Genomic DNA, 109,544 nt, shown 5'->3' on the forward strand with positions numbered 1-109,544 from the left:
TGCCGGGCGGCTACACCGCGGCGGCCGGGCTGCTCGGCGACCGGCGGCGCCGGCCGACGGCCATCGTCGGAGTGTGCGACGAGGCTGCGATCGGTGCGATCATCGCCGCCCGACGCCTGGGAATCGCCGTACCGACCGAGCTCAGCGTCGTCGGGATCGATGATCATGAACACGCCGACATGTTCGCCCTGACCACGATCGGGCAGGCACCCCGCGACCAGGGGCACGAGGCGGTGCGGCTGCTGACGCAACGGATGGATCACCCCGACGCGCCGCTGGAACGCGTCGACGCGGCATCCGCCCTCGTGGTGCGCAGCTCCACGGCCCCTCCTCGCTGACTTCGTGGCATGCCGGCATGCCGCGCACGCCCTGGAACACGCCGGGAACGCACGAGTCATGGGCCTGAAACCGTCCGGGAACGCCGAAGGCCCCGGGCGAACCCGGGGCCTTCGGTGAGAAACGCGTGAGCGTCGCGATTACTTGAGGGTAACCGTTGCGCCTGCCTCTTCGAGAGCAGCCTTGGCCTTCTCGGCGGTCTCCTTGTTGGCGCCCTCAAGGACGGCCTTCGGGGCACCGTCGACGACAGCCTTGGCCTCGCCGAGACCCAGCGAGGTGAGCTCGCGGACGGTCTTGATGACCTGGATCTTCTTGTCGCCAGCAGCCTCGAGGATGACGTCGAAGGAGTCCTTCTCTTCCTCAGCCTCAGCAGCGCCTGCGCCACCCGCGGCACCGGCAACGGCGACGGGAGCAGCAGCGGTGACCTCGAACTTCTCCTCGAACGCCTTCACGAAGTCGTTGAGCTCGATGAGGGTCAGGCCGGCGAACTGCTCGAGCAGTTCCTCGGTGGAAAGCTTCGCCATGATGTATCTCCTAGATAGATGGGGTTTGTAGACGAGATCGCAGGTCGCTTACGCGGCCTCTGCGGTCTCCAGCTTTTCGCGAAGAGCATCGATGGTGGCCGCAGCCTTGCCCATCGTCGCCTTCATCATGCCCGCAGCCTTCGCCAGCAGAACCTCGCGGCTCTCCAGCGCGGCGTACTTGTTGACCTCGTCCGCGGTGAGGGCGTTGCCCTCGAAGATGCCGGACTTGATCACGAGAAGCGGGTTGGCCTTGGCGAAGTCACGCAGAGCCTTGGCGGTGGCGACGAAGTCACCGTGCACGAACGCGACAGCCGACGGACCCTTGAGGTCGTCGTCCAGCGCGGAGATGCCAGCCTTGTTGGCGGCGATCTTGGTCAGCGTGTTCTTCACCACGGCGTACTCAGCGTCCTGACGGATGCTGTTGCGCAGCTCCTTGAGCTGGGCAACCGTCAGACCGCGGTACTCGGTCAGCAGAACGGCAGTCGAGTTCTCGAATGACTTCGTGAGCTCGGCGACCGATGCATCCTTCTGCGCCATGGTCACTCCTTGGTGTGTACGAGGCGCCGCACGGTGGTGAGGCGCCGACCTTGACCACCTGCAATAGAAAAAGCTCCGGCGCAAGCGCACGGAGCTTTGGAAAGTTCGTGTCCTGCGCGGGCCCCTGCTGTGCAGAGCTTCGATCGCTGCGTGCTTGCGCACACGACGATGACCAGCGGTCTTCGGTTCGAGATAACTGTACCTCACCCGCACCCCTCCCCCAAATCCCGTCGCCCCGCACCTCAGCCTCCGACGAGTGGGGGGCCGGGCTGCGGGGGATGCGGGAGGGCGGCGTGTACGAGAGGTGAGGGTCGGCGGACGGGGTTAGGGTCGAAGGGTGACCCCGGAACTCTCTGCACGCATCGTCGCGGACTCCCGCGACCGCGTGGCATGGTTGAGAGCTCGCTCCCGGGGAATCACCGCCACCGACGTGGCAGGGCTCACCTCGGAGAAGTCGATCGCCAGGGCTGCGGACTCCAAGCTCGGCGGCGGACCCCGCTTCGGCGGCAATGCCTACACGGATCACGGTCGCCGGCGTGAGCCCGAGATCGCGGCATGGGTCGCCGCAACCCACGGCATCCTCCCCTCGTCGGCGCTGTTCCGCGCCGAGGTCGAGCACCGTCACCTCGCCACCCCTGATGGCATCGCCGTCGACGCGGACGGGCGCGTGAAGCTGGCCGAGATCAAGACCACGAACAAGGCATTCCGCGGAATCCCCCGCACCTACCTCCGCCAGGTGTGGTGGCAGCAGCACGTGCTCGGCGCCGAACGCACCCTGTTCGTCTGGGAGGAGCACGTCGACTTCGCCCCTATCCACGACGAGCCGCGCTGCGTGTGGATCGACCGCGATGACCGTGAGATCGCGAAGCTCGTCGGCCTCGCCACCGACCTCATCGACGAGCTCTACCGTCGCACCACCGGCCAGCAGGTTCCGAGCCGGGCGATGGACGCCGCCGCCAGCCGTCGCGAACAGCTCCGCGAGCGCGATGCGTTCCGCGCGCTGGCACTCGCCGACTGATCGGGCGACCCCACCGGCAAGACACCCCGCTCAGGTGCAGGTGTTGTTACCGCCGAGTCCCAGCAGACCCCCGACCGACAGCGAACGCGTCGCGGCCGGGGAGACCCACGACGTCCCGGAGTAGACGGTCTCGACCTTCACCGCGTTCGTCGATCCGAGGAGACTCCCCAGCAGGGTGTTCAGCAGGCCCGAGCTGATGGTGGAAGTGTAGGTGTACGGACCCGACCCGCTCTGCGTGACATTGGTGTTATCCACGACGACGTTGTTGATGGAGAAGCGCTGCTGCACCTTCAGATAGGGCGATGTCCAGGTGATCGTGAAGCCCGTGAAAGTGCCCAGGAAGCTCGTCACCGTGCACGAGGTGACCACGGGGCTCGCCAGGGTCGCCGCGGTGAAGGACCCCGCGGCGTACTCGCTGTCAGTGAAGGCGGCGTCGGTCATCTGCACGGGGGGCGATGTCGCGACTCCGATGAGCACCGCGAGACCGACCGCACCGGCGAGGATGCGTGCGCGCGTGTGACGTCTCATCTCGCCCCCTCCGTCTCGGACGCCCCACGTCTGCGACGGAGGAGCACCAGTGCCGCGCCCCACACGACGAGCGCAGCGCCGGCACCGACCGCCCAGGGCACGCCGAGCGGCAACCCCGTCGTCGCGAGCCCGCCGTCCGACCCGACGAACACGGTCTCCCCCGCGCCCTGGGCGTGTACGCGGACATCGGTGCTGCCGGCACCCGATCCACCCGAGGGATCCAGGTGGATGGTGAGGCGCACGTGCGCTGTCTCCGTATCGGGAATCTGCGTGAGAGGAACCTCGACCCCGTCCCGGGGGATGCTCCACCCCGTGCGCAGCGCGGTCTCGCCGCCGGGGCATCCGGTCTCGGTCCAGGCCTCCCCACACGTCGAGACGTCGAGGAGCAGCGGCGCGTCACCCGTCGCACTGAGAGCGATGCGCACGATTCCCGGATCCGGAGCGTCAGCGCTCACCGCGATGTCCCACTGCACGGGCTGTCCGGGCAGCAGGCTGGCCGCGGCCGCCCAATCCGCGACCGAGACGAGACGGAGGATCGAGCCCTGGATGACCTGCGTCGTCGGCGCCGCCCATGCGGCGGCCGGCATCGCGATCGCGACGACCGCGAGCATCACGACGGCGAGGGCGCGTCTCATGGCCCGTTCCCGTCGAGGTGGCGACCGGATCGGCGCTGCCCGCGCGGCCAGAAGGCCCACACCACCAGGGAGGTTGCCGCGACCGTCAGAGTCCCCAGCACGATCGGGTCGCCCATGCCGGCGATGACCAACGCGATGCCCGGAACGGAGAACAGCACCTTTCGCACCGAGGACACCGTGTAGGGGAACGGGTCGCCTGCGGCATTGGCGTCTCCACGCATCGTGATGATCCGCTCCTGCGTGCCGGCGCCGGGGGCGATCGTGGTGACCCGGTGCGTCACCGGCAGCTCTCCCTCGCGGTCGACCGTCACCACGTCGCCGACCTGCACCTCGCTCGCGGGCACGCGTTGGACCACCGCGACGGAGCCGGCCGGAATCGTGGGCGACATCGAGCCGGTGCGGAACATGATGAGCGTGATCTGCGCGGTGAACGCGAGCACGACGAGCAGGATACAGACCGCACCGGCGACCGCGGCGACCCACAGCAGCGCATCGCCGAGCATCTGCCCCGGACGCATCCGGGTGAGTACCTTCGCCGCGGTCGCGTGGGGTTCGACCGCGGCGAAGGACATCTTCTCCTCCCGCAGGCTGCGCCGTGTCGGGGTCGTCATCTCCTCTTCCTCTCCCTGGCATCGGCTCTGCTATGAAGAAGTCCCGAGGAACTGCCAGGTCTGCGTCATCGTCAGCCCCTGCGCCGCATTCGGAGCTGTGAGGGGAAGCGTGACGGCGAAGCAGTAGTTGACCGAGGCCCCGCCGTTCGCCGTGACTGCCTGTGCCCCCGACCCGTTCGCGGTGAGCGCAGAACCGTCCGCGACGACTGCCGTTCCCGCCGCATACGTCGTCGAGTTGCAGGTCGTGCCGGCGATCGTGCGCACCCCGTACGTGAGATAGGTCGCCAGCCCGGTTCCTCCCGGTGTCCCGGCGGTCAGCTGCAGCGTTCCCGCCACCGAGGGGTTGGCGGTCTTCACGCTGAACAGCGCATAGGTCGAGTTGCCCGGCGCCATCGCGGTCGGAGCGAGTTGGAAGTTCAGAGTCGCTGCCGTGCCGGCGGTCGCATGGCTCGAGAAGGTGGTTCCGTCGATCGCCCCGACGATGTCGAACCTCCCGGCCGTGAAGCTCGCCGATCCGTACTCGGAGTCGTTCCATGCGGCGAGGGTGGCGGCGACGCCGATGCCGAGCACGAGCCCGCCCGCGAGGACAGCTCTCAGCCGACGGGAGCGCAGCCGCCGCCTCTCCCGCACTTCTCTGCGGGTGACCATCACATGCTCAGTTCGTCGACGTGGCCGTGAACTTCCAGGTGGCGTTGGTCACCAGGCTCGGTTCGAGGACAGCGTCCGCAGTCACTTTGAAACACAACTGCACAGCCGTGCCGGGATCGGTCGAGGTCGCCCCTGCGGTGAGCGGCACGGTGGTGACGCCGGTCTGGAGGTCGAGCGTCGTACCGGTCGCGATCGGTGTGCCCGTCGCCGATGCCGCGTTGCACGTCGCCCCCGGCGCCAGCTGATAGATCGAGTACGACAGGTGATCGGAGTTCGACGTGGCCGCGGCATCGGCTGTGGTCCCGTCGGCGACGAGGTTCGCTCCGCTCGTCGTGCCGGCCGCGAGGCGCACCCAGAATCCGGCGTAGACCGAACTCGTCGGCGACATGTTGCCCACGAGCCCCGCCGGCAGGGTGAACGCGAGAGTCGCTGCCGTACCGGCCGAGTTGTGGTCGGCGTAGGCGGTGCCGTCGGTCGAGCCCTGCAGGTTGAACGCGCCCGCCGTGAAGGTGCCGTTCGCGAACTCGGAGTCGTTCCAGACGGCGAGCGTCACTGCGGTACCGATGCCGAGTACGAGCCCGCCGGCCAATACCGCCAGGACTTTGCGCTGGGTTGCCTTGGTTGCCATATCGCTTCCCCCTCAGGAATTCGTGAACCACGCGAATGCCTGTCCTCGATCGCCCCTCAACGACCCCGCATCCGTGCGTTTGCGCCATCCTCTCCCCGCCTCATCCGCAGAACAAGGCGATTTCGCGCACGACATTCGCTCATCCCGCGCAGATCAGGACCCGCGCCAAAGATCACACCCCTCGGCTCCGGTGTGACTCCGGGCCCGACTTCGGCGGGCTGACCGGGGTGCCGCCGAGAACCCGTCGGGCTTCGACGGCGACCTCTGCGGCGATGGTGTCGAGCAGCTCCGATCGCAGGTTCCACTGCTGCCAGAACAGCTGCACCCGAAGCGTCGGTCCCCCCAGGGGCACCAGTCCGCCCGATTCCTGCTGCACGGGCACCATCCCCCAGCCGAGTCCGAGGGTGACCGCGAGGGCGTAGTCGTGAGAGGCGGGAACGTAGTGCCGCGGAACGCCCTCCTGCGCGACCGACATCGCCCTGAGCCATTCGTGCTGGAGGGTGTCCCTGCGATCGAAGTCGACGAACGGCGCGGCGGCCAGCGCGGTCGAGGTCACACCCTCTGGAAACCAGCGCGCCGCGAAGCCCGGTTCGGCCATCGCCCGGTACTCGAGAACCCCGAGAGGCGACACCGAGCATCCCGAGACCGGGGTCTCCTCGCTCGTGACCGCCGCCATCACGGTGCCCGACTCCAGGAGGCGCGCGGTGAAGTTCTGGTCGTCTCGATGCAGGTCGAAGTCGACGTCGTGCTGTGCGGAGAGCCGTGCGAGTGGAGCCAGGAACCAGGTGGCCATCGAGTCGGCGTTCACCGCGAGGGGGATGGCGATCCGTCGTGTGCCGTCCGCTTCGTCGATGCCCACCCCGACGAGCGCGTCATGCTCCAGCAGTGCGACCTGTCGAGCGAGACGCACGATGGCCTCCCCCGCTTCGGTCAGCCGCGCGGGCTTCGTGCGCACCACCAGGATGCGGCCGAGCTGCTGCTCGAGCGCCTTCAACCGCTGGCTCACCGCCGAAGGGGTGATCCGCAGCCGCTTCGACGCGGCATCCAGCGTCCCCTCGTCGACGATCGCGGCGAGGGTGGTCGCGAGTTCCGGATCGATGCGCACGTTAGCAATGCTAATGCTCCCATAGAAATCTTCGCTTCTCTTCATGTGAACGGGTTCCTAGGCTGGACCCATGCTCACGGTTCTCGCCGGCCTCGGACTCGGCCTCTCCCTCATCGTCGCGATCGGCGCGCAGAACGTCTTCGTGCTGCGTCAGGGAATCCGCCGCGAGCACGTCCTCGCCGTCGTGCTCATCTGCGCCCTCTCCGACGCCGCATTGATCGCAGCAGGCGTCGCTGGCCTCGGCTTCGTCCTGTCCGCCGCGCCGTGGCTGGTCGTGGTCGCGCGGTGGGCCGGAGCACTGTTCCTGCTGTCCTACGGCGTCTTGGCCGCACGACGCGCATGGCGCGGAGGCGAGGAACTCGACGTCGACGCAACGGATGCTGCAGCGCCCGGCACCCCCGTGACCGATGGCACCGCCGTGACGCTGACCCGCACGCGACTGGCTCCCGTGATCCTGACCACCCTCGCGCTGACCTGGCTCAATCCGCACGTGTACCTCGACACCGTGCTGATGCTCGGCTCCATCGCCGCCACCCACGGTGACGAACGATGGCTCTTCGCCGGCGGGGCGATCGCCGCCAGTCTCCTGTGGTTCACCGCGCTGGGATTCGGTGCGCGCTATCTCGGACGCTGGCTGCGCACTCCGCGGTCCTGGCGCATCCTCGACGCCGTGATCGCGGTCGTCATGATCACGATCGCCGTCAGCCTCGTGCTCCCTGTCCTGGGAGGATGACCCGCGTCAGGCTCCGTCGATCTGGGCGAGCCGGGCGCGGACGAGACGCTCGAGGACGTCCCTCGGGATCGGGTGCTCGGGCTGGAAGCGGATGGTGCCCTTGTCGACGCTGACACCGGGATGTCCGTCGAGGGCCTCCGCGACGGCGGCGACCGCGTCCGGGCTGAACGGGTAGACGCCGATGTGCTTCTTGGCGCGCATCACCGAGAGCAGCGGTCGGCCGTGGTGCACGAGCGCGGGCATGCCGTATCCCTTGCCCTGCTCCGCGTCCGGCGCCTCCTGGCGCGCAACCGCGTAGATCCGGTCGATCGCGTCACGGTCGGCGGCGGCGAGGTCAGCGAGGTAGTCGTCGATGGTTCCCACGAGGGCATCTTGCCACCGATCTGCGCGCGGTGCGAGGCTCAGACGCCTACGGACGCGGGTTCACGCACCGTCGAGCGGACGCATGATGCGGGTGAGGAACCGCTGCGTGCGCTCGTGCTTCGGCGCGCTGAAGATCTCGGCCGGGGGCCCCTGCTCCACGACCACACCGCCGTCCATGAACAGCACATGATCGGCGGCTTCGCGTGCGAAGCTCAGCTCGTGCGTGACGACCGCCATGGTCCAGTTCTCGTCGGCGAGCTCCTTGATCACGAGGAGCACCTCCCCCACGAGTTCCGGATCGAGCGCACTGGTCGGCTCATCGAACAGCAGCAGGTCAGGCTTCAGCGCGAGCGCCCGCACGATGCCGACACGCTGCTGCTGGCCACCCGACAGCTGGTGCGGACGCGCATCCGCCTTGTCGGCCAAGCCCACGCGATCGAGCAACGCGAGCGCCTCGGCGACGACCTCGCCCTTCGGACGACCCTGCACCCGCCACGGACCCTCGATGACGTTCTCGAGGACGGTGAGGTGCGGAAAGAGGTTGTGGTGCTGGAACACCATCGCCGAGCGGTCGCGCAGCGCGAGCCGCTTCTGCTTCTGCACCCGGGGCGAAGGCTTCTGCGCGGGTGCGAAGTCGATCTCGGGCCCACCCTCGACGACGATCGTGCCGGCGTCCGGCGTCTCGAGACCGTTGAGGGCGCGCAGCACCGTCGTCTTGCCCGAGCCGCTGGGACCGATGAGCACGACGACCTCGCCGCGGTGCAGGGTCAAGTCGATGCCGCGAAGCACCTCGTTGTCGCCGAAGCTCTTGTGCAGGCCACGGGCGGTGAGGAGAGCCTCTGGGGCGTTGTCAGTGCGCGACACGGCTGTCGAGCCTCCTCTCGAGGGCGCTCTGGCCGAACGACAGCACCAGGCAGAGCACCCAGTAGACCAGCGCGGCGGCGAGATAGAGCACCATGAATTCGTAGGTCGTCGAGGCGATCTGCTGCGCCACCTTGAACAGCTCGGTCACCAGGATCAGTGACGCGAGCGAGGTGTCCTTCACGAGCGAGATGAACGTGTTCGACAGCGGAGGCACCGACACGCGCGCCGCCTGCGGCAGGATGATGCGGGTGAGTGTGCGGGTGCGGTTCATGCCCACCGTGTACGCCGCTTCCCATTGCCCCTGCGGGACCGAGAGGATGGCGGCACGAACAACCTCGGCACCGTACCCGCCGACGTTGAGCGACAGGGCGATGATCGCACTCGGCCACGGGTCGATCGTGACACCGATCGACGGCATGCCGTAGAAGATCACGAACAGCTGCACCAGCAGCGGCGTTCCGCGGATCACGGAGATGTAGAACCTGGCGACGCCCGAGAGGATCGGGTTCACCGAGATTCTCATCAGGGCGATGCCGATAGCGATGAGCAGGCCCAGAGCGAACGAGGCCAGCGCCAGCGGCACCGTCGCTGTCAGGCCCGCCCAGGCGATCGGCCCGAGCGAGTCCAGGAACAGCTGCCAGGGATTCTCCATCGATTACTGCGAGACGTCTTCGCCGAAGTACTTCTTGCTGATCTCTGCCAGAGTGCCATCCGCGCGGAGCTCGTCCAGGGCGCCGTCGACAGCCTTGACGAGAGCGTCCTTGTCCTGAGTGAAGACGAAGGCCTGCTCGCCCGCCTCGTCGGTCTCGGCCGCGATCTTCAGACCGGTCGGGCTGTTGGTCGTCTCGTAGTCGAGGAACGTCAGCTTGTCGTTGATGGTCGCATCCACGCGCCCCTGGCGCAGGAGCTCGACGGCCTGCGCCCAGCCCTCGACGCCCTCGACCTTGGCGCCCGACTCTGTGGCGAGGTCGTTCCAGTTGCTCGTGAGCGACTGTGCGGTGGTCTTGCCCTCGAGGTCGTCGAACGATGAGATCGAGTCATCGTCTTCGGCGACCACGATCACGCCGGGAGAGACCGTGTACGGCGTGCTGAAGAGGTACTTCGCCTCGCGCTCGTCGTTGATCGTGACCTGATTGGCGATCACGTCGAAGCGTCCGGCGTCGAGACCCGCGAAGATCGCGTCCCACTGGGTCTCTTCGAACTTCACCTCGAGACCGAGCTTGTCCGCGACGGCCTCGATGATCTCCACGTCGTATCCGGTCAGGTCACCGGCGCCGTTGTCACCGTGGAAGCTGAAGGGGCGGTACGTGCCCTCGGTCCCGATCGTGAGGGTGCCGTCCTTGGCGAGACCGTACTCCGAGCTCGTGGAGCTCTCTCCGCCCGAGGTGCTCGCGGGCGTGTTCGATCCGCTGCACGCGGTCAGTGCCGCGGCGGCGACGACGAGTGCGGTGACGGCGATGAGACGACGGGACATGAACCCTCCTGGGGTGTGAAGCGCGGTGCGAGTTTACGCGACCGTCGCGGGAACTCCCCCACAGTACGTGGCGCATCGCAGTTCCGGGCATCCGATGACGTTTCGTTTCGCGGGTCCTCGAAGACGCAGAAACGCCCCCGGGCGGACCCGGGGGCGTGTTCTGCGAGTCAGACTCAGATGGCGTTGACGTCCAGCGGGATGCCGGGGCCGAACGTGGTCGACACCGCACCCTTCTGGATGTAACGGCCCTTCGCGCTCGACGGCTTGAGGCGGACGATCTCCTCGAGCGCTGCACCGATGTTCTCGTTCAGCTGCTCGGCGGTGAAGGAGGCCTTGCCGACGACGAAGTGCACGTTGGCGTGCTTGTCGACGCGGAACTCGATCTTTCCGCCCTTGATCTCCTCGACGGCCTTGGCCGGGTTCGGAGTCACGGTGCCGGTCTTCGGGTTCGGCATCAGACCACGCGGTCCGAGCACCTTTCCGAGACGACCGACCTGGCCCATGAGCTCCGGAGTGGAGACGGCGGCGTCGAAGTTGGTCCAGCCATCGGCGACCTTCTGGATGAGCTCGGCGCCGCCGACCTCATCGGCACCTGCGGCGATCGCTGCCTCGGCCGCGGGGCCGGTGGCGAAGACGATGACGCGGGCGGTCTTACCGGTGCCGTGGGGCAGGATGACGGTGCCGCGCACCATCTGGTCTGCCTTGCGGGGGTCGACGGCGAGCTTCAGCGCGACCTCGACGGTCGAGTCGAACTTCGACGAGCCGGTCTCCTTCGCGAGGGCGACAGCCTCGGTCGGGGTGTAGAAACGGTCTGCCTCGATCTTCTCGGCGGCAGCCTTGTAAGCCTTGGACTTGGTAGCCATGATTATTCTCCTCAGCCCTCGACCGTGATGCCCATGGAACGGGCGGTGCCGGCGATGATCTTCGAGGCGGCCTCGATGTCGTTCGCGTTCAGGTCGGCCTGCTTGGTCTCGGCGATCTGACGGACCTGGTCCTTGGTGATCTTCGCGACCTTGACGGTGTGCGGGGTCGCGGAGCCCTTGGGGACGCCGGCGGCCTTCTTGATGAGCTCCGCAGCAGGCGGGGTCTTCAGGATGAACGTGAAGCTGCGGTCCTCGTAGACGGTGATCTCGACGGGGATGACGTTGCCGCGCTGCGACTCGGTCGCGGCGTTGTACGCCTTGCAGAACTCCATGATGTTGACGCCATGCTGACCGAGCGCGGGGCCGATCGGCGGCGCCGGGTTGGCTGCACCGGCGTTGATCTGAAGCTTGATCAGGCCGGTCACCTTCTTCTTCGGTGCCATTCTCTTTCCTTTCATCGAATCGGATGCCGGAGCATCCGCTTCTCCCACAGGTCCGGCGGTTCCGGAACGTGGTCGTCTCTGCGCACGCCGAAGCGTCGCACAAACCACACAAGTCTACCCGATCAGGAGGCGCGCGGAATACAGCACGCCTACGCAAGAAATGGCAGGGTGGCGGGAGGCCGAGACGCGACAGAGGGAGACGCGAATGCGACTGTTCCGCAGACGACCGAAGGAAACGAATTCGGTATCCACTCCGATCGTGCAGGCAGAGAACCCCACTCCGGTGCGCGGCCCGGCCTTCACCGGACGGGCCCTGGCACTGAAGTATCCAGCTTCACCTGATTTCGCGGCCTCGCATGCGGAGCAGTTCGTCACGAGCATGGAGGAGTTCGAGGGCATACGGCTCGACTACTCCCGAAACAGCCTGCTCAGTGTGGACACCTTGCTGGGCAGCTTCGAGGAAGGCGGCAGCGATGCAGTCGCCACGAGCGTCTTCGAGGCGGGCTGCTACGTCGGAGAAGTCTTCGTTCGACACCACGGGTATGCCTGGGTCGACGTCGGTGACAGCAGCGACCTCTTCGACTTCCGCATGGTGATCACGGGTCCTCATGGGAATTATGCGAACCCGATCGGCAGGGCGTTCAAACGCGTCGAGAACGGCCCGGAAGACAGTGTCTCCGCATTTGTCACCGGCATCCTCGCCACAGCTCAAGGAGCCTCCTGACCGGAGACGCTCCTGATGCCGCGCACGCGACGCCTCCACCGGTGCGGACGCGAGAACGGCCGCCCCGAGAGGGGCGGCCGTTCTCGTGAGGATGTGTGTCAGACCATCTTGGTGACCTGGTCGAACGACAGCTCGACCGGGGTCTCACGCTCGAAGAGGGAGACGAGCACCGTGAGCTTGCCGCTCTCGGGCTTGATCTCGCTGATCGAACCGGGAAGACCCGCGAACGAGCCCTCCTTGATCGTGATGGTCTCTCCGACCTCGAAGTCGACCTCGGCCGGGAGCGGACGAGCGACGGCGACGCCGCCCTTCGACGCGATGTTCTTGGCCGTGGGGACGTCCTTGACCTCGACGAGCGACTTCAGCATGTTGAAGGCCTCTTCGAAGCGCAGCGGCGTCGGGTTGTGGGCGTTGCCCACGAAGCCGGTGACACCCGGGGTGTGGCGCACGACAGACCAGGTGTCTTCCGTGAGCTCCATGCGCACCAGCACGTAGCCGGGGATGCGCACGCGGGTGACCATCTTGCGCTGGCCGTTCTTGATCTCGACCACGTCTTCCATCGGGACCTCGATCTGGTAGATCTCGTCCTCGACCTCGAGCGTCGACTTGCGCTGCTCGATGTTGGCCTTCACCTTGCGCTCGAAACCGGCGTAGGAGTGGATGACGTACCACTTGCCCGGGAGCATGCGGAGGTCCATGCGGAAGGCCTCGTACGGGTCTTCCTCGGCTTCCTCGTCGTCCGAGGACTCCTCGTCGCCCTGCGTGTCATCCGCGCCGAGGTCGGGCCCGTCGTAGGGGGTGACCTCGTCGGCCGCCGCAGCGTCGAGCTCGGCGACCTCTTCGGCCACAGATTCGTTGAGGACCTCAGCGGCAGCTTCAGACTCAGCCGCTTCGTCCAGGTTGAGAGCGTCGTTCACGATCGCGTCCGCCTCCGGGTCGTCGATGTCGATGTCGATGTCAGCCGTGTCATCCTCTTCGCCGTCCTCGTCTTCGACGTGGACCGCGACGTGCTCAGCCGAGGTGACCGAGAGCTCTTCCTCAGCGAGGACGTTGCCCTCCTGGGCTTCGTCTTCCTCGCTGGACTGCTCTGCGGCGGTCGCCCAGTCGGCGTCGTCGGAATATCGTTCAGACACGTTGTTTTTCTCCATAGCTGCGGCGCGAGCCGCGGGGGTCATCAGCCAGGGATTCCGAACACCCAGTGCGTCACGAACGCGAACAGCGTGTCCAAGCCGTAGACGATGCCCATGACGATCAGAACGAAGACGAGCACCACCCCGGTGAACTTGAACAGCTCCTTGCGAGTCGGGGTGACGACCTTGCGGAGCTCGGCGATGACCTGGCGGATGAACAGGGCGATGCTCCCGAAGAACCGGGAGAAGGGGTTGCCCTTCTTCTCGCGGGTGGCGCCGGCCGCGACGACCTCGCCGCGCGGTTCGTCCTGATCCATCCTGAATGTACCTTTCGTGTGTCAGCGTTGCGCTGACGCGCAGGGCGGACAGGAATCGAACCTGCAACCTGCGGTTTTGGAGACCGCTGCTCTGCCAATTGAGCTACCGCCCTAGAGACCGGAAGGTCTCGGGGTGTTCTCCCCACTCTGCCACCGTAACTGTGATCGGGAGACCCCAGGCACGGCGAAAGAATGCAGACAACAACTGCCCCACAAGCATACGGCATCGTTCCGGTGGTGCCGAACCGGGATCGGGATGGCGTGTTCTTGTTAGGCTCAGCGAGCGTATGCAGGAGGAGGGAGCGCCGGTGAGCGCTGAAGTGCAGCAGTTCCAGGTGGATCTGCGCGGAGTCGTCGACCTGCTCAGCCGGCACATCTACTCCAGTCCTCGTGTGTACCTGCGGGAGCTGCTGCAGAACGCCCGCGATGCGATCACGGCCCGCCGTGAGGTCGACGGCGGAGGCGGACGCATCCGGATCACCCCGCTGACCGCGGAGAACGGCGAATTCGTGCTGCGCGACGACGGCGTGGGCCTGACGGTCACCGAGGTCGCAGACCTGCTGGCGACCGTCGGCCGCAGCTCCAAGCGCGACATCTTCGACCTGCCGCGCAGCGACTATCTCGGGCAGTTCGGCATCGGTCTGCTGAGCTGCTTCATGGTCGCCGACACGATCGTCATCCGCTCCCGCAGTGCCCGCGGCGGCGCCTCGGTGGAGTGGACGGGCAGCGCGGACGGCACGTTCCAGGTGGCCGAGATCGAGGAGGAACTGCCGATCGGCACGAGCGTGCACCTCGTTCCGCGTTTCGACGCCGACGAGCTGCTGCGCCCTGCAGCGGTGCACGAGCTGGCGACGACGTTCGGGGAGTTCCTTCCGGTGCGCGTCACGATCGACACCGCCGCGGGCGACATCGACATCACCAGGGATGCCCCGTTCCTCGACGCCGCGCAGGACCCCGAGTCGGCCGTCGGCTACGGGCGGGACCTGCTCGGAGCGAGCCCCCTCGACGTCATCGAGCTGAGCGAGCCGGCCACCGGCACCCGCGGCCTCGCCTACGTGCTGCCATTCGCCCCTCCTCCCGGTGCACGCCAGGCGACGCGCATGTATCTGGGCAGGATGCTGCTCTCCGAGCGCGTCGACGATGTGCTCCCCGACTGGGCCTTCTTCGTACGGGCCGTGATCGACTCCACCGGTCTCGCTCCGACCGCGAGCCGGGAGTCGCTCGTCGAGGACGCGGCCCTCGAACGCGTGCGGGAGCAGCTGGGCGCCGGCATCCGCCGCTGGGTGCTCGAGCTGGGACTGCGCGAACCCCACCGCCTGGCCCAGTTCGTCGCCGTGCACGAGGTCGGGCTCAAGTCGCTGGTGCGCCACGACGAGGAGCTCGCCCACTTCATCTCCCGGTGGCTCAGCGTCGAGACCACCCACGGCAGCCTGCGGATCGGCGATCTGGTCGAGCGGTACCCGCACATCCGGTACGCGCAGACGGTGGACGAGTTCCGACAGGTGGCCGGCATCTCCCCCTCCGACGAGGTGCTGGTGAACGGCGGCTACCTCTACGACGCCGACCTGGTCCGGATGCTGCCCGACCTCTACCCGCACGTCTCCGTCGAGCAGGTCGACGTCACGGGAGAGCTCGACCGTCTCGACCCGCCTCCCCTCGACGACCGCGATGCCGCTGTCGCCCTGGAGGCTCGCGCCGGTGCCGTGCTCGCGGCATCCGACTGCTCGGTCGTCGTGCGGTCGATCGATCGCACCGACCTGACCGGGCTCTATGTGGCCGACCCCGAGGTGCTGCGGGCGATCGACCGCGGACGCACCAAGGGCATCACCGGAGCGCTGTGGGGCGGCGTGCTGGACCGCATCGACCAGACCCTGTCCTCCGCTCGTGAAGACGACCTCCGCGCCCGCCTGTGCCTGAACTGGTCGAACCGTGTCGTGCGTGCGCTGGTGCGCGTGCAGGATGACGCGGTCTTCGCCCGCACCGTGCAGCTCCTGTACATCCAGGCGCTGCTCGCCGGACACCATCCGCTCGCCGACGCCGACCGGGCACTGATGACCAGCGCCCTCGCCGACCTCGTCTCGCTCTCGGCCGGTCTGGAGGGAGACACCATCCCCTTCGGCGACGCCCACTGACTCTCCCCCCGAAAGGTTTCGTCCATGGCACGTCCGAAGAAGCGCTTCCAGCAGCTGATCGAGGAGATCGATCGCACCCCCTGGGGCCCCGCAGAGCAGGCTCTGGTCTCGGAGGCGGTGGCCCTGGCCGTGGAGATCGGCGACGAGCGTCTCGAGTACGAGGCCCGGATGCGCCAGACGGCATCGGCGAACATGAACGGCGCGACCGACGTCATGCTCAACTCGTTCGCATGGTGCCTCGCCCATCACGACGCCGACCCGCAGCGGTTCCCCGCGGACCTCGACAACGGCGGTGCCGACCTGATGTGGCAGTTCAAGTGGATGGCGTCTTCGCTGCGCTCCTCCCCTGCGTTCTCGCAGGAGCAGATCGCCGCCGTGCTCGACGACATGGAGTCGCACTACCGCGCGGCGGGCCTCGGTGTCAGCGGCGTGCTCACCGCCCGCTTCGAAGACGCCTGGGACGCCGGTCGCATGGACGAGGCCGAAGCGCTGCGCGTGCAGCTCGAGGCCACGCCGCGCGACGACCACAGCCACTGCGATGCGTGCGGGCGCAGCCAGATCGCCGGATTCTTCGCCGACACCGACCGCGACGCCGAGGCGATCGTGCTCGTCGAGGAGATGATCGAAGGCGGCTTCTCCTGTGGTGAGGAGCCGGAGCACGCCCTCTCACGCGTCCTGGTCCCCTATCTCCGCGCCGGACGCCTCGACGAGGCGAAGACCGCGCACCTGCGCAGCTACCGACTGGCCAAGGACAACCCCGACAACCTGCGCATCGTCGCCAACAACATCGTGTTCGCCGCCCTCACCGGCAACGAGGCCCGTGCGCTCGCGCTGGTCGAGAAGCACATCTCCTGGCTCGCGCACGACGGACTGAACGTCGATGCCCACTTCGCTGCTCTCGCCGCCCTCGCCGTCGCTCTCGACCGCGTCACGGCCGCGGGCCACGGTGACACCCCGGTGCGCGGTGCGGAGGCAGCCGCCCTCGTCCCGTTCTTCGGCGAACACGACGGCGCCTGGAGCGCAGCCGATCTCGCAACAGCCTCCTGGGCCGCAGCAGAACGCATCGGCGCAGGGTTCGATGGTCGTGACGGGACCGACGGGCACGCCCGCAGCCTGGAGCGGATGCGCGCACTGGCCGACGAGCAGTACGACGTGCCGATCCGCTCCGACGCGTTCGTCACCCCGGCACCCACCACCGCGCCGGTCGACGCGGACGGATGGTTCGAGCGCGCCATGCAGCTCGCCCAGTTCGGGGCTGAGCACGAGACGCTCGAAGCCCTGCCCCGCGCCCTCGAGGTCGAAGACCCCGCCAAGCGCGCCCAGCTGCTCTCGATGCGCCTCGGCATCCTGATCGCCCTCGATCGCGCCGACGAGGCCCTTCAGCTTCTGCCGGAGCGCGTCGCGGCGCTCCGCGCGTCCGGTCGTGACGTGCAGGCCGACCTCGAGGAGCGCATCGGCCTCGCCACCTTCGGCCTGAACACCCCGGAGACCATGGCCGCCTTGGAAGAGGAGATCGCCGCCGCCGACGGGCTGCCCGCCTGGACGCGGGGCGACCTCGCGATCAGCCGCGCCGCCCTACACCTGCAGTCTGGTGAGCCCGACGCCGCCCTGGATCACGCCGAGGTGGCCGCACGGTCGTTCGCCGAGGCCGAAGACACCCGGCTGACGAACACCACGACGCTACTGGCCATCTCGGCCGTGCTGAGCAAGGGCGACCTCGAGGCAGGGAGCGCACTGCTCGACCGCTTCCTCGCTCAGGACGACCTCAGCACGGGCCACCGAGCCCAGGCGCTGCAGACCCGCGCGCGCGTGCGCGGCGGCGGCAGCACCTACGGGGAGGGCGCGGTCGACGCGGATGAGGCCTGCCGCCTGCTCGCCGAGCTGGGTGCGACCCGTGCGCTCGGCGACGCGCACCTGCTCGCGGGTGCCCTCTGGGAGGACGCCGACGAGCCCGAGAAGGCCGTCTCGCGCTACCGGCTGGCCGCCCGGCTGGGAGGCGAAGCCGGAGCGGACACGACCGGACTGGACTTCCGTCTCGCCCGCGCCATGCTGCGCGTCGGCGACGCGGAAGAGGCCGCAGAGCTCTTCGGCGACGTGCTGCAGCGCGAGGAGGAGGCCGACATCCCCGCCGGCTCTCGCGCCATGACCGCGTCGATGCTCGCGCGCGCCCTGAGCGCAGCGGGCGAATTCGGCCAGTCGGTCGGCGCGCACGGCTACGCCTCCGAGCTGTTCGGCCAGGCCGAGGAGCATGCGGACCAGGCGATGTCGATGACCGAGCAGGCGAAGATCCTCGCGCGCTTCGACGAGCACGACGACGCGATCGCCCTGCTCGAATCCGCGGCCGAGATCGTGCGCCGCGCACCGGATGCCGTCGGCGCCCTCACCGAAGTTCTGCACAGCCTCGGTCAGGCCTACGGCGGGCGCGGTGACGAGCGGGCGTTCGGGCTCTTCGACGAGGTCGCCGCGCTCGCACAGCAACACGAGGCGGAGTGGCTCCTCGCCGACGTGACCGACTCGCGCGCACGCGCCCTGGCCGAACTCGGCCGTGTCGACGAAGCGGTCTCGGCCGCGCTCACCGCTGCCGACGGCTTCGCGGCCCTCGGAGACCTGGGCTCTGCCGGAGGCTCTGAGCTGTTCGCCGCACGGGTGCTCGCCGGCAACGACCGCTCAGCCGACGCCGTGCCGGTGTACCGCAGCACCATCGAGCACGCGGCCGACCACCCGCCACTTCTGCAGGTCGCCGCCCTCGAGCTCGGCAACGTGTTCGAGGCGCTGGGACGGCATGGCGAGGCTGCCGAGATCCGCGCACATCTGGAGAGCTGAGCGCCGACTCGGCGCAGTGGCGCCGGCTCAGAAGAGCTGGCGCCAGTTCGCCTTCGCGAGGTCGAGCAGCTCGTCGCCGCGCCCGGACATGACCGTACGGATCGCGTAGAGCGCGAAGCCCTTGACCTGCGCGGCCTCGATGGCCGGCGGCATGGACAGCTCCTGCCGCTCGGTGACGACGTCGAGCAGTGCGGGGCCGTCGTGGGCGAGCACCTCGCGCACGGCATCGGGGAGGTCTTCGCTGCGTTCGACCCGGCGCGCGAAGATCCCCATCGCCTCGGCGATCGCGGCGAAGCTCGGATTCTCGAGCCCCGTCCCGTAGGTGACGAAGCCGGCGGCCTTCATCTCGAGCTCGACGAAGTTCAGCGACGAGTTGTTGACCACGATCGTCTTCACCGGAAGCTTGTTCTGCGTCAGAGTGAGAAGTTCGCCGAGCATCATCGAGAGTCCGCCGTCGCCGGCGAGGGCGACGACCTGACGGTCGGGGTGCGCGACCTGCGCCCCGATGCCGTGCATCAGAGCGTTCGCCATGGAGCCGTGGGTGAACGAGCCGATCAGGCGCCGGTTCTCGGTCATCGACAGGTAGCGCGCCGCCCACACGGTCGGGGACCCCACGTCGGCGGTGAAGATCGCGTCGTCGGTCGCGTACTCGTCCAGGAGACGCGCGAGGTACTGCGGGTGGATGGGCCGCTTGCCCTTGGCCGGCACCGCCAGCTCGTCGAGCTTCTTGCGGGTCTTGCGGTAGTGGGCGGTGGAGTCGTCGAGGTGCGAGCGGTCTTCCTTCCGCGCCACGCGGGGCAGCAGTGCGTCGGCCGTGGCGCGCACGTCACCGACCAACCCCAGATCGAGCGGATGCCGCTTGCCGAGCTGGGCGCCGCGGATGTCGACCTGGATCGTCTTCGCGTTGTCGGGGTAGAACTGCTCGTACGGGAAGTCGCTGCCCAGCACCAGCAGCGCGTCGGCCGCCTCCATCGCACGGAAGCCGGAGGCGAAACCGAGAAGCCCCGTCATCCCGACGTCGAAGGGGTTGTCGTACTCGATGAACTCCTTGCCACGGAGGGCGTGCACGATCGGCGCGCCGAGCTTGTCGGCGAGGGCGATCACTTCGTCGTGAGCACCTTCGACGCCGGCTCCGGCGAGGATCGTGACCTTCTTCGCGGCGTTCAGCAGCGTCGCCGCCTTCTCGAGCTCCGCCGCGTTCGGCACCACCACGGGGCGGGTGCGCTCGATCACGACGGCACGGTCGTCGGCGATGTCGGCCAGGGCGACGTCGCCGGGGATCACGAGCACGGCGACACCGCGCTCCTCGATCGCTGCCCGCATGGCGATCTCCATCAGGCGTGGCATCTGCTTCGGGTCGGCGACGTACTCCACGTAGACGCTGCACTCGCGGAAGAGCTCCTGCGGGTGCGTCTCCTGGAAGTACCCGGTGCCGATCTCGGTGGTGGGGATGTGCGCGGCGATCGCGAGCACGGGAACGCGGGAGCGGTTGGCGTCGTACAGTCCGTTGATCAGGTGCAGGTTGCCCGGCCCGCAGGACCCGGCGACGACGGCGAGCTCGCCAGTCGTGCCGGCATCGGCGGCAGCGGCGAAGGCGGCGGATTCCTCGTGCCGCACATGCACCCATCGGATCGTGCCGTCCTTGCGCAGCGCATCCGTGAAGCCGTTCAGGGAGTCCCCGGGGATGCCGTAGACACGGTCGATCCCGTTGGCGTGCAGAGTCTTGACGATGTTCTCAGCGACGTTTGCCATGCTTCGACCCTACGCCCGGGGCAGGGGGCGAGGCTCGTCCGAAGGCCGAGCCTCCGAGGGCCGCTCAGTACTCCTGAGCGCCATCCCGGTCCGGCTCGGCACTACGACGGAACGCCCGCCCGGAGACCGAGGTCGGCGCGATGCGCACGTAGACCCGCTTGAGCGTGGGGATCCAGGGGCGAAGGCCGGCCGCATCCGCACGGTGCACGTCGGCATCCGACTCCAGGGCGGTCGCGTGCCCGCGGACGATGACGCTCCAGGCATCCGTATCGGTGTGGTCATCGACCTCGAACAGCACATCGGTGTTCACCGTCAGCTCGAACAGCTTGCTGCCCGGCGCGGTACGGAACAGGATGCCGTCGCCGTCCACCACGTAGTTCACCGGGAAGATGTCGATCGTGTCTCCCACGTGGGTGACGAGTCTTCCCAGTTCCTGGGTGCCGAGGCGTTCCCAGCTCTGGTCGGAGGTCAGCGTCTCGATGGGGTCGGTGTGCGCGCTCATGTCGCCATTGTCTCCCACACGATGTCCCCACCGACAGGGCATCCGTCCCGCATTCCGTGGTGGATGCGAGAACGGCCCCCCGCGCTCTGCGAGAGGCCGTTCGTCGTACGCTCAGGCGATGCGGATGAGCTTCTTGTTGACGAACTCGTCCGCGGCCAGGTGGCCGAGCTCGCGGGCCGTACCACTGCGCTTGACGCCGCCGAACGGCAGCTCGGGACTGTCGGCCAGCACGAGGTTGACGTAGACCATGCCGGCCTCGATCTTGTCGGCCACGCGCTCGGCCTGCTCGGCATCCGTCGTGAAGACGTAGGAGCCGAGGCCGAACGTGGTGTCGTTCGCCAGCTCGACCGCCGCATCCTCGTCCGCCACGCGGTAGACGACGGCTGCGGGACCGAAGAGCTCCTCGCGGTACACGTTCATGTCAGGCGTCACGTCGGCCAGCACGGTCGGAGCGAAGAACGCGCCATCGCGAGTGCCGCCGGTGAGCAGCGTGGCTCCCTGCTCGACGGCCTGGTCGATCTGCTTCTGCAGGTTGGCCGCCGCCGTCTCGGACGAGACAGGCCCGAGGACGGTGTCATCGAGCATGGGGTCGGTCGCCTCGACGGCCGCCATCTTCTCCGTGAACTTCTCGACGAACGCGTCGTACAGGCCGTCGACGACGATGAAGCGCTTAGCGCCGTTGCATGCCTGTCCGTTGTTGTCGAGACGCGCGTCGACACCGGCCTGCACGGTCGCATCGAGGTCGTCGGTCGAGAGCACGATGAACGGGTCGGAGCCGCCCAGCTCCAGCGCGACCTTCTTGAGGTTGCGACCGGCGATCTCGGCGACCGCGGCACCGGCGCGCTCGGAGCCGGTCAGCGAGACGCCCTGCACCCGCGGGTCGGCGATCATCGTCGCGATCTGCTCGTTCGTCGCGAGCACGTTCTGGTAGGCGCCCTTCGGGAAACCGGCGTCGTGGTAGATCTTCTCGATCGCGGTCGACGACTCCGGGCACTGCGGCGCGGGCTTCAGCAGGATCGTGTTTCCCACGATCAGGTTGGGAGCCGCGAAGCGCACGATCTGATACGCCGGGAAGTTCCACGGCATGATGCCGACGAGCGGACCGAGCGAGGAGCGGCGGATGATGGCCGACCCCTCCCCCAGGATCGCGATCGGCTGGTCGGCCATGATCGACTCCGCCTGGTCGGCGTAGTACTCGGCGATGTCTGCGGCGAAGTCGACCTCGCCGAGGGCGGCCTCGCGGGGCTTGCCCATCTCGCGCACGAAGATGTCGGCGAGCTCCTCACGGCGCTCGCGGTGCAGCTCGGCTGCACGGCGGACGAGGGCCGCGCGCTCAGCGACCGTCGACGAACGCGACCACTCGCGGTGGGCCTCGTCTGCGGCAGCGACCGCCTCATCGATCTGGGCGTCCGTGAAGGTGTCGAAAGACGCCAGCGTCTCTCCGGTGGCGGGGTTGATGACGGCGTAGTCGGTCATGACATGTCCTCTCGTGTGGTGGTGCGGGGCCCGACAGCGCAGGCCCCGCATCGGAAATCAGGAGACCGGGATCAGCGTGTACTTGGTGGACAGGTACTCGTGGATGCCCTCGAAGCCGCCCTCGCGGCCGACGCCGGACTGCTTGACGCCGCCGAACGGTGCGGCCGCGTTCGAGACCACGCCCACGTTGAGACCCATCATGCCGGTCTCGAGACCGTCGATCATCCGCTGACCGCGCTGCAGGTTCTCGGTGAACACGTACGAGACCAGCCCGTACTCGGTGTCGTTCGCGAGGCGCACGGCTTCTTCCTCGGTCTCGAAGGTCGCGATCGCGAGCACCGGTCCGAAGATCTCCTCTCGGAGGATCGCACTTCCGGCGACCACATCGGTCAGCACGGTGGGCTCGTAGAACGTGCCCGTGCCCTCGACAGCCTTGCCACCGGCGAGCAGCGTCGCGCCGCGACCGACCGCGTCGTCGACGAGCTCGCCGGCCTTGGCGACGGCGTCCGCATCGATGAGCGGTCCGATCGCCACGCCGTCCTCGGTGCCGCGGCCGATCTTCATGTCGTTGACGCGCTCGGTCACGCGCTTGGCGAACTCGCCCGCCACGTCCTTGTGCACGATGAAGCGGTTCGCCGCCGTGCAGGCCTGCCCGATGTTGCGGAACTTCGCGGCCAGCGCACCGTCCACGGCCTTGTCGAGGTCGGCATCGTCGAACACCACGAACGGGGCGTTGCCGCCGAGCTCCATCGACACGCGCAGCACGCCCTCCGCCGCCTGGGCGATGAGCTTGCGGCCGACCTCGGTCGATCCGGTGAAGGAGAGCTTGCGCAGGCGCGGGTCGGCGATGATCGGTGCCGACAGCGCGCTCGACTTCGACGTCTGCACCACGTTCACGACGCCGGCCGGGAGTCCTGCCTCTTCGAGCAGCTTCGTGAAGTACATCGTCGTCAACGGTGTGAGCGCCGGGGGCTTGATCACGACGGTGCAGCCGGCGGCGAGCGCTGGTGCGATCTTGCGCGTGGCCATCGCGAACGGGAAGTTCCACGGCGTCACGAAGAACGACGGGCCGACCGGACGCTGCGACACGACCATGTGGCCGGTGCCCTCGGGGTTGATGCCGTAGCGGCCGCTGATGCGCACGGCCTCCTCGCTGAACCAGCGCAGGAACTCGCCGCCGTAGCCGACCTCGCCACGGGCCTCGGCGAGCGGCTTGCCCATCTCGAGCGTCATCAGCAGCGCCAGGTCCTCTTTGTGCTCCTGCACGAGGTCGAACGCCCGGCGGAGGATCTCGCTGCGCACGCGCGGAGCCGTCGCTGCCCAGCCGTCCTGAGCGGCGACCGCGGCATCGAGAGCGCGGATGCCGTCTGCGGGCGTCGCATCGGCGATGGTGCGGATCACGGCACCGGTCGCGGGATCCTGCACGTCGAAGGTGCCGCCGGTCTCGCCGTCGATCCACTGACCGCCGATGAAGAGGCCGGTGGGGATGCTGTCCAGGAGCGCCTGTTCGGTCTGAGTGCTCATGATTCTCTTTCTGTGAGGAGGGCTAGGAGCGCGTGCGTCGGCTGGGTGGTGCGTCGATACCCAGCGTCTGTCCGCGGAAGAACGCCGGCCGTCTGACCGCGTTCCAGATCATGACGACGATGCCGACGACGATGATCAGCATGCCGAGGATGAAGACGATGCCGACGCCGCCGATCTGCGAGCCCGAGCCGTAGGCCGGGTCCATCGAGTCGATCAGCGTGGTGAAGAACAGCACCGCGAGGATGGCGCCACCGACGAGCGGGAACAGGAACGTGAAGAAGAAGTTCCTCGTCGAGTCGAACCACTGCTTGCGGAAGTACCAGACGCACGCGAAGGCGGTGATCCCGTAGTAGAAGCAGATCATCATGCCGAGGGTGAGGATGGTGTCCCACAGCGTGTCCTCGCTCACGATGCGCATCACGGCGTAGAAGGCCGATGCCACGATGGCGGAGACGATGGTCGCGTACCCCGGCGTGAAGAACCGCGGACTGACCTTCGCGAACGACTTGGGCAGGGCACCGTAGTGCCCCATCGCCAGCAGGGTGCGCGCCGGACCCACGAACGTCGACTGCAGCGACGACGCCGAGCTGGTCAGCACCGCGAGCGACACGAGGAAGGCGAGCGGGCCGAGGATGGGGCCGGAGAGATGGAAGAACACGTTCTCCTGGATGCCCTCATTGCCGAGGCCCAGTGCCCCGGTGCCGACGCCCGCGAACATGATCATCGCGACCGCGAGCAGCAGGTACAGCGAGACGATCATGAGCACCGTGACGGTGGCGGCGCGGCCGGGAGTCTTCTCCGGGTCCTTCGTCTCCTCGTTCATGGTCAGAGTGACGTCCCACCCCCAGAAGATGAAGATCGAGAGCGAGAGTCCGGCGGCGACCGCGCTGAACGACGAGATCGCGAACGGGTTGAACCAGTTCAGGTCGAACGGCTGGTAGTCGAAGCCGTTGCCGTTCACCGCCTGCACGATCGCCGCGCCCGCGAAGAAGAGCAGCACGAGGATCTGGAAGCTGACGAGCCAGTACTGCAGCTTCTGCGTCGTCTGCATGTCGCGATACGAGATCCAGGTCGCCCCGAGCATGAACAGCAGACACACCCCGATGTTGATCCAGGTGACGCTCGCGAGGCCGGCGATGTCCGGATTGCCCGTGATCTGCGAGATCAGCAGGAAGAGGAAGTCGACCGCGATGCCGGCGAGGTTGGAGAGCACCAGGATCGTGGCGACCACCAGGCCCCAGCCCGCCATCCAGCCCACCCAGGGGCCGAAGGCGCGTGCCGCCCAGGTGAACGAGGTGCCGGAGTCGGGCATCCGGTTGTTGAGCTCGCGGTACCCGAACGCGACCAGGAGCATCGGGATGAAGCCGACCAGGATGATCGCGGGGATCTGCGACCCGACCGTCGAGGCGACGGGACCGACGGCGGCCGTGAACGTGTAGGCGGGAGCGATGCATGAGATGCCGATCACGACCGCGCCGATGAGGCCGACCGTTCCGGCGCTCAGGCCCTTGGTGGAGATCCCGGTCGTGACACCGGATTCGGGCTCCGTCGCCCGGTTGGTGCTGCTCATCAGCGTTCTCCTGCTTCGTTGCGGGTGCGCGGGACGACGATCATGGGGACGGGCAGCTCGTGCAGCATCTTCGCCGCCGTGGAGCCCAGGAACAGACGACGGGGCTGCGCCAGCCGGCTCGAGCCGACCAGGACGACCTCGCCGGGAAGCCAGGAGAGGTTCGCGACCGCGTCTTCGACGGAATCGCCCGGTGCCTTCTCCACAGCGGCGGTGCGCCCATCCGGGAGCAGCTCGGTCGCCATCGCGAGGACCTCCTGCCCGTGGTCGTCGCCGACCGTGCGGATCGCGCCCGTGTCGAGACCCGGCGGCACGTCGAACGGCACGAGGGAGACGAGACGGAGGTCGACGCCGCTGTCGCCGGCGAGGGCGACCGCCTCGTCGAGCAGCGCGTCGGCGCCCGGCCGCGAGCCGACCGCGACCGTGACGCGCGGGATGACGTGGTCGTCCTGCTGGGCGCTGCCCACAGGTGCCAGCGCCACCGGGATCGTCGACGAGTGCAGCAGCTCGGAGGCGACGCTGCCGAGCCGGTGGCGTCCGAAGATGCCGCCGCCCGCCGCGCCGATCACGATCACGCGGGCACCGAACTCCTCACCGGCGGCGATGAGCCCCTCGGCAAACGACTCGGAGAACCGGACATGACCGCTGCGGGTCAACTCCTGCGGCAGTCGGACGACGGCGTCGGCGAGCCACTTCCGCGCCTGCGACCTGATGTGCTCCTCGTAGGCGCGCTCCGGCGGGACAGCGGCGTTGCGCGTGCCCTCGTTCGGCAGCACGATCACCAGGTGCAGTGTCGCGCCCAGGCTGCGGGCGATGCGCGCACCCAGCGCTGCGGCATCCGCTCCCGCATCCGTCGCCGTGTACCCCACGACGACCGAGCCGGTCATCAGCTGCTGCTCTCGACAGCGCCCGCGTCGCGGCTGGCGTCGACGATGTTCGAGGCGACGAGGTGACCCATCCGGATCGCGCCGTCGACGTGCTGATACCCGGCGCCGGCCATGTCGCTGCAGGCGAAGTGGATCGGGCCGACCGCCGTGCGCAGGTCGGCGCCGTAGCGGTGCAGGCCGCCCATGTCGAAGCTCGCGGCGTAGGCGCCGCGCGTCCACTCCTCGCTGCCCCAGTCGCTCTCGTAGTAGACGACGGGGTTCTTGGCCTCGGGCCCGTAGTAGTGCGACAGCGACTCGAGGATGCGCTCCTTGCGCTCCTCGGCCGACAGCTCGAAGACACCGTCGGCGTTGGCGTCGGAGACGAAGCCCACCAGGGTGCCCCGCTCGTCGCCATGGTTCGTGTTGTCGTAGGCCTCGTGCGACAGCTCGTAGGGGCTGAACGCGGTGCCGCTGAGGCCCTGCTCACGCCAGAACGGACGGTCGTAGACGGCGTGCACCTTGATGACGAAGCCCATCGAGAGGTGCTGGTGCAGCTGGTGCTGACGGCGCGGCAGCGGCGGGACGAAGGAGATGCGGTTGTACAGCACCGGCGCGTGCGCGAGGATCGCGTGACGGGCGCGGACAGTGAGCTCGTCGGTGGTGGCGACGACACCCGCGTCCGACCACTCGAGGCTGCGGACCGGCTGGTTCAGCAGCACGTCGTCGCCCAGGCGCTCGGCGAGGCGCAGCGGCACCTGCTGCAGGCCGCCGACGACGCGCTTGTCGAGGATGAAGTCGGCATCGACGAGGTTCGAGTACGAACCGGCGGACGCGGCCATCAGCAGCGACTGCAGCAGCGAGAACGAGTGCGTGGGCTTGGTGAGCATCGCGGAACCCGTGGCGAAGGCCAGGTTGCGCACGGCCTCGTCGTCGTCGGTCTGCGCGCGCAGCCAGGCATCCCAGGTGATGGAGTCCCACTCCTCGGCGTTCGGGTGTGCCCAGGGCTGGTCGGGGTCGATCTCGGCGACCAGTGCGTCGAGGATGCCCGTGATGCGGGCGATCACGGCCTCGGTCTCCGCGGAGACGGGGAACATCTCGCCCGTGAAGCGGTGCGTCTTCCCGTCGGGGCCGACATAGACGCTGTCGCCCTCGCGGTAGCGGCTGTAGGTCTCGAGCCCCAGCTCTTCGATCGCATCCTTGAGCGCGTCCTGATCGGGTGAGACCCACTGACCGCCGATCTCGAGCATGGCGCCGTCGATGACGTCGGTCCACAGGCGCCCGCCCACGCGGTCGCGGGCCTCCAACACGGCGACCGAGAGGCCGGCCTTGCGCAGGTCGTTCGCGGCCGTGAGCCCTGCGGCTCCGGCCCCGATGATGAGTACGTCGCGGGTGATCTCAGACATCTGCAACTCCTTCGTTGGGTGAAGTAGTGCCGGTCGCGACCCGAAATCCCCCGATTGGGGTCGCGACCGGACAGGGGGTCAGGCCGCGCGGGAGCGCGGCCTGCATGCTATTCGGCGGCGGCTGCGGCGAGGGCGGCGGCCACGATGTCGAGTCCTTCGTTCAGCAGGTCGTCGCCGATCGAGAGGGGCGGAAGGAAGCGGATGACGTTGCCGTAGGTGCCGCAGGTGAGGACGATGACGCCCTGTGCGATGCATGCCTTCGCCACGGCAGCCGTGAGAGCGGCGTTCGGCGCCTTGGTCTCGGGGTCGACGAACTCGGCGGCGATCATCGCACCGTGGCCGCGGACGTCGCCGACGCGCGGGTCGTTCTGCTGGATCGCGGTGAGGCGGTCCGTGAGGATGGTGCCGATCTCGCGTGCCCGCTCGATCACGCCGTCGTTCTCGAACACGTCGATCGAGGCGAGTGCTGCGGCGCAGGCGATCGGGTTGCCGCCGTACGTGCCGCCGAGGCCGCCGGAGTGCGAGGCGTCCATGATCTCGGCGCGGCCGGTCACGGCGGCGAGCGGAAGCCCGCCGGCGATGCCCTTGGCCGTGGTGATCAGATCGGGCTCGATGCCGAAGATCTCGCTCGCGAACATGTGGCCGGTGCGTGCGAAGCCGGTCTGCACCTCGTCGGCGATGAACACGACACCGTTCGCGCGGCACCAGTCGACGATCGCGGGGAGGAAGCCGTCGGCCGGGACGATGAAGCCGCCCTCGCCCTGGATCGGCTCGATGATGACCGCGGCCAGGTTGTCGGCGCCGATCTGCTTCTCGAGCTGCAGGATGACGCGGGCCGCAGCCTCGCGACCGTCGAGCCCGTCGCGGAACGGGTACGACATCGGCGCCCGGTACACCTCGGGAGCGAACGGGCCGAAGCCGCTCTTGTACGGCATCGACTTGGCGGTGAGCGCCATGGTCAGGTTGGTGCGGCCGTGGTATCCGTGGTCGAAGGCGACGACGGCCTGGCGACCGGTGTGCTTGCGGGCGATCTTGATCGCGTTCTCGACAGCCTCGGCTCCCGAGTTGAACAGCGCGCTCTTCTTGGCGAAGTCACCGGGGGTGACGCGGTTGAGCGCCTCGGCGACGCCGACGTACGACTCGTAGGGCGAGATCATGAAACAAGTGTGCGTGAACTGCGCGGCCTGCGCGGCGACGGCGGCGGCGACCTTGGGGTGCGCGTTGCCGACGGTGGTCACGGCGATGCCGGAGCCGAGGTCGATGAGCGAGTTCCCGTCGGCGTCCACGACGACTCCGCCACCCGCGGCGACGGCGGCGATCGGAACGGTGTGCCCGACACCGGCCGCCACGGCATCCGCCTTGCGCGCGAGGATCTCGGCCGAGCGAGGGCCGGGGAGATCCGTGACCAGGCGACGCTCCTGCGGGAGGTCGGGTCCGCCGAGAGGGACTGCGGGGGCTGCGGTGTCGAGGAGTGCCATGTTCGCGAGCGTACGGCGGCGGGAGCGACGGCTGCACTCACCGGTCTGTACAATCTGAAGTGAGAATTCGCCCGCGCGTACAAGAGCCGGAGGTTGTCGTGGCCGCCACCACCCCACCGACCCTGCGCGCGCTGCTGCAGCGTCGCGACCTCGGCCTCTCACTGGTCCCCGACGAAGCCGACATCCCCGAGGGCGCGCTCGACCGCCCGCTGCGCTGGGTGCACAGCTCCGATCTCGCCGACCCCACCCCCTTCCTCTCCGAAGACCTGGCCCTGCTCACCACCGGGACCCAGTTCGACGACGCCGTGAGCATCGACACGTATGTCGGCCGGCTCGCGGACCGCGGGGTGATCGGCCTGGGATTCGGCACCGAGGTGCACCGCTCGGGCATCCCCGAGGAGCTCGTCGACGCGTGCGCCACGCACGGGATGCCGCTGTTCGCCGTGCCCTACCGCACGCCGTTCATCGCCGTCGCCCGAGCGCACTCCGAGGCCATCGCGGCCCAGGCCTATGCCCGACGATCCTGGGCGCTCGACACCCAGCGCGCCCTCGCCCTCGCGGCCCTCCGCCCGCACGGCCTCGATGCGACGATCGCCGAGCTCGGGCGCCGACTCGACGTCTGGGCCGGGATGTTCGACGCGGCGGGAGCGCTCACCCTGTCCCACCCGCGCGACGCCGTCGACGCGCATGTGCTGGACGAGGTCGGGGACCGCGTGGTGGAGATCCTGACCCGCGGGCTCGAGGCCGGACAGTCCCTCAGCATCGAGGACCACTCGTTCATGCTGTTCACGGTCGGCCGCGGCGGACATCTGCGTGGGGTGATCGCCCTGGCCCTCGACGCGCTCGATCCCGAAGCCCGATCGGTCGTGACCTCGGTCATCGCCATGGCCGGGCTCGCTATGGAGCAGAGCGAGCAGCTCGCCCGCAGCCGCCGGCGCCTGCACGCCCAGCTTCTCGGATCACTCCTCACCGACGACCCCTCCCTCGCCAGGAGGGTGCTGGGCAGCCTGCCTGCCGCGCCCGTGCTCGTGGCCGTCGCCGCCGACGCGCCGGCCGGCCCGCTCGCCGACTGGTGGGAGCGGCACCGCGCCGAGCACGGCACCTCGGTCTTCCTCGCCGAGTCCGAGGAGGGCGTGACGATGTGCGTGTCCGCCGGCGACGAGGCCCTGCTCGACGAGGTCGCCGCACGCTTCGGCGTCCGCATCGGCGTCTCCGATTCCGAGGCCTACGACTCGTTCGCCCGTGCACACGCACAGGCGCTCACGGCGCTGCGTCAGCAGGGCACGCACGGAGTCGCCCGGTACGCCGACACCGTGGGGTCGAGCATCCTCACCGCTCTCGCCACGGACGAGGCCCGTCTGGTCGCCGAGTCGCGCCTCGCACCGGTGCGCGAGCACGATGCCCGCACCGGAGCCGATCTCGAACGCTCGCTGCGCACCTGGCTGGAGCACGACGCGAAGGCGGAATCCGCCGCGATCGCGCTCGGAGTGCATCGGCACACCCTGCGCTCCCGCATCGCCCACGCGGGCGCCCTGCTCGACATCGACCTGTCGACCTTCCCGGCTCGCGCCGAGCTCTGGACGATCCTGCAGACCGCCAGGGATTGATGCCGGGTCAGTCGGCGGTGCCCTCGCCGAGGTTGGCCGAGACCACCTCGAGAGCGTGGGCGCGCGCCTGCACCGCATCCACGCCGCGCTCGGTCGCGACCGCGGCGGCGAACACCTCGGCGAACACGAGGTAGGCCACGCGGGAGGTGTGCTCGAGCTCGTCGCGGAAGCTCACCCCGGTCGGCGCGATCACGAGCGACAGCGACGCCGCCTCGGTCAAGGCCGACGAGGCGAACGACGTCAGGGCGATCACGGTCGCACCGCCCCGCGCGGCCGCGGTCGCGACGCGCAGACTCGCCTCGTTCGCACCGGAACCGCTCACCACGAGGCAGACGTCTTCGGCCGTGAGGTGGCGAGCCGCGATCTGCTGGGCGATGGCGTCGGCGATGAATTCCGCCGAACGCCCGGCGGCGGTCAGCCGCATGGCGAGGTCGTTGGCGATCGGCGACGACAGCCCGTTGGCGAGCACGAGCAGACGACGGGCGGATGCCGAGAGGCGCACGGCCTCGGCGACCGCATCCGGGTCGAGCAGGCTGGCGAGCGCCGGCAGGGAGCCCGCCAGACGATCGATCTCCCCCCGCATGCGTCCGAGCACGCCGGGACCGTGGTCGACGGCCGCCTCTCCGGGCGTGCTGCCGAGTTCGGCGGCGAGCGCGACCCGCAGCTGCGGATAACCGCGATAGCCGATGCCCTGGCAGGTGCGGACCACGGTGGCGCGGCCGACGCCGGCCCGGTCGGCGAGCTCCTGCGCCGTCCACTCCACGACCTCGTCGGCCGATTCGACGATCAGCTCGGCGACGCGGCGCTCGGCCGGCTGCAGGGTGTTGAGCACGGCCGCGATGCGTGCGGTGGGCGGGGCGCTAGGCGAGAACACGGGCTCGGGCTCCCTCCATGATGCGGCGACGGATCGCACCGGACGCCGCATCGATCAGCATCGTCACCACGACCACCACGATGAGCAGGACACCCACCGTCGACCACTCACGGTACTGGGTGTACGAGGTGAGCATGTCGCCGATTCCGCCGACGCCGATGAGCCCCAGCACCGCGGAGGAGCGCACGTTGATCTCGAAGCGGTACAGCCAGAACGACCAGAACGCCGGTTCGGCCTGCGGCCAGACACCCCAACGCAGCACCTGGAGGGTGCCGCCGCCGGCCGCGCGCGCCGCTTCGATCGGACCGCGGGGCACGGCCTCGACCGCCTCGTACCCCCATTTGCCGAGCGTGCCGATGCCGTTGATGGCGAGGGCGAGCGCACCGGTGAACGGAGTGAGGCCGGTGACCGAGAGGATCACGATCGCGATGATGATCTCAGGGACCGCCCTGATCAGCGAGAAGAGTCCGCGCAGGAGCGCCCGCAGCCACGCGGGCCCGAATCCGCGCGCGGCGACCAGGCTCAGCGGGGTCGCGAGCACGATGCCGAGGATCGTGCCGACCCAGGCCATCTCGATGCTCCGCCACGTCTGCCACAGCGCCTCCGGCAGCTTCTCCCAGTTGGGATCGGCGAACATCAGGAACGTGTACCGGATGATCTCGGACGGCAGATCGGCGAGACGGGACCAGTCGATGTCGATCGACCAGAACGCCAGGACCACGACGCCGGTGACGAGGGCCCATCCGGCGATCAGCCAGGGCCGGCGGGGCTTGGCGGGGATGACGGTGAGCGCCGCGCTCATACGAGCCTCCGTCGGATGGCGTCCGAGACGAGGTCGATCACGATGACGACGATGAGGATCTCCAGGATGATGAGTGAGAGCTGGTCGTACCGGTAGAACGTGCGTACCGCGTCGATCAGCAGGCCCATGCCACCGGCGCCGACAAGGCCGAGCACGGTCGAGGCGCGCACGTTCAGCTCGAACACGTACAGGGTCTGGTTGGCGAAGGCGGGCCAGGCGTCGGGCAGGGCGAGCGTGCGGTTGATCTTGGTCTGCGTCGCCCCCACCGCGCGTCCGGCCTCGAGGGGGCCGCGGTCGTTGGTGTCGATGGCCTCGGAGACGAGTTTGACGATGATTCCGACATTGAACAGCAGCAGCGCCAGGATTCCGGGGAGCGCACCGACCCCGACCATCGCGACCAGGATCGCCGCGTACAGCAGGTCGGGCACGCTGCGGATGACGTTGAGGATGCCGCGCACGATGACGCGCGCCGTGGTGTTCGGGTTGGTGGCGCGCGCGGCCCAGAAGCTGAGCGGCAGCGAGACGAGTGCACCGATCGCCGTCGCGATCACCGCCATCTGCAGCGTCTCGACGAGAGGTGCGACGGTGCGGGGGAAGAAGCTCCAATCGGGCAGGAGCAGCTTCACGATCTTGTCGGCGCCGTTCTGCCAATTGCGAGCGATGGCCGAGAAGTCGACGCCGATGCCGATCACCGGCAGGCACATCACGACCGTGACGGCCACGACGGCGGCCAGGATCACGGGCCCCTTCCACGCTCCTCGCGGGCGGGCGGGGATGTCGAGGACCGACGGGTTCGGCGTGCCGCTCATGCGTCCAGCCGGTCGTCGGGCGTGAGCGAGCGGCCGTAGATGCTCTCGAAATCGGCGTCCGTCGCACTGGTGGCGGGCCCGTCGTAGACGATCTCCCCGGCGCGCATGCCGATCATCCGCGCCCCGTACTCACGGGCGAGGTCGAGCAGATGCAGATTGACGAGCACCGTGATTCCGAGATCCCGGTTGATGCGGCGCAGGTCGTTCATCACCCCGTGCGCGGTGGGCGGATCGAGGCTCGCGACCGGCTCGTCGGCGAGGACGATGCGCGGCTCCTGGGCGAGGGCACGGGCGATCGCGACCCGCTGCTGCTGGCCGCCCGAGAGCTCGGAGGCGCGGGAGTGCAGCTTCGGCAGGATGCCCACGCGATCGAGAGCATGGTACGCGAGCTGCTTGTCCGCTTCGGGATAGACGCCCAGGAGCGTGCGCCAGAGCGGCGTGTGGGCGAGGCGCCCGACGAGCACGTTATGCAGCACGCTCGCGCGGCCTGCGAGGTTGAAGCCCTGGAAGACCATGCCGATGTCGCCGCGGAGGCGGCGGAGGGTGCGCGACGAGGCGCCGCTCACCCGGTGCTCCCCCACGTCGAGGGCGCCGCTCGTCACCGGCACGAGGCCGTTGATCGTGCGGATGAGGGTGGACTTGCCCGAGCCGGAGAGCCCGACGACGGCGACCATCTCGCCGGCCTCGATGTCGAGCGACACCCGGTTCAGGCCGATCGTGCCGTTGGGGTAGCGGACCGTGACCTCATCGAGGCGGATGGACCACGGCGTGGACGCCGCAGCAGGAGCTGCGGCGTCCACGTGCTGGATCTGATCGGACAATTTACTGGAGCCCCAGAGCCTGTGCGGCACGGGCCACGACGTCGAGCGAGTCGGGGTCGGCCGGCGCGAGCTTGGTGATCGAGTAGATGCTGGTGAGGATCTCGGAGCCCTCTGGGGTGTTCGAGAAGTCCTCGAGCGCCTTCGTGATGCGATCCTGCAGCTCGGGTGACAGGTCGGACGAGAGGGCGACGCCGTCGTTCGGGATCTCCTCGGTCATGGCGAACACGACGACCTTCTGGCCGACGTCGGGGGTGTCCTTCGCGACGATCGTGCGGGCGTCCCAGAAGCTGAATCCCACCTCGGCGTCGCCGTTGTAGACCGCGAGCACCGAGGCGTCGTTCGCGGTGACCGGGATCTGCTGGATGTCGGTGTCGGTGTCGAGACCGGCCTCCTGCAGCGCGACGATCGGGTAGATGTAGCCGGCGGGCGAACCGGGGCCGAGCACGGCGACCTTCGCGCCCTTCACCTTGTCGATGCTGTCGAGGCCGGCCGGGCCCTTCATGGCGTCGGCGCCGTTGCAGAACAGCATCCCGTCGCGCTCGACCGGCTCGTCGTCGCAGTACTTGTCGGGGTTGTTCGTCATGAACTGCGCGGGGTAGGTGATGTTGCCGTTGCGCTCGGTCTGGAGCACGACCTTCGCGTCGTACATGTCGTTCGCCTGCCACAGCTGCAGCGACGGCAGGAAGCCGATCTGCGCCTGGCCTGCGCCCATCGCCTCGACGGCGGCCTGGTAGTCCTTCGACACGACGCCGGTGACCTCGATGCCGAGCTCCTCGGTGAGGTAGTCGGTGAGGGGCGCGGCGGTGTCGACGAGTCCGTCCTGGTCCTGCGAGGGCACGAGGGCGAGCACGATCGAGTCGGGGTCGGCAGCGGGGGCTGCGGAATCCTCGGGCGCGGCGGTGCTGCTGGAGCAACCGGCGAGCACCACGGTCAGCAGGGCGCCGACCGCGACGACGCCCGCTGCGGAGGAGCGGAGGAGAGAGGTACGCATGTTCATCCTTCGATGGGGGTGAGTGTGTGAGGGAGGGGTACGAGCGGGGAGGGAGAGGTCTCAGCCGCGCAGCCAGGCCTCGAGCTGGGGAACCAGCGTCGAGAACTCGGCGGCGCGGAAGGTCGGGGTGGCGTCTGGGTCGGAGAATCCGCCGATCAGCGCGGTCGCATGGCCGCGGGCGTGCGCGGGGGCGAGGTCGTTGTGCCAGATGTCGCCGACGCTCAGCACTCGGGCGTCCGCGGGGAGCTCGGCGAGCACGGCCTCGAGCCCCCGGGGCTTGCCGGCGCCGGTGACGATCCGGTCGAACAGTCCGCGAAGACCGAGCGTCTCCAGGGCGTCGACGATGCGGATGGCCGGCGCGTTCGTGACGAGGATCCGCTCGGCGTCGACCGAGGAGAGGAACTCGGCGAGCCCGTCCGGTGCGGTGATCGGGGCATCGGCAGTGCCGAGCTGCGCACGACTTGCGAGATAGGCGCTGCTCAGGAGACGGGCATCCGCTCCCCTGGCTTCGGCGACCCGACGCACCGCGTCGTAGCCGTCGAGCGCATCCCCGTCGGCTGCGGCGAGGACCGTGCGGACGTCGTCGAGGAAGGTGCCGTCGTCACCGAGGCCGGCAGCGACCTGATGTGCGTAGGCGAGGACCGGACCGTCGCCGAGGGCGATCGTGCCGTCGAAATCGAAGAGGAGGATGGAGTTCACGGAGTTCTTTCTGTGGGGACGCTCCGTCCATGATGAGGAACGATTGTGGACAGAAAGTCCCGAACGCGTGAACGCCGTGTGAACAATCCGTCCACTCCACTCGCGTATGGTGAGCGCCGTGTCCGAACTCGAACAGCTCACGCATGCGGCGCACCTCGCCGCCGACGGATCCGACGCCGGCGCACGCTCCGCCCTCGACGCCCTCCCCTGGCTGGCATCTGCGATCCACGACGACCGCACGGCCGGCCGCTTCGCCGTGTGGGGACGGTCGTCGGTGATCGACGAGAACACGGGTGCGGCGACCATCCCCCGCGCGCTGTTCGAGGAACTGCACGCACACGCGGATATCGCCGCCGACTGGCCGATCGGCAATGCGGGAGTGCTGCACTGCTACGGCTACATGCTGTCGCTGGAGCCCACCCCGTACGGACTCAAACGCGAACGCTGGACCGAGGGCGCGCTGGCTCAGGCATGCCACCTGCCTCCGGACGCGTTCCGCCCCTGGAGCGAGGGGCCGACGCTGCTCGCGCGAGCGACCGCCGCCGCATCCGCACTCCTCGCCACCCCCGCTGCCGGCGCGACCCAGGTGATCGACGCCCGCGAGGCCAGGCTGGCCCTCGGCGCCGCGCAGGGCCCGACCGCTCTCGCCTACGCCGTCGCGCCGACCGCGGGCGCCGCCCCTCTGCTGGTCACGATGTTCCCGGTCGCCGATGCGACCATCCCCCTCACGGAGTTCCGCGCGGATCCGCGCCTGCGCTGGAACGCGGTCTAGCCTCCCCGGTTTCGACGCCCCCGGTCGCGCTTCGTGCCGCCCGCGCGGCTTCTGAGCGGCAGCAACTGCGACCGGAGCAGCGAGTCAGCGGCGGATCCGAGCGTGATCGCCCAAGAGAGACCGGCAACGGATGACGTCGTCCGCGGCCTGGGCGATCAACGCGTCGACACCGTCGAAGCGCAGAGTCGGTCGCAGGCGCGCGACGAGGGTCACGGCCAGCCGGCGACCATACAGGTCGAGATCCGCATCGTGCAGGTGCACCTCGACACGTCGCGCACGGTCGCCGTCGAACGTCGGGTTCGCACCGACGCTCACGCTCGCCGCCCAGAGCGGCGGATCGTCGTCGATCCGCGCCCAGGCCGCGTAGATCCCGTCCTCAGGGAGGCCTCCCTCGCCCAGTTCCAGGTTCGCCGTCGGGAAGCCGAGCCCACGCCCCCGACCGTCACCCGGGACGACCATCCCGGCGATCGTCCCGAGCGGCGGAGCGCTCACGCGTTCTCGGGCGCGGCGATGGAGCGGTAACGGCTCTGGTGGAAGACCAGGGGCTCGACATCGTCGAACAGCGTGACGTCGGCGATCTCGTACAGGGCGATCTCGTGATCCCCGCCGTCGAACGTGCTGTGCAGGCGGCAGGTGAGCCAGAGCGCCGCATCCGCGATCAGCACGGCTCCCCCATCGGTGCGCTGCCACTCGTGCCCGCCGAACCGGTCGCCCTCACGCGCCGAGAGCGAGCGGCTGAGCGGCTCATGGTGCGCGGCGAGCACACTCATGCCGAGCTCGGGCACCGTGCGCAGCACCGGCCAGGTCTTCGACGTGCGGGCTGCGCTGATCGCGACGAGTGCGGGTTCGAGCGAGATCGAGGTGAAGGAGTTGACCGCCATCCCGACGGCTCGCTCGTCGATGTGGGCAGCGAGAGCCACGACACCGGTCGGATACACCGAGAAGGCCCGGCGGAGGGCGAGGTCGCGCGGCAGGGCGTCGGTCACGGCAGTCGTCATTTCGGCTTCCTTTCGTTAGTCAACTTTGACTAGTTTCGATAATAGGCAATTTTGATCATGCAAACAACAGGAATCTGTGAGGCCAGCCGTTAGCATGAGGTTCATGTCGACCACCCGCCTCGTTGTCCTCGGCGCCGTGAAGCAGTTCCAGCCCGTGCACGGGTACTTCCTCCGCCGCGAGCTCATGACCTGGCACGTCGACGAATGGGCGCACATCCAGCCCGGATCGATCTACAACGCCTTGCGTGCCCTCGAGGTCGACGGGTACATCGCCGAGAGCGGCACCGAGGCCGAGGGCAAGCGCCCCGCCCGCACGACGTACCGCATCACTCCGGCCGGCGAGGTGGAACTGCAGAGGATGCTGCGCGAGAACCTCTGGAACGTCGCCGCCTTCGACACCCAGGCCATCATGACCGTGGCCTCGTTCATGTTCGTGCTGAGCCGTCAGGAGGTGATCGCCGGCCTCGAGCACCGCCTCATCAAGAGCGACGCGATCATCACGCAGAACGGCTTCGACGTGCAGGACACGCTGCGCTCCGAGACGACGCCGAAGTACGTACGGGAGATCTTCGACCTCTCCACCGCCCGCCTCACGGCCGAGAAGCAGTGGCTGCTCGATCTGCTGGAGCGTCTGCGCGGCGGCGAGTACACCTTCGCCGGCGAGACGGTCGAGGGTGCCGCGCCGACCGACGCCGCACCCTCGAGCTGACTCAGCGCGACGAGACGAGTGCTGTGATCGACGCGGGCGAGAGGGCCGACGTCGTCGCCCCGCGATGCTGAGCCACGACGGCTCCGGCGGCGCAGGCTCGGACCAGAGCATCCTCGATGCTCTCCCCGTGGGAGAGCGCTGCGGCCAGCACACCGCAGAAGGCATCGCCGGCACCTGTCGAATCCACCGGATCGATGCGGAACGCATCGATGTGCAAGGTCTGCTCGTCCGTGCGGTGCAGGGTCACTCCCCCGGCTCCTTGCGTGAGCACGATGGTCTGCGCGCCGGCCGCGTGCAGACGGTCGACGCCACCGAGCTCGGTACACTCGGTCTCGTTCACGACCAGCACATCGACATCCGCGAGCATCCCGACCGTCGAGGCATGAGCGGGCGCGGCGTTGAGGATCGTCAGGGCACCGGCCGTCCGCCCCGCCTGCAGTGCGGCCGCGATGCTCCCGACGGGAACTTCGAGCTGCGCGAGGACGACCGCGGCTCCGGCGACCCCGGCGACCGCGTCGTCCGTGTCGAGCTCCGCGTTCGCGCCGGCCGCGACGATGATGCTGTTGTCGCCGTCGTCGAACGCCAGCACGTGGGCGACGCCGGTCGGCGCAGCGGCACTGCGGCGCACGGCCGCCACCACTCCGGCATCCGCCAACGTCTGCTGCAGCACGTCGGCCGCCTCATCCTGTCCGACGACCGCACAGAACCGTGTGGGCGCCCCGCTGCGGGCGGATGCCACGGCCTGATTCAGCCCCTTGCCTCCGGAGAAGCGGCCACCGGCCCGGCCGAGCAGGGTCTCGCCGACGAGCGGGGGGCGCGAGACCTCGACCACGAGATCGAGGTTCGCGCTCCCCACGACGGCGACACCGTCGAGGATGTCAGACACGCGACATCGTCCGTCGGTACTGCGATCCGGTGTGCGAATCGGCGAGCGCCGGCGTCGGCGTGCCGATCAGACGCTCACGCAGCGACTGCGGCTCCGACGAAGGCTCGACGATCGCGCCGCGCTCCTTGAGGATCGGCAGCACATGCTCGATGAAGTCGACCGTCGATGCCGGCGGGATGACGGGGGCGAACAGGAATCCGTCGAGGTCGGCGCCGTCGGCGAGCTCGATCATCCGGTCCGCCACCTGCTCGGGCGTGCCGACGATCGGGCGGGCACCGACACCGTGCGCGTGCCAGTCGCCGAGCACGTCGCCGACGGTCTTGTCGGCGAAGCGGGCCACCTGCGTCTGCGAGAGCTCGGTGCTGAGCTCGGACATCGGCGTGTTCGGCGCGTACGCGGACAGGTCGAGCCCCGTGAACCAGGCGTAGGAGGCGACCGTGACATCGGGGTTCTGCGCGTCGGCGACTTCGGCGTACTTGCGCTGCGCCTCTTCTTCCGTGCTCCCGACGATCGCGGCGAACGCCGACATGATCTTCACCTCGTCTGCCGCGCGGCCGTTCTTCACGGCCTCCTCGCGGATCGCCGAGGAGTGCGCACGCAGCTGCTCGACCGAACCGCTGCCCACGAAGATCGCCTCGCCGTGCTTGCCACCGAATTCACGCCCCGCGGGCGACGCTCCGGCCTGGAACAGCACCGGGGTTCCCTGCGGCGAGCGCGAGGTGTTGCCATAGCCGTGCGAGCGGAAGTAGGGCCCGTCGTGGGCGATGCGGTGCACCTTGGAGGGGTCGGCGAACCGGCCGGACTTGTCACGCTCCAGGGCGCCCTCTTCCCACGCCTGCTCCCAGAGCTTGTAGACGACCTGCATGAAGTCGTCGGCCATGAGGTAGCGCTCGTCGTGACCGACCATCGGCACACCGAAGCCCTGCACCGCGGTGTCGGCGGTGCCGGTGGTGACCACGTTCCAGCCGATGCGACCGCCGGAGAGGATGTCGAGGGTCGCCATGCGGCGGGCGAAGGAGTAGGGCGGTTCGAGCAGGGTCGAGCCGGTGGCCACGAGCCCCAGGCGCGTCGTCTCGGGGATGAGCGCGGCGAGGATGATCGCCGGGTCGAGACGCGGCAGGTCGAGGCCTTCGACGGAGCAGATGTCGGGCCGCTCGCCGGCGACGTCGGCCCAGCCCCAGGCATCCGCGAGGAACAGGAAGTCGAACCCGGCGTCCTCGACCATGCGCGCGGTGTCGCGCCAGTAATCGAGCTTGTCGAACAGGTAGCGCCCGTTGTCGGGGTGCCGCCAGGTCGCGGTGCCGGAGTCGTTCGCCTGCGCGTTCTCGAAGAGGCCGAGACGCAGCGGCTTGACGGTGTTCTGATCGGTCATGTGCGGGTGCCTTCCTTGTGGGTGGTTCTGGTGGATCTGGAGTGATTCCGGGCACGCCGGAGGAATCCCGGGACGGGTTGGGGGGGTGCCCGTCCCGGGAGGCGGGTGCGCGTCAGCCCTTGGCCGTGACCTCGCCGTCGCTCCACCAGAGCACGCGCTTGCGCACCAGGGCGAGGACGATGATCAGCAGCACACCGAGCAGGCACAGCAGGGCGATGCTGGCCCAGGTGACGGGCAGGTTCGCCTGTGCGGCCGAGGTGGTGACGAGCGAACCGAGGCCGGCCTGCTGTCCCGCCGCGACGAACTCGGCGACCGCGGCGCCGACCACGGCGAGCGGCAGGGCGATGCGGAGACCGGCGAACACGTAGGGCATGCTTCCGGGGAAGCGCAGCTCGCGGAAGATCTCCCACCGCGAGGCATGCAGCGTCTTGAAGACGTCCATGGCCTTCTGGTCGACGTCGCGCAGACCCGCCAGCGAGTTGACGAGCATCGGGAAGAAGACCACGAGCCCCGTCACGATGAACTTCGGCACCATGCCGAATCCGAAGGCCACGACCAGCGCCGGGGCGATCGCCACGATCGGGGTCACCATCACGATGATCACGAGCGGCATCACGGCCCGCTCGATGATCTGGAACTCGGCCATGACCACGGCCAGCAGGAAGCCGGCGAGGATGCCGGCGGAGGCGCCGACCACCACTTCGAGCAGCGTGACGAGGAAGTTCGACCAGTACATGCCGGCGTCGTCGACGAGGCTGCCGCCGATCGCCTCCAGCGTCGGGAGCACGTACGGGTTGGTCCAGGCCACGATCTGCCAGAGCAGCGCGGCGATCACGAACGTGATCAGGGTGGGTCCCCACGATCCCCAGCGCAGCCAGGCGGGGATGCCCCGATGCGGCTGGGCCTTCAAACGGGCGGTCGCGAGGGTCGCGGTCGTGTCTCTCATCGTCAGCTCAGACATGGGCCTTCTCCGTCTGCGCGCGCAGCGCATCGCGCACGACTGCTTCCATCTCGCGGAACTCCTCCGTGGCATAGGACTGCTCGTCGCGCGGCCGCGGCAGGTTCACATCGATCACCTGAGCGATGCGCCCCGGGTGGGCTGCCATCACCACGATGCGATCGGAGAGCATGATCGCCTCCGGCACCGAGTGCGTGACGAACATGACGGCCTTGCGATTGGACTGCCAGAACTCCAGCAGGGCGATCCGCTGCAGGTCGCGGTTCATCTCGTCGAGCGCCGAGAACGGCTCGTCCATCAGCATGATGGCCGGGTCGAACACGAACGCCCTGGCGATCGCGGCACGCTGCTGCATGCCGCCCGAGAGCTGGCCGGGGTACTTCTTCATCGCCTGACCGAGCCCGAAGGTCGCCAGCAGCTCCGCGGGGTCGCGCAATGTGCGACCTGAATTCGCCTTGGCGTTGATCCGCACCGGCAGCTCGACGTTCTCGCGCACCGTCTTCCACGGCAGCAGCGCGGGCGACTGCGGCACGAGGCCGATCTTCTTGTCGCGCGAGGCCGCGGTGACGCTCTCGCCGTCGATCGTGACGGTGCCCGAGTCGGCATCGAGGAGACCGGCGACCACCTTGAGCAGCGTGGACTTGCCGCAGCCGCTGGGGCCGATCACCGACACGAATTCACCCATGCCGATCGTGAGACTCACATCGTCGAGCACCGTGACCTTCGCGCCGTCGACGCCGAAGGACTTCGAGACGTTCCTGACCTCGACGCCTGCGCCCTGTGCGACCGACATCACTTCGCCGGCCATGTGAGGGTGTCGCCGTCGTAGAGGTCGGCGACCAGGTCGGCGTCCATCATGTCGGCGATCGCGGGCAGGTTCTTGACGTCGCCGTACTTCTTCACGAGGGCGTACTCAGGCTCCCACATGGACTCGTTCTGCACGCCGGGGTTGCCGCCGGCGCTCTCACGCACCCACGCGGACTCGACCTCCCACGTGCGGGCGAGCTGGTCGCGCGGGAACGCGGCGCCCTGGTTGTTGTCTTCCGCCAGCTTCGCGAGCTTGTCGATGCAGGCATCCGATTCGTCGAGGCAGTACTGCAGCGCCTTGAGGCTCGCCCGCATGAAGTCGGCGGCGACCTCGCGGTGCTCGTCGAGGAAGCGGGAGTTGACCTCCATCACGTTGTACGTGCCCTCGACGCCGAGGTCGGCGGGAAGGAACTCGCTGAACGGCAGACCCTGCGCCTTGAGCGACTGCGGCTGGTTCGAGGCGTAGCCGACGATCGCGTCGACCTGCTCACGGACGACGACCGTGGGGTCGTAGTTGGTCATCTTCACCATCTCGACCTTCGAGACGTCGACGCCGGCCTCGTCGAGCATGGCCGAGGCGATCGGGGTCAGGTTGATGAAGTACCCGAGCGATCCGCCCTCCAGGTCCTTCAGGCTCTCCAGCTTCTCGTTGCCGAAGATCGAGAACGGCGGGGTGGTGCCGTAGGTGGCGACCGCCGTGAGGTTCTTGCTGTTCGCCGCGGCCAGCATTACATCGGATGCGGAGCCGAGCGCGGTGAACTGCGCCTGACCGGATGCCACGAGCTGCTGCCCGTTGGCGCCTGAGGCGTTGATCTCCACATCGAGGCAGAGATCGTCGAAGTAGCCCAGCTCCTCGGCGAGGAACACGTCGAGCTGTCCGGCGCTGGCGGAATAGCCGTAGCCGGAGATGTAGGTGATGGTGCCGGCATCCTGATTCCGCTTGCAGGCGTCGGTGTCGCTCGCACTCGTGGGGGCGGTATCGCCGCCTGGCGTCTGCGCGGAGCATGCTCCGAGCGTCAGCGTGGCGGCGAGAACGCACGTCAGGGTGGCAGTGATGCGGAATCGGGTTTCCGCAGAGGAAGTAGCCATGAGGGTCCCTTCTCGGCCGTTCGTCATTGATGGCTCGATGAAAGTAACATAGTCAAGATTGACTAAGCAAGATCAAACTAACTTTTGACGAACGGCGGGAGCGGGACCCGCACTCAGCGAGGGGCGTGCGCCTCCAGGAACTCGTACACGTCGGTCGTGTCGACGCCCGGGAAGGCTCCGGTCGGCAGGGTCGCCAGCAGCGTGCGCGGGGTCTTCACGTTGGGCCAGGAGTTCTCGCGCCAGCGGTCCTCCAAGTCAGCCGGAGCCCGACGACAGCACACCTCGACCGAGTGCTTCGAGACGCCGCGGTGCGAGGTGTCGCGTCCCACGAACCACTTCGTGTCGTCGAAGCGCACCCCGACGCTCACCGAGTGCAGCCCCTCGCTCGACGACTCGACCCGGGCGGTGCACCAGTACGTGCCGTTGCCGGTGTCGGTGTACTGGTAGTACGGGTTGAAGCGGTCGTCCTCGTCGAACACCACGCGCGAGGTCCACCGACGGCAGCACATCTGCCCCTCGATGGCCCCGAGGCGGTCGGTCGGGAAGTTCACGTCGTCGTTCTCATACGCCTTCGTGATCGTGCCCGACTCGTGCACCTTCAGGAAGTGCACCGGAATGTCGAGGTGCCGCGTCGCGAGGTTCGTGAAGCGGTGCGCGGCCGTCTCATACGACACCGAGTACGCATCGCGCAGGTCTTCGATCGAGATCGCCCGTCGCTGCTTGGCATCCGTCAGCGCCGGGACGACATGCGCCTCCGGGATGAGGAGGGCGCCCGTGAGGTAGTTGGTCTCGACTCGCTGCCGCAGGAACTCGGCATAGCTGCGCGGCTCGGAGTGCCCGAGGATGCGGCTCGACAGCGCCTGCAGCACGGCGGTGCGGGCATCACCCTTCGCGGGCACGCTGCTCGACAGGTACAGTCGACCGTTCGCGAGATCGGCGACGCTGCGGGTGGTCTGCGGCAGGTCGGGCGCGTAGTGCAGGGTGAAGCCCAAGTAGGCGGCGATCTCGGATGCGGTGCGCTGAGTCAGCGGCCCACCGGGATGCCCGACCGCGGCGAGGATCTCGGCGGCCTTCGCCTCGAGGTCGGCGAAGTGGTTGTCCTGCCGCCGCATCAGGTGTCGCAGCTCGACGTTCGCCCGCCGGGCCTCCTCGGGCGTCGCGGCGCGCTCGTCCTTGAGCCGATCGATCTCGCCGTGCAGCGCGAGCAGGGCCTTCAGCGCATCCGTCGGCAGGCTCTTCGCGATGCGGAACGGCTCGATGCCCAGCGCCTGGAACGTCTGCCCCTTCATCGCCCGCTCCAGCGCGATCTCGACCGCACTGCGCTCGTCGAGCGGCTCGCCCTCCAGCAGCGCATCGATCGTGACCCCGAGCGCCCGGGCGATCGCCTGCAGCTGGGTGAGCTTGGGTTCGCGCTTGCCGGTCTCGATCATCGACATCTGACTGGGCGCCCGATCGACGGCGGAGGCGAGGTCGTCGAGGGTCATCCCCTTCGCCGTGCGGAGCTGGCGGATGCGCCGACCGATCGTGAGGGCGTCGGTCTCTTCTGCAGCGTCGATGGTGCTCATGCGGCCGATTCTGTCACAGAAACAGAATTTCAGCCGATCTTCTCCTTCGGATCGGTCGTTCTGGGCCTCGAACTTCACTCACAGTGGAACCACGCCACACCGGCACAGCCGCCGGATCCACCGAGGAGACACCATGACGAACACCGCCCACACCCCGACGCCCCGCCCCGCCGGTCTGCGAGCCGGCGACCAGGTTCAGACGGCCGCCGAGCTCCAGGAGATCTGGGACACCGATCCCCGCTGGGACGGCGTCGAGCGCACCTACTCGGCCGAAGACGTCATCCGCATCCGCGGCTCCGTTCGCGAAGAGGCCACACTCGCCCACCGTGGGGCCGACAACCTGTGGAACCTCCTGCACACCGAGGACTACGTCCGGGCTCTCGGCGCCTACACCGGAGGTCAGGCCGTGCAGCAGGTGCGGGCCGGCCTCAAGGCCATCTACCTCTCCGGATGGCAGGTCGCCGCCGACGGAAACCTTGCCGGTCAGACCTACCCCGACCAGTCGCTGTACCCCGCGAACTCGGTGCCGGCGGTCGTGCGCCGCATCAACAACGCGCTCATCCGTCAGGACCAACTGGAACACGCTGAGGGTGAGACCACGCAGGACTGGCTCGCCCCGATCGTGGCCGACGCCGAGGCCGGCTTCGGCGGACCACTGAACGCGTACGAGCTCGCGCAGTCGCTCATCCAGTCGGGTGCCGCCGGCATCCACTGGGAGGACCAGCTGGCGAGCGAGAAGAAGTGCGGCCACCTCGGCGGCAAGGTGCTCGTGCCCACCCAGCAGCACATCCGCACCCTGAACGCGGCCCGCCTCGCGGCCGACGTCGCGGGTGTGCCGACCGTCATCATCGCCCGCACGGATGCTCTCGCCGCCGACCTGCTCACCAGCGACGTCGACGAGCGGGACCAGGAGTTCACCACCGGTGAGCGCACGACGGAGGGGTTCTACCGGATCCGCCCTGGTCTGGAATCGGTGATCAGCCGCGGGCTCGCCTTCGCCCCCTACGCCGACCTGCTGTGGGTCGAGACCGGAGAGCCCGACATCGAGCTCGCGCGCAACTTCGCCGCAGCCATCCACGCGCAGTTCCCGGGTAAGCTCCTGGCCTACAACTGCTCTCCGAGTTTCAACTGGAAGAAGCACCTGTCCGACGCCGAGATCGCGACGTTCCAGCAGGAGTTGGCTGACCTGGGCTACAAGTTCCAGTTCATCACGCTCGCCGGCTTCCACGCCCTGAACTACTCGATGTTCGACCTCGCCCGCGGCTACGCCGATCGCGCCATGAGCGCCTACGTCGAGCTGCAGGAGGCCGAGTTCGCCGCAGAAGCCGACGGCTACACCGCCACCAAGCACCAGCGCGAGGCGGGCACCGGCTACTTCGACGTCATCTCCACCGCGCTCAACCCCGACAGCGCGACGCTCGCCCTCGCCGGCTCCACCGAAGCCGCGCAGTTCCACTGATCCGCACGCCCCCTCCGCGCGCGTGGCCCCTCTTGTCGCATCGTTCGACACCAACCGAAGGACTCACGATCATGACCACTCCCACCGCTCCCCCGACCACGGCTCCGATCCAGACGACCCAGCAGGGTCCGGCGATCGAGGTCACCGGCCCCATCCGCGACCGCTATGAGGAGATCCTCACCCCCGAGGCGATCGCCTTCCTCACCGAGCTGCACCACCGGTTCGCATCCCGTCGCCACGACCGGCTCGCCGACCGGATGCGCCGCCGCTTCGAGATCGGCAACGGGCACGATCCCCGCTTCCGTGACGACACCGCGCACATCCGTGAGGACCGCGACTGGCGGGTCGCCGGCGCCGGACCCGGCCTCGAAGACCGCCGCGTCGAGATCACCGGGCCGACCGACCCGAAGATGACGATCAACGCCCTCAACTCCGGCGCGCGGGTGTGGCTCGCCGACCAGGAGGATGCCACGAGCCCGACCTGGAAGAACGTGATCGAGGGGCAGCTGTCGCTCCGGGACGCGATCCGCGGCGAGTTGTCGTTCACCTCGCCTGCCTCTGAATCCGGCCCCGGCAAGGAGTACCGCGTCACGGCGGAGCGCACGCCCACGATCGTGATGCGTCCTCGCGGGTGGCACCTGCCCGAGAAGCACATCGCCTTCATCGATCGCGCCGGTCGTCGCACCTCGGCATCCGGCTCCCTGGTCGACTTCGGCCTCTACTTCCTGCACAACGCGCAGGCGCTGATCGACGGCGGTCGCGGACCGTACTTCTACATCGCCAAGCTCGAATCCAGCGAAGAGGCGAAGCTGTGGGACGACGTCTTCTCGTTCAGCGAGGAGTACATCGGCATCCCGCACGGCACGATCCGGGCGACCGTGCTGATCGAGACCCTGCCGGCCGCGTTCGAGATGGATGAGATCCTCTACGAGCTGCGCGACCACTGCGCAGGGCTGAATGCCGGCCGGTGGGACTACATCTTCTCGATCATCAAGAACTACCGCGGCCGCGGGGCGCGCTTCGTGCTCCCCGACCGCAGCGAGGTCACGATGACGGTGCCGTTCATGCGGGCCTACACCGATCTACTCGTGCAGACCTGCCACAAGCGGGGCGCCTTCGCGATCGGCGGCATGAGCGCGTTCATCCCGAACCGCCGCGACCCCGAGGTGACGGCGCGTGCGATCGAGAAGGTCACGGCCGACAAGAAGCGCGAGGCCGGCGACGGCTTCGACGGCACCTGGGTGGCGCACCCCGATCTGATCCCCACGGCTCAGGCCGAGTTCGACGCCGTGCTGGGCGACCGCCCCAACCAGGTCGACCGGCAGCGTGACGACGTGCACGTCGAGGCCCGCGACCTGCTCGACCTGCACATCGGCCGTCCGATCACGGCGCAGGGCGTGCGGGACAACGTGTCGGTCGCCATCCGGTACTTGGAGGCCTGGCTGCGCGGGCTCGGCGCCGTGGCCATCGACAACCTGATGGAGGATGCCGCGACGGCCGAGATCAGCCGCTCGCAGGTGTGGCAGTGGATCCACCAGGACCGCACCACGCAGGACGGCACCCCGATCACGGCGGAGTACATCGAGGGTCTGATCACGCAGGTGCTCGCGCAGGCGACGCGCAGCCACGGCGACCGCTACGACGACGCCGCGGAGATCTTCCGTGAGGTCGCGCTGCAGGAGGAATTCCCCACCTTCCTCACTCTGGGCGCGTACAGCCGGTTCCTGATCGACGAGGACTGAGCGCGCGGAAGAGCCCCCGGGCTGCGGCTGATGCCGCGGCCCGGGGGCTCTTCCGCGTGTCCCGAGCCGGTACCGTCACACGTGCCTGGAGCCGGTGCCGACAGGCGGGCGTAGCCTGGAGGCATGACCGACGTCTGGGCGGACATCGCCTCCGAGTTCCTGCACTTCTACCCGCGCGGCCGTCGGCTGCTCGCGGTGGCCGGGGCGGATGCCGAGCGCTCGCGACAGGCAGCCGACGACCCCATGGCCGCGCTGACGGCGTCGGGGCAGCAGGTCATCCGAGAGCACTCGCCGGAAGGCGACGAAGCCGGGCTCCGCGCCGTGGTCACCGCGTTCCGCGAAGGCCCGAAGAGCGACGACATCCTGCTCGTCTCCGGGCCGGCGGCTCTGCTCGGCGAGCGCACCAGGGGCATGTGGAACTATGCGGTGTGGCAGCTGGCCGGCGACGAGCCGCCGCACACCGTCGCGGGTTCGATCGTCGATGTGACCGACCCCGCGCATCCGGTGCGACGCTTCGCCGACTACTGCGCGCTGCCTGCCTCCTACGGCGCCTGACCCGCACCGTTCAACGCGCGTCGGCCGGTTCGGCGTCGAGACGCTCCCGCACCTCGGACTCCAGCACCAGGTCGGCGGCGCCCAGTGCCTCCTCCAGCTGGGCGAGCGACGACACTCCGACGACGGGGATGACGGGGACCTCCGCACCGAGAAGCCACGCGAGGGCGACCTGGTTCGGTGTCGCGCCGATCTCCGCCGCGACTTCGTGCAGCAGCGCGCGGCGGGCATGACTGGTCGGGTGATCAACGCCTCCCCACAGCGGCTTGTCGAGGTGCGAGATCCCACCCTGGTGCAGCGGCGAGTACACGGTGATCGCGAGCGGAGGACGCTCCGGGGTCCCGGTGGATGCCGCGTAGTCGAGCAGGTCGGGGGTGACGAAGTTGTTCCGCCCGATGCGCGGCGCGGGGTACAGGAAGCTGTACTGCTGCTGCACGACGCCGTAGGGAGCGATGCCCTGGCGCTGCGCCTCCTCCCGCGCTTCGACGACACGCCAGGTGGGCACGTTGGAGATGCCGGTGATGCCGACGAGCCCCTCCGCCTGGAGTTCACCGAACGCGCCGACCGTCTCGGCGAGCGCGACATCCCGGTCGTCGACGTGGCCGTAGAGGACGTCGATGTGGTCGATGCCGAGGTGGCGGGCGCTCTCCGGGGCCTGCCGACGGATGACTTCGGCGGAGAGTCCCTCGAAGTTCGTGGGCGGGGTGTTCGACAGCGGCTTCGACGTATCCTTCTGCGCGGCGCCGAGCTTGGTGGCGATGCGGAGCGCGTCCCGGTTACCGCGGTCGCTCATCCAGCGGGCGAGCAGGTCTTCGCTGTCGCGGCCGTCGCCGCCTGCCCAGAGGCTGTAGTTGTTGGCGGTGTCGATGAACGTGCCGCCCGCCTCGACGAAGTGGTCGAGGATCGCGCGTGAGGTGGCCTCGTCCGTGCGGGTGCCGAAGTTCATCGCCCCCAGACACAGGGTCGAGACGTCGAAAGAGGTGCGGCCATCGGAGAGGGTGCGGTACTGCATGGTGTTCCTTTCTCGGGGATGGCTCCACGGTAGGGAGATATCGGCACGGGGATACACTCCAATCACGATGCAGACGACCAGACCGATTCTCGCGTGGGAGACGCTCCTCGAACTTGAGACCGAGGGCACCGACGCCCGACCACCGCTGCGGGACCGGGTGGAGAACGCACTGCGCCGCGCGATCGACGAGGGCCGTCTGGTCACCGGCTCGGCCGTGCCGCCCAGTCGCACCCTCGCGGAGACACTCGGGGTCTCCCGCTGGGTCGTGACCGAGGCGTACGGGCAACTGGTCGCCGAGGGCATGCTGGAGGCGAGGACCGGATCGGCCACCCGGGTGGCGGAGCGGCAGGAGGCGCCGGAGGCCACCCGGGGCAATGATCATCCCCGGCCGCGCGACCCTGCGCCCGCATCCGCACCGCCCATCCGCTACGACCTGCGTCCGGGCATCCCCGACCTGCGCGCCACTCCCCGATCGCGGTGGGCGGCAGCACTGCGCGCCGCGCTCGCCGACCTCCCCGATCGCGAGCTCGCCGCCGCGCACCCCTTCGGATACGCTCCCTCCCGCGCGGCCGTCGCCGCCTACCTCTCCCGATCGCGTCACGCGGACGCCGATCCCGACCGTGTCACGATCACCCACGGTGCCACCGACGGCATGGACATCCTCACGCGCGAACTGCACGGGCGCGGGCACCGGACGCTCCTCGTGGAGGATCCGAGCTGGCCACGGCTGCGGGCCGTCGCCGAAAACAACGGACTGCGCCCGATCCGGGTCCCGGTCGATGACGACGGCGTCGACATCGAGATGCTCGCTGCCCTGGCCACGCACACGGGGGCCCGTGCCGCGCTCGTGACGCCCGCGCACCAGTTCCCCCTCGGTGCAGCGCTCGCGCCGGCCCGACGCGAGCAGCTGGTCCGCTGGGCGCGAGAGCACGCGGGACTGGTCATCGAAGACGACTACGACGCCGAGTTCCGCTACGACCGCCGCCCCGTCCCCGCCCTGCAGCGCCTCGCGCCCGACCGCGTCGCGCTCATCGGCTCCCTGTCGAAGTCGGTGTCGCCCGCCCTGGGTCTCGGATGGATGCTGCTGCCGCCGGACCTCGCTCCCCCGCCCTCGGCAGCCCCGCCCTCTCTGATCGATCAGGCCGGCCTCGCGGAGTTCATCACGCGAGGCGACCTCGAACGGCACCTGCGCTCCTCACGCACCCGATTCCGCCGCCGACGACAACGGCTGCTCGACGCGCTGGGCACACGGCTGCCGGATCTGACCGTCTCGGGCATCGCCGCCGGCATGCACCTGGTTCTGACCCTCCCGTCGCATGTTCCGGCTTCCGCCGTGATCGGCGCCGGTGCCGCCGAGGGGCTGGCTCTCACCTCGCTGCGCCGCTATACCGACACAGCCGATCGCCCGGACGCGCTGGTCCTCGGATACGGAAATCTCGACGATGCTCTCGTCGAGGAGGCGGTCGCTCGCCTCGCCACCCTCGTCCGATGAGGCTCGAGCCGCGCGCACCCCACCGCTCCGGTCGCAGTTCTTGTCGGATGTAGCGCGTCAAGGCGACAGAAAGTGCGACCGGAGTCGACCTCGACGTGCCGACGACCCTCTCAGCGGAAGGAAGCGGCCACCGAGTTGCGGTGGTAGTCGAACACGATGCTCGTGCGCGTGGAGGCGACGCTGCTCTGCGCCGAGAGATGCTCGAGCACGAACTCGCGCATCTCCGACGAGTCGGCGACCGCGATGTGCAGGAGGAAGTCGTCGTCGCCACCGAGGAAGAAGAGCTGGATCACCGGCGGCAGCACGCGCACGCGGTCCGCGAACTCGACGATGCTCTCCCGACGTCCACTCGGACGCAGCGTGACGCCGATGATCGCCTGCAGGCCCGCGCCGAGCGCCCGCTCGTCCACACTCGCGTGGAACCCGGTGATCACGCCGCGATCGACCAGGGCGCGCAACCGGGCGTGCGCGGTCGACGGCGCGACGCCCAGGCGCCCGGCGAGCTCGGCGTTCGTCATGCGCCCGTCCGCCGTGAGCAGCTGCACGATCCTGGCATCGATCGCGTCGAGTGCCGGGGCCCGAACGGTGTTCGGCTCCGGGGCCTCTGAAGTCGTCTCCATACGAAGCATTATTCAGGATTTCCGCGCTTGACGAATCATCTTCACCGATTCTGTTGTTCCGTCGATGTTTCTGCGATCCTGGGTGCCGCACCGCATCACACCTGGAGGATCAATGAAGATCGGCGTCCCCACCGAGGTCAAGAACAACGAGAACCGCGTCTCCCTCACTCCCGCCGGCGCAGACCGCCTGGTGCGCGAGGGCCACCGCGTGCTCGTGCAGTCCGGAGCAGGGCTCGGATCGCGCATCACCGACGACGACTACCGCACGGCCGGCGCCGAGATCGTGGCGACCGCCGCCGAAGCGTGGGGCGAGGCCGATCTGGTCATCAAGGTCAAGGAGCCGATCGCCCAGGAATACGGCTTCCTGCGCGAGGACCTCACCCTCTTCACCTACCTGCACCTCGCGGCCGACCTCGCGCTGACGACCGCCCTCGTCGATGCCGGGACCACGGCCGTGGCCTACGAGACCGTGCAGCTGCCCGACCGCAGCCTGCCGCTGCTCGTGCCGATGAGCGAGATCGCCGGGCGGCTTTCGGTCACCATGGGCTCGTACTCGCTGCTGCGCTCTCAGGGCGGGCGCGGAATGCTGCTCGGCGGCATCGCCGGCACGCCACGCGCCAAGACTGTCGTCATCGGCGGCGGTGTCGCCGGAGAGCACGCCGCGGCGAACGCCCTCGGGCTCGGATCGAAGGTCACCGTGATCGATGTCTCGCTGCCGCGCCTGCGCGAGCTCGAGCACCGCTACGGCGGCGCCCTCGAGACCCGCGCCTCGAGCCGCTACGACATCGCCGAAGAACTCAAGACCGCCGACCTCGTGATCGGCTCCGTGCTGATCCCCGGCGCTGCGGCCCCCAAGCTCGTCACCGACGACATGGTCGCCGCGATGAAGCCGGGCTCCGTGCTCGTCGACATCGCGATCGACCAGGGCGGATGCTTCGAGGGATCGCACCCGACCACCCACGACGACCCCACGTTCGCGGTGCACGACTCGATCTACTACTGCGTCGCGAACATGCCGGGCGCGGTTCCCGAGACCGCGACCCGCGCCCTGACCAACGCGACCCTCCCGTACGTCTCGGCGATCGCCGGCAAGGGCTGGGAGCGCGCGGCATCCGAAGACGCGGCACTGGCTGCGGGCCTGAACGTGCAGGGCGGACGCATCACGCTGCCGGCCGTCGCGCAGGCGCACGGACTCGTCACCGGCTGACCTTCCGCACCCGAAAGAACTCCGGATCTTGGCGGCATCCCACACCTCTCCTGCCGCATCGACCCGAGTACGCTCGTAATCGTGACCGAACGCGCTCCTCTCTCCCGCAAGCTGTCCGCCATCGCCGAGTCCGCGACCCTCAAGGTCGACGCCAAGGCCAAGGCCCTCAAGGCCGAAGGCAAGGACGTCATCTCCTACGCCGCCGGCGAGCCCGACTTCGCGACGCCGCAGTTCATCGTGGATGCCGCGGCCGAGGCTCTGGCCGACCCGGCGAGCTACCGATACACGCCGGCCCCCGGCCTCCCGGCGCTGCGCGAGGCGATCGCCGCGAAGACCCTGCGCGACTCCGGCCTCGAGGTCGCCCCCAGCCAGGTGATCGTCACCAACGGCGGCAAGCAGTCGGTCTACCAGGCGTTCCAGACGGTGGTGAACCCCGGCGACGAGGTGCTGCTGCCCGCGCCGTACTGGACCACGTACCCCGAGGCCATCCGCCTCGCCGACGGCACCCCGGTCGAGGTCTTCGCCGGCGCCGACCAGGAGTACAAGGTCACGGTCGCGCAGCTCGAAGCCGCTCGCACCGCCCGCACCACCGCGCTCGTGTTCGTCTCGCCCTCGAACCCCACAGGCTCCGTCTACACCGCCGAGGAGACCAAGGCCATCGGCGAGTGGGCGCTCGAGCACGGCATCTGGATCATCAGCGACGAGATCTACCAGAACCTCACCTACGAGGGCGTCAAGGCCACCTCGATCGTCGAGGCCGTCCCCGAGGTCGCCGGTCAGACGATCCTGGTCAACGGCGTCGCGAAGACCTACGCCATGACCGGCTGGCGCGTGGGCTGGATGGTCGGCCCGGCCGACGCCATCAAGGTCGCCGGCAACCTGCAGTCGCACCTCACCAGCAACGTGAACAACGTCGCTCAGAAGGCCGCGATCGCCGCGCTCACCGGACCGCAGGACGAGGCCGAGCAGTTCCGCCAGGCATTCGATCGCCGTCGCCAGCTCATCGTGTCGGAGCTGTCGAAGATCGACGGCCTCGTGGTGCCGAACCCGCTCGGCGCGTTCTACGTGTACCCCGACGTGCAGGGCCTCCTCGGCCGCACCTGGGGCGGCGTGACTCCGACCACCTCGCTCGAGCTCGCCGACCTCATCCTCGACCAGGCCGAGGTCGCTGTCGTCCCCGGTGAGGCCTTCGGCCCGTCCGGCTACATCCGCATGTCGTACGCGCTCGGCGACGACCAGCTGCTCGAGGGCGTTCAGCGCCTGCAGCGACTGTTCGCCTGACCCGCTGAACCGACGAAGACCCCTCCCGTCTGCAGACGGGAGGGGTCTTCGTCATCTACACGAGGGAACTCAGGCTCACGCCGATAGGCTGTCGCTGCCATGAGGCGAGCGCCAGCGATACTGGAGGTATGACGAACGGCGAGCAGCGTGATGGTCGGATGCCGGTGACTCTGGGGGTGGCCTTCGCCATCCTGATCACGGTGACCGTGCTGGTCTTCTTCCTCTCCCTCGTGGTCGCTCCCTTCCTCTGGTACTGGGGAGGAGAGTCGCGACAGTGGCTCAGTGTGCTCCCCTTCGTCCCGGTGGTCGTCTATGCGACCATCACCGTGCTTGTCGCAAGACGAAAGTCGTGGGCCCGATACGCGACCCTGCTGTTCCCCCTCCCGCTCGCGCTCTACGTTCCGGCGGCAGCGGCCCCGATCTGGGAGTTCTGGGTCGGCCTCGCGGCCCTCGCCCTCACCACCACGGCGGTCGTGTTGATCTTCCTGCCGTCGTCTCGTCCCTACTTCGGCATCGGGACGCCTCAGTCCTCGGGGTGGAAGCCGATCAGCCAGCGGATGCCGTAGCGGTCGACGAGCGTGCCGTCGAAGTCGCCCCAGGGTCGCTTCTGCAGTGCGTCGATCACACGGCCGTCGGCGGCGAGCTTGTCGTACCAGCCGGTGAGGGTGAGCGCGTCTGCCGTGCCGAGGAGCGACAGGAACATGCCGCCCATCTGCACGGCGTCGTCGTCGGCCCCGGCATCCGCTCCTGCGATCTCGACCAACCCGCTCAGCTGCCCGTGTGCGATCGCATCGCCCGGTCCGTCGTGTCGGCCAGCGGTGGCGTAGTCGAGAAGCTGCAGGTCACCGCCGAACACCGACCGGTAGTGACGCAGCGCCTCTGCGGCATTGCCGGGGAACAGGAGGTACGGGATCAGTCCGCTCATGCCGCGAGTGTAGCCGCGACCGCCGACGCGTCCTAAGGGTTCGACCGTCTACAGCTCGACGCCGACGAGCACCGGCTCCGGCTGCAGCACGAGACCGAACTCGGCGTGCACCCTGCTCTGGATGAACCGCGCGAGCTCGGAGACCTCGCCGGCGGTCGCGCCACCGCGGTTGGTCAACGCGAGCGCGTGCTTGGTCGACACCGAGGCACGAGAGCGCGGGAGCTTGAACCCCTTGCGGATACCGGCCTGCTCGATCAGCCAGGCTGCGCTCACCTTGACGTCGGAGACCGTGGCGGGCTTCGACAGCGGCACCTGACCGTCGTAAGACGCCAGCGGGATGACGGTCACCGCATCCAGGTCGGGGGCGACCGGCCAGCGCGGGCACTCGGGTGGCAGCGCCCCGGCCACCGCCGCCGTCACGATCGCGTTCTGGAAGAAGGAGCCGACGCCGTGGGTGTCGGGGTCATCCGCGTCGAGCAGCATGCCCTTCGACGCACGGGTCGCGAGGATGCGCTCACGCACCCATCCCAGCGGAACCGGTGTCTCATCGGTCAGGCCCAGTGCGCGGCGCAGCTGCTCGCCACGCACCACGCGCTCGCCCGCGATCAACAGGTCGACGGTCACCGAGAGGATCACGGCGCGACGCAGGGGCACGCTCCCGTGGTGGTGTTTGAGCACCGAGGTGCGGAAGCCGAGTCCGAGCTCGGCAGCGGGAACCGTCGAGATCTCGCCGGTCGACTCGTCGATCAGCTCGACCTCGACCAGCGTCTCCTGGATCTCCTGCCCGTACGCACCGATGTTCTGCACGGGGGCCGCGCCGACGGTACCGGGGATCCCACTCATGGCCTCGAGGCCCGCATAGCCGTGAGCGACGGCATAGGCGACGAGGTCGTCCCAGCCGTGTCCGGCCTGTGCGCGCAGACGGATGCGGCCCGCGTGCGGGGACGGCAGCTCTTCGATGCCCTCGGTGCGGACGCGGATGACCGTGCCCTCGAAGGGCTCGTCGCCCACGAAGAGGTTGGAGCCGCCACCGAGGACGAACCACTCGTCGCCGCGTGCCCACGTCTCACGCAGAGACCCGACGAGGCCGGCGGTCGTCGTCGCCTCGAACATCCGCTCCGGTGCCGCTCCCGTGCGGAGCGTGGTCAGCTCCGCGAGACGGACCGGCTCGATCTCGCGCATCAGAGCGTCCTCATCAGACGGCGATGCGCAGCTGCGCCTTGACGAGGACGGTGGTCTCGCCGAACGTGACCTTGAGGTCGATGCGAGCGGCCTCCTCGTCGACTGCGCCGACCGTGGCGACGACGGTGATGTCAGCACCGTCGACCGGGTCGACCACTACCGGCTTCGTGAATCGAACGCCGTAGTCGAGGATGCGGGTCGCCGGGTCGAGCGCCGCGACGACCACCGACGAGGCGATCCCCATCGTGAGCATTCCGTGCGCGAGCACACCAGGAAGACCGACGGATGCCGCGACGTCATCGCGGTAGTGGATGGGGTTGAAGTCTCCGGATGCTCCGGCGTAGCGCACGAGCGATTCGCGGGTGAGGTGCACGGTGCGCTCGGCGAGCACGTCTCCGACGGTGTAGCCCATCAGGCGGCCTCTCCTTCATCCGCAGTCGGCTCAGCACCGACCAGCAGCACGCTGGTCGCCGTCACGACATGGGCTCCCGCCGGGTCGGTGATCTCGGCCTCGCTGGTGATCATCGCGTTGCCGCCCATCATCCGGATGCCGGTGACACGCAGCTGCGCGGTGAGTTCGTCGCCCGCGACGATGGGACGCGTGTAGGTGAAGCGCTGCTCGGCGTGGATGGTGCGCGCCAGCACGATGCCGGAGTCTTCCTGCCCCAGCAGCTGCTGGAGGGTGAGGTCCTGGATCACCATCGCGAAGGTCGGCGGCGCCACGACGTCGGAGAAGCCGGCCGCGCGGGCCGCCTTCAGGTCGGTGTGCTGCGGGGCGTCGGCGAAGACGGCGCGAGCGAACTCGCGCACCTTCTCGCGGCCGACGAGGTACGGGGCCGTCGGCGGGAACTCCCGGCCGACCAGATCTTGGTTCACTGCCACCCCTCGATCCTACCGAGGGGTGGCGGCGAACCAGGCCGCGGGTCGGCTTCGGAGGGTTCAGGCTGCCCGCGCAGACATCGCCGATCCGAGCAGGACCATCCTCATGCTGCGCTCCGCGGCATCGCGCAGCAGCGCCTCGCCATGCTCCACCGCCTCTTCGAGCGGCATCGGCACGGTGATGATCGAGGCGATCGCGTCGATCCCGATGTCGTGCACGGTGGGCGCGCCGACACCCAGCGACCCGGCGATCCCGAGCACCGGGACGCCGGCGACCCGGGCGCGCATCGCGATCTCGGCCGGCACCTTGCCCCGGGGGGTCTGGAAGTCGATCGCCCCCTCAGCGGTGATGACGAGATCGGCCACCGCCATCAGCTCGTCGAGGGGTTCGGGCAGCAGCCCGCTGTCGAGGAGCACCTCGAAGCGCGGGGCGAGCCGCGCACCGAGCGCCGCGGCGAGCCCCGCCCCGAGTCCGCCCGATGCTCCCGTGCCGCCGCCGGTGCGCACGTCCATCGCCGCCCCGAACGGACTCTGCTCCTCGAGCAGACCGGCCCAGATGTCGAGGGCCCCGGCGAGCTGCTCCACCTGATCCGACGTCGCTCCCTTCTGCGGGCCGAACACCCGGGCCACGCCGCGTGGCCCGCACAGCACGTTGTGGATGTTGCAGGCGAGCACGATCTCGACCTCTCCGATACGGGGATGAAGACCCGCGAGATCGAGGCTCGCTGCTTCCCGCAGGTGCCGTCCGCCCGCGGCGATGGGTACGCCGTCGCGATCGACGATGCGGGCGCCGAGCGCTTCGAGCGCACCGGCGCCGCCGTCGCTCGTGCCGGAGTCGCCACAACCGACCACGATCCGCTCGACCCCGGCGTCGAGAGCCGCCGCGATCAGCTCTCCGACTCCCCGGGTGGTGGTCTCCCCCGGGTCGCGGCGGTCGCGGGGCACGAGCCTGAGGCCTGCGGCGGATGCCATCTCGACGACAGCGGTCCCGGCGGCATGCCGACCGAGCCTCGCCCAGTGCGCATCGACCGGCTCGCCGACGGGACCGGTGACCCGCACGGGAACGAGTTCGCCGCCGGTGGCCGCGGCGAGCGCGGCGGCGGTGCCCTCTCCGCCATCCGGTACCGGGTACTCATCGACCTGCACGCCGGGGATGACCCGGCGCACGCCGGCGGCGATCGCCTGCGCCACGGCCTCGGCACTCAGACTCTCCTTGAATCCGCTCGGTGCGACCAGTATGCGCTGCGGGGTGTGGATCGACATGGTTCCTCCTTCTGCGCCCGAACGGGCGACGAGCGCCCGGTGTGCGGGCACGACGAGCACCGGTGCACCGGCGGCGCACGCGGAGTGAAGCGGATGTGAGGGGGTGGGAGCGCTGCGGATCAGAGCAGCAGCGGCAGCCCCATCAGCGGCCAGACCCACAGGGCGAAGACCGCGACCAGCACGAACATCGCCGGTGCCAGCAGCACGGAGAGCCGCCGCAGGTCGTGCGGGGTGAAGCCGCCGTTGACGATGTCGGGGTCGGCGAACATCGCGACCGGCTTCGCCGAGCTGGGCAGCGTGTGGCAGAAGCCCGCCGCGGCGGTCGAGGCGAAGGCCGCAGCCATCGGGGAGACGCCGAGGGCAGGAGCGAGTGCGATCACGACGGGGATGATCGCGGCGGAGCGCGCCGACCGCGACGGGATCAGCAGGTGCGCGGCGGTCGAGATCGCGATGACCACGAGCACGAACGCGACGGCTCCCGCGGCGCCGAGTCCACGCAGAGGGGCGAGCGCCGACGAACTCAGCCAGGCGGCGGCGCCCGTGCTCGTGAGCGCGGAGGCCAGTGCGAGGGTCGCGGCGAGGAACAGCAGCAGCGACCACGGCACGCGCTTGATCGCGGCAGGGAAGGTCAGGCAGCCGACCCCCGGCGTCACGGCGGCGACCGCTCCGAGGAGCGCGACCAGGGCCGGCGACAGATGGTGCAGCGGCTCGGTGGCCCAGAGGAGGATCACCCCGCCCAGCAGCACGGCGGCCCGTCGCTCCAGAGTGCTGAGCGGTCCGGTGACCGCGGTCACTGCGGAGCGGCCGATCTCCGCGGCACTCACGCGAAGGGGTGTCGTGCGGTCGTCGCGGCGGGTGAAGCGCCAGAGGATGATCTCGCAGGCCAGGTGCGAGGAGACCACGGCGAGGGGCAACCCGAGCCAGAGCCAGCTCAGGAACGTGAAGCCGTCCTCGCCCGAAGCCCGCAGGAGCTGATCGGTGACGATGTGCGCTCCCGCGCCGAGCAAGGAACCGACGGCCGAGAGCAGCACGACGGTCGGCATCAGCAAAGCGAGGGCGCGGATCACCCGCTCGCGTCCGGGAAGCACGGCCGAGACCGCCGTGTATACGGGGACAGCGAGCGCCGCACGCCCGGACGTCGCGGGCACGGCGAAGGCGGTGAGTGTGAGCGCGACCGTCGTGAGGTGGAACAGGCTCCGCGGCCCCCGTGCGAATCGCAGCAGGTGCGAGGCGCCGCGCAGGGCGAGGCCCGAAGACGACACAGCTGAGGCGATCACGAAGGCCCCGATGAGCAGCCAGATGGTCTCGTCACCGAGGGAGGAGAAGAAGTCGCTCGCCGGGAGCACGCCGGTGACGATGAGGGCGATCGCGGCGAGGAAGGCGACGAGCGTGTCATCGAGGCGCGTCGACGTCCACGCCCACACGGCGAGGAGGAAGACCGTGAGGGTCACCGCGATCGGCAGGGTCGGTGCGCTGTCTCCTGATGACCGAGTCAGCGCGGCCAGGAGCATCCCGGCCCCGGCGACCAGCACGAGTCCGAGCACGACCAGGCGGAGGATGCTCGCGCGTCCACGTCGAGGACGCACGGATCGGCGTCCGACGGGCAGCCCCTGTCGCTCGGGCGGCATCGTCGCGAAGCGCGTGCGCTCGACCGTCGTCGTCTCGGACGCCGGGCTCGTGGTGTCGGTGCGAGGGCTCATCGGAATCGGTATCCCGCCCCGCGCACGGTCTCGATGCGGTCGACGCCGATCTTGCCGCGCAGCGCCCGCACGTAGACGTCGACCACGTTGGAGGCCGGATCGAAGTCCATCCCCCAGACGTGTCCGATCAGCTGGTCGCGTGACAGCACCTGACCGGCGTTCTGCAGGAACACCTCGAGCAGGGCGAACTCCCGCGAGGTGAGCTCGCGCATGTCTCCATCGACCGTGACCGTGCGGGCTCGCACATCGACCCGTACGTCGCCGTGGGTGAGCACAGGGCCGGCCGCGCGCCCCTCACCGTCGCCGATCCTCAGCCGCACACGGGCGATGAGCTCGGCGAACTGGAACGGCTTGGTGACGTAGTCGTTCGCCCCGCTCTCCAGGCCCCGCACGGTGTCGATGACCGAGTCGCGGGCGGTGAGGATGATGACGGGTGTCGCAACGCCTTCGCCGCGCAGGTTGGCCAGCACGTCGAAGCCGTCCATGCCGCCGAGCCCGATGTCGAGCAGCACCAGGTCGAACATGCCGCTGCGAGCCATCAGCAGTGCGGTGTGCCCGTCGGCCGCCTCGGCGGTCTCGTAGCCGGCCGCGCGCAGGCCCCGGCGGACGAACGAGGTGATGTGCGGGTCGTCTTCGGCGATGAGGATGCTGCGCATCTCACTCGCTCCTCTCTGCCGCGGCGTGGAGCCGCGCGGTGGTGGGGGCCGGAAGGTCGAGACCGAAGGTGGCGCCCTCGCCGAACACGCTGTCGACCCAGGCGGATCCGCCGTGTCCGTCGGTGATCGCCCGCACGATCGCGAGTCCGAGCCCCGACCCGCGACGCGCACCGGAGCTGTCACCGCGGGCGAAGCGCTCGAAGATGCGCTCGGCATCGGCCGGCGCGACTCCGGGGCCGGAGTCGCGCACCCACAGCCGCAGCCGGCGTTCGGTCCCGTCGCCGTCGAAGCGCGAGCCGATGATGATGCGGTCGCCCGCCTCGGTGACCTGCACCGCGTTCGCCGCAAGCTGGAGCACGGCCTGAGTGACCCGCTGGGGGTCGAGCGCCGCCGTCCCCTCCGCCACCTCCACGAGCTGCCAGCGACGATCGCCGAGGTTCTGCGCCTTGGCCTCGATGTCGAGGGTGAGGGCGGCGATGTCGCAGTCCGCGATCCGCACGAAGTCGGGCTGCTCCGCCCGCGCGAGCACGAGCAGATCCGTGACGATGCGGCTCATCCGGTCGAGCTCGTCGCTCACGAGACGCAGAGTCGCCGCACGCTCCTCGGGGTCTTCGCTGAGCAGTTCCAGCTGCCCGCGTACGATCGTGATCGGGGTACGCAGCTCGTGGCCGGCGTCATCGACGAACCGTTGCTGCGTGGCGTGCACGGCTTCGAGGCGGTCCAGCATCTGGTTGAACGTCGTGGCCACGGCGGCGATGTCGTCGGTCCCCTCGACCGGCACCCGCGCGGAGAGATCGTGCTCTCCGATGTCGCGGGCGACCCGGTAGACCTCTCGCACCGGTGCGAGGATCTGGCCGGCCACGAGCCAGGCGACACCGGAGCTGAGCAGGATGCCGATCAGGGCCACCCACGCGATCGTGGCGAAACCGGCATCGACCTGCGACCGGGCTTCCTGCGTGTACTGCATGATCAGCACGGCGCCGTCACGGTCGCCTGTCGTGAAGTCCAGACGGCCCCAGCGCAGGGGGCCCGCGTCGGGCGAGTCCATCGCACCGGAGGTCGCCGTCTCGCCGAGGAGCGCGGTCACGAGCGCCTCACTCCCAGGCACGGCCGACAGCGTGGAAGGGTCCGTCGCCTCGACCCGGCCGTTGGCGACCGCGATCACCGCGCCGTCGACGGTGGCGATGAGGACCTCGTTCTCGTGCACCGACTGTCGTGCGACGTACTCGCCGACCAGTTCTTCAGCCGTGGTGTGGCCGCTGGCCGCGGCATCCTCCGCGAAGCGGGAGAACTCGGCGGCCTCCTGCTCGATCTCCGTGTTGGCCGACTGCTCCACGCCCGCGAGGAAGATGCTGCGGCCGATCATCCCGACGGCGAGGAGCGTGATGGCGGTGCTGAGGATGATCCACAGCGTGATCCGCCAGCGGGCGGGCAAGGTGCGTCGGCGCAGCGTGCGCAGCGGAGCACCGGTGAGCGCGGGGCCCTGCGGAACCGCACGCGCCTCCGGACCCACCGGGGCGACAGGCACACCGAGGTCGAGGGGCAGGGTGGGCGCGTCAGTCATCGTCGCCACCGTCATCGTCGTCGTCACCGGCGGGCGGTGCGGGGGCCGGTGCGGGAGCCGGTGCCGGCGCAGGTGCAGGAGCAGGAGCCGGGACGACGGGTGCCGGCGCGGGCGCAGGTTCCTCACTCGGCACCGGCGGCGCGAGCTGCACCGACACGGGCCCGGTGGGGATCTGCGGCGACGGCGGCATCTGCGCCAGCACGACGCTTCCGACCGCGAAGGCGACCGGGATCGCGATCAGCGCGCCGGTGAGGAGGAGGCGTCGTGGAGTGGGCATGACCCCATGATGCCCGTCGATCATGATGGGCAGATGAGCCGTGGATGAAGATCCTCTCATCCAGACGCGATCAGGCGCGCTTACGACCCCTGATCGCCTTGACCGCCATCTGCACCGCGATCACGACAAGATATGCCGCGAACAGCATGTTGCCCAGCGTGGGGTCGACGATCGTCGCCAGCCACGCCCCGAGAGCGGTCGTCGTACAGGCGGAGATGCCGATGAGCAGCGCGGCGAGCAGATCGACGTTGCGGTTGCGGAGGTTTCCCACGGTGCCCGAGATCGCGGTCGGGATCATCATGAGGAGCGACGTGCCCTTGGCGACCAGGTCGCTCGTGCCGAAGGCCAGCATCAGCACGGGAACGACGATCACTCCACCGCCGACGCCGATCAGCCCCGCGAGGATGCCGGTGCCGATGCCCACGCCGACGAGCGCGATGCCGGTCAGCCAGGAGAGTTCGAACGCGGCGTCGCGCGAGGGGATCACGAGGAAGAGGCTGACGATCACGACGACCAGGAAGCCGACGAAGCCCCAGCGCAACGCGGTCTGCGAGATACGAGGGAGCAGTCGCGTGCCGATCTGCGCACCCACCACGGCACCCGCCGCGAGGATGATCGCGGGGACCCAGGCCACCGACCCGGTCGTGGCGTAGGAGATGACGCCGACGCTCGCCGTGGGCACGATCGCCGCGAGCGAGGTCCCGGCCGCGAGGCGCTGATCGAAGTGCAGCAGGAGCACGAGCAACGGAACGATGACCGTGCCACCGCCCACGCCGAAGAGTCCGGAGAGGAGGCCGGCGAGAAGGCCGATCCCGATGAACGCCACGTAGGCGCGAGGCCCACGTGCGGGGGCCTGTACGTCACTCACCGGATCAGCCTACTCGCGGCCGCCTCCCCTCTCGAACTCACGTCCCGGTCAGACCTCGGAATCCGCCTTGATCGGCACCGCGATCGACTCGGTCAGTGCCTGCTCGTACCTCCGCTGCCGGCGTCGCAGCCAGAGTCCACCGACGATCAGCAGGGCCAGCACGCCGTACGCGATCGCGGCGAACGGCTGCATGACCAGCGTGCTCAGATCCCCCTGGCTCAGCTGCAGTGCCTTGCGCAGCTGCTCCTCGGCCATCGGGCCCAGGATCATGCCGACCACCAGCGGTGCCACCGGGTAGCCGTACCGACGCATGAAGTAGCCGAGGATACCGACGATCAACAGGATCACGATGTCCGACGGCGAGCTGTGCAGCGCGTACGCCCCGAACACCGCGAACAGCAGGATGCCCGCGTACAGGTACGGCCGCGGGATCTGCAGCAGCTTCACCCACATGCCCACGAGAGGCAGGTTGAGCACGATCAGGATCACGTTGCCGATGTAGAGGCTCGCGATGAGCGCCCACACCAGGTTCGACTGGCTCTCGAAGAGCAGCGGGCCCGGCTGGATGCCGTACGACTGGAACGCCGTGAGGATGATCGCCGCGGTCGCGGTCGTCGGCAACCCGAGCGTGAGCAGCGGCACCAGCACACCGGCAGCGGCCGCGTTGTTCGCGGATTCCGGACCGGCGACACCCTCGATCGCCCCGCGCCCGAACTCGTCGCGGTGCTTCGACAGCTTGCGCTCGGTCGCGTATGACAGGAAGGTCGCGACATCCGCACCACCGGCGGGGATCGTGCCGATCGGGAAGCCGATGGCCGTGCCGCGCAACCACGGCTTCCATGACCTCCGCCAGTCGGACTTCGTCATCCAGGAGCGCCACCCGCGGGTCACGGGGATCACGTCGACGCCGCCGTGCCGCAACCGGGCGGCGATGTAGAACGTCTCTCCGACCGCGAACAGGCCGACCGCGACCAACACGATGTCGACGCCGTCGGACAGGGCCGGGAGCCCCAGCGTGTAGCGCTGCTGCCCGGAGAGCCAGTCTGTGCCGACCAGCCCGAGGAACAGGCCGACGCCGAGCGAGAGCATCCCTCGCGAGATCGAGCTGCCGATCAGCGCGCCGACCGTGATGAACGCGATCACGATGAGGGCCACGTAATCCGCCGGGCCCAGGTTGACCGCGAACTGCGCGAGCAGTGGAGCCAGCAGCGTGAGCCCCAGCGTCGCCAGGGTGCCCGCGATGAACGATCCGATGGCAGCGGTGGCGAGGGCGGCAGCGCCCCGTCCCATCCGGGCCATCTTGTTGCCCTCGATCGCCGTGACTATCGACGCCGACTCCCCCGGCGTGTTCAGGAGGATGCTCGTCGTCGAGCCGCCGTACATCCCGCCGTAGTAGATGCCCGCGAAGGTGATCAGCGCGGCGGCGGGGTCGAGCGTGTAGGTGAGGGGGAGCAGCAGCGCCACCGTCATGGCGGGGCCGATGCCCGGGAGCACTCCGACCGCGGTGCCGACGAAGACGCCGAGGAAGGCGAACGCGAGGTACTGCGGCTGCAGCGCCGTCGCGAAGCCCTCCATCAACAGGGTCCAACTGTCCATCAGAACATCCTTCCGAGCCAGCCGAGGGCAGGGCCCCAGGGCAGCGACAGACCGAGCAGACCGCCGAAGGCGACCTGGATCACGAGCGCGACCACGATGCCGATGAGGAAGGCCATCCACCAGCGCTTGGCCGCGAGCGACCACGCGACCCCGCCGAACAGCAGCGCGGCTGCGGGTGCCCATCCGAGGGGCTCGATCAGGAGCAGGTGCGCGACGACCAGTCCGGCGAGCTTGGCGAGGGTGACCCAGTCGGTCGGGAGGCTCTCATCGATGTCCTCCGCCTCCTCGGCACCGCCGCGTTCGCCCCGCAGCACCCCGATCAGCACCGCGACCGCGGAGGCGAGCAGGATGACCGAGACGAAGATCGGGAAGACCGTCGGGCCGGCCTTCATGCCGACGGGAACATGGATCAGGAAGATGCCGACGACGGCGAAGACGCCGAGCGCGACCATGATTCCGGCGAACACGAGTTCGCCGATGGGGACGGAGGGAGAGCGGCGTGCGGGCCGACCGTCGTGGTCGACCCGCACTCCCTGCTCCTCGGTCCCCGATGATGCGGGGACCGTCATGTCACTGCACCAGACCGATGTTCTTCAACGTCGCGGTGACCTCTTCGATGTTCCCCGTGAGGAACTCGTCGAACTCCTCGCCGACCAGGAACGCGTCGGTCCAGCCCTTGGTCTCCAGCTGCTCGGTCCACGCCTCGGATTCGTGCAGCTCGGTGATCACGCGCACCAGCTCGTCCTTCTCGCCGTCCGAGATGTCCCCGGGAGCGATCACCCCGCGCCAGTTGGTGAGGACCACGTCGTAGCCCTCCTCGGTGATGGTCGGAACGTCCGGGAGCTGCGTCACCGGCTCCTCGCTCGACACTGCCAGCGCCTTGAGTGCGCCGCTCTCGATGTGCTGGGCGAACTCGCCCACGCCCGAGATGCCTGCGGCGACCTTGCCGCCGATGAGCAGGGGAACAGCCTCGCCACCACCGGAGTTCGGCGTGTAGTTCAGCTTCTCGGCGATCTCCGCGCCGTCGAGACCCGCTTCCTCGAGCATGAGCCCGGCGAGGATATGGTCGGCGCCTCCTGCCGATCCTCCCGTGATCGTGACCGCCTGACCGTTGTCGACGATGTCCTCGACGAGGTCGTCGAGGGTGTCGTACTTCGAGTCGGCCGGCACGACCACGACGAGCGGTTCGTCCGTCAGGCGGGCGATCGGCGTGGTGTCCTCGATCCGCACCGCCGACGCGTTGGTCTCGACCGCTCCGACCATGACCAGGCCCATCACCATGAGGGTGTTCGGATCCTTCTCGTTGGCGAGCTGGGCGAGGCCGACCGTACCGCCGGCGCCGCCCACGTTCGTCACGGGCGCGGAGCTGACGATGTCGTCCTCCGTGAGCACCTGCGACAGGGCGCGGCCCGTCTGGTCCCATCCCCCGCCGGGATCCGCCGGGACCACGATCGAGACGTCGGTGATCGTGGCGACCTCCGACTCCCCTGCCCCGTCGTCGGTCGCGGCGCTGCCTCCGGCGCACGAGGTGAGGGTGAGGGCTGCCACCGCGGCCAGCCCGGCCAGGGTTGCGATGCGTGCGTTCTTCATGTGCGCTCCTCCTTGAGCGTTCGTGATGCTGTGGCTCCACCCTGGAGCGTGAGACGCCCCTGCTCCGCCTTCGGAAACCATTGGTCGGAGTTTCGGAACTATTGGTCACGAGCGGCACCCTCGCCCGCTCGCAACGCACTCGCCGACGGGCCAGAATGAGCAGGTGGCCTCGAAGATGACGCTCCGCGTGCAGTTGCTCGTGCTGCAGGCGCTGATCGTGTTCCTGGTGACCCTGGCGACCGGCATCGTGGCCGGCGCATTCCAGGAGCAGGCCCTCCGTGAGGCGTACAAGGACCGGATGCAGGCCGTGGCCCAGTCGGTCGCCGCCCTCCCCACCGTGCATGCGGCATTCGACGATGTCGAGCCTTCCGCCGTGATCCAGCCCATCGCCGAGGTCATCCGCGAGGCGTCCGACCTCGCCTACGTTGTGGTGGCCAATGAAGACGGCATCCGCTATTCGCACCCGAACCCGGCGCGCATCGGCGAGAAGGTCTCCACCGACCCGTCGATCCCTCTCTCGGGCGAGATCTATGTCGGCACGCAGACCGGCACGCTCGGCACCTCCTGGCGGGTCAAGGTCCCCATCCGCGACGACGAGGGGGGCATCATCGGCACCGCATCCGTCGGCATCCTCGAGTCGGAGCTGAACGAAGAGTTCTCGGCCAATCTCGTCTGGCTTATCTCGGCGATGCTGGCCGCGGCGGTGCTCGGGGTTTTCGGGTCCGCGTGGGTCACGTCCGTCATCCGGCGGCGCATCTACCGCCTCGAGCCGCATCAGATCGCCGCGCTCGTGAAGAATCAGGAGACCACGCTGCACGGTCTGAGCGAAGGGGTGATCACGGTGGACGGCGCCGGGCGGATCACACTCGTGAACGACGCGGCCGCCCGTTTCCTCGACAGGGACGCCGGCGACCTCGATGGAGAGCCCGCCGCCGAGGTGCTGGGTGAGGAGCTGACGACCGTGCTGCGCGAGGGCGAGTCCGCCGGGCGTCCGGTGATCGTGGGATCGCACGTGCTCGTCGCCCGCAGCACCGGAAGCGACGCAGATGGCGGAGGCATCGGCGCGACGCTCCTGCTGCGCGATCACACCGAGCTCCATGACGTGGTCCGACGGGTCGAGGCGGCGGATGCGATCATCGCGTTCCGGCAGCGGCTCGGGCTCCCCAAGGGTCTCAGCGCCGAGACGCTCGACCGTATCTCCGCGGCTCTCGCCGCGCGCCCCGACGCTTCGGCGACCGAGATCGGCGAAGACCTCGACATCTCGCGCGTCAGCGCCCGCCGATACCTCGAGCACCTCGCCGGCTCGGGCCGAGCGACGCGCACGCTCGACTACTCGACCAAGGGCCGCCCGAGCACCCGCTATCGATCGAACGACACCGTCTGACGCCCACCTTCTTCTGGGACGCAGTGCCATTGTGTGCGACACTGGATCGCATTCGACGTCGTCGTCAGCCTGCCCGGATCGAAGGAGATCTCATGGTTCGCAGTACCTATCCCGATGTGGAGATCCCCGAGGTCTCCATCCACGAATTCCTGTTCGGCGATCTCTCCGAGGCCGAGCTCGACACCATCGCCCTCGTCGACGGCATGAGCGGGGCGACCACCACCTACCGGCAGCTCGTCGGACAGATCGATCTGTTCGCCGGAGCCCTCGCGGCACGCGGGGTCGGTGTCGGCACGACGGTCGGAGTCCTCTGCCCGAACGTGCCGGCCTTCGCCACCGTGTTCCACGGCATCCTCCGCGCCGGCGCGACAGCCACCACCATCAACTCGCTCTACACCGCAGACGAGATCGCGAACCAGCTCACCGACGCCGGTGCGACCTGGCTCGTGACGGTCTCCCCTCTGCTTCCCGGCGCCCAGGCCGCCGCGGACAAACTCGGATTCGACGCCGACCATGTCATCGTTCTCGACGGCGCGGAAGGGCACCCCTCGCTCCCGGCGCTGCTCGGCGAGGGGCGCCCGGCACCGGACGTGTCCTTCGACCCGGCGACCCATCTCGCCGTCCTCCCCTACTCCTCGGGTACGACCGGCCGCCCGAAGGGAGTGATGCTCACGCACCGGAACCTGGTCGCGAACGTGTCCCAGTGCCGCCCCGTGCTCGGCGTCGATGCGAGCGATCGGGTCCTGGCCGTGCTGCCCTTCTTCCACATCTACGGCATGACGGTGCTGTTGAACTTCGCTCTGCGTCAGCGGGCCGGGCTCGTCACGATGCCGAAGTTCGACCTCCCCGAGTTCCTGCGCATCATCGCCGAGCACCGTACGACCTGGGTGTTCGTCGCTCCCCCGATCGCCGTCGCCCTCGCGAAGCATCCGATCGTCGACCAGTACGACCTCTCGGCGGTGAAGGTGATCTTCTCCGGCGCCGCCCCTCTCGACGGCGCGCTGGCCTCGGCGGTCGCGAACCGGCTGGGGTGCATCGTCACCCAGGGCTACGGCATGACCGAGACCAGCCCCGCGGTGAACCTCATCTCCGAGGCGCGCACCGACATCGACCGCTCGACCATCGGCCCCCTCGTGCCGAACACCGAAGCACGGCTCGTCGACCCCGACTCGGGCGAAGACGTCGCCGTACCGACGGAGGGTGCGAGTGAGCCCGGCGAGCTGTGGGTGCGCGGACCTCAGGTGATGGTCGGCTACCTCAACCGCCCCGACGCCACGGCTGAGATGCTCGACGCCGACGGCTGGCTGCACACCGGTGACGTCGCGACCGTCACCCACGACGGCATCTACCGGATCGTCGACCGACTCAAGGAACTCATCAAGTACAAGGGCTACCAGGTGGCTCCTGCCGTCCTGGAAGCCGTGCTGCTCGAGCATCCTGCCATCGCGGACGCCGCCGTGATCGGTGCGTCCGACGAAGACGGTCAGGAGGTGCCGAAGGCCTTCGTGGTGCGTCAGCCGGATGCCGACCTCGACGCCGCGGCGGTGATGGCGCACGTCGCTTCTCACGTCGCACCGCACGAGAAGGTGCGGCAGGTGGAGTTCATCGACGTGATCCCCAAGTCGAGCTCGGGGAAGATCCTGCGCAAGGACCTGCGCGCCCGCTGAGGACGTGGCCCGATACACGAAGAAGCCCGCCACCCTGAAAGGGGCGGCGGGCTTCTTCGTGAGCGAAGTTCTTACTCGGACTTCTTCTCGACAGCGTCCTCGGCGGCAGCCTCGGCTGCTTCGCCCTCGGCCTGCGACTCGGCGCCGGCCTCGACGGTCTCCTCGGCGGGAGCCTCCTCAGCGGGAGCCTCCTCGACGACCTCAGCCGGCTTCTCAGCCTTGTCGGCCTTCGGAGCAGCAGCCTTCTTGGTCGACTTCGCCTTCGGGGTGACGGGCTCGAGGACGAGCTCGATCACGGCCATCGGAGCGTTGTCGCCCTTGCGGTTGCCGACCTTCGTGATGCGGGTGTAGCCACCCTCACGGTCAGCGACGAGCGGCGCGATCTCGGAGAACAGGACGTGCACGACTTCCTTGTCACCGATGACCGACAGCACGCGACGACGCGCGTGCAGGTCGCCACGCTTGGCGAAGGTGATCAGACGCTCGGCGAGCGGGCGAAGGCGCTTGGCCTTGGTCTCGGTCGTCTTGATCGACTTGTGGGTGTAGAGCGCCGCCGCGAGGTTGGCAAGCATCAGGCGCTCGTGTGCGGGGCCGCCTCCGAGGCGGGGACCCTTAGTGGGCTTGGGCATAATCGTCTAACTCCTGGTCAGAAAGGTCGGGTATCAGAAGGACTCGTCTTCGCTGCCGCCGTAGAAGTGGGCGCCGTCGAAACCGGGCACCGAATCCTTGAGCGACAGACCGAGCGAGATGAGCTTGTCGCGCACCTCGTCGACCGACTTCTGGCCGAAATTGCGGATGTTCATGAGCTGCGTCTCCGACAGGGCGACGAGCTCGGAAACGGTGTTGATGCCCTCACGCTTCAGGCAGTTGTACGAGCGGACCGACAGGTCGAGGTCCTCGATCGGCATCGACAGCTCGCTGGAGTTCACTGCCTCCACCGGCGCCGGGCCGATCTCGATGCCCTCGGCCTCGACGTTCAGCTCGCGGGCGAGGCCGAACAGCTCGGTGAGCGTCTTGGCAGCCGACGCGACGGCGTCGCGGGGGCTGATAGCCGACTTGGTCTCGACGTCGAGGACGAGCTTGTCGAAGTCGGTGCGCTCCCCGGCACGGGTCGCGTCGACGCGGTAGCTGACCTTGAGGACCGGCGAGTAGATCGAGTCGATCGGGATCTGACCGGCCTCGGCGTACTCGTTGCGGTTCTGCGTCGCCGAGACGTAGCCACGGCCACGCTCGATGGTGAGCTCGAGCTCGAACTTCGCGGTGTCGTTCAGCGTCGCGATGACGAGCTCGGGGTTCTGCACCTCGACACCGGCCGGAGCCGAGATGTCAGCGGCGGTGACTTCGCCCGCACCGGTCTTGCGCAGGTACGCGGTGATGGGCTCATCGCGCTCCGACGAGACGACGAGCTGCTTGATGTTGAGGATGATCTCGGTGACATCCTCCTTCACGCCGGGGATAGTGCTGAACTCGTGCAGCACGCCGTCGATGCGAACGCTGGTGACAGCAGCACCGGGGATCGACGACAGCAGGCTGCGGCGCAGCGCGTTGCCGATCGTGTAACCGAAGCCGGGCTCCAGAGGCTCGATGATGAACCGGCTACGGTTCTCGACGATCTTTTCCTCGGTCAGTGTGGGACGCTGTGCAATAAGCACTCTGTGTTCCTTTCGATCACATGCCCGCTATATGACATGTGGTGGGGTGAGGTTTTGAGTTGTGGAAGTCGATGCCCGCACGCGGGCGTCGAGCCGCTCAGACCACGAAGGGACCGAGCGGCTCGACACGCGAATCAGACGCGGCGACGCTTCGGCGGACGGCAGCCGTTGTGCGCCTGCGGGGTGACGTCCTGGATCGAACCCACCTCGAGGCCGGCGGCCTGCAGCGAGCGGATCGCGGTCTCGCGGCCGGAGCCCGGACCCTTCACGAGGACGTCGACCTTCTTGACGCCGTGCTCCGCAGCCTGGCGAGCAGCCGACTCGGCAGCCATGCCGGCGGCGTACGGGGTCGACTTGCGGGAGCCCTTGAAGCCCACGCCACCCGACGATGCCCAGGCGATGACGGCGCCGGACGGGTCGGTGATCGAGACGATCGTGTTGTTGAACGTCGACTTGATGTGGGCCTGGCCCAGCGCGATGTTCTTCTTTTCCTTGCGGCGCGGCTTGCGCGCGGCGGCCTTGGGTGCAGCCATGAAAGTGTTCTCCTAGTCCCTGGGGCCGCGCTTAGCGGGCCTTCTTCTTGCCTGCGACGGTGCGCTTCGGGCCCTTGCGGGTACGGGCGTTGGTCTTGGTGCGCTGACCACGGACCGGGAGACCACGACGGTGGCGGATGCCCTCGTAGGAGCCGATCTCGACCTTGCGGCGAATGTCTGCTGCAACCTCGCGGCGCAGGTCACCCTCCACCTTGTAGTTGCCTTCGATGTGGTCGCGGAGGGCGATCAGCTGGTCGTCGCTGAGGTCCTTCACGCGGATGCTCTCGTCGATGTCCGTCGCCTTGAGGATCTCGACCGAGCGGGTACGGCCGACGCCGTAGATGTAGGTAAGGGCGATCACCACGCGCTTGTCGCGCGGGATGTCAACGCCGGCAAGACGTGCCATGCGGTTCTCCTGGGTGTTGTGGAGGTATGGAACAGGATCGGTGCCCGGGCCTCCGCCCCGAGGTGTCCCCCGCTTCCGCGAGTTCTGATCCTGCCGTTGTGTTTTCAGTTGTGAGATGTGCGTGAACGATGCCGCGCAGCGCGGGCCCGTCGATCAGACCGGCGGGCCCGCCAGGGACTCAGCCCTGGCGCTGCTTGTGACGCGGGTTGCTCTTGCAGATCACCATGACGCGGCCGTGACGGCGGATCACCTTGCAGTGATCGCAGATGGGCTTGACGCTGGGGTTGACCTTCATGATGTTTCCTGTTCGCTGTCTTCGTACCGCCCCGGGCAGGGGCAGGCCGTTACTTCTCGACCGATCAGCGGTAGCGGTAGACGATACGGCCGCGGGTCAGGTCGTAGGGGCTGAGCTCCACGACCACACGGTCCTCGGGGATGATACGGATGTAGTTCTGCCGCATCTTGCCGGAGATCGTTGCAAGGACCTTGTGTCCGTTGCTGAGCTCAACGCGGAACATCGCGTTGGGCAGAGCCTCGGAGATCACGCCCTCGATCTCGATGACACCGTCTTTCTTAGCCATAGCCTCGCTGACGCTTCTGCAGATCGGTCGATCTGCGGTGGGTGATTGGTTTGTGGTGCTGCGCCGCCGGACACGCCGAATCAAGGCACAAAGCACCAAAGATCTATGTTAGACGCTCCGGAGCCATCCGGCAACTTGACCGCCAGGGGCGGGAAGCCGCCGGCTCAGCTGATCAGGTCGGTGAACTTCTTCAGGTCGGCCTGGTCCTGCAGGTTGAGGCGCGTGCCGTTGATGTCCACCGCCGGCGTGCCGGCGACCTCGTGGGACTTCGCCTGTGCCGCGCCGAACTTGCGGTACGTCTCGTCGGTGATGCAGGAGACCGCGTCGTCCGCGCCGACCTGCGACGCGAAGCCGGCGAGCTGGTCGTTGGTGAGACCCGTCGAGTTCTCCTCAGGCTGGTTCTCGAACAGCGTCTTGGCGAAGTCGAGGTACAGGTCGGGGTTCGACTCGGCGACGCAGAACGCGGCACCGGCAGAGCGCGAGGAGTACTCGGTCCCCTGGGAGAAGCGGTCGAGGATCGCGATCGGGTGGTACTCGAGCGTGATGCGACCGTCGGCGGCCGCTGCCTCGAGCTGGGCGCCGAACTGGTCCTCGAACGTCTTGCAGACCGGGCACTGGAAGTCGACGAACACCGCGATGGTGTCTTCGCCGTCGCCGAACGAGATCGCACCCGTCTCGGAGTTGAAAGTGTCGTTGGCCTTGGGCGCCGCACCGGGCGAGGTCGCCTGGTTGTTGAGGAACACCACGAGGCCACCGATCGCCACCAGCACCACGACGACGGCGATCGAGACGCCGATCGCGAACCAGTTGGTGTTGCTCTTCGCCGCTGCCATTACTTTCCGATCTCTCGAGGCTCGACCCCGAACGGGGCGAGTCCGGCTCTTCCACCATCGGGCGCAGTCAGCACCCAGATACCCCCATCATGCAGGGCGACGCTATGTTCCCAATGGGAGCCGTCCGTGCCGTCCACCGTGGTGACGGTCCAGTCGTCCTCTTCGATGAAGGTCGCGTCCCCGCCGGCGGTGACCATCGGCTCGATCGCGAGCACGAGTCCGGGCTTCACGTCCTCGCCACGGTCGGGCGTGCGGTAGTTGAAGACGCTCGGGGCCTCGTGCATCTTGCGACCGATGCCATGCCCGACGTACTCGCGCAGGATGCCATAGGGTTCACCGGAGACCGCAGACGGCCCCTGAGCCTCGATGTAGTCCTGGATGGCGGCGCCGATCTCGTCGATCGACGACACGGACGCCATGGCGGCGATTCCCGCCCACATGGAGCCCTCTGTGACGCGGGAGAGTTCCTCGCGGCGTGCGACCAGCTCAGGCCGGTCCGGGTCGGGCACGACCACGGTCATGGCGCTGTCGCCGTTCCAACCGTGGAACTGCGCACCGCAGTCGACCGACACGATGTCACCCGGCTGCAGCACCCGCTCCCCCGGGATGCCGTGCACGACCTGCTCGTTCACCGAGATGCAGGTGGTGTGGTGGTAGCCGCGCACCAGCTGGAAGTTCGACTCGGCGCCCCGTGCGAGGATCGTGCGGTTCGCCACCGTGTCGAGCTCGAGCGTGGTGACGCCGGGCTTGATCAGCGGGCGTACGGCATCCAGCGCCGCAGCCGTGATGAGCCCGGGCTCCACCATGGCTCGCAGCTGAGCCGCGGTCTTGTAGATCGACCGGCGGAACATCTCAGGAGGCGGAGGCCGCGAGACGCAGGCCGCGTGCGGCCAGAGCCTCGGCGATGCGCTCGGTGATCTCGTCGAGCGAGCCGACACCGTCGATCCGGTCGACGATGCCCTTGGCGCCGTAGACCTCGAGGATCGGGGCGGTCTCGCGCTCGTAGATGTCGAGACGGTGGCCGATGGCCTCCGGGGTGTCGTCGGAGCGTCCCTGCTCGGTCGCGCGGAGCGTCAGGCGCTCCAGGCTCTCCTCGCGCGGTACGTCGAGGAGGATGACGGCGTCGAGCGCCTGTCCGCGCTCGGCGAGGAACGACTCGAGGTGGGCGACCTGTGCCGTGTTGCGCGGGTAGCCGTCGAGCAGGAAGCCGTGAGCGGCGTCATCCTGCGACAGGCGGTCGCGCACGATCTCGCTGGTCAGCTCATCCGGAACGAGGTCACCCTTGTCGAGGATCGCCGTGACCTGCTGGCCGAGGGGCGTCCCCTCCTTGATGTTCGCGCGGAAGATGTCGCCGGTCGAGACGACCGGGATGCCGTAGGACTCGGCGATGCGCACGCCCTGCGTGCCCTTGCCGGAGCCCTGCGGGCCGACGATGAGAAGACGTGCGGATGCTGTCATCGGAGGAGCCCTTCGTAGTGTCGCTGCTGCAGCTGCGCGTCGATCTGCTTGACCGTCTCGAGACCCACACCGACGATGATGAGGATCGAGGCACCACCGAACGGGAAGTTCTGGTTGGCGCCGACCGTGGCCAGAGCGATGAGCGGGATGAGCGCGATCAGACCGAGGTACAGGGAGCCCGGGAGCGTGATGCGGGTGAGCACGTAGTCGAGGTACTCGGCCGTCGGGCGGCCCGCACGGATGCCGGGGATGAACCCGCCGTACTTCTTCATGTTGTCCGCGACCTCGACCGGGTTGAACGTGATCGCCACGTAGAAGTACGTGAAGCCGATGATCAGCAGGAAGTACGCGGCCATGTAGACCGGGCTGTTGCCCGTCGTGAAGTTCGCGCTGATCCAGGTCACCCAGGCGGCCGGAGTCGATCCGTCCTGCGGGGTGTTGAACTGCGCGATGAGCGCCGGGATGTACAGCAGCGACGAGGCGAAGATCACGGGGATCACGCCCGCCATGTTCACCTTGATGGGGATGTAGGTGTTCGTGCCGCCATAGGTGCGTCGACCGACCATGCGCTTGGCATACTGCACCGGGATGCGTCGCTGGGATTGCTCGACGAACACGACGAGCCCCATGACGATGATTCCCACCAGTAGAACGAGCAGGAAGACCTCGAAGCCCTTCGTCTGCCAGATGAGACCCATGGCGCCGGGGAACGTCGCGGCGATCGAGGTGAAGATGAGCAGCGACATGCCGTTGCCGATACCGCGCTCGGTGACGAGCTCGGCGAACCACATGATCAAACCGGTACCGGCCGTCATCGCCATGATGATGAGCAGCTGTGCCCACCACACGTCGTTCGTCAGAAGCTGCTGGCACGCCGCGAGATCCGTCGTGCCGAAGAGCTGGCCGCTGCGCGCCACCGTGACGAGAGTCGTCGACTGGAGCAGCGCGAGGGCGATCGTGAGGTAACGCGTGTACTGGGTCAGACGGGCCTGGCCGGCCTGACCTTCCTTGTGCAGCGCCTCGAAGTGCGGGATGACCACGCGCAGGAGCTGCGTGATGATCGTCGCGGTGATGTACGGCATGACGCCGAGCGCGAAGATCGACAGCTGCAGCAGCGCGCCGCCGGAGAAGAGGTTGACCAGTCCGAGCAGCCCGTCGGTGCCCGCGTTGGCGGCGAGACACTCTTCGACGTTCGGGAAGTTCACGAACGGCGCCGGGACGTTGGAGCCGAGCCGGTAGATCGCAACGATGGCGAGAGTGAAACCGATCTTCCGACGCAGGTCGGGGGTGCGGAAGATCCGCGCGATGGCGCTAAACAAGGACGTTCCTCCTGAAAAGGTTGCCGATTCCCGAAGGACGGCTGAAAGACCAGGGTAACGCAAACCGGGCTTCCCGGAATTCGCCACCGATACCAGGCCCGCCGGATGCGGCCCCAGAGCGAGGTCTCGGAGTGTGAAACCACAAGAGGGGCCGGAGAATCTCCGGCCCCTCTTGCTGTGCGGTTACTTGACGGATCCGCCGGCCGCGACGATCTTCTGCTCGGCAGAACCCGAGACCTTGTCGACCGAAACGGTGAGCTTCACGGCGATGTCGCCGTTTCCGAGAACCTTGACCTTCTCGTTCTTGCGAACGGCACCCTTGGCGACCAGGTCGCCGATGGTGACATCGCCACCCTTCGGGTACAGCTCCGCGAGCTTCTCCAGGTTCACGACCTGGTACTCCACGCGGAACGGGTTCTTGAACCCGCGCAGCTTCGGGGTGCGCATGTGCAGCGGCATCTGCCCACCCTCGAAGCCGACGCGAACGGTGTTGCGCGCCTTGGTGCCCTTGGTTCCACGACCAGCGGTCTTACCCTTGGAACCCTCACCACGGCCGACGCGAGTCTTGGCGGTGTTGGATCCGGGGACGGGACGCAGGTGGTGAACCTTCAGCACGCCGGGGCGGGATGCCGGAGCATCCTTCGCCGGCGTTGCCTTCTTGGCGGCAGGCTTCTTGGCAGCGCCATCAGCCTTGGCGCCGGCGGCAGCGGTCTTGGCCGGAGCCTTCTTCGCAGCCGGCTTCTTCTCAGCGGCAGCCTTGGGAGCTGCAGCCTTCTTCGTGGCCTTCTCAGCCTCGACGGCCTCGTTCTTCTCAGCCATTAGTCGATCTCCTCAACCTTGACGAGGTGTGCGACGGTCTTGACGTAGCCGCGCGTCTGCGCGTCGTCGGGGCGAACGGTGGTGTCACCGATCCGCTTCAGACCGAGGCTGCGCAGCGTGTCACGCTGGTTCTGCTTCTCGCTCACCTTGGACTTGATCTGCGTGACCTTCAGTCGCGCGGCCATCAGGCACCTACCTTCTGTGCGGCGATGGCCTCGGCCTCGGCGCGCACGAGACGCGCAGGGGCGACCTGGTCGAACTCGAGGCCACGACGTGCGGCGACCGCACGAGGCTCCTCGAGCTGCTTCAGGGCGGTGACCGTCGCGTGCACGATGTTGATCGTGTTCGACGAGCCGAGCGACTTCGACAGCACGTCGTGGATACCGGCGCACTCGAGCACGGCGCGGACCGGACCACCGGCGATGACACCGGTACCGGCAGCGGCCGGACGGAGCAGGACCACGCCAGCGGCCGCCTCACCCTGCACGGGGTGCGGGATGGTGCTGCCGACGCGCGGAACGCGGAAGAAGTTGCGCTTGGCCTCTTCGACACCCTTCGAGATCGCCAGAGGGACCTCGCGGGCCTTGCCGTAGCCGACACCGACCAGACCGTTGCCGTCACCGACGACCACGAGGGCGGTGAAGCTGAAGCGACGACCACCCTTCACGACCTTCGAGACGCGGTTGATGGTGACGACGCGCTCCAGGAACTGGTTGTCGCCACGGTCGCGAGAGTTGCGGTCACGGCCGCCACCCTGGTTGCGGTCGCCACGGCCGCCACGGCGGCCATCACGCGAGTCGCGAGCCGGCTCAGCCTGCGTGGTGCCGGCAGCCGTCTCGGAAGTGGCAGCAGCCGCTTCGGTCACTTCGTTCTCCTTGTTGTCACTCACAGTGCCAGACCCCCCTCGCGGGCGCCGTCGGCGATGGCGGCGACACGACCGGCGTAGCGGTTGCCGCCACGGTCGAACACTGCCTCGGAAACGCCGGCAGCCTTCGCACGCTCGGCGAGGAGCTCGCCGACCTTGCGGGCCTTGGCGGTCTTGTCACCCTCGAGCGAGCGCAGGTCGGTCTCGAGCGTCGAAGCCGACGCCACGGTGTGACCCTTGCTGTCGTCGACCAGCTGCACGAAGACGTGGCGGGCCGAGCGGTTGACGACGAGACGCGGACGCGCCTCGGTGCCGACGACCTTCTTGCGAAGGCGGGCGTGACGACGCGCGCGGGCGTCAGACTTTGACTTGAGAGCCATGGTTACTTACCACTCTTTCCGGCCTTGCGACGCACGTTCTCGCCGGCGTAGCGCACACCCTTGCCCTTGTACGGCTCGGGCTTGCGGATCTTGCGGATGTTGGCAGCTGCCTCGCCGACAGCCTGCTTGTCGATCCCGCTGACGGTGAGCTTCGTGGTGCCCTCGACCGTGAGCGTGATGCCGGCGGGCGGGTCGATCAGGACCGGGTGCGAGAAGCCGAGGGCGAACTCGACCGAGCTGCCCTTCTGCTGCACGCGGTAACCGGTGCCGACGACCTCGAGACCCTTGGTGTAGCCCTGGGTCACGCCGATGATGTTGTTGTTGATGAGCGTGCGGGTCAGGCCGTGAAGCGACCGAGACTCGCGCTCGTCGTCGGGACGGGAGACCAGAACCTGGTTCTCCTCGACCGCGACCTCGATGGGGCTGGCCACCGTGAGGGTGAGTTCACCCTTGGGGCCCTTCACCGCGACCTCACGGCCGTCGACCGAAACGGTCACGCCCGCAGGAACGTCGATGGGAAGTCGTCCAATACGCGACATTTCGAATTACCACACGTAGGCGAGAACTTCTCCGCCCACGCCCTTCTGCTCTGCCTGACGGTCGGTGAGAAGACCGGAGGAGGTGGACAGGATCGCCACGCCAAGGCCGCCGAGGACCGTGGGAAGCTCGGTCGACTTCGCGTAGACGCGGAGGCCGGGCTTCGAGACGCGCTTGATGCCAGCGATGGAGCGCTCACGGTTGGGACCGTACTTCAGCGTCAGCGTGAGGTTCTGTCCGACGCGAGCGTCAGAGGTCTCCCAGCCGGCGATGTAGCCCTCCTGCTGGAGGATCTGAGCGATGTGCGTCTTGAGCTTGCTCGACGGCAGGGTCACAGAATCGTGGTGCGCCGAGTTCGCGTTGCGCAGACGGGTCAGCAGATCTGCGACCGGGTCTGTCATTGTCATTGTTGATTTCCTTTGTTCATGAGGTTCCGGCTGCCGTTACACGACAGACGGCCTGCGATGACACGCAATTTTCAATTGTACGTGCACATCGACGGGCTCAGTGACACGAAACCACTGAGCCCGTCAAGGGTGTTACGCCTGTGCGTCTTCCGAGCGGAACGGGAAGCCGAGGTGACGGAGCAGTGCCCGGCCCTCGTCGTCCGTCTTCGCGGTGGTGACGACGGTGATGTCGAAACCGCGAACCCGGTCGATCTTGTCCTGATCGATCTCGTGGAACACGCTCTGCTCCTGGAGACCGAAGGTGTAGTTGCCGTTGCCGTCGAACTGCTTGGCCGAGAGACCGCGGAAGTCGCGGATACGGGGCAGTGCGAGCGAGACGAGGCGATCCACGAACTCCCACGCGCGGTCACCGCGGAGGGTGACGTGCGCGCCGATGGCCTGGCCCTCACGCAGCTTGAACTGCGCGATGGACTTGCGAGCCTTCGTGACGATCGGCTTCTGGCCGGTGATCTTGGTGAGATCGTCGACCGCGCCATCGATCACCTTGCTGTCGCGAGCTGCCTCGCCGACACCGGTGTTCACGACGACCTTGACCAGTCCGGGGATCTGCATGACGTTCGCGTAACCGAACTCTTCCTGCATCGCCTTCTTGATCTCGGTGTTGTACTTCTGCTTCAGGCGCGGCTGGATCTTGCCAGCCGGCGCGGCAGTGTCGGTGCTCATCAGAGGTCCTTACCGCTCTTCTTCGCGTAGCGCACGCGGACGGTGCGCTTCACGCCGTCCTTCGTCTGCTCCTCGACCCGGTGGCCGACCTTGGTCGGCTTCTTGGTCGAAGGGTCGACGAGTGCGACGTTCGAGATGTGGATGGAGGCTTCGACGGTCTCGATGCCTCCGGTCTTGGTGCCACGCTGCGTCTGTCCGACGCGGGTGTGCTTGGTGACGTAGTTCACGCCTTCGACGATGACGCGGTTCTTCTCAGCAAGGACGTCGAGGACCTTGCCCTGCTTGCCGCGGTCGCCGCCACGCTCCTGCGTGGCACCGGTGATGACCTGAACCAGGTCACCCTTCTTGATCTTCGCCATGATTAGATGACCTCCGGCGCCAGCGAGACGATCTTCATGAACTTCTTGTCACGAAGCTCACGACCGACCGGCCCGAAGATACGGGTGCCGCGGGGCTCCCCGTCGTTCTTCAGGATCACTGCGGCGTTCTCGTCGAACTTGATGTAGGAGCCGTCCGGGCGACGGACCTCCTTCTTGGTGCGGACGATGACCGCCTTGACGACGTCGCCCTTCTTGACGTTGCCACCGGGGATCGCGTCCTTGACGGTCGCGACGATGGTGTCGCCGAGGCCCGCGTAACGGCGCTTCGAGCCACCGAGAACGCGGATGGTGAGCAGCTCCTTGGCGCCGGTGTTGTCGGCGACCTTGAGTCGGGATTCCTGCTGAATCACTTGGCCTTCTCCAGAATCTCCACCAGGCGCCAGCGCTTCGTGGCGCTCAGCGGGCGGGTCTCGTTGATCAGGACCAGGTCGCCGATGCCGGCGGAGTTCGCCTCATCGTGCGCCTTGACCTTCGACGTGCGGCGGATGACCTTGCCGTAAAGCGGGTGCTTCACGCGGTCCTCGACCTCGACCACGATGGTCTTGTCCATCTTGTCGCTGACGACGTAGCCGCGACGTGCCTTGCGGTAACCGCGGGCAGCGGAGTCGCGGACGTCGTGCTCGGACGACTCGTGTCCTGCGGCCTGCGTCTCCACAGTCGCTTCCTTCTTGGTGGCCATCACTCAGCCTCTTCCTTCACGGCGTCGTCGGCGGAGTCCGCCTTCTTCGCCTTCGACTTGGTCGCCTTCTTGGCCGGAGCCTCGACCGGAGCAGGCGTCGCACGGATGCCCAGCTCGCGTTCGCGGATCACGGTGTAGAGGCGCGCGATGTCGCGCTTGACGGCGCGGATGCGGCCGTGGCTCTCCAGCTGGCCGGTGGCCGACTGGAAACGGAGGTTGAACAGCTCCTCCTTGGCCTTGCGCAGCTCCTCAACGAGGCGCTGGTCTTCGAATGTGTCGAGCTCTGCCGGGGCGAGCTCCTTGGTGCCGATCGCCATTACGCGTCGCCCTCCTCGCGCTTGATGATGCGTGCCTTGAGCGGCAGCTTGTGAATTGCACGGGTCAGAGCTTCGCGTGCGAGCTCCTCGTCGACACCCGCGACCTCGAAGAGGACACGGCCCGGCTTGACGTTGGCGACCCACCACTCGGGGGAACCCTTACCGGAACCCATGCGGGTTTCGGCAGGCTTCTTCGTGAGCGGACGGTCGGGGTAGATGTTGATCCACACCTTTCCACCACGCTTGATGTGACGGGTCATCGCGATACGAGCGGACTCGATCTGACGGTTCGTCACGTAAGCGGGCGTGAGGGCCTGGATACCGTACTCGCCGAAGGAGACCTTCGTGCCGCCGGTGGCCTGACCCGAGCGACCCGGGTGGTGCTGCTTGCGGAACTTGACCTTACGGGGGATGAGCATTATGCCGACGCTCCTTCTGCGACAGGTGCCTCGTTGCGCGGGGCACGGCGGCGGTCGCCACCACGGTCGTCACGACGAGCCTTGGGTGCGTTGGCCTGCTCGCGAGCGAGCTCCTTCGCGGTCAGGTCGCCCTTGTAGATCCAGACCTTCACGCCGATGCGGCCGAAGGTGGTCTTCGCCTCGTAGAAGCCGTAGTCGATGTTCGCACGAAGCGTGTGCAGCGGCACACGACCCTCGCGGTAGAACTCCGAACGGCTCATCTCGGCGCCGCCGAGGCGGCCGGAGACCTGGATGCGGATGCCCTTGGCGCCGGCGCGCTGAGCGCCCTGCAGACCCTTGCGCATCGCACGACGGAACGCCACACGAGCAGACAGCTGCTCGGCGATGCCCTGTGCGACCAGCTGAGCGTCGGCCTCGGGGTTCTTGACCTCGAGGATGTTCAGCTGGATCTGCTTGCCCGAGAGCTTCTCGAGGTCGCCGCGGATGCGCTCGGCCTCGGCTCCACGACGACCGATCACGATGCCCGGACGGGCGGTGTGGATGTCGACGCGGACGCGGTCACGGGTGCGCTCGATCTCGATGTTCGAGACACCGGCGCGGTCGAGCTGCGTCTTGAGCAGGTTACGGATCTTGATGTCCTCGGCGACGTAGTCGGCGTAGCGCTGACCCGGCTTCGTCGAGTCAGAGAACCAACGCGAGACGTGGTCCGTCGTGATGCCGAGACGGAAGCCGTACGGGTTTACCTTCTGTCCCATTACTTGCTCGCCTTCTTGTTGCTGTCGCCCGTGGCGGCCGGAGCTGCCTCAGGCGTCGAGAGCACGACCGTGATGTGGCTCGTGCGCTTCTTGATCTGGAAAGCGCGACCCTGTGCACGGGGCTGGAAACGCTTGAGCGTGGTGCCCTCGTCGACGTACGCGTTGGCCACGTACAGGTCCTGCTCGTCGAGGAACTCGCCGTCGCGATCCGCCTTGACCTGCGCGTTGGCCATGGCCGACGCGACAAGCTTGTAGATCGGCTCGCTGGCGCTCTGCTGCGCGAACTTCAGGATCGCGAGAGCTTCCTGCGCCTGCTTGCCCTTGATGAGCGCGACGACACGACGAGCCTTCTGAGGGGTCACGCGGATGTGTCGCACGCGTGCGATCGATTCGACCATTAGCGGCGCCGCCCCTTCTTGTCGTCCTTCTCGTGGCCGCGGAAGGTGCGGGTGGGCGCGAACTCGCCCAGCTTGTGACCGACCATGGTCTCGGACACGAACACAGGAATGTGCTTGCGTCCGTCGTGGACCGCGATCGTGTGACCCAGCATGGCCGGGATGATCATGGACCGACGGGACCAGGTCTTGATGACGTTCTTGGTGCCGGCTTCGTTCTGCACGACCACCTTGCGAAGCAGGTGATCGTCGACGAAGGGGCCCTTCTTAAGACTGCGAGGCATCTTCTCTTACTCCTACTTACGCTTCTTGCCGGCGTTACGACGACGCACGATGTACTTGTCGCTTTCCTTGTTGGCGTGACGGGTACGACCCTCAGCCTGGCCCCACGGGGAGACGGGGTGACGACCACCAGAGGTCTTACCCTCACCACCACCGTGCGGGTGGTCGACCGGGTTCATCGCGACACCACGCACGGTCGGGCGGACGCCCTTCCAGCGCATGCGGCCGGCCTTACCCCAGTTGATGTTCGACTGCTCGGCGTTGCCGACCTCGCCGATGGTCGCGCGGCAGCGCGCATCGACGTTGCGGATCTCGCCCGAGGGGAGACGCAGCTGGGCGAAGTTGCCGTCCTTGGCGACGAGACGGACGGATGCACCGGCCGAACGTGCCATCTTCGCGCCGCCGCCGGGGCGGAGCTCGATCGCGTGGATGACGGTACCCGTGGGGATGTTCTTCAGCGGGAGGTTGTTGCCCGGCTTGATGTCAGCCCCGGCACCCGACTCGACGACGTCGCCCTGCTTCAGCTTCGCCGGAGCGAGGATGTAGCGCTTCTCACCGTCGAAGTAGTGCAGCAGCGCGATGCGCGCGGTGCGGTTGGGGTCGTACTCGATGTGAGCGACCTTGGCGTTGACGCCGTCCTTGTCGTTACGACGGAAGTCGATGACGCGGTACTGGCGCTTGTGGCCACCACCGATGTGACGGGTCGTGATGCGGCCCTGGTTGTTGCGACCACCGGTCTTCGAGAGCGGGCGCAGCAGCGACTTCTCCGGCGTCGATCGAGTGATCTCGGCGAAGTCAGCCACCGACGAGCCGCGACGGCCCGGGGTCGTGGGCTTGTACTTGCGAATAGCCATTATTGTCCTTATCCCCCGGATCAGCCGATTGCCGTGAAGATGTCGATGGTGCCCGACTTCAGGGTCACGATGGCGCGCTTGGTGTCCTTGCGCTTGCCGGTGCCGAAGCGGGTGCGGCGAGCCTTGCCGACGCGGTTGAGGGTGTTGACCCCTGCGACCTTGACGCCGAAGATCTTCTCGATGGCGAGCTTGATCTCGGTCTTCGAAGCGCGCGGGTCGACGAGGAAGGTGTACTTTCCCTCATCGATGAGCCCGTAGCTCTTCTCGGACACGACCGGCTTCAGGATGATGTCGCGCGGGTCCTTGTTCAGGGCCGTCTGGAGAACAGATGCCTGCTCGCTCATGCGGAGACCTCCTGGTTGGCGCCGGACTTGGAGGCGATGAAGCCCTCGAGCGCGGCCTGGGTGAAGACGATGTCGTCGGAGACGAGCACGTCGTATGCGTTGAGCTGGTCGAACGTCAGCACGTGCAGGTTCGACAGGTTACGGATGCTCTTCAGCGTCACGTCGTCGTTGCGCTCGATCACGACGAGCACGTTCTTCGACGAGACGACGTTGGTGAGGAAGTTCACCGCGGTCTTGGTCGAAGGCGTGCCGTCGATCCCGAAGGACTCGATGGCGTGGATGCGGTCCCCGCGGAAGCGGTCGCTGAGCGCGCCCAGCAGGGCGGCAGCGATCATCTTCTTGGGGGTGCGCTGCGAGTAGTCGCGCGGCTTGGGGCCGTGCACGATGCCACCACCGGTCATGTGCGGCGCGCGGATGGAACCCTGACGGGCGTTACCCGTGCCCTTCTGCTTGAAGGGCTTGCGGCCGGCACCGGAGACCTCGCCACGACGCTTGGTCGAGTGCGTGCCCTGGCGAGCCGCCGCGAGCTGCGCGACGACGACCTGGTGGATGAGCGGGATGTTCGTCTTGGCGTCGAACAGCGCGGCGGGAAGCTCGATCGAGCCTGCCTTCTTGCCGTCTGCCTTGAGGACGTCGAGCGCGAGAGTGGAGTCAGCCATGATCAGGCACCCTTCACTGCGTTGCGGACATAGACGATGCGGCCACGAGCACCGGGGACGGCGCCCTTGACGAGCATGAGTCCCTTCTCGATGTCGATGGAGTGCACCGTGAGGTTGAGGACGGTCACGCGCTCGCCACCCATACGGCCGGCCATGCGCATGCCCTTGAAGACGCGGCTCGGGGTCGACGATGCGCCGATCGAGCCGGGCTTGCGGTGGTTGCGGTGCGAACCGTGCGAAGCCGAGACGCCCTTGAAGTTGTGACGCTTCATGACACCGGCGAAGCCCTTGCCCTTGCTCGTGCCGACGACGTCGACGAGCTGGCCCGCCTCGAAGGTGCCGTCGACCGTGAGCTCCTGGCCCAGGTTGTAGTCGCCGGCGTCCGCGGTGCGGATCTCGGTGACGTGACGACGCGGCGTGACGCCGGCTGCCTCGAAGTGAGCGGAGAGCGGCTTGTTCACCTTGCGGGGGTCGATCTGGCCGTACGCGATCTGCACGGCGTTGTAGCCGTCCTTCTCGGGCGTGCGGACCTGGGTGACCACGTTGGGTGCCAGCTCGATGACGGTGACGGGAACGAGCTTGCCGCTCTCGTTCCACACCTGGGTCATACCGAGCTTCGTGCCCAGCATGCCCTTGGAAATCTTGGAGTTGATGTCAGCCATGTCGAACCTCAGAGCTTGATCTCGATGTTGACATCGGCCGGCAGGTCGAGGCGCATCAGCGAGTCGACAGCCTTGGGCGTCGGGTCGACGATGTCGATCAGACGCTTGTGGGTGCGCATCTCGAAGTGCTCGCGGCTGTCCTTGTACTTGTGCGGCGACCGGATGACGCACACGACGTTCTTCTCGGTCGGAAGGGGCACGGGGCCGACGACGGTTGCGCCCGCACGGGTCACGGTGTCGACGATCTTGCGTGCGGACGTGTCGATGACCTCGTGGTCATACGACTTCAGGCGAATGCGGATCTTCTGTCCCGCCATTGTCTGCTCTCTCTCTTTAAGCGTCTTACCGTCCGGGACCGGGTGGCCCTGGGGCATTGGACGCACGTCGGCGCTGTTCGCGCCTCGGCACGAGAACGGCTCTTGCGAGTCGATCTGCTGCACCACTGTTCTTCTGTCAGCCGGAAGCCGCGAGGCGACCGGATGCCGACCTTCCACCGCGCACGGCGGAACCCTTCGTGAAGAGGGGGTGTCGGGGTGTGTTCTGCTACCCGCGGCCTAGAACCCTGCACCGTCCCGGAGGAGGCGCCGTCTATGCACTGCCCTGGCAGTGATCCATCGCACGCACAGCGGCGACGGAATATCGAACCTGTCTATTCTGCCACGGCTGATTTCACTTCTGCAAACCCGGGCGTGTCGCGGTCCTCGGACGGGACCGCGGAAGGCAGCGAAACGCGTCAGATCGCAGGAGATAGCGGGGCGAGACATCCCCATGCCTCGCCCCGCTTGGGGAGGGCGTTCAGTGCGAGGGGGCACACCGAACGCGAGTAGCCCGGCGTGAAGGGACGCCGAACTCCTCGACCGAGGGCGCGGCGGAAGACCCGCCGCGCAGGCAGGGAGACGCTCAGGCGCAATGTTTGCGCGCGTCGCACGATGATCCCCAAGATCGCATATCCCCAGTTTGTACGCGGAAGTCCGCGTGCTTCGGGAAACCGAACCCCTTCGGCTTCCCCGACCGCAAGATCCCCAGGCGGTCGAGACGATCCTACTGGATGCAGCAGTGAATGCGCCACATCCGACGACATTCCGACGCGGATACGGCGCTCCCGCATGCAAGAGCGGCGATCCACCGGTGGTGGATCGCCGCTCTGGGCTCGGGCTTGTACTTACTCGTTGCCGACGGACTTGTCGGCGCTGTCGCGGATCTCGTCGATCTTGTCGGCAGCACCCGGGGCGATCTTCTTGGCGAAGTCGGCGACGCCGTCGAGCACCTTGTCGCTGATGTCCTCAGCCTGCTCGCTCTTGACGGCCTCGGCGATCTTGTCCTTGTTCTGCTCGTACAGGTCCTTGCCCTTGTTCACGGCGTCTTCGATGCCCATGTGATTCCCCTTCTGAAGGTGTGCCGCCGACCGATCGGGGCGACCCCACTCATTGTGCATGTCCGTCCGCTCAAACGGAACCCTCGAGACTCCCGCGTTAACGACAGAGGGGCCGGACCCGAAGGTCCGACCCCTCTGCGAGGAAGCAGATGCTTACTTGATGATCTTCGTGACCGTACCGGCGCCGACGGTGCGTCCACCCTCACGGATGGCGAAGCCGAGGCCCTCCTCCATGGCGATCGGCTGAATCAGCTCGACCGTCATGTCGGTGGTGTCGCCGGGCATGACCATCTCGGTGCCCTCGGGCAGCGAGATGACGCCGGTGACGTCGGTGGTGCGGAAGTAGAACTGCGGGCGGTAGTTCGTGTAGAACGGGTTGTGACGGCCACCCTCGTCCTTGGACAGGATGTACGCGGTGCCCTCGAAGTCGGTGTGCGGCGTGACCGAACCCGGCTTGACGATGACCTGACCGCGCTCGACGTCCTCACGCTTGGTGCCGCGGAGCAGCAGACCACAGTTCTCGCCGGCCCAGGCCTCGTCGAGCTGCTTGTGGAACATCTCGATACCCGTGACCGTGGTCTTGACGGTCGGACGGAGTCCGACGATCTCGACCTCGGAGTTGATGGCCAGCGTGCCACGCTCGGCGCGACCCGTGACGACGGTTCCACGACCGGTGATCGTGAAGACGTCCTCGACGGGCATCAGGAACGGCTTGTCACGGTCACGCTCCGGGTCCGGAACGCTGTCGTCGACAGCCTGCATCAGGTCCAGGATCGCCTGGGTCCACTTCTCGTCGCCCTCGAGGGCCTTGAGAGCGGAGACGCGGACGACAGGAGCGTCCTCGTCGAAGCCCTGGCCGGCGAGCAGCTCGCGGACCTCGAGCTCGACGAGCTCCAGGATCTCCTCGTCGTCGACCATGTCGGACTTGTTCAGCGCGACCAGCAGGTACGGCACGCCGACCTGCTTGGCGAGCAGCACGTGCTCACGCGTCTGAGCCATCGGGCCGTCGGTGGCGGCGACCACGAGGATCGCACCGTCCATCTGAGCCGCACCGGTGATCATGTTCTTGACGTAGTCGGCGTGGCCGGGAGCGTCAACGTGCGCGTAGTGGCGCTTCGGGGTCTCGTACTCGATGTGCGAGATGTTGATGGTGATACCACGCTGGCGCTCTTCCGGCGCCGAGTCGATGGAAGCGAAGTCGCGCTGCACGTTGGTGTCGGACGGGTACTTGTCAGCAAGCACCTTCGAGATCGCTGCGGAGAGCGTGGTCTTGCCGTGGTCGACGTGACCGATCGTTCCGATGTTGACGTGCGGCTTGGTCCGCTCGAACTTGGCCTTAGCCACTGGGTCCTCCTCAGGACGTCGTTGTAGAGGTGACCGGGCACTGGTTTGCGACCGGTTCTCTACGGGTTAGGTTCTCAGTTTAGTAGAGAGGGAATGTGAAGTTGTAGGTGACCTGGGAACCCCGCGGCGCTTCGCGGTGCTCGGCGCCGCGGGGATCCCAGAAGGGTGATTACTCGCCCTTGGTCTTCTGGACGATCTCGTCGGCCACAGCACGGGGAACCTCAGCGTAGCTGTGGAACTCCATGGAGTAGACGGCACGACCCGAGGTCTTCGAGCGCAGGTCGCCGATGTAGCCGAACATCTCGGACAGCGGAACCTGGGCGCGGACGACCTTGACGCCGGCGGCGTCTTCCATCGACTGAATCTGGCCACGACGCGAGTTCAGGTCGCCGATGACGTCCCCCATGTACTCCTCGGGAGTACGGACCTCGACGGCCATCAGCGGCTCGAGCAGCACGGGGTTGGCACGGCGAGCGGCCTCCTTGAAGCCCATGGAGCCCGCGATCTTGAACGCCATCTCCGAGGAGTCGACGTCGTGAGCCGCACCGTCGACGATGGTCGCCTTGACGCCGACCATCGGGTAGCCCGCGAGCACACCGACGTTCATCGCGTCCTGGAAACCGGCATCGATCGAACCGATGTACTCACGAGGGATGCGACCACCGGTGACGGCGTTCACGAACTCGTAGGTCTTCTCGGAGTCCAGGTCCATCGGCTCGATGGTGAACTGGATCTTCGCGAACTGGCCGGAGCCACCGGTCTGCTTCTTGTGCGTGTAGTCGTGCTTCTCGACGGCCTTCTTGAGGGTCTCGCGGTACGCGACCTGCGGCTTGCCGACGTTGGCCTCGACGTTGAACTCGCGCTTCATGCGGTCCACGAGGATGTCGAGGTGCAGCTCACCCATTCCCTTGATGGTCGTCTGACCGGTCTCGGGGTTGAGCTCCGTGCGGAAGGTCGGGTCCTCTTCAGCGAGCTTCTGGATGGCGACACCCAGCTTCTCCTGGTCGGCCTTGGTCTTCGGCTCGATCGCGACCTCGATGACAGGCTCGGGGAACGTCATCGACTCGAGGACGACGGGCGCCGCCGGGTCGGTGAGGGTGTCACCCGTGGTGGTGTCCTTGAGGCCGATGACCGCGTAGATGTTTCCGGCGGTGACCGAGGGAACCGGGATCTCCTTGTTGGCGTGCATCTGGAAGATCTTCCCGATGCGCTCCTTCTTGTTCTTGGTCGAGTTGATGACCGCAGAACCGGAGTCCAGGTGACCCGAGTAGACGCGCACGTAGGTGAGGCGACCGAAGAACGGGTGCACCGCGACCTTGAACGCGAGGGCCGCGAACGGGTCGTTGGCGTCGGGGTGACGCTCGATGATCGTGTCGTAGTCCTTCGGGTCGTGCGCCTCGATCGAGCCCACGTCGAGCGGGTTCGGGAGGTAGTCGACGACCGCGTCGAGCATCGGCTGGACGCCGCGGTTCTTGAACGCGGAACCGCAGAGCACCGGGTAGATCTCGCTGGCGACGGTCAGCTTGCGGATCGCGCCCTTGATCTCGGCGACCGTGAGCTCCTCGCCACCGAAGAACTTCTCGAGCAGTGCGTCGTCGGTCTCGGCGACGGTCTCGAGGAGCTGCTGACGGTACTCGGCAGCCTTCTCCTTGAGGTTCTCCGGGATCTCCTGGATCTCGTAGGAGGCGCCCATGGTGACGTCACCCTTGGAGTCTCCGGCCCAGACCAGTGCACGCATCTCGACCAGGTCGACGACGCCGATGAAGTCGCTCTCCGCGCCGATCGGCAGCTGGATCACGAGGGGCTTGGCGCCCAGGCGGTTGATGATCGTGTCGACCGTGAAGTAGAAGTCGGCGCCGAGCTTGTCCATCTTGTTGACGAAGCAGATGCGCGGGACGTTGTACTTGTCGGCCTGACGCCAGACGGTCTCGGACTGGGGCTCGACGCCCTCCTTGCCGTCGAACACGGCGACAGCACCATCGAGGACGCGGAGCGAACGCTCCACCTCGACCGTGAAGTCCACGTGTCCGGGGGTGTCGATGATGTTGATCTGGTTCTTGTTCCAGTAGCAGGTCACGGCGGCAGACGTGATCGTGATGCCGCGCTCCTTCTCCTGCTCCATCCAGTCGGTGGTCGACGCGCCATCGTGCGTCTCGCCGAGCTTGTGGTTGACGCCCGTGTAGAACAGGATGCGCTCGGTCGTCGTGGTCTTGCCGGCATCGATGTGCGCCATGATGCCGATGTTGCGGACCTTGCTCAGGTCCGTGAGCACGTCTTGTGCCACAGGAGTGTCCTTATCTTTTGGAGCAGTCGTACTGCGAAGAGGGGGTGCCCGCCCCTCGGCGAGTGGCCGAGGGGCGGGCGAAGCTGTTTACCAGCGGTAGTGAGCGAACGCGCGGTTCGACTCGGCCATCTTGTGCGTGTCCTCGCGGCGCTTGACCGCGGCGCCCAGGCCGTTCGACGCGTCGAGGATCTCGTTCTGCAGACGCTCGGTCATCGTCTTCTCACGACGGCCCTTCGCGTAGCTCACGAGCCAGCGCAGAGCGAGCGTGTTGGCGCGGTGAGGCTTGACCTCGACCGGCACCTGGTAGGTCGAGCCACCGACGCGGCGGCTTCGGACCTCGAGAGTCGGGCGCACGTTGTCGAGCGCCTTCTTGAGCGTGGCGACGGCGTCCTGACCGTTCTTCGCCTCGACACCGCGGAGGGCGCCGTAGACGATCGACTCGGCCAGCGACTTCTTGCCGTCGACGAGGATCTTGTTCACCAACGAGGTGACGATCGGTGCGCCGTATACCGGGTCGTTGACGACGGGGCGCTTCGGGGCTGGTCCCTTACGAGGCATCTAACTCAACCCTTCTTCGCGCCGTAGCGGGAACGAGCCTGCTTACGGTTCTTGACTGCCTGGGTGTCCAGGGCGCCACGGACGATCTTGTAACGCACACCGGGGAGGTCCTTGACACGACCGCCACGCACGAGCACGAGCGAGTGCTCCTGCAGGTTGTGGCCCTCACCGGGGATGTACGCGGTGACCTCGGTGCCGTTGCGGAGCTTCACACGAGCGACCTTGCGCATCGCCGAGTTCGGCTTCTTCGGGGTGGTGGTGTAGACGCGGGTGCATACCCCGGCCTGCTGCGGGTTCGACTTGAGCGCCGGCGCCTTGGTCTTGGTGACCTTGGGCGAGCGACCCTTGCGAACCAACTGCTGAATGGTTGGCACGTTCTCTCCTCATAGTGCTGCACGGTGACAGCGTGATGGGTTTCACATCATGACCCACCGGCGCGCCGGAACCGACGAGCTTTTGGTGTGATGGGTATGCCGTGGGGGCGAACCGGCAGGTGCCGGCGCCCAGTGCGCACGCGTAGGCGTACACACACCTGATCAAGTGTAATGCCGCGTAACCTGCCGGTCAAATGAGCGCAGGGCCCGGCCGCTCACGGTGGACGCGGCGTCAGGGCAGGTCAGGGTCGAACGGCGAGTCGAGCGACTCGGTGAGCTCGGCCAGCAGCGCCTCGATCTGCGGTTCGACGTGCTGCGAGATCGCGGCCTGGATGTAGATGCGATGGCGCAGCAGGATGCCGCAGATCTCGCGGCCCACCATGTTGGCGTACTCGTCGGCGAGGGCGACCTCCTGACGGAGGGCGATCTTGGCCTCCTCCGTGAGCGGAGGCAGTGCGGGCAGCTCAGCTGCGGAGTCGTCGGCAAGTCCCGCGATGGTGAACAGGAACGGCGCGCCGGGCACAGGATCCGGATCGAGCGGGAGCCCGTCGAACTCGGGATCGAGATCCTCGGCCGGACGGTAGCTGCGGGCGCGGTTGCGCGCGGCCTGCTGATCGAGTTCGCGCTGGAGCATCGGCAGATTCCTCGCCGTGTACTCGGCCACGGCGTGATCGACGATGGTCTTGATCCGTGTCGACAACCCGTGCTGCACCCCGTGCGGCACGTTCGCCCCGATACCGGCCGCCGAGAGGATGGGCGATCCGAGACACCGACGACACGGCGCGACGCGTCCACGATGGGTTGCCGGCTCCCAGCGCGGCACCCAGCGCAACCAGGCCTCCACGGCCTGGTCGACCTGCGTCTCCAACGAGCGCTCCACCCCACCAGCGTACGGCGCGTCGCCCGTCACCGTCGCGATTTCCCCCGCCCCGGCGGGGCGCGGACCGGCAATCGCTCCGACGTCACTCGTCTTCGTCGCGCTCCCACGGCCAGCGCGGATGCTCGGCGCGGGTACGACGCAGTGCGATCCCGCCCCATGCGGCGATCAGCCCCGCCAGCACGAGGACCGCACTGGCTCCGCCGCGCACGAGATCTCCCGCGACCGCGGTCGCGAGGACCAGACTCCCCGCGCCGATGAGCACAGCGACCCAAACCGCGGCCAGATGGACGAGCCCCGCGACGAGCGCGATCGCGATCGTCGCGACGTACGACGGATGCGGTCGACGCAGTGTCGACCACAGCACGAGCGCGAACGAGACGACGGCCACGAGCATTCCGACGACGCCCGGCATCTGCCCGAGGTCCGGCACCGCGATGATGTCCGTGTCGGTGGCGATGCTCAGCGCCCCGAGACCGAAGACCGCCAGTGCGAAGAAGCTGATGGTGGCGAGCACGACCGCCAGGACAGCCGAAACCCCCGCGGACTCGGGTCCGCGGGGGTTCGGCGTGGTGGAGTTCGTGACTACCTCGACAGCGTCGGGCCGGCTTCGAGGGTGCGCTCGTACTCGCGCTGCGCCTCGGCGTTCAGCTCGGTCTTGCGGGCGCCGCTGCGGGCGACCCAGGCGCCGAACCAGATGGTCAGCTCACGGGCGAACACGAAGGCCGCGATCGCGAGCGGAGCGAGCAGCTGCTCGCCGACGAGGTCGCCCCCCTGGCTCGCGCTGAGCTTCCAGAACGGGGCCTCGAACAGCTGCCCGAGGATGTGCCCCGCGTACGCGATGACACCGACGATGATTCCGAAGACGACCCAGAGCCCCCAGCGACCGCGGTTGATGATCGCACCCAGCAGCCAGAAGCCGAGGAAGAACACGACGACGGGCGTCCAGTATCCCCAGGTGGTCAGGGGGGCGATCGCGGTCTGACCGATGTTCTCTCCGGTCACGTCTCCGGCGATCGCGCCGAGTCCCAGCGCCGCACCGAGGTACAGCACCGCGAAGACGAGCGTCGCGAGGAGCCCGATGGCTCCCGCGGTGCCACGGTTGCCACGGTCACGGGGCGGCTCGGGAGCCTGCACGAAGATCGGCTGCGGCTGCGCGGCGGCCGCGGCGACGAGAGGTTCCGACGGGACGACACGCGTATCGGCCTCATCGCCGTACTGGGCGTATGCGGCGCCGGCCATGCCCGACTGCTCATGCCCGAACGGAACCGGCTCACCCACGACCGGCTCAGGGTAGAAGGAGGTGGTCTCGGCGTCAGCCTGGGCTCTGACCTCCTCGGTGTAGTCGCGCGACGGGGCGGCCGCAGCAGGAATCGCTGCTGGCGGCGGGGACGCGAACGTTCCAGGATGGTCGCGCTCTGCCTCTTCGAACGCGGCGAGGTCGGGGTCGACCGGCGCGACGACGGGCTTCTGATCCAGGCCGTCGTCCAGGCCGTCGTTGTTGCCGGGAACATCCGCGCCTGCAGCCGCGGCGGCATCCAGGCCTGCGTTCGCACTGCCGACGACGTCGTCAACGTCAGCCGGCTTCTCGGGCTGGGGAACGTCGGGGTCACTCATGGGGTGCGCCTCTCATCGGATACGTGCATTGTGAGGGTACCTCCGAGCGAACAGACGCTCGCGGAGGCGTGCCGACGTGTCGTCATACGCGACGACACATCACCGTTTCGCGTGTTCAGGGGAGTGCGCCACGCAGGGCATCACCGGCGAACTGTGCGAGCACCGGGAGCATCGGGAGCGACAGCCACACGAGGGCTCCGATGATGCCGACGCACACGATGCCGGCGAACCAGCTCATCCCGAGGTTGCGTCCACCCACCCGTGCCATGGCTCCACGCTACGTCCGAAGGACGCACGTGCCCGGCAGCAACGCCGACACTCGATGCGCTCTGCCCCGACTCACCGCGCGGTGCGACCGCGGAGGCGCCAGAGCAGCCAGAGACCGGAGACGGGGATGAGGAGGATGCCGACTCCCATGATGCCGACCCAGATCATGTCGTACCAGGCGGGGAGCAGGGGGTTGTTCACGGCCGGTGGGTTTCCCGTCCCCGAGGCACTGTCGCTCGACTCCCACGCGGAGACGGTGATCATCGTCGAGATCACGATGATCGACAGACCGCCCACCACGAACGGCACCACGATGGAGACGATCTTCTCCCCCGTGTTCCACAACGAGCACAGGCTCACGAGAACGGCGCCGACGAACCACCCCACGACCGGCACGACGATCCCCCCGAAGCTCAGAGTCAGAGCCGCGGCGATCGCGAACCCCCGCGTGGAGGTCGGCGCGGGACGGGCATCCGGCGTCTGGGGCACCGTCGCCGCAACAGCGGTGGGGGCACCCGCCGGCAGCTCGGCCTGTGCCTCTCGGGCGATCGCGACAGGGTCGCCGAGGCGGGCGATCCGCGCGGCCGTCGCATCGGCGTCGAGCCCCTGGAGCTCTTCGAGGATGCCTGCGCGGATGTCGGTCGCGACGCCGTGCGGCAGTCCGCGCATCGCCTCGTCGAGCCGCGTGAGGTAGTCCTCTCGAAGGGTGTCTGCGGTGAGCCCTGCCATGGTCATCCCTCTCCGACGATGCCCGTGACCACACGGGCGAACGGCGCCCACTGCGCACGGAAGCGCTCGAGCTGGTCGATACCGGTCGCGGTGAGCCGGTAGTACTTCCGCACCGGACCGCTGTCGGAGGGCTGGTCGAACGTCGTGACCCAGCCGTTGTCCCTGAGCCGCCCCAGCAGCGGATACAGCGTGCCGATGCTGGCGATCAATCCTGCGCCGGTGAGCGCATCCGCCAACTGCCAGCCGTACATCGGCTCACGCGCGAGCAGACCGAGCACGCAGTACTCGACCACCCCCTTGCGCATCTGGGCGCCGACATCCGCTGTCATGCATGACAAGGTAGCATGCGAGACAAGTGAGAGGCGCCCGGGACCACGGGGGCGGATGCCGCGACGGCACCCGCCCGTGCGCTCACCCCTTCGTCGCGCCGGCGGTCAGCCCGCCGACGATGTACTTCTGCAGGAAGAGGAACAGGATCATCACCGGGATCGCGGCCATCACCGCACCGGCGGAGAACGCCGACCAGTCCGCATAGCGCGGGTTCGCGACGAGCTTGGTGAGACCGACGACGAGGGTCTGCTGATCCACGTCGACGAGCATCACGCTCGCGATGACGTACTCGTTGACCGTGCCGATGAACGACAGCAGTCCGACCACCGCGAGGATGGGCGCGACCAGACGCAGGATGATCGTGAAGAAGATGCGCGCGTGACCGGCTCCGTCGATGCGAGCGGCCTCGTCGATCTCCTTCGGGATCGTGTTGAAGAAGCCGTACATCAGGTAGGTGTTCACGCCGAGCGCTCCACCGAGGTAGACCAGGATCAGGCCGGTGTGGGTGTTGAGACCGATGGCGGGGAACCAATCCCCCAGCGTCGACATGAGCAGGAAGATCGCGACGACGGCGAGCAGCTGCGGGAACATCTGCACGACGACGATCGTCACGAGCCCCACACGGCGTCCGGCGAACCGCATGCGCGAGAACGCATATGCGGCGCACGCTCCGATGAACACGGTGACCGCGCCGGTGACCACGGCGATCAGCAGCGTGTTGAGGAACCACGTGCCGTACGGATTCTGCGGGTCGCTCAGGATGCGCACATAGCTGTCGATCCCGATCGCGGAGAACAGCTGGTTCGAGCCCGTCAGCGTCCCCTTGGGGTTCAGCGAGGCCGAGACCACGTACAACAGCGGGAACAGGGCGAAGGCGCTCACGACGATCGCGACGAGGTGACGCCATCCGGTGTCGGCGAACCAGGCGCCGAAGCTGCGACGGCGCGGTGCGAGGGTCTGCACCTCTTGGGTGGAACGCTCGGTGGTGGGGCTGGCGGTGCTCATGTCAGTTCAGCTCCTCGAGGGCCTTGGTCTTGCGGAAGCTGATGATCGAGATCGTGGCGACCACGACGAAGATCAGGATCGTGAAGGCCGACGCCAGGCCGTAGTCGCGGGTCTGGCCCGTGAAGGCGACCTTGTAGACCATCGAGATCAGGATGTCGGTGTGCCCGACGGGGATGGACACGTCGCTGAAGCGCGGACCGCCCTTGGTGAGCATGTAGATCAGGTTGAAGTTGTTGAAGTTGAACGCGAACGACGAGATCAGCAGCGGGGCGACGGTGACGAGCAGCAGCGGCAGCTTGATCCGTCGGAAGACCTGCCACGGGTTCGCACCGTCCATGACGGCGGCCTCGTTGACGTCTTCCGGGATTCCCTGCAGGGCACCCATGCAGACGAGGAACATGTAGGGGAAGCCGAGCCACAGGTTCACGAGCAGCACCGACACCTTCGCGAGGGCGGGGTCGGTGAGCCAGGGGATGGCAGCCCCGCCGAAGATCACCTGGTTGATGAAGCCGAAACTCTCGTTCATCATCCCGGCCCAGACGAGCGCCGAGAGGAAGGCGGGGAACGCGTACGGGAGGATCAGGATGATCCGATAGCCGTTGCGGAACCGCATGCGCGTGTTGTTGAACACCAGGGCGAGGAGGAGGCCGAGGAAGAACGTGGTCGCGACCGAGATCAGTGCGAACGCGAACGTCCAGAGCGTGACCGAGATGAGCGGTCCGCGGATGGAGGAGTCGGTGACCGCGCGGACGAAGTTGTCGAAGCCCACGGTTGTCTGCCACCCGGGGAGCAGCTGCTCTCCGCCTTCAGCCGTGAAGGCGCCGTCGCCCGTGTCGGAGTACACGGTGCCCGTGGTGGTGTCGGTGATGGTGTCTGCGGTCTCGTCGTACTCGAGCGTCGAGACGTACAGGTAGCCCTTCTGCCCGTCCGGAGCGCGGAGGCTGCCGTCGTTCGGGTCGTCGCTGAACGGCACCGACAGCTTCTCGAGCTCTTCGGAGAGGGTGAAGACGGTCGCCAGCGGAAGGGTGGCCCAGCCGTCGACCGCGACGGCCGTGCCGCCCTCGAATCGGGCGTCGACCTCTTCGAGCGGCTGCTCGGCGGTCCCGAGCAGAGCGTCGCCGGATTCCGGGTCCGTCACCAGCAGGCCGTATGTGCCGAACTGCTCGACGACCGTCACGGGGTAGGTCGGCGAATCCTCGACCCGCTCCTGCGCCGAGGCGAGGAGCGAGGAGATCGCCTGATCCTTGGTGCCGTTGTGTCCGGTTCCGTAGTTGGTGAAGCCGATGTACCCCGTGTAGAGCAGGGTGAACACCTGGAACACGATCAGGAAGATGATGCCCGGCGTGAGGTACTTCGCCGCGATGCGCTTGCGGGAGAAGTAGATGTAGTTGACGAGGACGGCGACCACCACGACGATGCCGAGGATCAACCACTCCTGGTGGGCGAAGAGCACGAACGCCGCATACAGCGCGATCGCGTCGACGACAGCCAGCAGGAGGATCTTCAGCAGCATCCAGCCGATCGGTCCGGATGCTGCCTCGGCGATCTTCGCCGCCTGGCGCTGGCGTCTGGTCGGAGGAGCGGTGCGCTCGTCGGTGTCAGTCATGTCGTCCTCGTCATGATCCTGCCGGGGCGGGCGAAGACGCCCACCCCGGCAGAGTCAGTGTTCTGGCTGTTACTTGATCGCGGCGGTGACGTCGTCGACGAGCTTCTGCCACGTCGTCGCCGGGTCTTCGCCATTGATGATCGCGGCCTCGGCCACGCCCCAGTACTGCCAGACCGCTCCCATGGCCGGAATGGCCGGCATCGGGACGGCGTCGGCACCGACGGCCTGGAAGCCGGCGATGATCGGGTCGGCGGCGGCGGTGTCGGCGGCAGCGGTCAGGGCGGGCAGGACGTTGCCGGCCTTGAACAGCTCGAGCTGCACGTCTTCGGTGCCGATGTAGTTGACGAGGAAGTCGTTCGCGGCGACCTTGTTCTTCGACTCCGAGCTCACGAAGAAGCCCTTCACGCCGGCGAACGGCGAAGCCGTCTCACCGGTCGGGCTCGGGATCGGGTCGATTGCGACGTTGATGCCCGCGTCGGTAGCCGCGCCCACGTTCCACGGACCCGTGAGCCAGAAGGCTGCCGTGCCGTCGAGGAACTGCTGCTTGGCGATCTCGCCGTCGACGTCGGTGTTCAGAACGCCCGCTGCGCCCTGCGCACCGAGCCAGTCGGCGAACGCGAAGCCGCCCTCGCTGCCGAGCTGGAGGTCGGTGGAGTCGTAGCTGCCGCTGTCGTCGGTGCCGAACACCGGGGCACCGAACGCCGTCTGGAACGGGTACAGGTGGTACGGGTTGCCCTCGGTCCCCTGCTCCACGACGAACGTGCCCTTCGAGATCATGTCGTCGAAGCTGGTCGGCGCGGCCGGAACCAGGTCGGCATTGCGCAGCACCGCGATGTTCTCGACGGCGTACGGGAGCATGTAGACGGTGCCGTCGTAGGTGGCGGCCTGCAGCGCGACGGGGAGGTAGTCCTCGGAGCTGTCGCCGAGCTCGATCGGCGCGACCACGCCGTTCGTGGAGAGCTCGCCGAGCCAGTCGTGCGCACCCATGACGATGTCAGGGCCCTTGCCGGTCGGAACCTGCTGGATGAAGTCGTCCTTCATGTCGTCGACCGACTTGCCCGTGAGCTCGACCTTGACGCCGGTCTTCTCCTGGTAGGCATCCGCGGCGCTCTGCAGGGCGTCGACGCGTTCGGCATCGACCCAGACGACCAGCGATCCGCTGTCTTCGGAGCCGGAGGTGTCGTCGCCGCTGGTCCCCGTGGAGCAGCCGGCAAGCGTCAGAGTCGAAACGATGGCGATCGCGCCCGCGGCGACGATGCCCCTCTTGTTCACCTTCATTGGTGTGTGCCTCTCTCAGTGCTGATCACCTGCAAGGACTGCAAGCGCTTACAGTATGCATCGAAATCGGCACCGTTTGCAATGAGAGCGAGCGTCGATATCAACCCGTGATAGAGGAACGTACTGCCGCCGCGATGTGGAAACGCTTCCATGATGCCCGTCGGCGGACTCCGCTACGTGTGAGGACGCCTCGCGGGAACGTGCGCCGGAAAACGCACCGATGTGTACCCCCTGAGCCCCTGAGTAGGATGAAACCATGGCTGACAGCTCATTTGACATCGTCTCGAAGGTCGACCACCAGGAGGCGGAGAACGCCCTGAACCAGGCCCGCAAGGAGATCGAGCAGCGCTACGACTTCAAGGGCACCGGCGCATCGATCGCCTGGAGCGGCGAGAGCATCCTCATCATCGCGAACACCGAGGAGCGGGCGAAGGCCGTGCTCGACGTGTTCCAGTCCAAGCTCATCAAGCGCGGCATCTCGCTGAAGAGCCTCGAGTCGGGCGACCCGTTCGCCAGCGGCAAGGAGTTCCGCATCGTCTCGACGCTCAAGGACGGCATCTCCTCGGAGAACGCGAAGAAGATCAACAAGATCATCCGCGACGAGGGGCCCAAGGGCGTCAAGAGCCAGATCCAGGGCGACGAGCTGCGCGTGCAGTCCAAGAGCCGCGACGACCTGCAGTCGGTCATCGCGCTGCTGAAGGGCGCCGACCTCGATCTCGACCTGCAGTTCATCAACTACCGCTGAGCGGCGGGCGCTCGCAGCCGCAGACGAATCGACCCCCATCCAGCTGTGAGAGCCGGACGGGGGTCGGTTCGTCTACCCGCGGTTTACGGCGAAGTCGCGACCGGGTAGATCTGCTGGTAGCGCGCCGACGTGTCGGGCGGCTGGAGCCCCGCGACTTCGCGGTATCCGACGGCCTTCAGATAGTTGTATTCCGCGCCGTCGATGTTGCGCTTGACGCCCGCCGCGGGGTCGATGATCCAGCGGTAGATTCCGGCATCGGCATTGTGTCCGTTGATCGGGGTCATGCAGAGGAAGGTCATATCGGCGATTCCCATCGGTCCGTACCCAGGGTCTGGGTTGGGGTTGGTTACTGGCGGTGTGCTGTTGCCTTGCAGGAAGGCGAGGGGGCTGACGAATGCCCCGTTCACGAGGATCTCGATGTGGAGATGCACGCCCATCGAGCTCTGCGGACCACGCTGGCTGTTGCCCATGTAGCCGATGACCTGACCCTGCGTGACTCGCGCTCCCTGAGGGACTGTCGGAGCTCCGTCGAAGTGTGCGTACCTGCTCACCACTCCGTTCTCGTGATCGACGACGACATGGTGGCCCCATCCGTGGGGGTCAGCCGAGGTCGAGATCCAGTCTCCGCCTGACACCCACCCTGCGGCGATCGCGAGGATCGGCATCCCTCGGCCTCCCCACGTGTCCAGCCCCATGTGGCGCCGAGTTCCTTCCCGCGGCGCGTTGAACTGACCCCCGGCCTCCGTCGAGGCCCGAAATGGATCCGTCGGATAGATGTACCCGTTCGCCGCAGGAACGGCGGCGAACGCGGATTCACCGGTCAGGATGCCATGGCCGGCCAAGGCGACGCCCGCTGCGATTCCCGTGGTGGCGAGCATCGTTCGTCTGGAGACAGGTAACCCGATGATTGCTCGTCCCTGTGATCCAGGTGCTTCAGGTGGGCTCATATGAACACCGTAGTGACTAAGCGTCGGACACCGCTGTCCCCTCTTCGGCCTACAGACAGGGGGCACCCGAGGTCGATAAGTTTCGGTGGTCTCTGCCTTGCCACGTGTCGCTGCGAGGGATGCACGCAGGTTCTTCGATGGATTGCATACCGATATATGGGTTGCGGTACCCAAGACTGGGAGTGGTCGACTCGATGCGACCGATGACGCGAACGCCGCGTGACGCACTGCCGTCGTAGGGCTACGCGATCTCGGGATTGCGAGCTTGCCCTCGTGGGGACGAGGCCGCGGCAGTTCCATGCGCTCGCGTCTTCGGTGGCCGGCGGATGCTCAGCATCCGCCGGCCACGGAACCACGAGCAAGAGACCACGAGCAAGAAGAGCCCACCTGAGCCGTGCTGCGCGCCCCCACGCGGACTGCGGACTCAGGTGGGAGTTATTGGCATCCGACGCGACTTCATGATGTAGTTGCCCTCCCGGGCGAATCATGGGGCGCTCGGGATCAGAAGGGCAACTGGGGGCGGATCCATGGGGAGTATCGGATCGACGAACATCGGGGAGAGCAAGCAGCTCTTGGCCGAGGAGGTCTTCCACCACATCGGGAGACAGATCATCGATGGCGCCTTGGCGGCGGGTGAGCGCATCCGCGATGTCGACGTCGCGGAAGAGTTGCACGTCTCCCGAACACCCGTTCGCGAGGCGCTCCAGCGGTTGGAAAGACTGGGAATGGTCACGATGTACCCGAGCCGGTACACCGAGGTCACGGCGGTGACGCCGGAGACCATGTCGCAGTCGCTCGAATTCGCTGGCTACCAGGCGGGGATCGCCGCGCGACTGGCAGTGCCGAGAATCACGACGGCCCAGCGCGAAAAGGTCCTCACCCTGATCGCAGCGATGCAGGATTCGCTGGAACGCGGCAGAGGCACCTCCGCCACCCGCTGGGCGGTGTTCGCGTACCTCGGCGAGCACAGCGGGAATGCACAGCACCGCACGTTGATCGACGATGCGAGCATGGTCCTGTTCCGCAACCTCCGCGACTGGGTGGTCCCGTCATCCGATCGCGCACGGATGGGGCAGGTCTACATCGACTTCCGCGATGCCGTCCTCAGCGCCGATGGCGACAGCGCGGAGCGGCTCGTCCGGGCGATGTACTACGTGTGAGACCTGACCGCCTGTGCGAAGTCACCGCGATGCGTGCCATCCCCTGACCCATCGGTCCAGACGCGCATAGGCGTCCTCCCGCGCCTCGTGCCGGGAGAGGAAGACGTCGTGCAGCGCGCCGTCGATGCGCTCCACGGTGACGCTGGGCCCGAGCCGGAGCGCCGCCCGGGCGATGTCGTCGACCACCAGTACCGAGTCGGCCGCCGTGAGGTCTTCCGACCAGCGCGTCGGCGGCACGAAACGCGCCGAGAGCAGGACGCAGACCGGCGCCGTGATCGACAGGCCTGATGCCACAGCCTTGTGACCCGAGAGGATGGCGTGCAGCCATCCCGCGTACACCGCCATGGTCTGCGCGGGCCGCCACACCGCGTTCACCTCCATCGGGTCGTCCGGGTCGGCCACCTCCTGCTGCGCGCGGGTGTAGAAGCCGAGGTCGATCTGTGGCGCGGCCTCCATCGGTCGCAGCCGCGCCTGCAGCTCGACCATCGGGGCGATCGCGGCCCGGGCCGGGGCGAACTGGAACTCCAGCCACGGACTGTTGAGGATCACCGCATCTGCGGCACCCGGATGTCGCGACGCCCACAGGCTCAAGGTCAGCCCGCCGGTGGAATGCCCGAGCAGGATGAGTCTCCGGTCGGACTCGATGCCACCCTCTCCTCGCCCCATCGCATCCAGCGCCGCTCCGATGTCTTCGTCATAGATGGCGAGGTCGGCGATGTAGCCCGGCGTCTGCCCGTCGCGCAGGCTGCGGCCGTACTTGCGCAGGTCGAGAGCGAAGAAGCGGGCGCCACGAGACGTCCAGAAGCGCGCGAGGCGCTTCTGGAAGAAGTAGTCGGACCAGCCGTGCACGTACAGCACATCGACGCCATCGAGAAGCGGTCGGTTGCCGCTCGCCCGCGCCCACAGGCTCGGCCTCCTCGGCAGCGCACGCACCAGGGTCGCCACGACGGGGCCCTGTTCATCGATGCCGAGGTCGAGCGTCAGCTGCTCGAACTCGTCACCGAGCACATCAGGGATCCAATCGGCCATGCGTCCCTCCCCCGTCGTCGCCAGGCTAGCCGAGCGGGCGACCGGGTGCAGGAAGCCCGACCGGGACGGCGCTACTCGCCGCGCGAAACCCGGACCATCTCGTCACGCGGGACCACCTTGACCCGGGCCCGTTCCTCGGGGGCTCCGAGAGAGATCTCGTGCTCGTCGAGGCGGTGCCAGCCGTCGAGGTCGGTCCAGCGGACGCCACGCTCCTGCAGGAGCGCCGGGATGGCCTCCTCCGAGGGGTCCTCCGCATGCCACCACGAGCCCTGGTCATTGATGATGTGCCGTACGGTCTCCATCGCGTCGGACTTGGTATGCCCGATCAGACCCACCGGTCCGCGCTTGATCCATCCGGTCGCGTAGATTCCGGGGACGCGTTCGTTCGAGTCCTTCGCGAGCACCTGGCCCTCCCGGTTCGGGATGACACCGTGCTTCTTGTCGAACGGGACGCCGGGAAGCGGGGATCCGAAGTAGCCGATGGCACGGTACAACGCCTGAAGGGGCACCTCCCGCATCTCTCCGGTGCCGATCGCACCGCCTTGGCCGTCGGGCTGGGTGCGCTCGTACACGAGGGCGGCGACCCGACCGTTCTCGTCCTTTCGGACCTCGACCGGCTTCGCCCAGAAGTGCAGATGCAGGCGACGAGATGCCGAGCCTCCGGCGTTGTTGACCGAGTCGCGCTTGCGCCAGGACTGCAGGATGCGGTCGATGACCATGACCTGCTTGTTGCTGGCGACAGCGTCCTTGGCGGCATCGTCGTAGTCGAAGTCCTCGTCGTAGACGACCATGTCGACATCGCGCAGCTCGCCGAGCTCACGCAGCTCGAGAGGGGTGAACTTGACCTGTGCCGGTCCACGGCGCCCGAACACGTGCACGTCCGTGATCTCGCTGGCCTTGAGGCCCTCGTAGACGTTGGCAGGCACCTCGGTGACGAGCAGGTCCTCCGCATGCTTGGCCAGCATGCGTGCGACGTCGAGCGCCACGTTGCCGTTGCCGAGCACACCGACGGATGCGGCATCCAGCGGCCACTCGCGGGGGACATCGGGGTGCCCGTCGAACCAGCTGACGTAGTCTGCGGCTCCGTAAGAGGCGACCGCATCGATGCCGGGGATCTCGAGCGAGGTGTCGCGGATCGCGCCGGTGGCGAAGATCACCGCGTTGTAGTGCTTCTTGAGGTCGTCGAGGGTGATGTCCTCGCCGAAGCGGACGTTGCCGAACAGGCGGATGTCACCCCGGTCGAGCACGTCACGCAGAGCTGTGATGATGCCCTTGATGCGGGGGTGGTCGGGCGCGACGCCGTAGCGGACCAACCCGTACGGTGCGGGGAGCTGCTCGAAGAGGTCGATCGAGACGTCGAACTTGCGCTCCGCCTTCAGCAGGATGTCCGCCGCGTAGATGCCGGCGGGGCCCGCACCGACGATGGCCAGTCTGAGCTTGGTCATGGGAGGTCCTTTCGTATGCCGTCGCAGCCCGCGCGCGACCCGACGGGCCGCCCGCGCAGATTCAGCTGGAGCGTTCGGCGAGGGTCTCGGCGAATCGGGTCAGTGCCTCGCGCACGGTACCGCGCGGAAGCAGCTGGAGAGCGTCGACGGCATCCCGAGTCCACGCGTGCGCGAGCTCGAGGGTCTTCTGCGTCACAGGGTGGTCGCGGAGCTCGTCGAGCGGGCCGTCGAGGATCGCGGGGTCGGCGCCGTCGGCGATGAGGGCGACACCCTCGTCGATCCGCGCGGCGAGGTCGGCGGCGCTCGCGTCACTCTCCGCCTTGAGCAGCAGGTACGGCATGGTCGGAACGCCCGCACGCAGGTCGGTTCCCGGAACCTTGCCCGTCTCCTCCGGCTTCGCGGAGAGGTCGATCACATCGTCGAGCAGCTGGAACGCGACGCCGATCTTCTCGCCGTACACGCGCAGCGGCTCTTCATACTCCGACGGGGCGTTGGAGAAGATCACCCCACCCTGCGTGGCCGCGGCGATCAGGGAACCCGTCTTGTCGGCGAGCACCTGGATGTAGAACTCGATCGGGTCGTCGCCCTCCTGCGGGCCCAGGGTCTCGTGCATCTGACCGAGCACGAGACGCTCGAAGGTGTCGGCCTGGAGCCGGATCGCGCGCTCGCCGAGCCGCGACATCAACTGGCTCGCGCGGGAGAACAGGATGTCGCCCGTGAGGATCGCGATGTTGTTGCCCCACACCGCATGAGCGGCCGGAACTCCGCGGCGGCGGTCGGCTCCGTCCATGACGTCGTCGTGGTACAGCGAGCCGAGGTGGGTGATCTCGAGCGCCTTCGCGACGTCGATGACCTCGGTGGTGTTGCCGTCGCCGAGCTGCGCGGCGAGGAGCGTCAGCACGGGACGGATGCGCTTGCCGCCGGCCTCGTACAGGTAGCGGCTGGCGGCGTCGGCCAGCGGGTCGGCGACGCGGACGTCGTCGGCCAGACCGGTCTCGACCAGCTCCAGTCCGTCTTCGATGGCGCGCGCGACACGTCGGGCGGCAGGCCCGATGAAGACGCGATCGCTGAAGCCGAGACGGCTCGCCAGTCGCGAACCCGGGGCGATGGGGCTCGAAGTCACGTTCCCAGCCTACCTTCGTCGGATGTCACGGTTTCGCCCGGATGGATCACTCCGGCTTGCGCGCTCTGTGCAGGGCCACGATGCCGAAGGTGAGGTTGCGGTACGCCACGTCGCTCCAGCCCGCTTCGCGGATCCAGGCGGAGAGGCGCTTCTGGTCGGGCCACTCGCGAATGGACTCGTTCAGATAGTCGTAGGCGTCGCCGTTGGTACCGGCGACGCGGGCCACCCGGGGCAGCACCTGGGCGTTGTAGAAGCGGTACGCGCCGCGGAAGAGCTTGCCCGGCGGGGTCGAGAACTCGTTGATCACGAGCCTGCCCCCGGGCTTGGTCACGCGGTACAGCTCGCGCAGCGCCTTCTTCGGGTCGTTCACGTTGCGCAGCGCATACGACATCGTGACCGCATCGAAAGTCGCATCCGGGAACGGCAGATCGGTGGCATCGGCCTGCACGAACGACAGGTTGCGAATGGCACCGTGTCGGCGCTCCCCCTCGGCGAGCATCCCCGGCGAGAAGTCGGCCGCGACAACCTCGGCTCCGCTGCGCGCGAGGGATGCCGACGACGATGCGGTGCCAGCGCCGAGGTCGAGGATCCGCTCCCCCGGCTTCGGAGCGACGGCCCGGGTGGTCGCCGCACGCCACAGCACGTCGTTGCCGAAGGTCATCGCCGTGTTGGTGCGGTCGTACCCTGCGGCGACCTGGTCGAACATGCCGCTCACGCGGGCGGGGTCCTTGCCGAGATCGGCGCGGTTCTTCTCGTTCGAGGTCACGAGTTCAGTCTAGGCGCGAGGCCCAGCGCTTCGAGGCGGTCGAGCCAGGGATCGGCGGTCACATCGTCGAAGGGAGCGACCTGGGCACGCACCCGCTCCTCGAGGTCGAGCGCGAGGTGCTCGAGATGCGACATGACGTCAGCCGGATAGCCGTAGCGGGCGCTGTGCTCGGCCCACTCGTCTCGGTCGTCGACCCAGGTCCCCTGTGGGCCCTGGACGCGCACCACGTCGAGGTCCATGTCGATCCCGGTCGCCAGCAGCGGGTCATCGGACCAGCGGATGTCCCACCCCAGATCGATGTAGATGCGCATGCCCTTTCGATGACGACGATTCACGGTCAGCGCGTGGTCGCCGCTCGCCGGGACGAGGGTCACGTTCGGACCTCCCGCATGGAACTCCGCCCCCGGGCGCACGCTGTGCCATCCGACGGGCTGCCCGATCCAATAGCCCCATTCGTCGGCGCCGAGATACACGCACTCGTGCCGCCAGTGCGGCGAGCCGTCCCACTTGCGCCATTGGAAGACCATCTCGGTGCCGGGTGCGGGGCGTGCGTCGCTCATCCGCTCACCCTACGACCACGCGAATCCACGCCCCCTGAGCGGCATAGGCTGGATGCGTGCACACCACCCACCTGGTCGTGGAGACCCGTGAGATCGAGCCGGTCGAAGACCTCCTGGCCTACGCGGACCCCGCCCGCCCTCTCGCATGGCTGCGCCGCGGAGACGGGATCGTCGCCGTCGGCAGGCCGCTCACGGAGATCCGCCCTCCGGCAGGTGTCGACGAGCCGCGGACGGCGACGCTCGCGACCGTGTGGCGGACCATGGCCGCCCGGGCCGAGATCACCGATCCGGTGAGACTCCCCGGCACCGGGCTGGTCGCCTTCGGAGCGTTCACCTTCGATGAGGACTCCGCGGCCGACAGCGTGCTCGTGGTGCCCACGCAGGTGGTGGGACGGCACGGTGACCGCTTCTGGCGCACCACGATCCGCCTCGCCGGCGCTGCGGAGCAGGATGGCGAGTTCGCCGTGCAGCCCTACGGACCGCATTGGGCCGGCACCGTGGGCCCAGGTGCGCAGACCCCTCAGGGTTATCAAGACTCGGTGCGCCGCGCCCTCACCCGCATCACCGACGGCGAGCTGAGCAAGGTCGTGCTCGCACGCGACCTGACCGGCAGCATCCCGGCGGGGTCCGACCTGCGTCGGCTGGTGCGCGCCCTCTCGACCGGCTATCCCGACACCTGGGCGTTCGCCGTCGACGGTCTGATCGGGGCGAGCCCGGAAACCCTCGTCACCGTGCACGAGGGAACCGTCACCGCACGCGTGCTGGCCGGGACGATCGGACGCGGGGCCGACGCGGATGCCGACACCACCGCATCCGCCCAGCTCGCCTCGAGCACCAAGGACCTCGATGAGCATCAGTACGCCGTGCAGAGCGTGCTCGCCTCGCTGCGGTCGCACACGCGGGCGCTGGCCGCGAGCGAACAGCCCTTCCTGCTGAAGCTGCCGAATCTGTTCCACCTGGCGACCGACGTCGAGGGCGAGCTGGCCGACGGCGAGTCCGCGCTCGACCTCGTGCGCGTGCTGCACCCGACCGCCGCCGTCGCCGGCACCCCGACGCCGGCGGCCATCGCCGCGATCCGCGAACTCGAGCCCTTCGATCGTGGGCGCTACGCCGGCCCCGTCGGCTGGGTGGATGCTGCGGGCAACGGAGAGTGGGCGATCGCTCTGCGCTGCGCCCAGTTCACCGTGCGCCAGGGAGAGATCGGGGTGACGGCGTATGCGGGCGCCGGAATCGTCGCCGGCTCCGACCCGGAGAGCGAACTGCTCGAGACGCGCGTGAAGTTCCGCCCCCTGGTGGACGCGCTGGCCTGACCGCAGCCGACGCTCAACTGGCGGCGAGGCGCTTCTTCTCGGCCTCGACGTCGAAGTCGGCGGCCGGCCACTGCGGGTCGATGTCTTCCAGCGCCGCGAGGAGCAGCTCCTGCACGGCGAGCCGTGCGTACCACTTGGCGTTCGCCGGGATCACGTGCCACGGCGCAGCCTTCGTCGAGGTGCGCTCGAACACGGTCTGGTAGGCCTCCATGTACTGCGACCACAGCATCCGCTCGTCCACATCGCCCGGGTTGTACTTCCAGTGCTTGTCCGGGCGTTCGAGGCGTTCCATCAACCGCGACTTCTGCTCCTCGGGTGAGATGTGCAGCATGACCTTGACGATGCGCGTGCCCGATGCCGCGACGCGGGCCTCGAACTCGTTGATGGCGTCATAGCGGCGCTCGATCTCGTCCGGCGGGGCGAGTTCGCGCACGCGCCCGATCAGCACATCCTCGTAGTGGGAGCGGTCGAACACTCCGATGAACCCCGGCTCGGGCAGGCGCTTCTCGATGCGCCAGAGGAAGTCGTGCTCGCGTTCCTCGGCCGTCGGTGCCTTGAAAGCGGCGAGCGCGACGCCCTGCGGGTCGACGCCGCCGACGACGTGCCGCACGATGCCGCCCTTGCCCGCGGAGTCCATGGCCTGCAGCACCAACAGCACCGCGTCCTTGGCCACTCCCGCACGACTCTCGGCGAACAGCCGCTCCTGCAGCACGTTGAGGTCCGCCAGCCCGGCGGCGAGGTCGGAGACTCCGCGCGACTTGCCGTGGTCGTATCCGGGCTTGGAATCGGGGTCGAGGTCGGCGAGGCGGAATCCCTCATCGACTCGCAGCGTCTGCGTCCAGGTGTGCGCGTTCATACGCACATCCTGCCAGTCAAC

126 protein-coding genes and 1 tRNA gene (2 of these 127 cut by a window edge) are annotated in these 109,544 nt (G+C 68.0%); 21 read left to right on the forward strand and 106 right to left on the reverse strand.

Features of this window, described 5'->3' with window-relative positions; genetic code table 11:
- Positions 1–338, forward strand: partial view of a LacI family DNA-binding transcriptional regulator gene (locus ACFVWL_RS02175; RefSeq protein WP_387177933.1) — the end only. Its footprint begins 667 nt before the window's first position; only the last 338 of its 1,005 coding nucleotides appear in the window; its start codon lies beyond the left edge, outside the window; the stop codon is at positions 336–338.
- A 138-nt stretch (positions 339–476) separates the two neighbouring features.
- Here ACFVWL_RS02175 and rplL read toward each other — a convergent pair whose 3' ends face one another.
- Positions 477–860, reverse strand: a complete 384-nt coding sequence (rplL, locus tag ACFVWL_RS02180; RefSeq protein ID WP_045262351.1) for a 50S ribosomal protein L7/L12 — start codon at positions 858–860, stop codon at positions 477–479.
- A 48-nt stretch (positions 861–908) separates the two neighbouring features.
- The gene (gene rplJ, locus ACFVWL_RS02185; protein WP_017829129.1) at positions 909–1,397 is read right to left on the reverse strand and encodes a 50S ribosomal protein L10; all 489 of its coding nucleotides are present in this window, start codon (positions 1,395–1,397) and stop codon (positions 909–911) included.
- A gap of 337 nt (positions 1,398–1,734) precedes the next feature.
- Here rplJ and ACFVWL_RS02190 point away from each other — a divergent pair, with 337 nt between their 5' ends.
- A complete protein-coding gene (locus ACFVWL_RS02190) occupies positions 1,735–2,415 on the forward strand; it encodes a YqaJ viral recombinase family protein (protein ID WP_387177936.1) in 681 nt (226 codons plus the stop codon).
- Positions 2,416–2,445: 30 nt separating this feature from the next.
- Here the strand turns inward: ACFVWL_RS02190 and ACFVWL_RS02195 are convergent, their stop codons facing one another.
- The 6 genes from ACFVWL_RS02195 to ACFVWL_RS02220 all read right to left on the reverse strand — a co-directional run bounded on the left by ACFVWL_RS02195 (position 2,446) and on the right by ACFVWL_RS02220 (position 6,570).
- Complete coding sequence (locus ACFVWL_RS02195) at positions 2,446–2,943, reverse strand: hypothetical protein (RefSeq protein ID WP_387177939.1); 498 nt, start codon at positions 2,941–2,943, stop codon at positions 2,446–2,448.
- Positions 2,940–3,578: a hypothetical protein gene (locus ACFVWL_RS02200; protein WP_387177942.1), complete on the reverse strand. Its 639-nt coding sequence runs from the start codon at positions 3,576–3,578 to the stop codon at positions 2,940–2,942. The genes ACFVWL_RS02195 and ACFVWL_RS02200 overlap by 4 nt, the downstream gene beginning before the upstream one ends.
- Positions 3,575–4,189 (reverse strand): signal peptidase I, encoded by a 615-nt coding sequence (locus ACFVWL_RS02205; RefSeq protein ID WP_387177946.1) that lies wholly within the window; start codon positions 4,187–4,189, stop codon positions 3,575–3,577. Before ACFVWL_RS02205 ends, ACFVWL_RS02200 begins: the two co-directional genes overlap by 4 nt.
- Before the next feature lie 30 nt (positions 4,190–4,219).
- Positions 4,220–4,837: a SipW-dependent-type signal peptide-containing protein gene (locus ACFVWL_RS02210; protein WP_387177950.1), complete on the reverse strand. Its 618-nt coding sequence runs from the start codon at positions 4,835–4,837 to the stop codon at positions 4,220–4,222.
- Between the two features lie 7 nt (positions 4,838–4,844).
- Positions 4,845–5,465, reverse strand: coding sequence for a SipW-dependent-type signal peptide-containing protein (locus tag ACFVWL_RS02215; protein ID WP_387177953.1), 621 nt, complete (start codon positions 5,463–5,465; stop codon positions 4,845–4,847).
- A 172-nt stretch (positions 5,466–5,637) separates the two neighbouring features.
- On the reverse strand, positions 5,638–6,570 hold the full coding sequence (locus ACFVWL_RS02220) for a LysR family transcriptional regulator ArgP (RefSeq protein WP_387177956.1): 933 nt from the start codon (positions 6,568–6,570) through the stop codon (positions 5,638–5,640).
- A gap of 70 nt (positions 6,571–6,640) precedes the next feature.
- On the opposite strand from ACFVWL_RS02220, the gene ACFVWL_RS02225 reads away from it, so the two are divergent.
- Entirely contained in the window at positions 6,641–7,303 is a 663-nt protein-coding gene (locus ACFVWL_RS02225) for a LysE/ArgO family amino acid transporter (protein ID WP_387177958.1), read from the forward strand.
- A gap of 6 nt (positions 7,304–7,309) precedes the next feature.
- Here ACFVWL_RS02225 and ACFVWL_RS02230 read toward each other — a convergent pair whose 3' ends face one another.
- The 6 genes from ACFVWL_RS02230 to rplK all read right to left on the reverse strand — a co-directional run bounded on the left by ACFVWL_RS02230 (position 7,310) and on the right by rplK (position 11,310).
- A complete protein-coding gene (locus ACFVWL_RS02230; RefSeq protein ID WP_387177961.1) occupies positions 7,310–7,666 on the reverse strand; it encodes an iron chaperone in 357 nt (118 codons plus the stop codon).
- Positions 7,667–7,726: 60 nt separating this feature from the next.
- Positions 7,727–8,530 carry an amino acid ABC transporter ATP-binding protein gene (locus tag ACFVWL_RS02235; protein WP_387177964.1) on the reverse strand — a complete coding sequence of 268 codons (804 nt, stop codon included), beginning with the start codon at positions 8,528–8,530 and terminating at the stop codon, positions 7,727–7,729.
- Complete coding sequence (locus ACFVWL_RS02240; RefSeq protein ID WP_387177966.1) at positions 8,517–9,182, reverse strand: amino acid ABC transporter permease; 666 nt, start codon at positions 9,180–9,182, stop codon at positions 8,517–8,519. Before ACFVWL_RS02240 ends, ACFVWL_RS02235 begins: the two co-directional genes overlap by 14 nt.
- A 3-nt stretch (positions 9,183–9,185) precedes the next feature.
- Entirely contained in the window at positions 9,186–10,004 is an 819-nt protein-coding gene (locus tag ACFVWL_RS02245) for an amino acid ABC transporter substrate-binding protein (protein ID WP_387177968.1), read from the reverse strand.
- A gap of 173 nt (positions 10,005–10,177) precedes the next feature.
- Positions 10,178–10,867: a 50S ribosomal protein L1 gene (rplA, locus tag ACFVWL_RS02250; RefSeq protein ID WP_387177971.1), complete on the reverse strand. Its 690-nt coding sequence runs from the start codon at positions 10,865–10,867 to the stop codon at positions 10,178–10,180.
- Between the two features lie 11 nt (positions 10,868–10,878).
- On the reverse strand, positions 10,879–11,310 hold the full coding sequence (gene rplK, locus ACFVWL_RS02255) for a 50S ribosomal protein L11 (protein WP_056312763.1): 432 nt from the start codon (positions 11,308–11,310) through the stop codon (positions 10,879–10,881).
- Between the two features lie 205 nt (positions 11,311–11,515).
- Between rplK and ACFVWL_RS02260 the strand changes: the two genes are divergently transcribed.
- On the forward strand, positions 11,516–12,034 hold the full coding sequence (locus ACFVWL_RS02260) for a hypothetical protein (protein ID WP_387177974.1): 519 nt from the start codon (positions 11,516–11,518) through the stop codon (positions 12,032–12,034).
- A 98-nt stretch (positions 12,035–12,132) separates the two neighbouring features.
- Here the strand turns inward: ACFVWL_RS02260 and nusG are convergent, their stop codons facing one another.
- From nusG to ACFVWL_RS02275, 3 genes are all read right to left on the reverse strand, one after another.
- On the reverse strand, positions 12,133–13,167 hold the full coding sequence (gene nusG, locus ACFVWL_RS02265) for a transcription termination/antitermination protein NusG (protein ID WP_387177977.1): 1,035 nt from the start codon (positions 13,165–13,167) through the stop codon (positions 12,133–12,135).
- 41 nt (positions 13,168–13,208) lie between these two features.
- Positions 13,209–13,481 carry a preprotein translocase subunit SecE gene (secE, locus tag ACFVWL_RS02270; protein WP_387177980.1) on the reverse strand — a complete coding sequence of 91 codons (273 nt, stop codon included), beginning with the start codon at positions 13,479–13,481 and terminating at the stop codon, positions 13,209–13,211.
- Between the two features lie 40 nt (positions 13,482–13,521).
- A tRNA-Trp gene (locus ACFVWL_RS02275) sits at positions 13,522–13,594 on the reverse strand.
- 195 nt (positions 13,595–13,789) lie between these two features.
- Here ACFVWL_RS02275 and ACFVWL_RS02280 point away from each other — a divergent pair.
- Together ACFVWL_RS02280 and ACFVWL_RS02285 are read left to right on the forward strand one after the other, a co-directional pair.
- The gene (locus ACFVWL_RS02280; RefSeq protein WP_387177982.1) at positions 13,790–15,613 is read left to right on the forward strand and encodes an HSP90 family protein; all 1,824 of its coding nucleotides are present in this window, start codon (positions 13,790–13,792) and stop codon (positions 15,611–15,613) included.
- A 24-nt stretch (positions 15,614–15,637) separates the two neighbouring features.
- Positions 15,638–18,436 (forward strand): hypothetical protein, encoded by a 2,799-nt coding sequence (locus ACFVWL_RS02285; RefSeq protein WP_387177985.1) that lies wholly within the window; start codon positions 15,638–15,640, stop codon positions 18,434–18,436.
- A 27-nt stretch (positions 18,437–18,463) separates the two neighbouring features.
- Here the strand turns inward: ACFVWL_RS02285 and poxB are convergent, their stop codons facing one another.
- The 8 genes from poxB to gabT form a co-directional block, all read right to left on the reverse strand.
- Positions 18,464–20,188, reverse strand: coding sequence for a ubiquinone-dependent pyruvate dehydrogenase (gene poxB / locus ACFVWL_RS02290; protein ID WP_387177987.1), 1,725 nt, complete (start codon positions 20,186–20,188; stop codon positions 18,464–18,466).
- Positions 20,189–20,252: 64 nt separating this feature from the next.
- On the reverse strand, positions 20,253–20,690 hold the full coding sequence (locus ACFVWL_RS02295; protein ID WP_387177989.1) for a pyridoxamine 5'-phosphate oxidase family protein: 438 nt from the start codon (positions 20,688–20,690) through the stop codon (positions 20,253–20,255).
- Between the two features lie 111 nt (positions 20,691–20,801).
- Positions 20,802–22,166: an NAD-dependent succinate-semialdehyde dehydrogenase gene (locus ACFVWL_RS02300; RefSeq protein WP_387177991.1), complete on the reverse strand. Its 1,365-nt coding sequence runs from the start codon at positions 22,164–22,166 to the stop codon at positions 20,802–20,804.
- A gap of 57 nt (positions 22,167–22,223) precedes the next feature.
- The gene (locus ACFVWL_RS02305; RefSeq protein ID WP_387177994.1) at positions 22,224–23,690 is read right to left on the reverse strand and encodes an NAD-dependent succinate-semialdehyde dehydrogenase; all 1,467 of its coding nucleotides are present in this window, start codon (positions 23,688–23,690) and stop codon (positions 22,224–22,226) included.
- A 22-nt stretch (positions 23,691–23,712) separates the two neighbouring features.
- On the reverse strand, positions 23,713–25,260 hold the full coding sequence (locus tag ACFVWL_RS02310) for an APC family permease (RefSeq protein ID WP_387177996.1): 1,548 nt from the start codon (positions 25,258–25,260) through the stop codon (positions 23,713–23,715).
- Positions 25,260–26,144 carry a universal stress protein gene (locus tag ACFVWL_RS02315; RefSeq protein WP_387177999.1) on the reverse strand — a complete coding sequence of 295 codons (885 nt, stop codon included), beginning with the start codon at positions 26,142–26,144 and terminating at the stop codon, positions 25,260–25,262. Before ACFVWL_RS02315 ends, ACFVWL_RS02310 begins: the two co-directional genes overlap by 1 nt.
- Positions 26,144–27,526 (reverse strand): flavin monoamine oxidase family protein, encoded by a 1,383-nt coding sequence (locus ACFVWL_RS02320; protein WP_387178001.1) that lies wholly within the window; start codon positions 27,524–27,526, stop codon positions 26,144–26,146. Before ACFVWL_RS02320 ends, ACFVWL_RS02315 begins: the two co-directional genes overlap by 1 nt.
- Positions 27,527–27,633: 107 nt before the next feature.
- Positions 27,634–29,004 (reverse strand): 4-aminobutyrate--2-oxoglutarate transaminase, encoded by a 1,371-nt coding sequence (gene gabT, locus ACFVWL_RS02325; RefSeq protein WP_387178003.1) that lies wholly within the window; start codon positions 29,002–29,004, stop codon positions 27,634–27,636.
- 98 nt (positions 29,005–29,102) lie between these two features.
- Between gabT and ACFVWL_RS02330 the strand changes: the two genes are divergently transcribed.
- Positions 29,103–30,611 (forward strand): PucR family transcriptional regulator, encoded by a 1,509-nt coding sequence (locus ACFVWL_RS02330; RefSeq protein ID WP_387178005.1) that lies wholly within the window; start codon positions 29,103–29,105, stop codon positions 30,609–30,611.
- Between the two features lie 7 nt (positions 30,612–30,618).
- On the opposite strand, the gene ACFVWL_RS02335 is transcribed toward ACFVWL_RS02330, so the two are convergent.
- The 6 genes from ACFVWL_RS02335 to ACFVWL_RS02360 are packed head-to-tail and all read right to left on the reverse strand — an operon-like array spanning position 30,619 to position 35,607.
- Positions 30,619–31,485 carry a MurR/RpiR family transcriptional regulator gene (locus tag ACFVWL_RS02335; protein ID WP_387178008.1) on the reverse strand — a complete coding sequence of 289 codons (867 nt, stop codon included), beginning with the start codon at positions 31,483–31,485 and terminating at the stop codon, positions 30,619–30,621.
- On the reverse strand, positions 31,472–32,287 hold the full coding sequence (phnE, locus tag ACFVWL_RS02340) for a phosphonate ABC transporter, permease protein PhnE (RefSeq protein WP_387178011.1): 816 nt from the start codon (positions 32,285–32,287) through the stop codon (positions 31,472–31,474). Before phnE (ACFVWL_RS02340) ends, ACFVWL_RS02335 begins: the two co-directional genes overlap by 14 nt.
- Positions 32,284–33,096 carry a phosphonate ABC transporter, permease protein PhnE gene (phnE, locus tag ACFVWL_RS02345; RefSeq protein ID WP_387178015.1) on the reverse strand — a complete coding sequence of 271 codons (813 nt, stop codon included), beginning with the start codon at positions 33,094–33,096 and terminating at the stop codon, positions 32,284–32,286. The genes phnE (ACFVWL_RS02340) and phnE (ACFVWL_RS02345) overlap by 4 nt, the downstream gene beginning before the upstream one ends.
- The gene (phnC, locus tag ACFVWL_RS02350; RefSeq protein WP_387178018.1) at positions 33,093–33,917 is read right to left on the reverse strand and encodes a phosphonate ABC transporter ATP-binding protein; all 825 of its coding nucleotides are present in this window, start codon (positions 33,915–33,917) and stop codon (positions 33,093–33,095) included. The genes phnE (ACFVWL_RS02345) and phnC overlap by 4 nt, the downstream gene beginning before the upstream one ends.
- Before the next feature lies 1 nt (position 33,918).
- A complete protein-coding gene (gene phnD, locus ACFVWL_RS02355) occupies positions 33,919–34,908 on the reverse strand; it encodes a phosphate/phosphite/phosphonate ABC transporter substrate-binding protein (protein ID WP_058632141.1) in 990 nt (329 codons plus the stop codon).
- Between the two features lie 60 nt (positions 34,909–34,968).
- Positions 34,969–35,607: an HAD family hydrolase gene (locus ACFVWL_RS02360; protein WP_387178022.1), complete on the reverse strand. Its 639-nt coding sequence runs from the start codon at positions 35,605–35,607 to the stop codon at positions 34,969–34,971.
- A gap of 118 nt (positions 35,608–35,725) precedes the next feature.
- Here ACFVWL_RS02360 and ACFVWL_RS02365 point away from each other — a divergent pair, with 118 nt between their 5' ends.
- Positions 35,726–36,379: an amino acid deaminase gene (locus tag ACFVWL_RS02365; RefSeq protein WP_387178025.1), complete on the forward strand. Its 654-nt coding sequence runs from the start codon at positions 35,726–35,728 to the stop codon at positions 36,377–36,379.
- An 84-nt stretch (positions 36,380–36,463) separates the two neighbouring features.
- On the opposite strand, the gene ACFVWL_RS02370 is transcribed toward ACFVWL_RS02365, so the two are convergent.
- Together ACFVWL_RS02370 and ACFVWL_RS02375 are read right to left on the reverse strand one after the other, a co-directional pair.
- The gene (locus tag ACFVWL_RS02370) at positions 36,464–36,871 is read right to left on the reverse strand and encodes a riboflavin kinase (RefSeq protein WP_387178027.1); all 408 of its coding nucleotides are present in this window, start codon (positions 36,869–36,871) and stop codon (positions 36,464–36,466) included.
- A complete protein-coding gene (locus ACFVWL_RS02375; RefSeq protein WP_387178030.1) occupies positions 36,868–37,377 on the reverse strand; it encodes a flavin reductase family protein in 510 nt (169 codons plus the stop codon). Before ACFVWL_RS02375 ends, ACFVWL_RS02370 begins: the two co-directional genes overlap by 4 nt.
- 103 nt (positions 37,378–37,480) lie before the next feature.
- Here ACFVWL_RS02375 and ACFVWL_RS02380 point away from each other — a divergent pair, with 103 nt between their 5' ends.
- The gene (locus tag ACFVWL_RS02380) at positions 37,481–38,086 is read left to right on the forward strand and encodes a PadR family transcriptional regulator (RefSeq protein ID WP_387178033.1); all 606 of its coding nucleotides are present in this window, start codon (positions 37,481–37,483) and stop codon (positions 38,084–38,086) included.
- Position 38,087: 1 nt separating this feature from the next.
- Here ACFVWL_RS02380 and ACFVWL_RS02385 read toward each other — a convergent pair whose 3' ends face one another.
- The 6 genes from ACFVWL_RS02385 to ACFVWL_RS02410 all read right to left on the reverse strand — a co-directional run bounded on the left by ACFVWL_RS02385 (position 38,088) and on the right by ACFVWL_RS02410 (position 44,763).
- Positions 38,088–38,972 (reverse strand): ribokinase, encoded by an 885-nt coding sequence (locus ACFVWL_RS02385; protein ID WP_387178035.1) that lies wholly within the window; start codon positions 38,970–38,972, stop codon positions 38,088–38,090.
- Entirely contained in the window at positions 38,965–40,344 is a 1,380-nt protein-coding gene (locus ACFVWL_RS02390; protein WP_387178038.1) for an NtaA/DmoA family FMN-dependent monooxygenase, read from the reverse strand. Before ACFVWL_RS02390 ends, ACFVWL_RS02385 begins: the two co-directional genes overlap by 8 nt.
- A gap of 112 nt (positions 40,345–40,456) precedes the next feature.
- A complete protein-coding gene (locus tag ACFVWL_RS02395) occupies positions 40,457–41,305 on the reverse strand; it encodes an ABC transporter permease (RefSeq protein WP_387178041.1) in 849 nt (282 codons plus the stop codon).
- Complete coding sequence (locus ACFVWL_RS02400; RefSeq protein ID WP_387178044.1) at positions 41,298–42,095, reverse strand: ABC transporter ATP-binding protein; 798 nt, start codon at positions 42,093–42,095, stop codon at positions 41,298–41,300. Before ACFVWL_RS02400 ends, ACFVWL_RS02395 begins: the two co-directional genes overlap by 8 nt.
- A complete protein-coding gene (locus ACFVWL_RS02405; protein ID WP_387178046.1) occupies positions 42,095–43,198 on the reverse strand; it encodes an ABC transporter substrate-binding protein in 1,104 nt (367 codons plus the stop codon). The genes ACFVWL_RS02400 and ACFVWL_RS02405 overlap by 1 nt, the downstream gene beginning before the upstream one ends.
- A gap of 113 nt (positions 43,199–43,311) precedes the next feature.
- On the reverse strand, positions 43,312–44,763 hold the full coding sequence (locus tag ACFVWL_RS02410) for a helix-turn-helix domain-containing protein (protein WP_387178049.1): 1,452 nt from the start codon (positions 44,761–44,763) through the stop codon (positions 43,312–43,314).
- Positions 44,764–44,896: 133 nt separating this feature from the next.
- Here ACFVWL_RS02410 and aceA point away from each other — a divergent pair, with 133 nt between their 5' ends.
- From aceA to ACFVWL_RS02425, 3 genes are all read left to right on the forward strand, one after another.
- Positions 44,897–46,222, forward strand: coding sequence for an isocitrate lyase (gene aceA / locus ACFVWL_RS02415; protein WP_387178052.1), 1,326 nt, complete (start codon positions 44,897–44,899; stop codon positions 46,220–46,222).
- A gap of 71 nt (positions 46,223–46,293) precedes the next feature.
- Positions 46,294–47,964, forward strand: coding sequence for a malate synthase A (gene aceB / locus ACFVWL_RS02420; protein ID WP_387178055.1), 1,671 nt, complete (start codon positions 46,294–46,296; stop codon positions 47,962–47,964).
- A 123-nt stretch (positions 47,965–48,087) separates the two neighbouring features.
- Positions 48,088–48,519 (forward strand): hypothetical protein, encoded by a 432-nt coding sequence (locus ACFVWL_RS02425; RefSeq protein ID WP_387178057.1) that lies wholly within the window; start codon positions 48,088–48,090, stop codon positions 48,517–48,519.
- 10 nt (positions 48,520–48,529) lie between these two features.
- On the opposite strand, the gene ACFVWL_RS02430 is transcribed toward ACFVWL_RS02425, so the two are convergent.
- A complete protein-coding gene (locus tag ACFVWL_RS02430) occupies positions 48,530–49,528 on the reverse strand; it encodes an aldo/keto reductase (protein ID WP_387178060.1) in 999 nt (332 codons plus the stop codon).
- Positions 49,529–49,595: 67 nt separating this feature from the next.
- Here ACFVWL_RS02430 and ACFVWL_RS02435 point away from each other — a divergent pair, with 67 nt between their 5' ends.
- On the forward strand, positions 49,596–51,020 hold the full coding sequence (locus tag ACFVWL_RS02435; RefSeq protein ID WP_387178063.1) for a PLP-dependent aminotransferase family protein: 1,425 nt from the start codon (positions 49,596–49,598) through the stop codon (positions 51,018–51,020).
- Positions 51,021–51,130: 110 nt separating this feature from the next.
- On the opposite strand, the gene ACFVWL_RS02440 is transcribed toward ACFVWL_RS02435, so the two are convergent.
- Entirely contained in the window at positions 51,131–51,649 is a 519-nt protein-coding gene (locus tag ACFVWL_RS02440) for an Lrp/AsnC family transcriptional regulator (protein ID WP_105526185.1), read from the reverse strand.
- A gap of 103 nt (positions 51,650–51,752) precedes the next feature.
- Between ACFVWL_RS02440 and ald the strand changes: the two genes are divergently transcribed.
- The 3 genes from ald to ACFVWL_RS02455 all read left to right on the forward strand — a co-directional run bounded on the left by ald (position 51,753) and on the right by ACFVWL_RS02455 (position 54,694).
- A complete protein-coding gene (ald, locus tag ACFVWL_RS02445; protein ID WP_387178066.1) occupies positions 51,753–52,847 on the forward strand; it encodes an alanine dehydrogenase in 1,095 nt (364 codons plus the stop codon).
- A gap of 81 nt (positions 52,848–52,928) precedes the next feature.
- The gene (locus ACFVWL_RS02450; RefSeq protein ID WP_387178069.1) at positions 52,929–54,128 is read left to right on the forward strand and encodes a pyridoxal phosphate-dependent aminotransferase; all 1,200 of its coding nucleotides are present in this window, start codon (positions 52,929–52,931) and stop codon (positions 54,126–54,128) included.
- Between the two features lie 128 nt (positions 54,129–54,256).
- Positions 54,257–54,694 carry a hypothetical protein gene (locus tag ACFVWL_RS02455; protein ID WP_105526188.1) on the forward strand — a complete coding sequence of 146 codons (438 nt, stop codon included), beginning with the start codon at positions 54,257–54,259 and terminating at the stop codon, positions 54,692–54,694.
- Here the strand turns inward: ACFVWL_RS02455 and ACFVWL_RS02460 are convergent.
- The 13 genes from ACFVWL_RS02460 to ACFVWL_RS02520 form a co-directional block, all read right to left on the reverse strand.
- On the reverse strand, positions 54,652–55,053 hold the full coding sequence (locus tag ACFVWL_RS02460; protein WP_028502430.1) for a VOC family protein: 402 nt from the start codon (positions 55,051–55,053) through the stop codon (positions 54,652–54,654). The genes ACFVWL_RS02455 and ACFVWL_RS02460 overlap by 43 nt on opposite strands.
- A 48-nt stretch (positions 55,054–55,101) precedes the next feature.
- Positions 55,102–56,235, reverse strand: coding sequence for a UDP-N-acetylmuramate dehydrogenase (locus ACFVWL_RS02465; protein WP_387178072.1), 1,134 nt, complete (start codon positions 56,233–56,235; stop codon positions 55,102–55,104).
- 13 nt (positions 56,236–56,248) lie between these two features.
- Positions 56,249–56,647: a MaoC/PaaZ C-terminal domain-containing protein gene (locus ACFVWL_RS02470; RefSeq protein WP_387178075.1), complete on the reverse strand. Its 399-nt coding sequence runs from the start codon at positions 56,645–56,647 to the stop codon at positions 56,249–56,251.
- The gene (locus ACFVWL_RS02475) at positions 56,647–57,117 is read right to left on the reverse strand and encodes a MaoC family dehydratase N-terminal domain-containing protein (protein ID WP_387178078.1); all 471 of its coding nucleotides are present in this window, start codon (positions 57,115–57,117) and stop codon (positions 56,647–56,649) included. Before ACFVWL_RS02475 ends, ACFVWL_RS02470 begins: the two co-directional genes overlap by 1 nt.
- 57 nt (positions 57,118–57,174) lie before the next feature.
- A complete protein-coding gene (locus ACFVWL_RS02480; protein WP_387178081.1) occupies positions 57,175–58,377 on the reverse strand; it encodes a glycerate kinase in 1,203 nt (400 codons plus the stop codon).
- A 119-nt stretch (positions 58,378–58,496) separates the two neighbouring features.
- A complete protein-coding gene (locus ACFVWL_RS02485) occupies positions 58,497–60,077 on the reverse strand; it encodes an SLC13 family permease (protein ID WP_387178083.1) in 1,581 nt (526 codons plus the stop codon).
- Positions 60,074–60,733 carry a response regulator transcription factor gene (locus ACFVWL_RS02490; RefSeq protein WP_029258937.1) on the reverse strand — a complete coding sequence of 220 codons (660 nt, stop codon included), beginning with the start codon at positions 60,731–60,733 and terminating at the stop codon, positions 60,074–60,076. The genes ACFVWL_RS02485 and ACFVWL_RS02490 overlap by 4 nt, the downstream gene beginning before the upstream one ends.
- A 1-nt stretch (position 60,734) precedes the next feature.
- On the reverse strand, positions 60,735–62,297 hold the full coding sequence (locus ACFVWL_RS02495; RefSeq protein ID WP_387178086.1) for a sensor histidine kinase: 1,563 nt from the start codon (positions 62,295–62,297) through the stop codon (positions 60,735–60,737).
- On the reverse strand, positions 62,290–62,574 hold the full coding sequence (locus ACFVWL_RS02500; RefSeq protein WP_387178089.1) for a hypothetical protein: 285 nt from the start codon (positions 62,572–62,574) through the stop codon (positions 62,290–62,292). Before ACFVWL_RS02500 ends, ACFVWL_RS02495 begins: the two co-directional genes overlap by 8 nt.
- Positions 62,575–62,644: 70 nt before the next feature.
- Positions 62,645–63,442, reverse strand: a complete 798-nt coding sequence (locus ACFVWL_RS02505; RefSeq protein WP_387178091.1) for a sulfite exporter TauE/SafE family protein — start codon at positions 63,440–63,442, stop codon at positions 62,645–62,647.
- Between the two features lie 48 nt (positions 63,443–63,490).
- On the reverse strand, positions 63,491–65,038 hold the full coding sequence (locus ACFVWL_RS02510; RefSeq protein WP_387178093.1) for a tripartite tricarboxylate transporter permease: 1,548 nt from the start codon (positions 65,036–65,038) through the stop codon (positions 63,491–63,493).
- Positions 65,038–65,607, reverse strand: a complete 570-nt coding sequence (locus ACFVWL_RS02515; RefSeq protein WP_387178095.1) for a tripartite tricarboxylate transporter TctB family protein — start codon at positions 65,605–65,607, stop codon at positions 65,038–65,040. The genes ACFVWL_RS02510 and ACFVWL_RS02515 overlap by 1 nt, the downstream gene beginning before the upstream one ends.
- A gap of 1 nt (position 65,608) precedes the next feature.
- Positions 65,609–66,628: a Bug family tripartite tricarboxylate transporter substrate binding protein gene (locus tag ACFVWL_RS02520; protein WP_387178098.1), complete on the reverse strand. Its 1,020-nt coding sequence runs from the start codon at positions 66,626–66,628 to the stop codon at positions 65,609–65,611.
- A gap of 163 nt (positions 66,629–66,791) precedes the next feature.
- On the opposite strand from ACFVWL_RS02520, the gene ACFVWL_RS02525 reads away from it, so the two are divergent.
- Together ACFVWL_RS02525 and ACFVWL_RS02530 are read left to right on the forward strand one after the other, a co-directional pair.
- Positions 66,792–68,012, forward strand: coding sequence for a PAS domain-containing protein (locus ACFVWL_RS02525; RefSeq protein ID WP_387178101.1), 1,221 nt, complete (start codon positions 66,792–66,794; stop codon positions 68,010–68,012).
- A 92-nt stretch (positions 68,013–68,104) separates the two neighbouring features.
- Positions 68,105–69,679 (forward strand): AMP-binding protein, encoded by a 1,575-nt coding sequence (locus ACFVWL_RS02530; protein WP_387178103.1) that lies wholly within the window; start codon positions 68,105–68,107, stop codon positions 69,677–69,679.
- A 71-nt stretch (positions 69,680–69,750) separates the two neighbouring features.
- Here the strand turns inward: ACFVWL_RS02530 and rplQ are convergent, their stop codons facing one another.
- The 44 genes from rplQ to ACFVWL_RS02750 all read right to left on the reverse strand — a co-directional run bounded on the left by rplQ (position 69,751) and on the right by ACFVWL_RS02750 (position 99,582).
- A complete protein-coding gene (gene rplQ, locus ACFVWL_RS02535; RefSeq protein ID WP_387178105.1) occupies positions 69,751–70,308 on the reverse strand; it encodes a 50S ribosomal protein L17 in 558 nt (185 codons plus the stop codon).
- Positions 70,309–70,341: 33 nt separating this feature from the next.
- The gene (locus tag ACFVWL_RS02540) at positions 70,342–71,331 is read right to left on the reverse strand and encodes a DNA-directed RNA polymerase subunit alpha (RefSeq protein WP_021201111.1); all 990 of its coding nucleotides are present in this window, start codon (positions 71,329–71,331) and stop codon (positions 70,342–70,344) included.
- A gap of 134 nt (positions 71,332–71,465) precedes the next feature.
- Entirely contained in the window at positions 71,466–71,864 is a 399-nt protein-coding gene (gene rpsK, locus ACFVWL_RS02545) for a 30S ribosomal protein S11 (RefSeq protein ID WP_017829189.1), read from the reverse strand.
- A 31-nt stretch (positions 71,865–71,895) separates the two neighbouring features.
- Positions 71,896–72,270, reverse strand: coding sequence for a 30S ribosomal protein S13 (gene rpsM / locus ACFVWL_RS02550; protein ID WP_017201568.1), 375 nt, complete (start codon positions 72,268–72,270; stop codon positions 71,896–71,898).
- Positions 72,271–72,448: 178 nt separating this feature from the next.
- Positions 72,449–72,565 carry a 50S ribosomal protein L36 gene (gene rpmJ / locus ACFVWL_RS02555; RefSeq protein WP_005050492.1) on the reverse strand — a complete coding sequence of 39 codons (117 nt, stop codon included), beginning with the start codon at positions 72,563–72,565 and terminating at the stop codon, positions 72,449–72,451.
- A 64-nt stretch (positions 72,566–72,629) separates the two neighbouring features.
- Positions 72,630–72,851, reverse strand: a complete 222-nt coding sequence (gene infA, locus ACFVWL_RS02560; RefSeq protein ID WP_017201569.1) for a translation initiation factor IF-1 — start codon at positions 72,849–72,851, stop codon at positions 72,630–72,632.
- Positions 72,852–73,015: 164 nt separating this feature from the next.
- Positions 73,016–73,684 (reverse strand): DsbA family protein, encoded by a 669-nt coding sequence (locus ACFVWL_RS02565; protein WP_387178112.1) that lies wholly within the window; start codon positions 73,682–73,684, stop codon positions 73,016–73,018.
- A complete protein-coding gene (gene map, locus ACFVWL_RS02570) occupies positions 73,684–74,535 on the reverse strand; it encodes a type I methionyl aminopeptidase (RefSeq protein ID WP_387178115.1) in 852 nt (283 codons plus the stop codon). Before map ends, ACFVWL_RS02565 begins: the two co-directional genes overlap by 1 nt.
- 1 nt (position 74,536) lies before the next feature.
- Positions 74,537–75,142 carry an adenylate kinase gene (locus tag ACFVWL_RS02575; RefSeq protein ID WP_029267378.1) on the reverse strand — a complete coding sequence of 202 codons (606 nt, stop codon included), beginning with the start codon at positions 75,140–75,142 and terminating at the stop codon, positions 74,537–74,539.
- Positions 75,139–76,461, reverse strand: coding sequence for a preprotein translocase subunit SecY (gene secY / locus ACFVWL_RS02580; protein WP_387178118.1), 1,323 nt, complete (start codon positions 76,459–76,461; stop codon positions 75,139–75,141). The genes ACFVWL_RS02575 and secY overlap by 4 nt, the downstream gene beginning before the upstream one ends.
- 183 nt (positions 76,462–76,644) lie before the next feature.
- A complete protein-coding gene (rplO, locus tag ACFVWL_RS02585; protein WP_387178121.1) occupies positions 76,645–77,280 on the reverse strand; it encodes a 50S ribosomal protein L15 in 636 nt (211 codons plus the stop codon).
- Positions 77,280–77,465 carry a 50S ribosomal protein L30 gene (rpmD, locus tag ACFVWL_RS02590; protein ID WP_017201575.1) on the reverse strand — a complete coding sequence of 62 codons (186 nt, stop codon included), beginning with the start codon at positions 77,463–77,465 and terminating at the stop codon, positions 77,280–77,282. Before rpmD ends, rplO begins: the two co-directional genes overlap by 1 nt.
- A complete protein-coding gene (gene rpsE / locus ACFVWL_RS02595) occupies positions 77,465–78,169 on the reverse strand; it encodes a 30S ribosomal protein S5 (protein WP_387178124.1) in 705 nt (234 codons plus the stop codon). Before rpsE ends, rpmD begins: the two co-directional genes overlap by 1 nt.
- A complete protein-coding gene (gene rplR / locus ACFVWL_RS02600; RefSeq protein ID WP_017201578.1) occupies positions 78,166–78,525 on the reverse strand; it encodes a 50S ribosomal protein L18 in 360 nt (119 codons plus the stop codon). Before rplR ends, rpsE begins: the two co-directional genes overlap by 4 nt.
- A gap of 2 nt (positions 78,526–78,527) precedes the next feature.
- Positions 78,528–79,064 carry a 50S ribosomal protein L6 gene (gene rplF / locus ACFVWL_RS02605; RefSeq protein ID WP_017829197.1) on the reverse strand — a complete coding sequence of 179 codons (537 nt, stop codon included), beginning with the start codon at positions 79,062–79,064 and terminating at the stop codon, positions 78,528–78,530.
- A gap of 6 nt (positions 79,065–79,070) precedes the next feature.
- On the reverse strand, positions 79,071–79,469 hold the full coding sequence (gene rpsH / locus ACFVWL_RS02610; protein WP_021201117.1) for a 30S ribosomal protein S8: 399 nt from the start codon (positions 79,467–79,469) through the stop codon (positions 79,071–79,073).
- Between the two features lie 132 nt (positions 79,470–79,601).
- Positions 79,602–80,192, reverse strand: coding sequence for a 50S ribosomal protein L5 (gene rplE, locus ACFVWL_RS02615; protein ID WP_017201581.1), 591 nt, complete (start codon positions 80,190–80,192; stop codon positions 79,602–79,604).
- Complete coding sequence (gene rplX, locus ACFVWL_RS02620; RefSeq protein ID WP_017829200.1) at positions 80,192–80,551, reverse strand: 50S ribosomal protein L24; 360 nt, start codon at positions 80,549–80,551, stop codon at positions 80,192–80,194. Before rplX ends, rplE begins: the two co-directional genes overlap by 1 nt.
- A gap of 2 nt (positions 80,552–80,553) precedes the next feature.
- Positions 80,554–80,922 (reverse strand): 50S ribosomal protein L14, encoded by a 369-nt coding sequence (gene rplN, locus ACFVWL_RS02625; protein ID WP_017201583.1) that lies wholly within the window; start codon positions 80,920–80,922, stop codon positions 80,554–80,556.
- Positions 80,919–81,251 carry a 30S ribosomal protein S17 gene (gene rpsQ / locus ACFVWL_RS02630; protein WP_021201120.1) on the reverse strand — a complete coding sequence of 111 codons (333 nt, stop codon included), beginning with the start codon at positions 81,249–81,251 and terminating at the stop codon, positions 80,919–80,921. The genes rplN and rpsQ overlap by 4 nt, the downstream gene beginning before the upstream one ends.
- A complete protein-coding gene (gene rpmC / locus ACFVWL_RS02635; RefSeq protein WP_017829202.1) occupies positions 81,251–81,568 on the reverse strand; it encodes a 50S ribosomal protein L29 in 318 nt (105 codons plus the stop codon). The genes rpsQ and rpmC overlap by 1 nt, the downstream gene beginning before the upstream one ends.
- Entirely contained in the window at positions 81,568–81,987 is a 420-nt protein-coding gene (gene rplP, locus ACFVWL_RS02640; protein ID WP_017829203.1) for a 50S ribosomal protein L16, read from the reverse strand. The genes rpmC and rplP overlap by 1 nt, the downstream gene beginning before the upstream one ends.
- Positions 81,987–82,742: a 30S ribosomal protein S3 gene (rpsC, locus tag ACFVWL_RS02645; protein ID WP_017201587.1), complete on the reverse strand. Its 756-nt coding sequence runs from the start codon at positions 82,740–82,742 to the stop codon at positions 81,987–81,989. Before rpsC ends, rplP begins: the two co-directional genes overlap by 1 nt.
- On the reverse strand, positions 82,742–83,140 hold the full coding sequence (gene rplV, locus ACFVWL_RS02650; protein ID WP_021201121.1) for a 50S ribosomal protein L22: 399 nt from the start codon (positions 83,138–83,140) through the stop codon (positions 82,742–82,744). The genes rpsC and rplV overlap by 1 nt, the downstream gene beginning before the upstream one ends.
- Positions 83,140–83,421, reverse strand: coding sequence for a 30S ribosomal protein S19 (gene rpsS / locus ACFVWL_RS02655; protein ID WP_017829205.1), 282 nt, complete (start codon positions 83,419–83,421; stop codon positions 83,140–83,142). Before rpsS ends, rplV begins: the two co-directional genes overlap by 1 nt.
- A gap of 12 nt (positions 83,422–83,433) precedes the next feature.
- Positions 83,434–84,273: a 50S ribosomal protein L2 gene (gene rplB / locus ACFVWL_RS02660; protein ID WP_091029529.1), complete on the reverse strand. Its 840-nt coding sequence runs from the start codon at positions 84,271–84,273 to the stop codon at positions 83,434–83,436.
- A gap of 20 nt (positions 84,274–84,293) precedes the next feature.
- Entirely contained in the window at positions 84,294–84,617 is a 324-nt protein-coding gene (gene rplW, locus ACFVWL_RS02665) for a 50S ribosomal protein L23 (protein WP_017829206.1), read from the reverse strand.
- Positions 84,614–85,276, reverse strand: a complete 663-nt coding sequence (gene rplD / locus ACFVWL_RS02670) for a 50S ribosomal protein L4 (protein WP_021201122.1) — start codon at positions 85,274–85,276, stop codon at positions 84,614–84,616. Before rplD ends, rplW begins: the two co-directional genes overlap by 4 nt.
- A 2-nt stretch (positions 85,277–85,278) precedes the next feature.
- A complete protein-coding gene (gene rplC, locus ACFVWL_RS02675) occupies positions 85,279–85,938 on the reverse strand; it encodes a 50S ribosomal protein L3 (protein WP_387178132.1) in 660 nt (219 codons plus the stop codon).
- 8 nt (positions 85,939–85,946) lie between these two features.
- Positions 85,947–86,255 (reverse strand): 30S ribosomal protein S10, encoded by a 309-nt coding sequence (rpsJ, locus tag ACFVWL_RS02680; RefSeq protein ID WP_017201594.1) that lies wholly within the window; start codon positions 86,253–86,255, stop codon positions 85,947–85,949.
- Between the two features lie 845 nt (positions 86,256–87,100).
- A complete protein-coding gene (locus ACFVWL_RS02685; RefSeq protein WP_387178135.1) occupies positions 87,101–87,313 on the reverse strand; it encodes a hypothetical protein in 213 nt (70 codons plus the stop codon).
- A gap of 153 nt (positions 87,314–87,466) precedes the next feature.
- Positions 87,467–88,657, reverse strand: coding sequence for an elongation factor Tu (tuf, locus tag ACFVWL_RS02690; protein WP_017829210.1), 1,191 nt, complete (start codon positions 88,655–88,657; stop codon positions 87,467–87,469).
- Positions 88,658–88,826: 169 nt separating this feature from the next.
- Positions 88,827–90,941 carry an elongation factor G gene (gene fusA, locus ACFVWL_RS02695; protein ID WP_387178138.1) on the reverse strand — a complete coding sequence of 705 codons (2,115 nt, stop codon included), beginning with the start codon at positions 90,939–90,941 and terminating at the stop codon, positions 88,827–88,829.
- 87 nt (positions 90,942–91,028) lie between these two features.
- Complete coding sequence (rpsG, locus tag ACFVWL_RS02700) at positions 91,029–91,499, reverse strand: 30S ribosomal protein S7 (RefSeq protein ID WP_017201608.1); 471 nt, start codon at positions 91,497–91,499, stop codon at positions 91,029–91,031.
- A gap of 5 nt (positions 91,500–91,504) precedes the next feature.
- Positions 91,505–91,873, reverse strand: a complete 369-nt coding sequence (gene rpsL / locus ACFVWL_RS02705; RefSeq protein ID WP_017201609.1) for a 30S ribosomal protein S12 — start codon at positions 91,871–91,873, stop codon at positions 91,505–91,507.
- Positions 91,874–92,105: 232 nt separating this feature from the next.
- Positions 92,106–92,753 carry a spermidine/putrescine ABC transporter substrate-binding protein gene (locus tag ACFVWL_RS02710; RefSeq protein WP_387178142.1) on the reverse strand — a complete coding sequence of 216 codons (648 nt, stop codon included), beginning with the start codon at positions 92,751–92,753 and terminating at the stop codon, positions 92,106–92,108.
- A gap of 82 nt (positions 92,754–92,835) precedes the next feature.
- The gene (locus tag ACFVWL_RS02715) at positions 92,836–93,267 is read right to left on the reverse strand and encodes a hypothetical protein (RefSeq protein ID WP_387178145.1); all 432 of its coding nucleotides are present in this window, start codon (positions 93,265–93,267) and stop codon (positions 92,836–92,838) included.
- 68 nt (positions 93,268–93,335) lie between these two features.
- Positions 93,336–94,367: an ABC transporter gene (locus tag ACFVWL_RS02720; protein ID WP_387178148.1), complete on the reverse strand. Its 1,032-nt coding sequence runs from the start codon at positions 94,365–94,367 to the stop codon at positions 93,336–93,338.
- A gap of 115 nt (positions 94,368–94,482) precedes the next feature.
- On the reverse strand, positions 94,483–94,635 hold the full coding sequence (locus ACFVWL_RS02725) for a hypothetical protein (RefSeq protein WP_387178151.1): 153 nt from the start codon (positions 94,633–94,635) through the stop codon (positions 94,483–94,485).
- 71 nt (positions 94,636–94,706) lie between these two features.
- Positions 94,707–95,363: an HAAS signaling domain-containing protein gene (locus tag ACFVWL_RS02730; protein WP_387178154.1), complete on the reverse strand. Its 657-nt coding sequence runs from the start codon at positions 95,361–95,363 to the stop codon at positions 94,707–94,709.
- Between the two features lie 2 nt (positions 95,364–95,365).
- Positions 95,366–95,692: a PadR family transcriptional regulator gene (locus ACFVWL_RS02735; RefSeq protein ID WP_387178156.1), complete on the reverse strand. Its 327-nt coding sequence runs from the start codon at positions 95,690–95,692 to the stop codon at positions 95,366–95,368.
- 82 nt (positions 95,693–95,774) lie between these two features.
- Positions 95,775–96,698, reverse strand: coding sequence for a sugar ABC transporter permease (locus tag ACFVWL_RS02740; protein ID WP_387178159.1), 924 nt, complete (start codon positions 96,696–96,698; stop codon positions 95,775–95,777).
- A gap of 1 nt (position 96,699) precedes the next feature.
- Positions 96,700–98,304, reverse strand: coding sequence for an ABC transporter permease subunit (locus tag ACFVWL_RS02745; RefSeq protein ID WP_387178162.1), 1,605 nt, complete (start codon positions 98,302–98,304; stop codon positions 96,700–96,702).
- Positions 98,305–98,373: 69 nt separating this feature from the next.
- Positions 98,374–99,582 (reverse strand): extracellular solute-binding protein, encoded by a 1,209-nt coding sequence (locus ACFVWL_RS02750; protein ID WP_387178164.1) that lies wholly within the window; start codon positions 99,580–99,582, stop codon positions 98,374–98,376.
- 256 nt (positions 99,583–99,838) lie between these two features.
- On the opposite strand from ACFVWL_RS02750, the gene ACFVWL_RS02755 reads away from it, so the two are divergent.
- Positions 99,839–100,327 (forward strand): YajQ family cyclic di-GMP-binding protein, encoded by a 489-nt coding sequence (locus tag ACFVWL_RS02755; protein WP_017829222.1) that lies wholly within the window; start codon positions 99,839–99,841, stop codon positions 100,325–100,327.
- 83 nt (positions 100,328–100,410) lie between these two features.
- On the opposite strand, the gene ACFVWL_RS02760 is transcribed toward ACFVWL_RS02755, so the two are convergent.
- The gene (locus tag ACFVWL_RS02760; RefSeq protein ID WP_387178168.1) at positions 100,411–101,205 is read right to left on the reverse strand and encodes a M23 family metallopeptidase; all 795 of its coding nucleotides are present in this window, start codon (positions 101,203–101,205) and stop codon (positions 100,411–100,413) included.
- Between the two features lie 596 nt (positions 101,206–101,801).
- Between ACFVWL_RS02760 and ACFVWL_RS02765 the strand changes: the two genes are divergently transcribed.
- Positions 101,802–102,434: a GntR family transcriptional regulator gene (locus ACFVWL_RS02765; RefSeq protein ID WP_387178171.1), complete on the forward strand. Its 633-nt coding sequence runs from the start codon at positions 101,802–101,804 to the stop codon at positions 102,432–102,434.
- A gap of 21 nt (positions 102,435–102,455) precedes the next feature.
- On the opposite strand, the gene ACFVWL_RS02770 is transcribed toward ACFVWL_RS02765, so the two are convergent.
- From ACFVWL_RS02770 to ACFVWL_RS02790, 5 genes are all read right to left on the reverse strand, one after another.
- On the reverse strand, positions 102,456–103,463 hold the full coding sequence (locus tag ACFVWL_RS02770; protein WP_387178174.1) for an alpha/beta hydrolase: 1,008 nt from the start codon (positions 103,461–103,463) through the stop codon (positions 102,456–102,458).
- Between the two features lie 71 nt (positions 103,464–103,534).
- Positions 103,535–104,908 (reverse strand): FAD-dependent oxidoreductase, encoded by a 1,374-nt coding sequence (locus ACFVWL_RS02775; protein ID WP_387178176.1) that lies wholly within the window; start codon positions 104,906–104,908, stop codon positions 103,535–103,537.
- Positions 104,909–104,969: 61 nt separating this feature from the next.
- Positions 104,970–106,031 carry a polyprenyl synthetase family protein gene (locus ACFVWL_RS02780; RefSeq protein ID WP_387178178.1) on the reverse strand — a complete coding sequence of 354 codons (1,062 nt, stop codon included), beginning with the start codon at positions 106,029–106,031 and terminating at the stop codon, positions 104,970–104,972.
- A 46-nt stretch (positions 106,032–106,077) separates the two neighbouring features.
- Positions 106,078–106,797: a class I SAM-dependent methyltransferase gene (locus tag ACFVWL_RS02785; RefSeq protein ID WP_387178180.1), complete on the reverse strand. Its 720-nt coding sequence runs from the start codon at positions 106,795–106,797 to the stop codon at positions 106,078–106,080.
- The gene (locus ACFVWL_RS02790) at positions 106,794–107,357 is read right to left on the reverse strand and encodes a hypothetical protein (protein ID WP_387178182.1); all 564 of its coding nucleotides are present in this window, start codon (positions 107,355–107,357) and stop codon (positions 106,794–106,796) included. The genes ACFVWL_RS02785 and ACFVWL_RS02790 overlap by 4 nt, the downstream gene beginning before the upstream one ends.
- Before the next feature lie 56 nt (positions 107,358–107,413).
- Here ACFVWL_RS02790 and ACFVWL_RS02795 point away from each other — a divergent pair, with 56 nt between their 5' ends.
- Complete coding sequence (locus ACFVWL_RS02795) at positions 107,414–108,667, forward strand: isochorismate synthase MenF (protein WP_387178184.1); 1,254 nt, start codon at positions 107,414–107,416, stop codon at positions 108,665–108,667.
- 13 nt (positions 108,668–108,680) lie between these two features.
- Here ACFVWL_RS02795 and ACFVWL_RS02800 read toward each other — a convergent pair whose 3' ends face one another.
- Together ACFVWL_RS02800 and menD are read right to left on the reverse strand one after the other, a co-directional pair.
- On the reverse strand, positions 108,681–109,523 hold the full coding sequence (locus tag ACFVWL_RS02800; protein WP_387178186.1) for a polyphosphate kinase 2 family protein: 843 nt from the start codon (positions 109,521–109,523) through the stop codon (positions 108,681–108,683).
- A gap of 16 nt (positions 109,524–109,539) precedes the next feature.
- Positions 109,540–109,544, reverse strand: the 3' end of a protein-coding gene (gene menD, locus ACFVWL_RS02805; RefSeq protein WP_387180901.1) for a 2-succinyl-5-enolpyruvyl-6-hydroxy-3-cyclohexene-1-carboxylic-acid synthase. 1,645 nt of this gene lie beyond the right edge of the window; only the last 5 of its 1,650 coding nucleotides appear in the window; its start codon lies beyond the right edge, outside the window; the stop codon is at positions 109,540–109,542.

It is taken from the genome of Microbacterium sp. NPDC058269 (assembly GCF_042881445.1).
Taxonomy (GTDB): Bacteria; Actinomycetota; Actinomycetes; order Actinomycetales; family Microbacteriaceae; genus Microbacterium.

Bases quoted from the DNA above. Each gene is read 5' to 3' on its own strand.
- rplL (WP_045262351.1), bottom strand. From the start codon at position 860: ATGGCGAAGCTTTCCACCGAGGAACTGCTCGAGCAGTTCGCCGGCCTG.
- rplJ (WP_017829129.1), bottom strand. From the start codon at position 1,397: ATGGCGCAGAAGGATGCATCGGTCGCCGAGCTCACGAAGTCATTCGAG.
- ACFVWL_RS02195 (WP_387177939.1), bottom strand. From the start codon at position 2,943: ATGAGACGTCACACGCGCGCACGCATCCTCGCCGGTGCGGTCGGTCTC.
- ACFVWL_RS02200 (WP_387177942.1), bottom strand. From the start codon at position 3,578: ATGAGACGCGCCCTCGCCGTCGTGATGCTCGCGGTCGTCGCGATCGCG.
- ACFVWL_RS02205 (WP_387177946.1), bottom strand. From the start codon at position 4,189: ATGACGACCCCGACACGGCGCAGCCTGCGGGAGGAGAAGATGTCCTTC.
- ACFVWL_RS02210 (WP_387177950.1), bottom strand. From the start codon at position 4,837: ATGGTCACCCGCAGAGAAGTGCGGGAGAGGCGGCGGCTGCGCTCCCGT.
- ACFVWL_RS02215 (WP_387177953.1), bottom strand. From the start codon at position 5,465: ATGGCAACCAAGGCAACCCAGCGCAAAGTCCTGGCGGTATTGGCCGGC.
- ACFVWL_RS02225 (WP_387177958.1), top strand. From the start codon at position 6,641: ATGCTCACGGTTCTCGCCGGCCTCGGACTCGGCCTCTCCCTCATCGTC.
- ACFVWL_RS02240 (WP_387177966.1), bottom strand. From the start codon at position 9,182: ATGGAGAATCCCTGGCAGCTGTTCCTGGACTCGCTCGGGCCGATCGCC.
- ACFVWL_RS02245 (WP_387177968.1), bottom strand. From the start codon at position 10,004: ATGTCCCGTCGTCTCATCGCCGTCACCGCACTCGTCGTCGCCGCCGCG.
- rplA (WP_387177971.1), bottom strand. From the start codon at position 10,867: ATGGCTACCAAGTCCAAGGCTTACAAGGCTGCCGCCGAGAAGATCGAG.
- rplK (WP_056312763.1), bottom strand. From the start codon at position 11,310: ATGGCACCGAAGAAGAAGGTGACCGGCCTGATCAAGCTTCAGATCAAC.
- ACFVWL_RS02260 (WP_387177974.1), top strand. From the start codon at position 11,516: ATGCGACTGTTCCGCAGACGACCGAAGGAAACGAATTCGGTATCCACT.
- secE (WP_387177980.1), bottom strand. From the start codon at position 13,481: ATGGATCAGGACGAACCGCGCGGCGAGGTCGTCGCGGCCGGCGCCACC.
- ACFVWL_RS02285 (WP_387177985.1), top strand. From the start codon at position 15,638: ATGGCACGTCCGAAGAAGCGCTTCCAGCAGCTGATCGAGGAGATCGAT.
- poxB (WP_387177987.1), bottom strand. From the start codon at position 20,188: ATGGCAAACGTCGCTGAGAACATCGTCAAGACTCTGCACGCCAACGGG.
- ACFVWL_RS02295 (WP_387177989.1), bottom strand. From the start codon at position 20,690: ATGAGCGCGCACACCGACCCCATCGAGACGCTGACCTCCGACCAGAGC.
- ACFVWL_RS02300 (WP_387177991.1), bottom strand. From the start codon at position 22,166: ATGACCGACTACGCCGTCATCAACCCCGCCACCGGAGAGACGCTGGCG.
- ACFVWL_RS02305 (WP_387177994.1), bottom strand. From the start codon at position 23,690: ATGAGCACTCAGACCGAACAGGCGCTCCTGGACAGCATCCCCACCGGC.
- ACFVWL_RS02310 (WP_387177996.1), bottom strand. From the start codon at position 25,260: ATGAGCAGCACCAACCGGGCGACGGAGCCCGAATCCGGTGTCACGACC.
- ACFVWL_RS02315 (WP_387177999.1), bottom strand. From the start codon at position 26,144: ATGACCGGCTCGGTCGTCGTGGGGTACACGGCGACGGATGCGGGAGCG.
- ACFVWL_RS02320 (WP_387178001.1), bottom strand. From the start codon at position 27,526: ATGTCTGAGATCACCCGCGACGTACTCATCATCGGGGCCGGAGCCGCA.
- gabT (WP_387178003.1), bottom strand. From the start codon at position 29,004: ATGGCACTCCTCGACACCGCAGCCCCCGCAGTCCCTCTCGGCGGACCC.
- phnE (WP_387178011.1), bottom strand. From the start codon at position 32,287: ATGAGCGCGGCGCTCACCGTCATCCCCGCCAAGCCCCGCCGGCCCTGG.
- phnE (WP_387178015.1), bottom strand. From the start codon at position 33,096: ATGAGCGGCACGCCGAACCCGTCGGTCCTCGACATCCCCGCCCGCCCG.
- phnD (WP_058632141.1), bottom strand. From the start codon at position 34,908: ATGCGTACCTCTCTCCTCCGCTCCTCCGCAGCGGGCGTCGTCGCGGTC.
- ACFVWL_RS02375 (WP_387178030.1), bottom strand. From the start codon at position 37,377: ATGACGACTGCCGTGACCGACGCCCTGCCGCGCGACCTCGCCCTCCGC.
- ACFVWL_RS02380 (WP_387178033.1), top strand. From the start codon at position 37,481: ATGTCGACCACCCGCCTCGTTGTCCTCGGCGCCGTGAAGCAGTTCCAG.
- ACFVWL_RS02390 (WP_387178038.1), bottom strand. From the start codon at position 40,344: ATGACCGATCAGAACACCGTCAAGCCGCTGCGTCTCGGCCTCTTCGAG.
- ACFVWL_RS02395 (WP_387178041.1), bottom strand. From the start codon at position 41,305: ATGTCTGAGCTGACGATGAGAGACACGACCGCGACCCTCGCGACCGCC.
- ACFVWL_RS02400 (WP_387178044.1), bottom strand. From the start codon at position 42,095: ATGTCGGTCGCACAGGGCGCAGGCGTCGAGGTCAGGAACGTCTCGAAG.
- ACFVWL_RS02405 (WP_387178046.1), bottom strand. From the start codon at position 43,198: ATGGCTACTTCCTCTGCGGAAACCCGATTCCGCATCACTGCCACCCTG.
- ACFVWL_RS02410 (WP_387178049.1), bottom strand. From the start codon at position 44,763: ATGAGCACCATCGACGCTGCAGAAGAGACCGACGCCCTCACGATCGGT.
- aceA (WP_387178052.1), top strand. From the start codon at position 44,897: ATGACGAACACCGCCCACACCCCGACGCCCCGCCCCGCCGGTCTGCGA.
- aceB (WP_387178055.1), top strand. From the start codon at position 46,294: ATGACCACTCCCACCGCTCCCCCGACCACGGCTCCGATCCAGACGACC.
- ACFVWL_RS02425 (WP_387178057.1), top strand. From the start codon at position 48,088: ATGACCGACGTCTGGGCGGACATCGCCTCCGAGTTCCTGCACTTCTAC.
- ACFVWL_RS02430 (WP_387178060.1), bottom strand. From the start codon at position 49,528: ATGCAGTACCGCACCCTCTCCGATGGCCGCACCTCTTTCGACGTCTCG.
- ACFVWL_RS02435 (WP_387178063.1), top strand. From the start codon at position 49,596: ATGCAGACGACCAGACCGATTCTCGCGTGGGAGACGCTCCTCGAACTT.
- ACFVWL_RS02440 (WP_105526185.1), bottom strand. From the start codon at position 51,649: ATGCTTCGTATGGAGACGACTTCAGAGGCCCCGGAGCCGAACACCGTT.
- ald (WP_387178066.1), top strand. From the start codon at position 51,753: ATGAAGATCGGCGTCCCCACCGAGGTCAAGAACAACGAGAACCGCGTC.
- ACFVWL_RS02455 (WP_105526188.1), top strand. From the start codon at position 54,257: ATGACGAACGGCGAGCAGCGTGATGGTCGGATGCCGGTGACTCTGGGG.
- ACFVWL_RS02460 (WP_028502430.1), bottom strand. From the start codon at position 55,053: ATGAGCGGACTGATCCCGTACCTCCTGTTCCCCGGCAATGCCGCAGAG.
- ACFVWL_RS02465 (WP_387178072.1), bottom strand. From the start codon at position 56,235: ATGCGCGAGATCGAGCCGGTCCGTCTCGCGGAGCTGACCACGCTCCGC.
- ACFVWL_RS02470 (WP_387178075.1), bottom strand. From the start codon at position 56,647: ATGGGCTACACCGTCGGAGACGTGCTCGCCGAGCGCACCGTGCACCTC.
- ACFVWL_RS02480 (WP_387178081.1), bottom strand. From the start codon at position 58,377: ATGTCGATCCACACCCCGCAGCGCATACTGGTCGCACCGAGCGGATTC.
- ACFVWL_RS02485 (WP_387178083.1), bottom strand. From the start codon at position 60,077: ATGAGCCCTCGCACCGACACCACGAGCCCGGCGTCCGAGACGACGACG.
- ACFVWL_RS02490 (WP_029258937.1), bottom strand. From the start codon at position 60,733: ATGCGCAGCATCCTCATCGCCGAAGACGACCCGCACATCACCTCGTTC.
- ACFVWL_RS02495 (WP_387178086.1), bottom strand. From the start codon at position 62,297: ATGACTGACGCGCCCACCCTGCCCCTCGACCTCGGTGTGCCTGTCGCC.
- ACFVWL_RS02500 (WP_387178089.1), bottom strand. From the start codon at position 62,574: ATGCCCACTCCACGACGCCTCCTCCTCACCGGCGCGCTGATCGCGATC.
- ACFVWL_RS02510 (WP_387178093.1), bottom strand. From the start codon at position 65,038: ATGGACAGTTGGACCCTGTTGATGGAGGGCTTCGCGACGGCGCTGCAG.
- ACFVWL_RS02515 (WP_387178095.1), bottom strand. From the start codon at position 65,607: ATGACGGTCCCCGCATCATCGGGGACCGAGGAGCAGGGAGTGCGGGTC.
- ACFVWL_RS02520 (WP_387178098.1), bottom strand. From the start codon at position 66,628: ATGAAGAACGCACGCATCGCAACCCTGGCCGGGCTGGCCGCGGTGGCA.
- ACFVWL_RS02530 (WP_387178103.1), top strand. From the start codon at position 68,105: ATGGTTCGCAGTACCTATCCCGATGTGGAGATCCCCGAGGTCTCCATC.
- rplQ (WP_387178105.1), bottom strand. From the start codon at position 70,308: ATGCCCAAGCCCACTAAGGGTCCCCGCCTCGGAGGCGGCCCCGCACAC.
- rpsK (WP_017829189.1), bottom strand. From the start codon at position 71,864: ATGGCTGCACCCAAGGCCGCCGCGCGCAAGCCGCGCCGCAAGGAAAAG.
- rpsM (WP_017201568.1), bottom strand. From the start codon at position 72,270: ATGGCACGTCTTGCCGGCGTTGACATCCCGCGCGACAAGCGCGTGGTG.
- rpmJ (WP_005050492.1), bottom strand. From the start codon at position 72,565: ATGAAGGTCAACCCCAGCGTCAAGCCCATCTGCGATCACTGCAAGGTG.
- infA (WP_017201569.1), bottom strand. From the start codon at position 72,851: ATGGCTAAGAAAGACGGTGTCATCGAGATCGAGGGCGTGATCTCCGAG.
- ACFVWL_RS02565 (WP_387178112.1), bottom strand. From the start codon at position 73,684: ATGGCAGCGGCGAAGAGCAACACCAACTGGTTCGCGATCGGCGTCTCG.
- map (WP_387178115.1), bottom strand. From the start codon at position 74,535: ATGTTCCGCCGGTCGATCTACAAGACCGCGGCTCAGCTGCGAGCCATG.
- ACFVWL_RS02575 (WP_029267378.1), bottom strand. From the start codon at position 75,142: ATGACAGCATCCGCACGTCTTCTCATCGTCGGCCCGCAGGGCTCCGGC.
- rplO (WP_387178121.1), bottom strand. From the start codon at position 77,280: ATGGCTGAGAAGAACGAGGCCGTCGAGGCTGAGAAGGCCACGAAGAAG.
- rpmD (WP_017201575.1), bottom strand. From the start codon at position 77,465: ATGGCCGCGCGACTGAAGGTCACGCAGATCAAGTCCAAGGTGAGCGAG.
- rplR (WP_017201578.1), bottom strand. From the start codon at position 78,525: ATGGCTCTCAAGTCAAAGTCTGACGCCCGCGCGCGTCGTCACGCCCGC.
- rplF (WP_017829197.1), bottom strand. From the start codon at position 79,064: ATGTCGCGTATTGGACGACTTCCCATCGACGTTCCTGCGGGCGTGACC.
- rpsH (WP_021201117.1), bottom strand. From the start codon at position 79,469: ATGACAATGACAGACCCGGTCGCAGATCTGCTGACCCGTCTGCGCAAC.
- rplE (WP_017201581.1), bottom strand. From the start codon at position 80,192: ATGAGCACCGACACTGCCGCGCCGGCTGGCAAGATCCAGCCGCGCCTG.
- rplX (WP_017829200.1), bottom strand. From the start codon at position 80,551: ATGGCGAAGATCAAGAAGGGTGACCTGGTTCAGGTCATCACCGGTGCC.
- rpsQ (WP_021201120.1), bottom strand. From the start codon at position 81,251: ATGGCCACCAAGAAGGAAGCGACTGTGGAGACGCAGGCCGCAGGACAC.
- rpmC (WP_017829202.1), bottom strand. From the start codon at position 81,568: ATGGCGATCGGCACCAAGGAGCTCGCCCCGGCAGAGCTCGACACATTC.
- rplP (WP_017829203.1), bottom strand. From the start codon at position 81,987: ATGCTCATCCCCCGTAAGGTCAAGTTCCGCAAGCAGCACCACCCGGGT.
- rpsC (WP_017201587.1), bottom strand. From the start codon at position 82,742: ATGGGACAGAAGGTAAACCCGTACGGCTTCCGTCTCGGCATCACGACG.
- rplV (WP_021201121.1), bottom strand. From the start codon at position 83,140: ATGGTCGAATCGATCGCACGCGTGCGACACATCCGCGTGACCCCTCAG.
- rpsS (WP_017829205.1), bottom strand. From the start codon at position 83,421: ATGCCTCGCAGTCTTAAGAAGGGCCCCTTCGTCGACGATCACCTGCTT.
- rplB (WP_091029529.1), bottom strand. From the start codon at position 84,273: ATGGCTATTCGCAAGTACAAGCCCACGACCCCGGGCCGTCGCGGCTCG.
- rplW (WP_017829206.1), bottom strand. From the start codon at position 84,617: ATGAGCGAGCAGGCATCTGTTCTCCAGACGGCCCTGAACAAGGACCCG.
- rplD (WP_021201122.1), bottom strand. From the start codon at position 85,276: ATGGCTGACTCCACTCTCGCGCTCGACGTCCTCAAGGCAGACGGCAAG.
- rplC (WP_387178132.1), bottom strand. From the start codon at position 85,938: ATGGCTGACATCAACTCCAAGATTTCCAAGGGCATGCTGGGCACGAAG.
- rpsJ (WP_017201594.1), bottom strand. From the start codon at position 86,255: ATGGCGGGACAGAAGATCCGCATTCGCCTGAAGTCGTATGACCACGAG.
- ACFVWL_RS02685 (WP_387178135.1), bottom strand. From the start codon at position 87,313: ATGGGCATCGAAGACGCCGTGAACAAGGGCAAGGACCTGTACGAGCAG.
- rpsG (WP_017201608.1), bottom strand. From the start codon at position 91,499: ATGCCTCGTAAGGGACCAGCCCCGAAGCGCCCCGTCGTCAACGACCCG.
- ACFVWL_RS02720 (WP_387178148.1), bottom strand. From the start codon at position 94,367: ATGAGTGACCCCGACGTTCCCCAGCCCGAGAAGCCGGCTGACGTTGAC.
- ACFVWL_RS02725 (WP_387178151.1), bottom strand. From the start codon at position 94,635: ATGGCACGGGTGGGTGGACGCAACCTCGGGATGAGCTGGTTCGCCGGC.
- ACFVWL_RS02730 (WP_387178154.1), bottom strand. From the start codon at position 95,363: ATGGCAGGGCTCACCGCAGACACCCTTCGAGAGGACTACCTCACGCGG.
- ACFVWL_RS02735 (WP_387178156.1), bottom strand. From the start codon at position 95,692: ATGACAGCGGATGTCGGCGCCCAGATGCGCAAGGGGGTGGTCGAGTAC.
- ACFVWL_RS02740 (WP_387178159.1), bottom strand. From the start codon at position 96,698: ATGAGCACCGCCAGCCCCACCACCGAGCGTTCCACCCAAGAGGTGCAG.
- ACFVWL_RS02745 (WP_387178162.1), bottom strand. From the start codon at position 98,304: ATGACTGACACCGACGAGCGCACCGCTCCTCCGACCAGACGCCAGCGC.
- ACFVWL_RS02750 (WP_387178164.1), bottom strand. From the start codon at position 99,582: ATGAAGGTGAACAAGAGGGGCATCGTCGCCGCGGGCGCGATCGCCATC.
- ACFVWL_RS02755 (WP_017829222.1), top strand. From the start codon at position 99,839: ATGGCTGACAGCTCATTTGACATCGTCTCGAAGGTCGACCACCAGGAG.
- ACFVWL_RS02760 (WP_387178168.1), bottom strand. From the start codon at position 101,205: ATGCTCGCCACCACGGGAATCGCAGCGGGCGTCGCCTTGGCCGGCCAT.
- ACFVWL_RS02765 (WP_387178171.1), top strand. From the start codon at position 101,802: ATGGGGAGTATCGGATCGACGAACATCGGGGAGAGCAAGCAGCTCTTG.
- ACFVWL_RS02770 (WP_387178174.1), bottom strand. From the start codon at position 103,463: ATGGCCGATTGGATCCCTGATGTGCTCGGTGACGAGTTCGAGCAGCTG.
- ACFVWL_RS02775 (WP_387178176.1), bottom strand. From the start codon at position 104,908: ATGACCAAGCTCAGACTGGCCATCGTCGGTGCGGGCCCCGCCGGCATC.
- ACFVWL_RS02790 (WP_387178182.1), bottom strand. From the start codon at position 107,357: ATGAGCGACGCACGCCCCGCACCCGGCACCGAGATGGTCTTCCAATGG.
- ACFVWL_RS02800 (WP_387178186.1), bottom strand. From the start codon at position 109,523: ATGAACGCGCACACCTGGACGCAGACGCTGCGAGTCGATGAGGGATTC.